General features: G+C 53.7%; 96 protein-coding genes and 2 tRNA genes. 63 read left to right on the top strand and 35 right to left on the bottom strand.

Features of this window, described 5'->3' with window-relative positions; all coding sequences use genetic code 11:
• Positions 1 to 289: 289 nt before the first annotated feature.
• The 14 genes from ACQY36_RS00270 to ACQY36_RS00335 all read left to right on the top strand — a co-directional run bounded on the left by ACQY36_RS00270 (position 290) and on the right by ACQY36_RS00335 (position 11,305).
• Entirely contained in the window at positions 290 to 1,615 is a 1,326-nt protein-coding gene (locus tag ACQY36_RS00270; RefSeq protein WP_428077306.1) for a S1C family serine protease, read from the top strand.
• A gap of 85 nt (positions 1,616 to 1,700) precedes the next feature.
• On the top strand, positions 1,701 to 2,213 hold the full coding sequence (locus ACQY36_RS00275; protein WP_428070720.1) for an acetyl-CoA carboxylase biotin carboxyl carrier protein: 513 nt from the start codon (positions 1,701 to 1,703) through the stop codon (positions 2,211 to 2,213).
• 2 nt (positions 2,214 to 2,215) lie between these two features.
• Positions 2,216 to 2,470: a hypothetical protein gene (locus tag ACQY36_RS00280; protein WP_428056587.1), complete on the top strand. Its 255-nt coding sequence runs from the start codon at positions 2,216 to 2,218 to the stop codon at positions 2,468 to 2,470.
• A 266-nt stretch (positions 2,471 to 2,736) separates the two neighbouring features.
• Positions 2,737 to 3,453, top strand: a complete 717-nt coding sequence (locus ACQY36_RS00285) for a hypothetical protein (RefSeq protein ID WP_428077186.1) — start codon at positions 2,737 to 2,739, stop codon at positions 3,451 to 3,453.
• A gap of 102 nt (positions 3,454 to 3,555) precedes the next feature.
• Positions 3,556 to 5,871 (top strand): DNA translocase FtsK 4TM domain-containing protein, encoded by a 2,316-nt coding sequence (locus tag ACQY36_RS00290; protein ID WP_428077188.1) that lies wholly within the window; start codon positions 3,556 to 3,558, stop codon positions 5,869 to 5,871.
• Complete coding sequence (locus tag ACQY36_RS00295) at positions 5,852 to 6,619, top strand: outer membrane lipoprotein carrier protein LolA (protein ID WP_428070714.1); 768 nt, start codon at positions 5,852 to 5,854, stop codon at positions 6,617 to 6,619. The genes ACQY36_RS00290 and ACQY36_RS00295 overlap by 20 nt, the downstream gene beginning before the upstream one ends.
• Entirely contained in the window at positions 6,616 to 7,236 is a 621-nt protein-coding gene (pgsA, locus tag ACQY36_RS00300) for a CDP-diacylglycerol--glycerol-3-phosphate 3-phosphatidyltransferase (RefSeq protein WP_428077190.1), read from the top strand. The genes ACQY36_RS00295 and pgsA overlap by 4 nt, the downstream gene beginning before the upstream one ends.
• Entirely contained in the window at positions 7,227 to 7,709 is a 483-nt protein-coding gene (locus ACQY36_RS00305; protein WP_428077192.1) for a phosphatidylglycerophosphatase A family protein, read from the top strand. Before pgsA ends, ACQY36_RS00305 begins: the two co-directional genes overlap by 10 nt.
• 18 nt (positions 7,710 to 7,727) lie before the next feature.
• Entirely contained in the window at positions 7,728 to 8,378 is a 651-nt protein-coding gene (locus tag ACQY36_RS00310) for a MotA/TolQ/ExbB proton channel family protein (protein WP_428077194.1), read from the top strand.
• 3 nt (positions 8,379 to 8,381) lie between these two features.
• On the top strand, positions 8,382 to 8,786 hold the full coding sequence (locus tag ACQY36_RS00315) for an ExbD/TolR family protein (protein ID WP_428056594.1): 405 nt from the start codon (positions 8,382 to 8,384) through the stop codon (positions 8,784 to 8,786).
• Positions 8,786 to 9,493: a TonB family protein gene (locus tag ACQY36_RS00320; RefSeq protein ID WP_428070707.1), complete on the top strand. Its 708-nt coding sequence runs from the start codon at positions 8,786 to 8,788 to the stop codon at positions 9,491 to 9,493. Before ACQY36_RS00315 ends, ACQY36_RS00320 begins: the two co-directional genes overlap by 1 nt.
• A 1-nt stretch (position 9,494) precedes the next feature.
• Positions 9,495 to 9,983, top strand: coding sequence for a hypothetical protein (locus tag ACQY36_RS00325; protein ID WP_428077196.1), 489 nt, complete (start codon positions 9,495 to 9,497; stop codon positions 9,981 to 9,983).
• 3 nt (positions 9,984 to 9,986) lie between these two features.
• Entirely contained in the window at positions 9,987 to 10,943 is a 957-nt protein-coding gene (locus tag ACQY36_RS00330) for an NAD-dependent epimerase/dehydratase family protein (protein WP_428056597.1), read from the top strand.
• Positions 10,944 to 11,214: 271 nt separating this feature from the next.
• Positions 11,215 to 11,305: transfer RNA gene (locus ACQY36_RS00335), tRNA-Ser, on the top strand.
• A 414-nt stretch (positions 11,306 to 11,719) separates the two neighbouring features.
• On the opposite strand, the gene ACQY36_RS00340 is transcribed toward ACQY36_RS00335, so the two are convergent.
• Entirely contained in the window at positions 11,720 to 12,760 is a 1,041-nt protein-coding gene (locus ACQY36_RS00340; protein WP_428077198.1) for a hypothetical protein, read from the bottom strand.
• A 202-nt stretch (positions 12,761 to 12,962) separates the two neighbouring features.
• Positions 12,963 to 13,538 carry an inorganic diphosphatase gene (locus ACQY36_RS00345; protein WP_428077200.1) on the bottom strand — a complete coding sequence of 192 codons (576 nt, stop codon included), beginning with the start codon at positions 13,536 to 13,538 and terminating at the stop codon, positions 12,963 to 12,965.
• Positions 13,539 to 13,683: 145 nt separating this feature from the next.
• Here ACQY36_RS00345 and ACQY36_RS00350 point away from each other — a divergent pair, with 145 nt between their 5' ends.
• Both ACQY36_RS00350 and ACQY36_RS00355 read left to right on the top strand, forming a co-directional pair.
• Positions 13,684 to 14,661, top strand: coding sequence for an SUMF1/EgtB/PvdO family nonheme iron enzyme (locus tag ACQY36_RS00350; protein ID WP_428077201.1), 978 nt, complete (start codon positions 13,684 to 13,686; stop codon positions 14,659 to 14,661).
• A gap of 55 nt (positions 14,662 to 14,716) precedes the next feature.
• Positions 14,717 to 14,950 carry a hypothetical protein gene (locus ACQY36_RS00355; RefSeq protein ID WP_428070676.1) on the top strand — a complete coding sequence of 78 codons (234 nt, stop codon included), beginning with the start codon at positions 14,717 to 14,719 and terminating at the stop codon, positions 14,948 to 14,950.
• Positions 14,951 to 15,004: 54 nt separating this feature from the next.
• On the opposite strand, the gene ACQY36_RS00360 is transcribed toward ACQY36_RS00355, so the two are convergent.
• Positions 15,005 to 15,979 (bottom strand): diaminopimelate dehydrogenase, encoded by a 975-nt coding sequence (locus ACQY36_RS00360; protein ID WP_428070674.1) that lies wholly within the window; start codon positions 15,977 to 15,979, stop codon positions 15,005 to 15,007.
• 163 nt (positions 15,980 to 16,142) lie between these two features.
• On the opposite strand from ACQY36_RS00360, the gene ACQY36_RS00365 reads away from it, so the two are divergent.
• The 8 genes from ACQY36_RS00365 (at position 16,143) to ACQY36_RS00400 (ending at position 23,019) form a co-directional block, all read left to right on the top strand.
• Entirely contained in the window at positions 16,143 to 16,616 is a 474-nt protein-coding gene (locus tag ACQY36_RS00365) for a cyclophilin-like fold protein (RefSeq protein WP_428077203.1), read from the top strand.
• 3 nt (positions 16,617 to 16,619) lie between these two features.
• A complete protein-coding gene (locus ACQY36_RS00370) occupies positions 16,620 to 17,396 on the top strand; it encodes a DUF3737 family protein (RefSeq protein WP_428077205.1) in 777 nt (258 codons plus the stop codon).
• A complete protein-coding gene (locus ACQY36_RS00375; protein ID WP_428077308.1) occupies positions 17,396 to 18,559 on the top strand; it encodes a MalY/PatB family protein in 1,164 nt (387 codons plus the stop codon). The genes ACQY36_RS00370 and ACQY36_RS00375 overlap by 1 nt, the downstream gene beginning before the upstream one ends.
• A 225-nt stretch (positions 18,560 to 18,784) precedes the next feature.
• Positions 18,785 to 20,167, top strand: a complete 1,383-nt coding sequence (locus ACQY36_RS00380; protein ID WP_428077207.1) for a hypothetical protein — start codon at positions 18,785 to 18,787, stop codon at positions 20,165 to 20,167.
• Entirely contained in the window at positions 20,164 to 20,664 is a 501-nt protein-coding gene (locus ACQY36_RS00385) for a YbaK/EbsC family protein (RefSeq protein ID WP_428072060.1), read from the top strand. The genes ACQY36_RS00380 and ACQY36_RS00385 overlap by 4 nt, the downstream gene beginning before the upstream one ends.
• A gap of 83 nt (positions 20,665 to 20,747) precedes the next feature.
• Entirely contained in the window at positions 20,748 to 21,758 is a 1,011-nt protein-coding gene (gene gap, locus ACQY36_RS00390) for a type I glyceraldehyde-3-phosphate dehydrogenase (protein ID WP_428056607.1), read from the top strand.
• A gap of 146 nt (positions 21,759 to 21,904) precedes the next feature.
• Positions 21,905 to 22,642, top strand: coding sequence for an SIMPL domain-containing protein (locus ACQY36_RS00395; protein ID WP_428077209.1), 738 nt, complete (start codon positions 21,905 to 21,907; stop codon positions 22,640 to 22,642).
• Between the two features lie 29 nt (positions 22,643 to 22,671).
• Complete coding sequence (locus tag ACQY36_RS00400; protein WP_428056610.1) at positions 22,672 to 23,019, top strand: lipocalin family protein; 348 nt, start codon at positions 22,672 to 22,674, stop codon at positions 23,017 to 23,019.
• 131 nt (positions 23,020 to 23,150) lie between these two features.
• Here the strand turns inward: ACQY36_RS00400 and ACQY36_RS00405 are convergent, their stop codons facing one another.
• A complete protein-coding gene (locus ACQY36_RS00405) occupies positions 23,151 to 23,387 on the bottom strand; it encodes a hypothetical protein (RefSeq protein WP_428077211.1) in 237 nt (78 codons plus the stop codon).
• A 211-nt stretch (positions 23,388 to 23,598) separates the two neighbouring features.
• Between ACQY36_RS00405 and ACQY36_RS00410 the strand changes: the two genes are divergently transcribed.
• Together ACQY36_RS00410 and ACQY36_RS00415 are read left to right on the top strand one after the other, a co-directional pair.
• Entirely contained in the window at positions 23,599 to 23,772 is a 174-nt protein-coding gene (locus ACQY36_RS00410; protein WP_428056612.1) for a hypothetical protein, read from the top strand.
• 97 nt (positions 23,773 to 23,869) lie between these two features.
• Positions 23,870 to 24,781 carry a hypothetical protein gene (locus tag ACQY36_RS00415; RefSeq protein WP_428077213.1) on the top strand — a complete coding sequence of 304 codons (912 nt, stop codon included), beginning with the start codon at positions 23,870 to 23,872 and terminating at the stop codon, positions 24,779 to 24,781.
• 108 nt (positions 24,782 to 24,889) lie between these two features.
• On the opposite strand, the gene ACQY36_RS00420 is transcribed toward ACQY36_RS00415, so the two are convergent.
• Together ACQY36_RS00420 and ACQY36_RS00425 are read right to left on the bottom strand one after the other, a co-directional pair.
• Complete coding sequence (locus ACQY36_RS00420; RefSeq protein WP_428077215.1) at positions 24,890 to 25,777, bottom strand: hypothetical protein; 888 nt, start codon at positions 25,775 to 25,777, stop codon at positions 24,890 to 24,892.
• A 16-nt stretch (positions 25,778 to 25,793) separates the two neighbouring features.
• Positions 25,794 to 26,255, bottom strand: coding sequence for a hypothetical protein (locus ACQY36_RS00425; protein ID WP_428071375.1), 462 nt, complete (start codon positions 26,253 to 26,255; stop codon positions 25,794 to 25,796).
• 166 nt (positions 26,256 to 26,421) lie between these two features.
• Between ACQY36_RS00425 and pyk the strand changes: the two genes are divergently transcribed.
• The 3 genes from pyk to ACQY36_RS00440 all read left to right on the top strand — a co-directional run bounded on the left by pyk (position 26,422) and on the right by ACQY36_RS00440 (position 30,532).
• On the top strand, positions 26,422 to 27,843 hold the full coding sequence (gene pyk / locus ACQY36_RS00430) for a pyruvate kinase (RefSeq protein ID WP_428071373.1): 1,422 nt from the start codon (positions 26,422 to 26,424) through the stop codon (positions 27,841 to 27,843).
• Positions 27,844 to 27,938: 95 nt separating this feature from the next.
• Positions 27,939 to 28,898 (top strand): ChaN family lipoprotein, encoded by a 960-nt coding sequence (locus ACQY36_RS00435; protein WP_428077217.1) that lies wholly within the window; start codon positions 27,939 to 27,941, stop codon positions 28,896 to 28,898.
• Between the two features lie 38 nt (positions 28,899 to 28,936).
• On the top strand, positions 28,937 to 30,532 hold the full coding sequence (locus ACQY36_RS00440) for a bifunctional metallophosphatase/5'-nucleotidase (protein ID WP_428077219.1): 1,596 nt from the start codon (positions 28,937 to 28,939) through the stop codon (positions 30,530 to 30,532).
• A 445-nt stretch (positions 30,533 to 30,977) separates the two neighbouring features.
• Here the strand turns inward: ACQY36_RS00440 and ACQY36_RS00445 are convergent, their stop codons facing one another.
• The 19 genes from ACQY36_RS00445 to fabG all read right to left on the bottom strand — a co-directional run bounded on the left by ACQY36_RS00445 (position 30,978) and on the right by fabG (position 50,792).
• Positions 30,978 to 32,336 (bottom strand): MFS transporter, encoded by a 1,359-nt coding sequence (locus ACQY36_RS00445; protein WP_428077221.1) that lies wholly within the window; start codon positions 32,334 to 32,336, stop codon positions 30,978 to 30,980.
• Between the two features lie 206 nt (positions 32,337 to 32,542).
• The gene (locus ACQY36_RS00450; protein ID WP_428077223.1) at positions 32,543 to 37,081 is read right to left on the bottom strand and encodes a hypothetical protein; all 4,539 of its coding nucleotides are present in this window, start codon (positions 37,079 to 37,081) and stop codon (positions 32,543 to 32,545) included.
• A gap of 297 nt (positions 37,082 to 37,378) precedes the next feature.
• A complete protein-coding gene (locus ACQY36_RS00455) occupies positions 37,379 to 38,515 on the bottom strand; it encodes an AMP-binding protein (RefSeq protein ID WP_428077225.1) in 1,137 nt (378 codons plus the stop codon).
• Positions 38,508 to 39,290: a beta-ketoacyl synthase N-terminal-like domain-containing protein gene (locus ACQY36_RS00460; protein ID WP_428077227.1), complete on the bottom strand. Its 783-nt coding sequence runs from the start codon at positions 39,288 to 39,290 to the stop codon at positions 38,508 to 38,510. Before ACQY36_RS00460 ends, ACQY36_RS00455 begins: the two co-directional genes overlap by 8 nt.
• Entirely contained in the window at positions 39,283 to 40,485 is a 1,203-nt protein-coding gene (locus ACQY36_RS00465) for a beta-ketoacyl-[acyl-carrier-protein] synthase family protein (RefSeq protein WP_428077229.1), read from the bottom strand. Before ACQY36_RS00465 ends, ACQY36_RS00460 begins: the two co-directional genes overlap by 8 nt.
• On the bottom strand, positions 40,485 to 40,745 hold the full coding sequence (locus tag ACQY36_RS00470) for a phosphopantetheine-binding protein (RefSeq protein WP_428077231.1): 261 nt from the start codon (positions 40,743 to 40,745) through the stop codon (positions 40,485 to 40,487). Before ACQY36_RS00470 ends, ACQY36_RS00465 begins: the two co-directional genes overlap by 1 nt.
• Positions 40,726 to 41,646, bottom strand: coding sequence for a lysophospholipid acyltransferase family protein (locus ACQY36_RS00475; protein WP_428071358.1), 921 nt, complete (start codon positions 41,644 to 41,646; stop codon positions 40,726 to 40,728). The genes ACQY36_RS00470 and ACQY36_RS00475 overlap by 20 nt, the downstream gene beginning before the upstream one ends.
• Complete coding sequence (locus tag ACQY36_RS00480; RefSeq protein WP_428077233.1) at positions 41,633 to 42,781, bottom strand: glycosyltransferase family 2 protein; 1,149 nt, start codon at positions 42,779 to 42,781, stop codon at positions 41,633 to 41,635. The genes ACQY36_RS00475 and ACQY36_RS00480 overlap by 14 nt, the downstream gene beginning before the upstream one ends.
• Positions 42,778 to 43,248 (bottom strand): acyl-CoA thioesterase, encoded by a 471-nt coding sequence (locus tag ACQY36_RS00485; RefSeq protein ID WP_428077235.1) that lies wholly within the window; start codon positions 43,246 to 43,248, stop codon positions 42,778 to 42,780. Before ACQY36_RS00485 ends, ACQY36_RS00480 begins: the two co-directional genes overlap by 4 nt.
• Positions 43,245 to 43,610, bottom strand: coding sequence for a hypothetical protein (locus tag ACQY36_RS00490; protein ID WP_428056628.1), 366 nt, complete (start codon positions 43,608 to 43,610; stop codon positions 43,245 to 43,247). Before ACQY36_RS00490 ends, ACQY36_RS00485 begins: the two co-directional genes overlap by 4 nt.
• The gene (locus ACQY36_RS00495) at positions 43,589 to 44,014 is read right to left on the bottom strand and encodes a hypothetical protein (protein ID WP_428056629.1); all 426 of its coding nucleotides are present in this window, start codon (positions 44,012 to 44,014) and stop codon (positions 43,589 to 43,591) included. Before ACQY36_RS00495 ends, ACQY36_RS00490 begins: the two co-directional genes overlap by 22 nt.
• Positions 44,011 to 46,290, bottom strand: coding sequence for a hypothetical protein (locus ACQY36_RS00500; protein ID WP_428077237.1), 2,280 nt, complete (start codon positions 46,288 to 46,290; stop codon positions 44,011 to 44,013). Before ACQY36_RS00500 ends, ACQY36_RS00495 begins: the two co-directional genes overlap by 4 nt.
• Positions 46,287 to 46,964, bottom strand: coding sequence for an outer membrane lipoprotein carrier protein LolA (locus ACQY36_RS00505; protein WP_428077239.1), 678 nt, complete (start codon positions 46,962 to 46,964; stop codon positions 46,287 to 46,289). The genes ACQY36_RS00500 and ACQY36_RS00505 overlap by 4 nt, the downstream gene beginning before the upstream one ends.
• Entirely contained in the window at positions 46,961 to 47,407 is a 447-nt protein-coding gene (locus ACQY36_RS00510; protein WP_428056632.1) for a hypothetical protein, read from the bottom strand. Before ACQY36_RS00510 ends, ACQY36_RS00505 begins: the two co-directional genes overlap by 4 nt.
• Before the next feature lie 2 nt (positions 47,408 to 47,409).
• Positions 47,410 to 47,793 (bottom strand): hypothetical protein, encoded by a 384-nt coding sequence (locus tag ACQY36_RS00515; RefSeq protein ID WP_428056633.1) that lies wholly within the window; start codon positions 47,791 to 47,793, stop codon positions 47,410 to 47,412.
• The gene (locus tag ACQY36_RS00520; RefSeq protein ID WP_428056634.1) at positions 47,790 to 48,512 is read right to left on the bottom strand and encodes a lysophospholipid acyltransferase family protein; all 723 of its coding nucleotides are present in this window, start codon (positions 48,510 to 48,512) and stop codon (positions 47,790 to 47,792) included. Before ACQY36_RS00520 ends, ACQY36_RS00515 begins: the two co-directional genes overlap by 4 nt.
• 3 nt (positions 48,513 to 48,515) lie before the next feature.
• A complete protein-coding gene (locus tag ACQY36_RS00525) occupies positions 48,516 to 48,779 on the bottom strand; it encodes a phosphopantetheine-binding protein (protein ID WP_428056635.1) in 264 nt (87 codons plus the stop codon).
• On the bottom strand, positions 48,776 to 49,999 hold the full coding sequence (locus tag ACQY36_RS00530; RefSeq protein ID WP_428077241.1) for a beta-ketoacyl-[acyl-carrier-protein] synthase family protein: 1,224 nt from the start codon (positions 49,997 to 49,999) through the stop codon (positions 48,776 to 48,778). Before ACQY36_RS00530 ends, ACQY36_RS00525 begins: the two co-directional genes overlap by 4 nt.
• 49 nt (positions 50,000 to 50,048) lie before the next feature.
• Positions 50,049 to 50,792: a 3-oxoacyl-ACP reductase FabG gene (gene fabG, locus ACQY36_RS00535; protein ID WP_428071833.1), complete on the bottom strand. Its 744-nt coding sequence runs from the start codon at positions 50,790 to 50,792 to the stop codon at positions 50,049 to 50,051.
• Between the two features lie 40 nt (positions 50,793 to 50,832).
• On the opposite strand from fabG, the gene ACQY36_RS00540 reads away from it, so the two are divergent.
• The 6 genes from ACQY36_RS00540 to ACQY36_RS00565 all read left to right on the top strand — a co-directional run bounded on the left by ACQY36_RS00540 (position 50,833) and on the right by ACQY36_RS00565 (position 60,206).
• Positions 50,833 to 51,921, top strand: a complete 1,089-nt coding sequence (locus ACQY36_RS00540) for a methyltransferase (RefSeq protein WP_428077243.1) — start codon at positions 50,833 to 50,835, stop codon at positions 51,919 to 51,921.
• Positions 51,922 to 51,992: 71 nt separating this feature from the next.
• Complete coding sequence (locus tag ACQY36_RS00545) at positions 51,993 to 53,309, top strand: MFS transporter (protein ID WP_428077245.1); 1,317 nt, start codon at positions 51,993 to 51,995, stop codon at positions 53,307 to 53,309.
• A gap of 332 nt (positions 53,310 to 53,641) precedes the next feature.
• Positions 53,642 to 54,607: an adenine-specific methyltransferase EcoRI family protein gene (locus ACQY36_RS00550; protein ID WP_428077247.1), complete on the top strand. Its 966-nt coding sequence runs from the start codon at positions 53,642 to 53,644 to the stop codon at positions 54,605 to 54,607.
• Entirely contained in the window at positions 54,607 to 55,689 is a 1,083-nt protein-coding gene (locus tag ACQY36_RS00555) for an HNH endonuclease family protein (RefSeq protein ID WP_428077249.1), read from the top strand. Before ACQY36_RS00550 ends, ACQY36_RS00555 begins: the two co-directional genes overlap by 1 nt.
• 175 nt (positions 55,690 to 55,864) lie before the next feature.
• Complete coding sequence (locus ACQY36_RS00560) at positions 55,865 to 56,596, top strand: hypothetical protein (protein ID WP_428077251.1); 732 nt, start codon at positions 55,865 to 55,867, stop codon at positions 56,594 to 56,596.
• 637 nt (positions 56,597 to 57,233) lie between these two features.
• Positions 57,234 to 60,206, top strand: coding sequence for an autotransporter domain-containing protein (locus tag ACQY36_RS00565; protein WP_428077253.1), 2,973 nt, complete (start codon positions 57,234 to 57,236; stop codon positions 60,204 to 60,206).
• 71 nt (positions 60,207 to 60,277) lie between these two features.
• On the opposite strand, the gene rbr is transcribed toward ACQY36_RS00565, so the two are convergent.
• Both rbr and ACQY36_RS00575 read right to left on the bottom strand, forming a co-directional pair.
• Positions 60,278 to 60,817, bottom strand: a complete 540-nt coding sequence (gene rbr / locus ACQY36_RS00570; protein WP_428056643.1) for a rubrerythrin — start codon at positions 60,815 to 60,817, stop codon at positions 60,278 to 60,280.
• A 37-nt stretch (positions 60,818 to 60,854) separates the two neighbouring features.
• Positions 60,855 to 61,313: a Fur family transcriptional regulator gene (locus ACQY36_RS00575; RefSeq protein WP_428071836.1), complete on the bottom strand. Its 459-nt coding sequence runs from the start codon at positions 61,311 to 61,313 to the stop codon at positions 60,855 to 60,857.
• A gap of 220 nt (positions 61,314 to 61,533) precedes the next feature.
• Between ACQY36_RS00575 and ACQY36_RS00580 the strand changes: the two genes are divergently transcribed.
• Entirely contained in the window at positions 61,534 to 62,709 is a 1,176-nt protein-coding gene (locus ACQY36_RS00580) for an iron-containing alcohol dehydrogenase (protein WP_428077255.1), read from the top strand.
• 57 nt (positions 62,710 to 62,766) lie between these two features.
• Here the strand turns inward: ACQY36_RS00580 and ACQY36_RS00585 are convergent, their stop codons facing one another.
• Entirely contained in the window at positions 62,767 to 63,225 is a 459-nt protein-coding gene (locus ACQY36_RS00585; protein WP_428077257.1) for a type IV pilin protein, read from the bottom strand.
• Between the two features lie 518 nt (positions 63,226 to 63,743).
• Between ACQY36_RS00585 and ACQY36_RS00590 the strand changes: the two genes are divergently transcribed.
• The 5 genes from ACQY36_RS00590 (at position 63,744) to ACQY36_RS00610 (ending at position 70,698) form a co-directional block, all read left to right on the top strand.
• Entirely contained in the window at positions 63,744 to 64,934 is a 1,191-nt protein-coding gene (locus ACQY36_RS00590; protein WP_428077259.1) for an NAD(P)/FAD-dependent oxidoreductase, read from the top strand.
• A 62-nt stretch (positions 64,935 to 64,996) separates the two neighbouring features.
• Positions 64,997 to 66,124, top strand: coding sequence for a hypothetical protein (locus tag ACQY36_RS00595; RefSeq protein ID WP_428056648.1), 1,128 nt, complete (start codon positions 64,997 to 64,999; stop codon positions 66,122 to 66,124).
• Between the two features lie 159 nt (positions 66,125 to 66,283).
• Positions 66,284 to 68,068, top strand: a complete 1,785-nt coding sequence (locus tag ACQY36_RS00600; RefSeq protein WP_428077261.1) for a Na/Pi cotransporter family protein — start codon at positions 66,284 to 66,286, stop codon at positions 68,066 to 68,068.
• 14 nt (positions 68,069 to 68,082) lie between these two features.
• Entirely contained in the window at positions 68,083 to 68,400 is a 318-nt protein-coding gene (locus tag ACQY36_RS00605) for a YkvA family protein (protein ID WP_428077263.1), read from the top strand.
• A 48-nt stretch (positions 68,401 to 68,448) separates the two neighbouring features.
• Positions 68,449 to 70,698 (top strand): AsmA family protein, encoded by a 2,250-nt coding sequence (locus tag ACQY36_RS00610; protein ID WP_428071763.1) that lies wholly within the window; start codon positions 68,449 to 68,451, stop codon positions 70,696 to 70,698.
• A gap of 180 nt (positions 70,699 to 70,878) precedes the next feature.
• On the opposite strand, the gene ACQY36_RS00615 is transcribed toward ACQY36_RS00610, so the two are convergent.
• The gene (locus tag ACQY36_RS00615) at positions 70,879 to 71,874 is read right to left on the bottom strand and encodes a hypothetical protein (RefSeq protein WP_428077266.1); all 996 of its coding nucleotides are present in this window, start codon (positions 71,872 to 71,874) and stop codon (positions 70,879 to 70,881) included.
• A gap of 210 nt (positions 71,875 to 72,084) precedes the next feature.
• Between ACQY36_RS00615 and ACQY36_RS00620 the strand changes: the two genes are divergently transcribed.
• The gene (locus tag ACQY36_RS00620; RefSeq protein ID WP_428071766.1) at positions 72,085 to 73,365 is read left to right on the top strand and encodes a 3-deoxy-D-manno-octulosonic acid transferase; all 1,281 of its coding nucleotides are present in this window, start codon (positions 72,085 to 72,087) and stop codon (positions 73,363 to 73,365) included.
• Positions 73,346 to 74,920 (top strand): lipopolysaccharide heptosyltransferase II, encoded by a 1,575-nt coding sequence (gene waaF / locus ACQY36_RS00625; RefSeq protein WP_428077268.1) that lies wholly within the window; start codon positions 73,346 to 73,348, stop codon positions 74,918 to 74,920. Before ACQY36_RS00620 ends, waaF begins: the two co-directional genes overlap by 20 nt.
• Positions 74,921 to 75,029: 109 nt before the next feature.
• Here the strand turns inward: waaF and ACQY36_RS00630 are convergent, their stop codons facing one another.
• From ACQY36_RS00630 to ACQY36_RS00640, 3 genes are all read right to left on the bottom strand, one after another.
• Positions 75,030 to 76,229 (bottom strand): hypothetical protein, encoded by a 1,200-nt coding sequence (locus ACQY36_RS00630; protein ID WP_428077270.1) that lies wholly within the window; start codon positions 76,227 to 76,229, stop codon positions 75,030 to 75,032.
• Entirely contained in the window at positions 76,219 to 76,701 is a 483-nt protein-coding gene (locus ACQY36_RS00635; protein ID WP_428077272.1) for a type IV pilin protein, read from the bottom strand. The genes ACQY36_RS00630 and ACQY36_RS00635 overlap by 11 nt, the downstream gene beginning before the upstream one ends.
• Positions 76,702 to 77,149: 448 nt before the next feature.
• Positions 77,150 to 77,611, bottom strand: a complete 462-nt coding sequence (locus tag ACQY36_RS00640) for a transcriptional coactivator p15/PC4 family protein (RefSeq protein WP_428056655.1) — start codon at positions 77,609 to 77,611, stop codon at positions 77,150 to 77,152.
• A gap of 161 nt (positions 77,612 to 77,772) precedes the next feature.
• Between ACQY36_RS00640 and ACQY36_RS00645 the strand changes: the two genes are divergently transcribed.
• The 11 genes from ACQY36_RS00645 (at position 77,773) to ACQY36_RS00695 (ending at position 88,739) form a co-directional block, all read left to right on the top strand.
• The gene (locus ACQY36_RS00645) at positions 77,773 to 80,076 is read left to right on the top strand and encodes a serine/threonine protein kinase (protein ID WP_428071813.1); all 2,304 of its coding nucleotides are present in this window, start codon (positions 77,773 to 77,775) and stop codon (positions 80,074 to 80,076) included.
• Entirely contained in the window at positions 80,073 to 80,897 is an 825-nt protein-coding gene (locus ACQY36_RS00650) for a PP2C family protein-serine/threonine phosphatase (RefSeq protein ID WP_428077274.1), read from the top strand. Before ACQY36_RS00645 ends, ACQY36_RS00650 begins: the two co-directional genes overlap by 4 nt.
• A 169-nt stretch (positions 80,898 to 81,066) precedes the next feature.
• Positions 81,067 to 81,360: a co-chaperone GroES gene (locus tag ACQY36_RS00655; protein WP_428077276.1), complete on the top strand. Its 294-nt coding sequence runs from the start codon at positions 81,067 to 81,069 to the stop codon at positions 81,358 to 81,360.
• A 19-nt stretch (positions 81,361 to 81,379) separates the two neighbouring features.
• Complete coding sequence (gene groL, locus ACQY36_RS00660) at positions 81,380 to 83,017, top strand: chaperonin GroEL (RefSeq protein WP_428056659.1); 1,638 nt, start codon at positions 81,380 to 81,382, stop codon at positions 83,015 to 83,017.
• A gap of 193 nt (positions 83,018 to 83,210) precedes the next feature.
• The gene (locus ACQY36_RS00665; RefSeq protein WP_428077278.1) at positions 83,211 to 84,293 is read left to right on the top strand and encodes a hypothetical protein; all 1,083 of its coding nucleotides are present in this window, start codon (positions 83,211 to 83,213) and stop codon (positions 84,291 to 84,293) included.
• A 176-nt stretch (positions 84,294 to 84,469) separates the two neighbouring features.
• Positions 84,470 to 85,363 (top strand): hypothetical protein, encoded by an 894-nt coding sequence (locus ACQY36_RS00670; RefSeq protein WP_428077280.1) that lies wholly within the window; start codon positions 84,470 to 84,472, stop codon positions 85,361 to 85,363.
• 90 nt (positions 85,364 to 85,453) lie between these two features.
• Positions 85,454 to 86,179, top strand: coding sequence for a Bax inhibitor-1/YccA family protein (locus ACQY36_RS00675; RefSeq protein WP_428077282.1), 726 nt, complete (start codon positions 85,454 to 85,456; stop codon positions 86,177 to 86,179).
• Positions 86,180 to 86,276: 97 nt separating this feature from the next.
• Positions 86,277 to 87,476 carry a phosphoglycerate kinase gene (locus tag ACQY36_RS00680; RefSeq protein WP_428077284.1) on the top strand — a complete coding sequence of 400 codons (1,200 nt, stop codon included), beginning with the start codon at positions 86,277 to 86,279 and terminating at the stop codon, positions 87,474 to 87,476.
• A 284-nt stretch (positions 87,477 to 87,760) separates the two neighbouring features.
• Complete coding sequence (locus ACQY36_RS00685) at positions 87,761 to 88,078, top strand: TfoX/Sxy family protein (protein WP_428077286.1); 318 nt, start codon at positions 87,761 to 87,763, stop codon at positions 88,076 to 88,078.
• A 101-nt stretch (positions 88,079 to 88,179) separates the two neighbouring features.
• The gene (gene secG, locus ACQY36_RS00690) at positions 88,180 to 88,476 is read left to right on the top strand and encodes a preprotein translocase subunit SecG (RefSeq protein ID WP_428077288.1); all 297 of its coding nucleotides are present in this window, start codon (positions 88,180 to 88,182) and stop codon (positions 88,474 to 88,476) included.
• Between the two features lie 181 nt (positions 88,477 to 88,657).
• Positions 88,658 to 88,739, top strand: a tRNA-Leu gene (locus tag ACQY36_RS00695).
• Between the two features lie 433 nt (positions 88,740 to 89,172).
• Here the strand turns inward: ACQY36_RS00695 and ACQY36_RS00700 are convergent.
• On the bottom strand, positions 89,173 to 89,676 hold the full coding sequence (locus tag ACQY36_RS00700; RefSeq protein WP_428077290.1) for a type IV pilin protein: 504 nt from the start codon (positions 89,674 to 89,676) through the stop codon (positions 89,173 to 89,175).
• Positions 89,677 to 89,973: 297 nt separating this feature from the next.
• Here ACQY36_RS00700 and ACQY36_RS00705 point away from each other — a divergent pair, with 297 nt between their 5' ends.
• The 6 genes from ACQY36_RS00705 to ACQY36_RS00730 all read left to right on the top strand — a co-directional run bounded on the left by ACQY36_RS00705 (position 89,974) and on the right by ACQY36_RS00730 (position 97,575).
• Positions 89,974 to 90,867, top strand: coding sequence for a DMT family transporter (locus tag ACQY36_RS00705; protein ID WP_428077292.1), 894 nt, complete (start codon positions 89,974 to 89,976; stop codon positions 90,865 to 90,867).
• A gap of 48 nt (positions 90,868 to 90,915) precedes the next feature.
• On the top strand, positions 90,916 to 91,806 hold the full coding sequence (locus ACQY36_RS00710; RefSeq protein WP_428077294.1) for a DMT family transporter: 891 nt from the start codon (positions 90,916 to 90,918) through the stop codon (positions 91,804 to 91,806).
• Positions 91,803 to 92,654 (top strand): HAD family hydrolase, encoded by an 852-nt coding sequence (locus ACQY36_RS00715; RefSeq protein ID WP_428077296.1) that lies wholly within the window; start codon positions 91,803 to 91,805, stop codon positions 92,652 to 92,654. Before ACQY36_RS00710 ends, ACQY36_RS00715 begins: the two co-directional genes overlap by 4 nt.
• Positions 92,655 to 92,662: 8 nt before the next feature.
• Complete coding sequence (locus ACQY36_RS00720) at positions 92,663 to 93,232, top strand: cyclodeaminase/cyclohydrolase family protein (protein WP_428056669.1); 570 nt, start codon at positions 92,663 to 92,665, stop codon at positions 93,230 to 93,232.
• Positions 93,233 to 93,242: 10 nt separating this feature from the next.
• Positions 93,243 to 94,802, top strand: coding sequence for a hypothetical protein (locus ACQY36_RS00725; protein ID WP_428072058.1), 1,560 nt, complete (start codon positions 93,243 to 93,245; stop codon positions 94,800 to 94,802).
• 94 nt (positions 94,803 to 94,896) lie between these two features.
• Positions 94,897 to 97,575 (top strand): hypothetical protein, encoded by a 2,679-nt coding sequence (locus ACQY36_RS00730; protein WP_428077298.1) that lies wholly within the window; start codon positions 94,897 to 94,899, stop codon positions 97,573 to 97,575.
• A 506-nt stretch (positions 97,576 to 98,081) separates the two neighbouring features.
• On the opposite strand, the gene pepT is transcribed toward ACQY36_RS00730, so the two are convergent.
• Positions 98,082 to 99,317: a peptidase T gene (gene pepT / locus ACQY36_RS00735; RefSeq protein ID WP_428077300.1), complete on the bottom strand. Its 1,236-nt coding sequence runs from the start codon at positions 99,315 to 99,317 to the stop codon at positions 98,082 to 98,084.
• A 61-nt stretch (positions 99,318 to 99,378) separates the two neighbouring features.
• On the opposite strand from pepT, the gene ACQY36_RS00740 reads away from it, so the two are divergent.
• Both ACQY36_RS00740 and ACQY36_RS00745 read left to right on the top strand, forming a co-directional pair.
• Positions 99,379 to 99,843, top strand: a complete 465-nt coding sequence (locus ACQY36_RS00740; RefSeq protein ID WP_428056673.1) for a hypothetical protein — start codon at positions 99,379 to 99,381, stop codon at positions 99,841 to 99,843.
• A 314-nt stretch (positions 99,844 to 100,157) separates the two neighbouring features.
• Complete coding sequence (locus ACQY36_RS00745) at positions 100,158 to 100,643, top strand: pilin (protein ID WP_428071954.1); 486 nt, start codon at positions 100,158 to 100,160, stop codon at positions 100,641 to 100,643.
• 56 nt (positions 100,644 to 100,699) lie between these two features.
• Here the strand turns inward: ACQY36_RS00745 and ACQY36_RS00750 are convergent, their stop codons facing one another.
• On the bottom strand, positions 100,700 to 102,643 hold the full coding sequence (locus ACQY36_RS00750; RefSeq protein ID WP_428077302.1) for a FeoB small GTPase domain-containing protein: 1,944 nt from the start codon (positions 102,641 to 102,643) through the stop codon (positions 100,700 to 100,702).
• Between the two features lie 149 nt (positions 102,644 to 102,792).
• Here ACQY36_RS00750 and ACQY36_RS00755 point away from each other — a divergent pair, with 149 nt between their 5' ends.
• Positions 102,793 to 102,963, top strand: a complete 171-nt coding sequence (locus ACQY36_RS00755; protein WP_428056676.1) for an indolepyruvate ferredoxin oxidoreductase subunit alpha — start codon at positions 102,793 to 102,795, stop codon at positions 102,961 to 102,963.
• Positions 102,964 to 103,359 lie beyond the last annotated feature (396 nt).

A 103,359-nucleotide genomic window follows, 5' to 3' on the forward strand; every position in this document is an offset into this window, starting at 1 on the left:
TGTGGCTACAATAATCCCAAGTACAGGCATGGAGTACCCTGTCTAGCCGTTATGCTAAACGGCCGCAATCAAGCAATCCTGTGTGGCTCAATCAATCAATTCAGCGCGTATAGAGCTGCGGCCCGCCGTGCCGTTTCTTAACCGGCGCGTCTTTGCCCGGACAATGTGGCTACAATAATCCCGGGAACGGGTCCGGAGTACCCGGTCTGGAAGACTTTGATATAATGAGTATATGGTTTGCTTTTCCAATTGGATACACAGGACAACGCCGCTTGTCCTGTCTGCGGTGATGTTGTTTTCGGCCGGATGCAATTATCACGGCCGCTTGAAGCGGGGCATTTACAAAACTCCGTCCTTTGACGATAAAATAGACGCAAGCGTGCTGGTGGTTGCGGATAAATTCATCCAACACACGTTTACGTTTAAAGACTACAATTTAACTCCCATCAACTCATACGTCATCCGGGTAGACGACGGCGCCGCCGTCGCCTCGGCGGATGCGCTGGCCACATTATTCTCCCGCGTCCATGTGGACGAATACCGTTTCCGCCATCAATATGATTACGTCGCGGAAATAGACTATCACGTAGAGGAGCGGGGAGAGGAAGGCTTCGCGCTCGTCCAAAACGACCGTTACCTCTGGGTGCGCAAATACTGGATTCCGCAATTTTATACAACCGTAACGCTTACGCTGCGCAACCCCAACACCCGCGCCGCCGTCATTAAACTAAACGCCAGCCGGCTGAGCTATTTGGAATTTAACAACGCGGCCGTCGGCGTGCACTGGTTCAACCAGCTGACGTTCTCCCTGCTTTTCCCGGTGATTGCGCCCGTTTACACCCAAACGGCCGGAGCCAGCATCCGCAAAACCCTGGAGCAGGACTTGCGCGCCTGCCTGCGTAAAATTATGCGCGAGCTGGAAGAAAACTGCGTGCTTTTTGCCCGGGGCCCGGGGCGGGACTCCTTCCCGCGCAACGACCATAAATATCGCGAACTGATGAAGAAAACCACCTATGTGGAAACGCCCACGGGGCACGGCTCGGGCTTTTTTATCAGCGAAGACGGCTATATGATTACCAACGCCCACGTGGTTGAAGGCCAGCGCGATGCGCGCTATTACCTGTACGAAGATTTGCCCTTTGAACCCTGGCGGTCCGAACCGCCCTTCCGTTACGCGCGGGTGGTGAAAGTGAACCATTCGCGGGATTTGGCGTTATTAAAAGCGGAGGGAAAATTCCCGTATTTTGAATTGGATGACGACCGCTCCCACTACAAAACGGGCGAAACGGTGCTGGCGCTGGGCAACCCGGAAGATGAATACTGGACGATGACCGAAGGCATTATCAGCGCGCTTAAAAACGACAACGGCGTAGACACCATCCACACCGACGCCGCCGTTAACCAAGGCAACAGCGGCGGCCCGCTGGTCCTGCGCGCGACGGGTAAAGTAATTGGGGTAACTTCGTCCGGCATCGTCAAGCATATCGCGGAAGGCATTAATTTTGCCATCACCGCTTTTGAAGTAAAACGCACGCTGGGGATAGACCAGCCCATAGACGAGGAAAAACTCCTGCGCGAAGAGGTGGAAGCCCTGCCTGTCACCAAGCCAAAGTAAGGGAAGATGTCTCAAGCGCGGCAAAATTATGTAAAATAAATGAAAGCAGTTTTGGTATTACTCAGAAACAGAGGTTATTTCTTTTATGAAAAAAACAGCAACCAAAAAAACGGCTCCGGCTAAAAAAACCGTTGCAGCTAAAGCCCCGGCCGTGAAGGAATCCCCGATTTTGAAGGAAGTCAAACAGCTTTACGGTTTTATGCAGGACAATAACATTGACACCATTGAGTACGACCAGAAAGGCCTGTACCTGCGCTTGGTAAAAGCCAAACCCGCCGTGGTGCCGGTGCCGGTAAGCGTGGGGGGAGCGGCCGCTGCCGCCGGTTCCAACGGTCCCGCCGCCGCACAGGAACAATATAAAGAAGTTATCAAATCCTCTTTGATGGGCATTTTCTTCCGCGGCTCCACGCCGTCGGCCCCGCCTTTTGTGAAAGAGGGCGCCCGCGTGGAAAAAGGCGACGTTATCTGCCTGATTGAAGCCATGAAAGTATTTAACGAAATGCGCGCGGAATTCCCCTGCATTGTTAAAAAAGTGCTGGTGGAAAACGGCAAGCCCGTTAAACAGGGCGATGCGCTGTTTGCCATTGAACGGGTGTAATTATGACGCCTTTACAGGAAAACATCCAAACGGCGGTTACCCGCCTGAGCGAATACCTCTCGGAGCACAAAACGGCTTCCTCCTGGCAGCTGAAAGTGCTGTTTAGGCTTTCGGGTTCGGTGCTTTATCTGGCGCTGGGCGTTCTGTACAGCCAGGGCAAAGTTTCCCTGGAGGCCGACGGGATTAACTACCACGTTACCTGGGGCCAAACGCCCGCTCCCGTTCCGCCCGCCGCACCGATACAGGAAAATATGTAATTTACAGCCCCGCCTCCCGGCGGGGTTTTTTATGCCGCCGAAACGCCCCGGGACTTTAGCCCGGGGTGTTTCATTTCCGTTCAATTCCCCGGGGCTTTTTGTGCGCATATGCCGCCGCCGGTCCGCTCAGGGGCAGTACGGCGGGCCATTCCGCTGGCCACCCAAAAGGCCCAGGGCGGGCCTGGGTCTTTAGTCTCTTGTCAGGCGTAAAAAGATATCTTAGAATTTTAATATCTAAAAGGGCTTGAACCCGGGGAGTGATGATTATGCACCATATCTTGTTAACTTGTTTTGCACTCTCTTGCCTGTTTTTTACCGCAATTTCCGCCCAGGCCCAGTCGCTTGCCGTCGGTACGAAAGCTTTTGAAGCCGTGGCGCGCAGTTCATTTTTAAAAGCGGGGGGCGCGTCCGCGCGGTTTCAGCCGTTTTATAAAGAACTGACCAACTCCCTGCGCGGCAAAAGCCTGTACCGCACGGAATTAACCCATCTGACCCAGGCCTACGTCAATCAGAACATCAGCGTCAAGCGCGCCTATGAGATGGCGTCCTTTTACCGGCAGCTGGACAACCGCATCGCCGCCCAGCTTCCCAAAAATACCCCTTTTATTTCGGCGGATCAAATTAATACGATTGCGCCCGCCATCTGGCGGCGCCAGCACTATGGCACGCAGCAGCAGCTGGAAAATTTCCTTGCGACGCTCTCTCCTTACCTGCACCGCTACGCCGACGTTAAATTAACCCTTACGGAATTTAATTACCTGGCCGAAAAATACCTGCTGGAGGGGGCCCGGGCCGTTAAAGCTTTTTTTGCGGCCCAGGAAGCGCGCAAACTGAAAAATATGACCCATATTCAAATTAATGTGCCCGGTAAACCCGCGCTGGACGTGTATGTCTTTCCCAGCCAGGTCACCAAACTCCTAAAAGCCTATAATGAGGGCACGCCGTTTACCGTTACAAACGGGCGCGTATACGTACAACAGTAAGCCCCGCCGCTTTTCCGCTAAAAAGCCCCCGCGCCCGGCGGGCTTTTTTAGGTCGTAAAAAACTGCCCCCAATATGGCGTAAAAAAAGGTAAAATAATGAATATGCCAAAGTATTATTACGCCGCCAAAAAATCCAAAAAGAAAACCAAAAAAACATCTTCCCTTGCCTGGATGCGCACCGTGCTTTATATTTTAGCCGGCGCCCTGTGCCTGTGGCTGTTCTGCATATTGTGGTTTAACGTCTCCAAAGGCCCGGCGGGCGACGCCGTATCTTCCGATTTGTTCCAGCTCTTCGGCCAGGGGGCCGGGCTGATTCCGCTTTTCCTGGCGTATTGGCTGGTGCAAACCGTCCGCCATAAAAGCGCGTCCTTTTTGTTTTTTCTGCTGGGTTCTTCCGTCACGCTGGCGACGTTTTCTTCTTTGCTTACCCTTTTAAAACTGATTTTTACCGATTCGCTTATCAGCGGCGGCCGCGTGGGCCAGAGCCTTTTTTACGCCCTTAAAAGCGTATCCGGCACCGTAGGGGCCACGCTTTTTTCCCTGGCGCTTATTCTGGTGGGCCTGCATATGCTGTTTGCGATTCCCTGGTCCGTCGTCCTGCAAAAAACGGCGGAATTTATGCGCAACGATTTTAACGGCTGGCTGGAAGCGCGCGCCGAACTCAAACAAAAAGTAATCGAAGGCCGCAAAGAAATTAAGGAAAAAGCCGCCAAAGAATCCGTCCGCCCCGTGGCCGAGGAAATCCACGAAGCGCCGGAAATCCGCCGTTCCAAACCCGAAATCCGCCGCCCGGTGGCCGAACCCGTCAAACTGCCGCGCCGCGAAGAAGTGTCCGCCCAGCGCGTGCCGGATCCCGAAACGCGCGAAACGCCCGCCGAAACCGAAAACGGCGAAGTGAAAAAATTTGATCCAGCCACTTTTATGCTGCCGCCGCTTACGCTGTTAAACGACCCGAGCGGAGACGGAATCGTCGGCCCGACGGACGACGAAATCGCCCAGGCCACCCGGCGGCTGGAAGACACCTTAAAAAGCTTTGATATCCGCGCCAGCGTTACCGGCGTTTCGCCGGGGCCCGTGGTTACCCGCTACGAAATCAAGCCCGACCCGGGGGTAACGATTGCCTCCATCACGGCCCGCACGCAGGACATCCAGGCCAGTATGGAAGCGCGCGCCATCCGCGTGCAGGCGCCCATTCCGGGCAAAAACGCCGTCGGGTTTGAAATCCCGAACGACCGCCCCGTCATGGTAACGATGAAAGAAATTTTGCAGTCGCCGGTATATGCCGCCTCCAAGGCCGTCATCCCGATAGCCCTGGGCCGCTACGCCGACGGGGACCCGGCCGGTTCCGTGGCCGAAAAGTGGCCGCACATCCTGATTGCCGGCGCGACCAACAGCGGTAAATCCATTTGTCTGCACACGATTATTATGTCCATTCTCTACAAGCACCGCCCGGACGAGGTCAAATTCCTGATGATTGACCCCAAACGCGTGGAGCTTACCTTGTATGAAGGCATCCCGTACCTGTACGACCCGAAAACTTCCTGCGACGATGTGGATGTGGTAACAGACGCAAACGGCGCCGCCAAATCCCTGCAGATGCTGGTAAAGGTCATGGAAAAACGCCTGCAGATTATGCAGCTTGCGAAGGTGAAAAATATTGAAGGCTACAACCAGTGGGCGAAGCAGAACAACGAAGAAAAAATGTTCTACATCTTTGTCATCATTGACGAAATGGCCGACCTGATGCTCCAAACCAAAGCCTCTATTGAAGACTCCATCCAGCGTCTGGCGCAAATGGGCCGCGCGCTGGGGATTCACCTTATTTTGTGTACGCAGCGGCCGTCGGTAAAAGTCATCACGGGCGTGATTAAAGCCAACCTGCCCTCGCGCATCGCTTTACAGGTGGCCTCGTCCATTGACTCCAAAGTAATTCTGGACGCGACCGGCGCGGAAGATTTGCTGGGTAAAGGCGATATGCTCTATCAAAGCACGTCGGACAAAACGCCGCTTCGTATTCAGGGGGCGTATGTGTCCGAAAAAGAAATCAAAGCGGTGGCCGACTTCCTGCGTGCGCAGGGCGGGCCGGATTACCCCGTGCAAATCGTGGCCGAACAGCCGGCCCACCAGCGGCCCCAGGACGGGCTCGGCACCAGCCCCGAAGAACTCCTGCAGGCGCTGAACTTAATTAAGGAACGCCGCCGCGTATCGCAGGATTTGCTTAAAGCGCATTTCGGTTCCAGCGCGCGCGCCACCAATATGTTAAGCGTGCTGGAAATGAAAGGCTTTATTTCCAAGCCCGAAGGCTCCAACCGCTGGGAAATCCATTACGAAATGATTGACCAGGAAATTGAGGAATTAAACAGCCTTCCCTACGATAAAAACTATCAGGAAGAAACCTATGAAACCGTCTATAAATAAACTCCTTTTCCCGCTGTGCGCCGCGCTGGCGCTGGCCGCGTGTTCGGATAAACCCCAAACGCCCGCCGAAGGGGAAACACCGGCAAGCCGGCCGCCTGCGGCCCAGGCCCCCGTGCAGGCGGAGCCCGCCAAACCCGCTCCTAAAAAACCCGCCGCCAAACAGCCGGCGCCGGTAAAGAAGGCTCCCGTTTTGACGGCGCAGCAGCTGGCGGAAGAATTAAAAAAATGGGATAAAAAACTGAATTTTCTGTCCACTTCTTTTGAGCAGACCACCGCGTACGACGGCGTACAGGTCAGCCGTTCCAACGGCACCCTGCGCTACGACCGCGCGCGCAACCTGCTGCGTTTAGACACCCTGGACCCGGACGGAAACCCGGAACAAACCGCTGTTACGGATAAAAAGAATATCGTTGTTTTTGACGAAAGCGGCCGGCACGTTACCACCCTGTCGTGGGCGGACTGGCAGCAAGGCCAGCCCAACCAGGCCCTGTTTGACTTTGGCAACTACACCGCGCTTGTGGACCGCCATAACGCCGCCGTGGACAGCCAAACCGACAAAGAAGCCGTGCTGAAGCTGACGCCGAAAGAGGGGGAAGAATACCAGCTGTATCTGACGCTTTCCAGGCAGGACTATTTTCCCCAAACCATCACCATCGTATCCGAGCTGATGGTTACGCGGGCCGATTTAACAGACACCCGCAAAAACGAACCTTTGGGGACCGACGTTTTTGGAGGATTTGACAAATGATGACGTTAGCCAATAAAATCACCCTGACGCGCGCCGCGCTGTCCATCGTAATGTTTTTGTTTATTTTGTTGCCGTACGGCTGGGCCCGTCTGGTGGCCACGCTTATTTTTATCATAGCCGCCAGTACGGACTGGGTGGACGGAAAAATCGCGCGCGAAACCAACACCATTACGCCCTTTGGCGCGATTGTGGACCCGTTTGTGGATAAAATCCTCGTGGCGGCGGCGTTCTTTGCGTTTGTGGGCATTAAAGAGCTGGACGTGCCGATTTGGGCCGTGTTTTTTATCCTCCTGCGCGAACTGATGATTTCCACCCTGCGCGTCATCGCCGCGCTGGAAGGCAAAGTGATGGCCGCCGAACGCTGGGGCAAGTTTAAAACCGTTATCCAGATGGTTGCGGTGGGCACCATTTTCTTCGTGCTGGACGTATACCACCTGTCCCACCTGCTGACGGGATGCGCCAAAAACGTGTGCATCATTTTATTTATTACCCTGCAAAAAGTACCGTACGCCATTACGGCTATTGCGGCGGTGATTACGTGGATCAGCGCGATTTCGTACCTTAAAAACAACTGGGAGCTTTTGAAAAAATCCTGGAGCCTGCCCGTATGCAAATAATCGTGCGCGCGCTGGCAACGGGGCTCTTTGTCAGCTGCCTGCCGCCGTTGGTGTTTAAGTATAAGAAGAACACCGGGGCCGGATTTTTAGGTACGCTGTGGGGGATTCCGATTGTGCTGGCCTTCCCGTCGGACCAGATGCTGTATCTGATTTGTATGCTGGCGTTTTGGGCGGTTGCCGTAATCGTCTGTAAAAAAGTACAATTTAAGGGATATACGGGGCACGACAACCCGAAAATCGTGATAGACGAAATGGCCGGTTATATCGCGGCGATGGCGTTTCTGCCCCGCACCTGGCCGTATATGCTGGCGGCGTTTGTGCTGTTTCGCACGTTTGACACGTTAAAACCGTGGCTGGTTAAAACGTTTGACAAGATGGACAACGCCTTCGGCGTCGTAGTTGACGACGTGGCCGCCGGACTGATGGCCAACATTTTGCTGCAGATTTTTACAATATTCGCAATCAAGGGTTAACCCTAAGGAGACAAACAAATGGACTTTTCCAATATGACAAATTTACGCGAGCTGCTCGCCGCCGGCGGACCGGTGCTGATTCTTCTTTTGCTTCTGTCCGTGTATTCTATTTCCGTTATTCTGGAACGCTTTTTTAAACTGCGTTCTTCCATTTCGCTTTCGCGCAAGCTGATTGCCTACTGCCGCCATCCCATCCGCTCGGAAAACTACCAGAAAGTGGAAGAAGCCTGCCGCAAAGAAATCGTTAAAAACACGCCGGCTTCCGCGGTGATTCTGCGCCTGGTGCAGGAACGCCACCGCCCGCAGGCCGAGCTTGAAAAAATTGCAGACAGCGTGATTGACTGGGAAGTTTCCAAACTCCAGCGCCGCCTGACGGTGCTCGGCACCCTGGGAAGCATCACACCGTTTATCGGTTTGTTCGGCACGGTTATCGGCGTTATGCACGCTTTTAAAGATTTGGCCACTAACACGGCTACAGGCGCGGGCGCGTCCGTCGTGGCGGCCGGTATCGCCGAGGCGCTTATTAACACGGCTGCCGGTCTTTTCGTAGCCATTCCGGCGGTTATCGCGTACAACTATTTCCTTTCCAAAACCAACTATTTCGCCAAGGAACTGGAAAACGCCGCAGACGAAGTGATTTACCGTCAAAACGAATCCAACGAGTTTTAGTCTATGAGCACGCATAAAAACCGAACCGTTATGGCCGAAATCAACATGGTGCCGTTTATTGACATCACGCTGATTCTGCTGATTATTTTTATGGTGATGAGCCCGCTTTTGGTGCAAATGCAGCTGACGGTGGACTTGCCCAAATCCAAAGCCATCAACACGCAGGCGGAGGACGACGTCATCCGCATTGAAGTGCAAAAGAACGGCTCCATTACCGTTATGAACAAAAGCCTGACGCTTAAAAACCTGGAGCGCGAGCTGATTTTGCGTATGGGCAAAGCAAACAAAAAAACGATTCTCGTCCAGGCGGACAAAGACGTGCCGATACAGCAGGTGGTGGACGTATTTGACGTTGCCAAAAAGCTCGGCGCCGCCAAACTGGGAATCGGGGTGCTTTCTAAAAACTGATGAACCGCTATCTGGCTTTTTCCGGCGGCCTGCATATTTTGGCCGCACTCTTTTTAATCCTTTTGTTGGCCCCTTCGGCCAAGAAGGCCGCCGCCACATATACCATTGATTTTATCGGCAGCGGCAAGGTGGTGGCCACCACCGGGCAGGAAGCCGCCGCGCCCGTTCCGGCCCCCAAAGCCGCCGTACAGGCGCCCGAACCCGCCAAAGAGGCGGTCCCCCAGCCGGAACCCAAAACCGCCAAAAAAGCGTATGCGGCCAAATCCGAAATTACGACTAAAAAACAAACCAAAAAAGCGCAGCCCAAAGCCGCACCGCTGGCCGCCCCCAGCGTGCTTGACGAAGCGGAGACCGACGGAAAGGGCGCCGCTTCCGCCTCCAAAGAAGGGGAATTTGCGGGCGGAAACATTCAAACTGATTTTGCAAATTTCCCGTATCCCTGGTATATTACGCAGGTGCGCAACTCGCTGTGGATTGAGTGGGAAAAAAGACGCCCGGCCGGAAACGTGCTTTCCGCGCTGGTTTCCTTCGCCATTGCGCGCGACGGAAAAATTAAAGACCTACAGGTAGACCGCAAATCCGGGGATGATACGTTTGACTTCGCGGCCACTTCCGCCGTCATCAACGCCGGGCCGTTTGCGCCGCTGCCCATGTATTACGAAAAAGACGAACTCACCGTAAGCGTGGAGTTCAAGCAGGAGAAATAATATGAACGGATGGCAACGTTTCGCGTTACTGATTTTATGCTGTTTCACCGTTATGGTGCTTTACCCGGATTTTGACGCCTCCGGCTGGACGTTTATCGGCATCGCGTGCGCGATGTGGACGGGGATTATTATGGTATTGTCCGTCATTTCCAACCTTTTCGGCCTGTACCGGATGGAAAAGTTCAACAAGCTTATCAGCTTTATACTGCTGTGCGGTATTATGTATTCGCTTCTGTGGTATTTCCCGCAGGAGGATAAAGTAACGCCCATCAACAAAATCAAATACGGCGAAATCCCGACCAAGGCCGATATTGAAAAAGGCATCAAACGTTTTACGTTTAATTTTGATTTTGTCCGCCGCAACGCCCGCCGGAAAGAGAACTTTATCAACCAGGACATTGACGGCAAAAAAATCAAAAAAGAAATTAAAAAGAAAGCCGGAGAAACCGCCGAAGAACTGGCAGAAACGCTAGATATTGAGGTGGAATAAGCTATGAAAAAAACAGTTCTTATTACCGGCGGAAACGGATTTATCGGCCGCGCGCTGACGGATAAACTGCTGCAGGAAGGCTATCAGGTGCGCGTCGTTACGCGCCGCACGCCTAAACGGCAGCCCGCCAATCCGGCCGTTACCTTGGTGCGCGCCGATTACAACGATGTGGCATCCTTGAAGAAGGCCCTGCAGGGCTGCACGGGCGTATTTCATCTGGCGGCCGCCATCTTCGGTTTTAACCGCTCCGATTTTGAAAAAGCCAACATTACCGCCACGCAAAACGTGGTGGCAGCCGTCAACCAAACGCCGGAAGTTGAAACGTTTGTGCACGTTTCCAGCCTGGCGGCCAGCGGTTTTGCGCCGGATAAAGACCATCCGCGCACCGAAGAAATGGAGCCGGCCCCGGTGTCCGACTATGGCATCACCAAGCTGGGGGGGGAAAAAGCCGTCCACACCCTGCGCCCCGGCGTAAAATGGACCGTCATCCGCCCGCCCATCGTGTACGGAAAGAACGATTCGGGCGTATCCAAAATTGCGCTGTGGGTAAAACGCGGGCTGATGGTAAATACGTCCGGCAACGGATATTTCAGCTTTGTGCACGTGGACGATTTGGTGGAAGCGCTGTGGCAGGCCTTTATCCGCCCGGAAACAGACAAACAGACCTATTTTGTAACGGAAGACGCGGTATATTCGTGGGATTACTTTATTACCGAAATGGCCCGCGCCATGAACTGCCGCAAACCGTTTATGCCTTCCGCGCCCAAATGGATGATGCGCCTGGCGGCCTGGACGTACGAAACCGCCGCACGCATAACGGGGGCGCAGCCCGCCTTAAATTACGACAAAGTAACCGAGGCCACCGTCCCGGGGCATTGGATTTGCTCCGGCAAAAAATGGCAGACGCTTACCGGCCAGCAGTTTACGCCGCTTGCCCAAGGGCTGAAAAAGAGCTTTTAATCAGCCGTACTTTTATGACATACGAAAAACCGCCCTTTAAAAAGGGCGGTTTTTAGCGCATGGAAAATTCCTTAACGTTTGTTTGTAAACGAATATATTGAGTACAGCGGTTTAAACGCGCATCATGTATGGCGAAAACACGAGGAAACACCCCAGAACTTAACAATTTTTTAAGTATGTTCCGCGGAGTGGGGAGAAATCCGCAAAAGTTTCTAAAATTTTGTTATAATATATATGTCTGAAGCAGTTACGACGGTAAATATCAGATTTTGGAGAGGTGGCTGAGAGGCCGAAAGCGGCGGTTTGCTAAACCGTTATACGGGTTAATTCCCGTATCGAGGGTTCGAATCCCTCCCTCTCCGTAGAAATTTAAAACCCCGCGAAAGCGGGGTTTTTGATTTCTAAAGAGAGTATGGAGCGGCATAAACTGCTTTATGCCGCGTCGGGATTTGAAGCCCGGAGCGATGTTTTGGTTTGCGCCTGCAAGTGTGCAAGGCCAAAACCGCGAGGGCGGGCCCGGGCAAAATTTTCGTCAGAAAATTTATGCAGGGCGAATCCCTCCCTCTCCGTTCTTCTATACAACCCCATTCCCCGACGGGAACGGGGTTTTTTGTACCCTTTTCCGTCGGGCCAAGTTTATAATAAATGAGCGTATTTTGTAATAAAACAGCCAATTTTGTAATTAAAAACGCTACAAAAAACGCTATAAGTAACCCACTAAAAACCCCGGGTATAAACCCGGGGTTTTATATTGTACAAACAACTGCTAAAACTTTTTACAGAAACGCCGCCGTTACGCGAGACGCACGGTCAAACGAGGTTTTCACTCTTGTCTTCGTGCTGGCCGCCGCTACAGCAGACGTGTCCGCCGCCGCTTTGGATTTGGCCGCCGCCTCTGCCGCCAGTTTGACTTTCAAAGCGGCTTCCGCCGCCGCTTTAGCCGTCAAGTCGGCTTCCGCTTTAGACTTGGCCGCCGCTTCCGCCGCAACTTTGGCTTTTAAGGCCGTATCCGCCGCGGCTTGCGCCGTCAAATCAGCTTCCGCCTTGGATTTGGCCGCCGCTTCCGCCCCCTGCTTGGCTTTCAGCGCCGCATCAGCCGCCGCTTTAGCCGTCAAATCAGCTTCCGCCTTGGATTTGGCCGCCGCCCCGGAGGCCGCTTTTGACGCTTCTTGCGCTGCGGCCTGTGCTTTTACGGCAGATTCCGCCGTCAACTTTGCCACCAGCAGAACGGATTGTTTGTCCGCCTCATTGGCGCGGGAAGCCAGCTGTACAGCCGCCTGTGCCGCAGACTGCGCTTTGGATGATGCCGCCGCAGAAGACTTAGCCACCGAATCGGCCGCCGCTTTGGCGGAAGCCGCCGCCTGTGCCGCAGCTTTCGCTCTGGCATCGGCGTTCAGTGCGGCTGCCATAGCGATGTCCGCCGCCTGCTTGGATTTAGCCGCCGCGGCCGCGGCCGCTTTTGCTCTGGCGTCGGCGTTAATAGCCGCAGCCAGAGTGGTGTCCGCTTCCTGCTTGGATTTAGCCGCCGCCGTAGCAGCGATTTTGGCACGTGCCTCGGCATTGGCCGCGGCTAACGCCGCCGCATCAGCCGCCGCTTTGGTTTGTGCGGCCGCAACAGCGGAAGCGTTTGCTTTCGCTTCCGAATTGACGGCTGAAGTTAAAATCTGCTCAGCCTCGGTTTTACCCTCTTGGGCTTTGTCATGCATAGTGTTTTTAGCCTCAGCGGGAATGGCGCCGGGCCGAAGTTCCGCCTGCAAAGACGGAACAACTAAAGACAATATACACGCCGTGAAAAAGATTTTTGAGCTCAGTTTCATGCCTGGCCCTCCTTTATTTTGGAATTATATAGTTATTATATACGTTTTTTTGGCTTTTGCCAGTATTTTTCCCTCACGCGCACCGCGGGATGTGCAAAAAAACATACCGGCAAACCGGTTTGGCCGCATACGCCATATACGCCATTGAAAAACCCCGGCGCGCCGAAAGCAACACCGGGGTTTTTATAAGACGGCGCGGCGTTTATTCGCAGCAGCGGGAAAAATTGCTGTAATTTACAAATTTCTCCTCGTAAGCGATAAACGCTTCCTGCAAAATCCGCACGGCGGTTTTTTTGTCAAAGATTTTTTCCACCACCACGCTCTTGTTTTCCAGCTTTTTATAATCTTCAAAAAAGCTCATCGTTTCCGACACCAAATGTTCCGGCAATTCCGAAATATTGGTATAGTGGCTCACGTTCGGGTCGCCCTGCGCTACGCCGATGATTTTATCGTCGGCTTCGCCGTTGTCCAGCATGCGCATTACGCCAATCACGCGCGCCGGCACGATGCACATCGGCACCACTTCGGCCTGGGACAGGATAAGAATATCCAGCGGGTCTTTATCCGCGCCGTACGTACGGGGAATAAAACCGTAGTTGGCCGGATAATAGACGGAAGAATACAGCACGCGGTCCAGCCGTAACAGACCGCTTTCTTTATCAAGTTCATACTTGGCGCGCGTGCCTTTGGGTATTTCAATAATACCGTTTACGACGTCCGGAAGCGTATCTTTGTTCCCGGGGGACACGTGATGCCAGGGATTAAAATTAGTAAACATCGGCACCTCTTTTTTAACAGTCTATTTATGATTATAGCAATTCTGCCGCATCCGCTCCACGCAGCATTATAAAAGCTCCATGCAATAAACGGCTTCTTTTCGGGTTTGTATATGGGAAGATATTGAAAAAAACAAGGAGGTCGTTATGGCAAGAATTTTATATACAGCGCTTATATTTCTGGTGGGGCTGATGTCTTTCGGCGAGGCGGCCGAAAGACGCGTCAAGCCGGAGGCCAAATCTTTTAAATACAGCAGTACGATAGAAAAGGAACGCCCGGAGTTAAGCGAAGAAACCCAAAAATTGATTGCCGCTTACCGCAAAAACCCGACGGAAGCCAACCTGGCGGCTTTAAGAAAACAGGTAGAAAAAAATTATGACAAAGTGGTTGCGCGCAAAAAAGCCAAATTGGAAGAATTAAAACAAACGGCCCGGGACAAGTCCAAAATAACAGAAATGCAGGAAATTGTAGATGAAATGCTAAAAGACCGGGAGAACCGCGTAAACCAAACGCTCAGCCGCTTTACCGATGAACGCCTGCGTCCCGACGCCCGAACCGCCGCGGACGGCTATCTGCCCGTATTGGGAGCGGCACAAAACGTGTATATCGCTTACACGCCCGTCACCAACGCACAATATGCTGTTTTTATACAAGCCACCGGCCGCCCGGCGCCCCAAAATTGGCCCGGCGGGGCGGTACCCGCCGGGGAGGAAAATTTCCCGGTTGTATATGTTTCCTACCAGGATGCGCTGGCCTACTGTAAGTGGCTGACCAAAAAAGACGGAACAGCCGTATACCGCCTGCCCACCGAACAAGAATGGGAATTGGCCGCCGGGCATATGCCCAAAGATGCGGATATGAACTGCGGCGAAAAGAAAGGGCTGACGGCGGTGAATACCTATTCCAAAACGCTGTCCGCCGCCGGAGCAATTGATATGTGGGGTAATGCGTGGGAATGGACCTCCACCTCCAAAAACGCCCAAACGGGAAGCGGCGCCATGGCCGTAAAAGACGGCGCTTGGAATTCGGAGCGCACCCGCTGCCGCACCGAATACAGAAACGAAACCCGCAATCCGGCCAAAGGGTACGCCGCGGTGGGCTTTCGTCTGATTCGCGAAAAATAATTCCCTCTTGCGCTTATAGTTAAAGGTACATATAATAAATGAAAAGGGGGAATATATGACGCATACCATCATCGGCATACATCTTAAAAACCGCACGCAGGACGCGGCGGGCCTGCAGGAAGTGCTCACGCGCTACGGCTGCAGCATCAAAACGCGCATCGGACTGCACGACGTTTCGGACGGCGCCTGCGCGCCCGGAGGAATTATCCTCCTGGAAGTAATCAGCAAACAGGAAGAGCTGATTCAGGAACTCTCCGCTAAATTTGACGTACAAACCATGCTCTTTTAGAAGATACAAAAACGCCCCGGAGCCAAAAAAGGTTCCGGGGCGTTTTTGTTGTTACTAGAGCAAAGAGGCGCGGAGTTCTTCGCCCGTTTTGGGGCTTAGATAGGCGGGGGGAACGTCAAACACGGTTCTGCACCCCGTCTGGCCGGCCTGCTTAAACCGCCACGCCGCTCGCGCATACGCCGCCAGCACGCCGGCGGTAAACTGCGGGTTGGAATCCAGCTTTAAACGGTATTCAATTAAATGCTTGTTTGCGCCGCCGCCGGTAACGCCGCTTCGCAGCACAAAGCCGCCGTGCGGAATCCCCGCGTGGCGGGTTTTCAGTTCTTCCTGCGAAATAAAATGCACGGTGGTATCGTAATCGGCAAAATAATCGGGCATCGTTTTAATATCGCGCTCCACGCGCGCCGCGTCGGCCCCTTTTTCAAGCACCACAAAACATTCCCGCGTATGCTTTTGGCGTACGGACAAAACGGGATTTTCGCCGGCGCGCACCGCGTCTAACGCACTTTGCACGGGGAGAGTGTACTGCTTGGCGTCTTGTACGCCGGGTATGCGGCGGATGGCGTCGGAATGCCCCTGGCTTACGCCCTTGCCCCAAAAAGTATAATCCTTCCCTTCCGGCAGGACCGCCTGCGCATACAGGCGGTTTAACGAGAAGAGCCCCGGGTCCCACCCCACGGAAATAATTCCCACCGTACCGGCTGCGCGGCAGGCTGCGTCCACAGCCGCAAAATGAGCCGGGATTTTGGCGTGCGTATCAAAACTGTCCACGACGTTAAACCACTGCGCGAGCATCGGGGTCTGCTCCGGCAGGTCCGAAGCGCTCCCGCCGCAGAGAATCATCACGTCAATTTTATCTTTCCATTCCGCCGCCCGCGCAAGCGGCACGACGGGTGTATTTTTGTCCGCCGGCTGAATATCGCGCCGGGTGAATACGGCGGCCAGCCGCATATCCGGGTTTTGGCGCAGGGCGGCTTCCGCGCCGCGGCCCAGGTTGCCATATCCCGCTATACCGATTCTGATGCTCATGGGTTCTCCTTATTAAAAGCAAGTTATTCTATTTTAAAATAATCCCGCCCCGCCCCGCAAACATTATTTACGGCGAAGAATAAAAATAATCCTTGACCTGGAGCAAACTCCATACTTTATACTGTTATATGCCGCCGGACTTGCCGGCCGGCAAGGAGCAGGTATGCAATCAACTAAAACCAAATCCGCCGCTTGGGCTCTACTGGCCTCTGCCGGGGTTATGCTGATTTCTTTTTACGCGCTGAGCGCAAAGGATATGACGAACCAACCAAATAAAACAACTGTAAAAATTAAAATTACCGTCCCGAGGCGCACGGTCTCCGCCACCCTGAACGACAGCCGCGCCGCGCGGGAGTTTCTGGCGCTTCTGCCGCTTACGCTTGAACTGACGGACTTCGGACAAACCGAAAAAATAGCCGATTTGCCCCAAAAATTATCCACTAAAGGCGCACCCGCCGGGTTTACGCCCCAAAAAGGGGACCTGGCCTATTACGCCCCCTGGGGAAACCTGGCCATATTCCGCCGGGACTTCCGCTATTCGGAAAACCTGATTAAATTGGGCCGGATAGAAACCGGGCTGGAGGCCCTGGACTTCCCGGGCCATATAAAAGCCGTCTTTGAACGGGAGGAAAATTAAGTTATGACCGCCGTACTTGAAAAAACAAACGCTTTAACCCTTATCACCCGCCAGGCTTATACCGAAGAACGCCCGCTGTTTGGCGCGCACGAGGTTCGCCTGGAAGAGGTTTCTTTTTCGGGGCCCGGGGAATCGGCCCTCAAAGAATGCCGCAATATAGAAGCCGTGCGCTGTACTTTTGCGGGCAAATATCCGCTGTGGCACAACCGCGGCGCGCTGCTTACGGACTGCATATTCCCGGAAACGGGGCGCGCGGCCATTTGGTACAGCCAAAACATCACGATGAAAAACACGCGCGTGGACGTGCAAAAAGGGGATTACCTGTTTCTAAACGGCAAGAATCTATACGCCGAAGATTTCACCTTGCAGGGCAATTATTCCTTTCAATACACGCAAAACGTGGAAATCCGCCGCGCCAAAATCCAATCCAAAGACGCGTTTTGGAATTCGGAAAACGTAACCGTGTACGATTCCGAAATTACGGGCGAGTATTTGGGCTGGCATTCCAAAAACCTGCGTCTGGTAAACTGCACGATATCGGGCACCCAGCCGCTTTGCTACGCAGCGGGCCTGGTGCTGGAAAATTGTATAATGACTCAAGCCTGCGACCTGTGTTTTGAATACGCTTCCCTGGAGGCAGACATTAAAGGCTGCGTCGCCAGCGTGAAAAATCCGCGCGCGGGTTCCATTACCGCGGACGCTTACGGAAATATTATTTTAGACGAACATATCAAATCGCCGGGGAACTGCCAAATCACCCGGCGCAGCGGGGGAAAATGATGAAATATAATTTTGATGAACCGGTGAACCGCCGGGGGACGGATTCGGTCAAGTGGGACCTGGATAAAGAGGGCGTACTCCCGATGTGGGTGGCGGATATGGATTTTAAAACCGCGCCCGCCGTTACCGCCGCGCTTGTCAAACGCGCGGAACACGGCGTATTTGGCTACACGCATCCGTCGGCTTCCTATTATACGGCGCTGTCCGGCTGGTTTAAACGCCGCCACAACTGGTCCATTTTGCCGGGCTGGGTGCTGTATACCACCGGGGTCGTGCCCGCCCTGTCCGCCGTCATCAAAGCGTTTTGCCGGCCGGGGGAAAAAGTGCTCGTGCAAACGCCCGTATACAACTGCTTTTTTTCTTCCATTAAAAACAACGGCTGCGAAACAGTGTCCAGCCCGCTGGTGTACGACAACGGCTCATACCGGATGGATTTTACCGATTTTGAACAAAAAGCCGCCGATCCCGCCGTCAAATTATTCCTGCTTTGCAACCCGCACAATCCCGCGGGCCGCGTCTGGACGGAAGCCGAACTGCGGCGCATCGGGGAGATTTGCTTAAAGCACGATATCCTCGTAGTGGCGGACGAAATCCACTGCGAACTGACGGCCCCCGGGATTGCCTACACGCCGTTTGCCTCGCTGTCGCCCGATTTTTTAAACCGCTCCGTTACGTGCATCTCGCCCAGCAAGGCCTTTAACCTGGCCGGCCTGCAAACCGCCAACATCGTGGCCGCCGACAAAGACCTGCGCGCCCAAATAGACCGCGCCTTAAACATAAACGAAGTGTGCAGTATCGGGCCCTTTGGCGCGGAGGCCTTAATCGCCGCGTACAACGAAGGGGGAGAATGGCTGGACGAGTTAAACGTGTACCTGCACGAAAATTTCAGCTTCCTGTGCGAATTTTGCGCCCGGCACCTGCCGCAGCTGCGCGTAACGCCGCTGGAGGGCACCTACCTGGCGTGGGTAAACTGCAAGGCGCTGGGGCGCACGTCCGAAGAGCTGGCCAAAGAACTCCTGCAAAAGGGTCGCGTGCGCGTCAACGCGGGGTCCCTCTACGGGGCGGAAGGGGAAGGGTTTATCCGCCTAAACCTCGCCTGTCCCCGGGCCCAGCTGGCCGAAGCGCTGAACCGGATGAAAACCGTGTTTGACGCGCTTTTATAAATGCCGCGCCCGCGCGGGCGTCTTTTTTTGCTCCCGCAGACGCTGCCCCGCCGGCGGACGGCGTATCAGCCGCCCGGCGGGGAGATCTTCCGACATCTTTCCGGCTGCCGTCAGCCGCGCTTTGAGCCGGGCGGGTCCGTCCCAGAAATTCCGGCTTAAAAGTCCCATCTTCCGTTAGGTCCTTTGGCCCTTGTTTCCGAAAAACCCACTTGTTACAATATACATATGAAACAATATACCTTTTGCCTTATTTCCTTTTTTGCCATCCTGGGCCTGTGCACCCTGCCGGCCCGTGCGCAGAACCGCGTAAAAGCCGCCCAAACCATCGTAAAAACGGGCTTTTCACGCACGCCTATTGCTCCCCGGGTGGGCGCCCTTTCCAAACAGGGCATACGGCTGGCCGTACCGTCTTCCGCGGCGTCAAACCTTGTCCGGTCGGCCTCCGGTTCCTCCGTGCTTCCGTATTCCAACCGGCTGACGGAATCGTCCGCCGCGTCCCTTTCATCCGCAGTTTCCGTTTCGTCTGCAGAATTACAGGAAAAACTGCAGGCTTTAGAACGGGAAAACAGACTGCTTAAAGATAAACTGGCGACGAAAGTTATCCCGTCGGATTCCTATATCTTTCAAGCGGTGGAATCCGGGAACCATCTCGCCCCGACCAACATTTTTTCCGGCACCGTAGTATCCGTTCCGCACAACGGACAGAATGAAATTTACGGCATCGTGGCCACCCATACCATCGCCAGCGCTCCGGCCGAAAGGGACGCGCTGCATAAAAATTTTACGGCCGTCATCTACAAGAACGGTCTGCCGAAAGAAATCAATGTGGAAATAGTGGCTTTTTCGCCCAGAAGCATGTTGGATATCGCTTTGGTCAAATTCCCGGCTGAAGCGGAGCCTTTCCTGGCCCCCTACCGCCTGAGCCCCGCCATACCGAAAATCAACGAGGATCTCTCCTCCAAAGGCTTTAACCATAAATCCGCCGTGCATGTGCCCAAACGCAAAATAGTGGGCAGCACGCCCATTTCCATCCGGACGGATTTCTCCGTGCCGCAGGACGAGCGCGTCGGCCTGTGCGGGAGCGCCGTACTGAACGCGGAGGGGGAATTGGTCGGCATACATACGGGCAGCCTCCATAATAAAAACGAAGGCCAAACGGACGTGGCTTTCGCCACCCACGCCCATTATATACATAATTTGGTCCACGCCTATCACAACGGGGGAAAAGGCGCGGTGCCCTTCCTGTTCCGCGACCGGCGGGTGATGGATATGGATATGGACGAATATATCGCCGCCGTCTCGCTATTGGATGAAAAAGGCAAACAAATCTGGCTGCATAATTTTGAAAGCAAATTCTCGTATTCCGCCATTGAAACGGGCCTGGCCCAAAAGCCCGGCGCGCGCTTTTTGCAGCTGACAACCCGCCGCGCCGCCTGGACCCAGGACGGAAATGCCCTGTTGGAAAACAGAAACCAGACGGACCGCGGCCCCAAAACCACTTATCTCTACGATTTGCAGGAAGAGAAACTGATTCGCACTGCCACGTCGGTCTACGACCCTTTAACCAAAAAAAGACGGCGCACCGTTATTGAGCACGATAATTTATGACCGCCGCCCAAAAAGTAGCCCAATACCTCGCCGGGTTTCAGCTGGCGGAGCGCATCACCACGCTGGAACAATCCAGCGCCACCGTGGAGCTGGCGGCCCAGGCGCTGGGCTGCCGCCCGGCCCTGATTGCCAAAACACTTTCCTTTGAGCTCGGCGGACGGGCGATTTTAATCGTAGCCGCCGGAGACGCCAAGGTGGACAATAAAAAATATAAATCCGTTTTCGGCGTCAAACCCAAAATGCTGGGGTTTGAAGAAGTGGAAGCTATGACGGGTTTTGCGCCGGGAGGCGTCTGCCCGTTTGCCGCCAAAGAAGGCGTAAAGGTATATTTGGACGTATCGTTAAAACGCTTTGAAACGGTTTATCCCGCGGGCGGAAGCGGCAACACGGCGGTAAAACTCTCGCTGCCGGAGCTGGAAACCGCTTCGCGCGCCGAGAAATGGGTGGACGTTTGCAAAGGGTGGGGGGAAGCCTCCGCGCCCGCGCAAAACGTCTAATCCAAAATAGGCGGATATACGAAGTCCGCAAAAAATTGTAAAATATATTCAGAAGTAAAAAATCTATGGAGGGTGTAATAACTATGATTAAAGTAGGTATTAACGGTTTTGGCCGCATCGGTCGCTTCGTTTTCCGCGCGGCGCAAGAACGCAATGATATTGAAATCGTCGCTATCAACGATTTAACTCCGGTTGACTATTTGGCTTATATGCTCAAATACGACACCATGCACGGCAAATTCAACGGCACGGTGGAAGCCGACGTCGCCAACAGCAAGCTCATCGTCAACGGCAAAGCCATCCGCGTTACCGCTGAAAAAGATCCGGCCAACCTGGCCTGGGACAAAGTGGGCGCCGAATACATCGTTGAATCCACCGGCCTGTTCCTGACCGAAGAAAAAGCGTCCGCGCACATCAAAGCCGGCGCCAAATACGTGGTTATGTCCGCGCCGTCCAAAGACGCGACCCCGATGTTTGTAATGGGCGTAAACGAAAAGTCCTATAAACCCGGCACCCAGTTCGTTTCCAACGCTTCCTGCACCACCAACTGCCTGGCTCCTATCGCCAAAGTGCTGCACGACAACTGGGGCATCACCGACGGTTTGATGACCACCGTACACTCCACCACCGCCACCCAGAAAACGGTTGACGGCGTGTCTATGAAAGACTGGAGAGGCGGCCGCGCCGCTTCTGGCAACATCATCCCGTCTTCCACCGGCGCCGCCAAAGCGGTAGGCAAAGTCATTCCGGCGCTTAACGGCAAACTGACCGGTATGTCTATGCGCGTGCCGACCCTGGACGTGTCCGTGGTTGACTTGACCGTAAACTTGGCCAAGCCGGCTAAATACGAAGAAATCTGCAAAGCCATGAAAGCGGCTTCCGAAGGCGAACTCAAAGGCGTGCTGGGCTATACCGAAGACGCCGTGGTGTCCTCCGACTTCCTGGGCGATCCGCGCACGTCTATCTTTGACGCCAAAGCCGGTATCGCTTTGACGGATACCTTCGTGAAAGTCGTCTCTTGGTACGACAACGAAATCGGCTACTCCAACAAAGTGCTGGACTTGGTCGCCTATATGGCTTCCGTCAACAAATAACTCTGGCAGTAAAAAAGCGGGCCCCGCAAAGGGCCCGCTTTTTTTACGCCCGACGGGAACACACAAACAGTTTGCCCGGCAAACCGAATAATTTATAATAAACATATACCCTAAAAAGGGACACGCCTTATATAAGGGGGAAACCGATGAAAAAACACTGTATGCTGTTGCTTGCCGCCGCTTTTTTATACGCGCCGTCTTTCGCCGCGGCCGCGGCGCCGCAGCTGATGAGCGTCAGCGCGGACGCGGAGGTGCGCGTCAAGCCCGACCGCGCCGCCATCACGTTCGGCCTGTTTGAAAAGACGGATAATCTGCGCCGGGGCGCGGAACGCTTAAACGCCGTAGCCAAACAGGTGGCCGACTACTGCCGCACGCGCGGGATTGAGGACCGTTTTATCCAAACCGACAGCCTGCGCATTACACCCGTATATTTAAATCAAACGACATACGCTAAAAACGGCGTAAAATCGGAGACGGAAAAACTGCAATACGAGCTGGCGCAAACGTTCACCATCACGCTGGAAGACCCGGCCCAGTACGAAGACGTGATGTACGGCCTCCTGGGGATGGGGATTAACCGCGTGGAAAACGTGTCTTTTTATTCCACCCAAATGCGCCGCTACCGCGACGAAGCGCGCCGGCTGGCCGTTAAACACGCACGCGAAAAAGCGGAACTGTTGGCCGAAGCGGCGGGCCTCCGCCTGGGCAAAACGGTAAATGTAGCGGAAAACACCGTACCCGCCTGGCCGGCCGCACGTTACGTGGCCAGCAACGTGAGTCAAAACATAACGGAAGGCGCGGCGGGCGACAACCTGCTCCCCGCTCCCGCCACCGGGATGATTTCCGTTAAAGCGGCGGTAACGCTGACGTATAAGATTAAATAATTTTACTGTAAAAAAGGAGCGATAAAAATATGATGAAAAACATTTTGCTGTGCGCGGTGTTTGCGCTGTTTGGCGCCGGATGCTGCTGCGCGGACAAACAACTGCTGGGCACCTGGGTGCAGCCCGTCCCCGGACTGCCCGGGCAGGTACAGGGCGTTGTGCTGGAAGAAGGCGGCAAAGCGTCTTCGGTCAATATGGCTACGCTGGTGTATGAAACCTGGAGTAAAAAAGGCGATACGCTGACGCTGACCGGCAAGAGCATCGGCAACGGACAGACGATTGACTTTACCTCCGAAATGAAAATTGAAAACGTAAACGGAGATGAGCTCGTCCTTTCTTCCGAAGGGCAAACCGTCCGCTTTACGCGCCAAAAATAAAATTATCCTATCACGCTCCCGCGCATACAGTGCGGGAGTGTTTTTATTGATACTTCACAGAATACCCCGGGTGTAAACCCGGGGATGAATGAAAATCCCGCCACAAGAAAACGGAGTTTTCTTCTTGTTTGTTAGTGGCGGGCAAAATCAAGCGAAGCTGAGATTTTGAAACAGAAGAAACCCCGGGCGTGAGCCCGGGGAGTTTCATTTTCTCCGACGGAAAAATAAACGGCTTCAGCATTTTTTTCTTGCACGGCCTGAACAAAAGCGATATAATTATTTATATGCAGCGCAAAAACATTTTTTCTAATATGACTCAAATTAATTCCATCCGCCGCGCGGAAGGAACCGTTTTTGCGTCCGGACATATGTGCTCTTATCTGTTTAAATCCGTCTGGTCCATTATGAATGTCGTTAAGACCTGCGCCGCGTTTAAGCACCTAACCAACCGTCCGGGATTGCAAGCAGTTTTTTAAAACCGACTGCCGCGTAAATAAAAAGATTTTTAATAATCCCCGGACTAAAATAAAAAAGTCCGGGGATTTGTTTTTTAAACTAATTAATTAAGGAGCCGTCTATATGAACCGCAGCGAACGCATTTCCATTTCCACCAAAGGTTTTACCTCTTTTATGAAGGGTAAGACCGTGCACGCGTTTGTCATGCGTCTATCCGTCGTCCATTCTGCCGTAAACGCGCTGATGAATAAATTTTACAAGAAGATTTATGTGTCCGTGGGAGGAGCGGGAATTTAAAAACCGCCGTGCAATTTAAAAAACCAACCCCGGACTAAAATAAAAAGTCCGGGGTTTTTTAATTAAACATTTTAAATAATAAAGAGGAAAAAAGAAAATGAAAAACATCACCAAAGCCGCCGTTGCCGCCGCAGCCTGTGTACTCACCGCGGCCGCTGCCGTACAAGCCCAAACACCTGCCCGCACGCTCAGAAGCGCCGCCCGGGCCGCCGCCGATTCCAGGGCGTTAATCGGAGTGGTAAAACCGGTGCGCGTGCCCATTCCTTCCCGCACGGAAATAGCCCGCGGCGCAATCACGCCGGCCGGCAATTTAAACGCCGCCGCGCCCGCTTCCGCGGCCCGCACGGGCGTCAAACCCAACATCGTGCGCATTCATCCGGCGGCGTTAGCGGCCCACATGGAACAATACCGCCAAGAACGCGAGAAAATGCTGCGCGCACGCCTGGCGGCCAGCGTCATCGTGTACAAAGAAGGCATTTTAAGGGGATACCACCTGCCCGAAGAATATCTGGAAGGCTACTTTATGAGAAGAATCTTCCCGTATCAGTCCAAACCGACTTATTCGCCCGGCCCGAAATCGGACACTTTTCTCTACCGCGGCATGCTGCTTACGCCGGAAGAACTGTCCAAAATTTTACGCGAAGGTTTTTCGCCCAAAACCGCCAAATGGAACGCCGGGACGGACGGCCGCCCCGCCGTCAGCCTGTCCTCTTCGGAGCAGGAAGCCACGCATTACATCTTCCAAAGCGGTTTTAAACAAAACGGCATCGGCGTCGTGTTTGAAGTCCGCCGCTCCCCGCTTATGGAACTGGGCAAAGACCCGGTGCTCAACCGCACCAAAACCATTTACTATTCATACGAAGATATTCCCGCCGGCGATATCGTAAACGTATATATCCTGGGGGAATTCGGCTGGAATTCGCTGGAGAAAATTATCAGCGCCGCCAAAGAAGGAACCATCTCTTCCCACACCAAATGGACGGGGCAGTTTGGACGCGTGTTATTTTAACCGAATGCCCTTCTGTGTAATAAAGCAAAGGCCCGCTTTTCCCGGCGGGCTTTTGCATACGTAAAAATACGGACCGAAGGTATACGGTAAATCAAACGGTAAGAAACTTTATTCAGCCGCGTCTTCGGCCGCTTTAAAAATATGGCTAAACGACAGCGACACGCCGACATACACGTTTTCGCCGCGTTTGCCGAAATACTTGGCCTGGGCGGTGTAGTAGCTTACGAACGGCGCGAGATACAAGTTCTTATACAGCTGCACTTCCAAACGCGCATCGGCCGTAAATTCATAATCCAAATCCGTGGAGCGTTTTTCCGATTCGCTCAGGTAATCGCGGAACAAAGCCGAGTATTTCGCGGTTACGCCTTCGCGCACCGGCTGTTCAATTTTAAAGCCGGCTTCCCACGCCAGCTTGCTCGCGCCGGGGCTGTACGTAAAATCGCGCTCGCCCACCACCGCGGCAAACAAACTTTTAATGTATTTGCCTTCAAAGAGCTTCACGCCCGCGGTGCCGCGCAGAATTTTTTTGCGGGGAGAGTAATCGGGTTTGGTAAATTCCGTTTCGTATCCCAGCGTGGCAAACGGCCCCACTTCAAAACCGCCCAATATGTCCTGCACGTTCCACAAACGCTGGGTATAGCCGGTGGTAAAGAGGATTTTGTCCGCGCTTTCGTTCGTCAGCGTTTCGCCTTCCACGGGGCGGATTTTGGTGCGGCCGTAGTCCATCGTCAGTTCGTTGCTCCACAAATAGTGGGCGGCGTGATAGTCGGCAATGGCGTCAAACAGGCCGCGCATGGCGGTTTGGGAATCGGCGCTTAAACGGGCGTCGGGGAAGTCTTGATATTCCCGGGCGTTTTTTACTTCGGTGGAAGTAAAATCAAACGCAAGCTTTTTCAGCTCCACCTGCCAGCCGCGTTTGCCGTCCTGGGCGTAAGCCGCGCCCGTTACCAGCAATACCGCCAGCAGTACAGCTGCTTTTTTGCAGAAATGTTGCATAATTCTCCTGAATATATTAATTTTCCAGCTTAAAGCGAACGCGCAGTCTTCCTTCCCGGTAGTCCCAGCTGGACAGTTTAAACCGCCCGATTTCGCGCGTATTGTCCACGTGTTTGCCGATGCAGGGGCATACGTCGTACTCGCCTACGTACACCAGCCGCACGTCGCCCTGCGCGCTTTGCGGCAGGCCGGACAAATCCACGCGTTTCCCGGCCTCGTCCCGCGGGAGCGTCTGCGCCGTAACCGGCAGGCCGCGCGCGATTACTTCGTTCACCAGCTCTTCCACTTCGCGCATTTGTTCTTCGTCGGGAGCGGAGGGGAGGAAATAGTCGCACTTGGATTTGTTTTTTTCTATGTGGTTGGTTTTACTTCTCGCGCAGCCGAACAGGCGCACCATCGTTTGATTTAAAATATGCTCGGCGGTATGCATCGGAGCGTAATAGTCTTTCTTAGGCTCTAAAGAAGGATTTGCGTTCATTGGTATATTTTAGCGAATTTATAAGCGCATTTCAATTTACGCCGTTTTTTTCATATAAACGTATGACAAGTACGTCTAAAAATAATAAAATATATGCTAGAAGGGGAAAAAGGGATATTCCGCCCCTTACTCTAAGAAGTTATCACTGAGGAAGAATACAGACATTATGCCTAAAAATACTGACTTTTGCAAAATCGTCGCGACCATCGGTCCCGACACCAGCAACGAAAAAGCCGTTGAACAATTAGTTTTAGCCGGGGTATCCGTCTTCCGCTGCAACTGCAGCCACGGTTCCTTGCCTGAATATCAGGAAAGAGTTACCAACATCCGCAAGATGGAAAAGAAATACAACTGCACCCTGGGTATTTTATTCGACCTGCAGGGCCCCAAGCTCCGCGTGGGCACCTTTAAAGATTACCGCATCACCCTAAAAGAAGGCGACAAATTCCGCCTGGATATGAACCCGGAACCGGGCGACCAGACCCGCGTCTGCCTGCCGCACAAAGAAATTTTCGCCGCGATGAAACCCGGCCTGGAACTCCTGCTTAACGACGGCGTAGTCCGCCTGCGCGTAGACGCCCACACCGCCGACACCGCCGACTGCACCGTTATCGCGGGCGGCGAACTGTCCAACAAAAAAGGCGTGAACGTGCCCGGCGTAAAACTGCCGCTCTCCGCGCTGACCGCCAAAGACAAAGAAGATTTGAAAATCGCCGAAATGCTGGGCGCCGACTTTATCGGCCTCTCGTTTGTGCAGGAACCCGAAGATATTATTGAACTGCGCAGCCTGATGAAATCCAAAGCCCACATCATCGCCAAGATTGAAAAACCCTCCGCCATTGAACACTTGCGCGAAATTATTGATTTGACCGACGTCATCATGGTCGCCCGCGGCGACCTGGGCGTGGAAACCAGCCCGGAACTCGTGCCGGTACTGCAGAAAAAAATCGTTTCCGGCTGCCGCAAAGCGGGCAAACCGGTCATCGTGGCGACGCAGATGCTTGAATCCATGATTCACAACATTATGCCCACCCGCGCCGAAGCTTCCGACGTGGCCACCGCTGTTTACGACGGCGTGGACGCCGTTATGCTCTCCGCCGAAACCGCCCAGGGCGATCATCCGTACGAAGCCGTGGCCACCATGCGCCGCATCATTGAAACCGTGGAAAAAGACCACCGCTACCGCAAAGGCCTCTCCCTCTTGGAACGCAAAAACGACACCACCAAGGAAGGCGCCATCACCTCCGCGGCCGGCCTCGTAGCCACCAATATGGATACGGCCAACGTAATCGTAACGTTTACGGACTCCGGCTCCACCACCCTGCGCGCCTCTCAGCAGCGCGCCGGCGGCCTGCCGATTTTGGGCCTCACGCCCAACATCACCACCGCCCGCCAGCTGACCGTTGTGTGGGGCGTAACGCCGATGGTTATTGAAAACCTGAAAAACTTTGACGATATGACCGCCGAGGCCAGAAAAGCCGTGGTGGCCCAGCAGCTCGCCAAAGAAGGCGACAATGTTGTGGTTACCGCCGGTATTCCGTTCGGCAAAGCCGGCACCACCAATATGCTCTACGTGTTGGAAGTCTGATACGTAAGCGATATTTTACACCGCTCCCGCCTAAAACGGGGGCGGTTTTTATTTATACTCTTGACGCACGCCCCCAGAACGCCTATAGTATAAGCATGAAGCACCTTCCGCGGTTTCTGTTTTCAGCCGCCGCCGTTTTGGCGGTTTCCGCGCTTGGCGCGCACCCCTTTGACGGGCCGCGCGAAGCGCTTGCCGCACGCTTAAAAACGGACGCGGCGCTCAGGCAGGCGCTTCTTCAAAACGCGCGCCCCGTTACGGCCGATTTTGACTATACCCGTTTGCTGGATAAAGATACGGACGTACTCCTCCTGGGCGAACAGCACGGCGATCCGGCGGCTAAACGCGAAGTAAACGTTATTTTAAAAAGCCTCGCGGCGCATAACGGCGGATGCACGCATCTGGCCAGTGAATTTTTCTTATCCGAAGAACAGCCCGCGCTGGACGCTTTTTCAAGCAAACAAATCACGCTGGAACAGCTGGAAAAACAGCTGGCCCTGCCCGGTTATTCTTCCGCCGCGGCGGTGGCCGTGCGCTACGGCCTGCGCCCGCTGGGGCTGGACTCTTCAAAAGCGCTTGAAAATCCGGCCCGGGCCATCACGCCGCAGGGCATGCGGGAGCGCAACCGGCGGTGGGGGGAAATCATCGCGCAAATCGCCCGACAAGATTTAACCAGCCGTTTTATTCTCTACGCCGGGGCCTGGCATACGCAGCTGGCGGCGGACAGTTACCCCACTATGCCGGCGGTGCTGGCGGAACACGGCTTAAAAACCAAAACGGCGGAATTTGCCAACGCCGGGGAAAGGCATTGGCGGACGCTGCTGGAAGAAGGCGGTTTGGCTGAAAGCCCCGTATTAATTGCGGTGCCGCCCGCCTACGTAAAAACGGTAAATGCGGATTTTATTATTTATCTGCCCGCCGCCAAACCGCTCTCGGGGAAAACGCGCGAACAAGCCGAAAAAATGATGGGCGAAAAATCCTTTAACTGGAAGCACTGCACCGAAGACCCAGATCATCCGCTCTGTAAAATACAGCTGGAATTTAACCGAAGCAAATAAAAATTTGATAAAAATCCGTTCCTTTCAAGGAGGCCGTCATGTTTGTATCCGTACGCAGGTTTGTATCCGTCACTTTTTTTCTGGCCGCCGCGCTGACGCTCTGCCAGCCGCTGTGCGCCGAAAAACTGGTGCTCTACCACACCAGCGATATTCACGGCTATTACTTCTCCCGCCCGGGCGTTTCCGGCGCGCCAACAGGCGGTTTTGCCGTATTGGAAAACGTCCTGCGGCAGGAAAGCGAACCGTTTGCCCTGCTGGACTCCGGCGACTTTTCCAGCGGCAATAAAGAAGCCAACGCCTCGGACGGACGCTACTCCATTGAGCTGATGAACGCCGCCGGACAAACGCCCAAAAATGTTTCCGGCAAAGGATACGCCGCACTGACTATCGGCAACCACGACAGCGACTTTGGAGCCGATACCCTGGGCAAAATGCTGGGCGGTTTTAACGGCGAAATTCTTTCCGTCAACGTAGAGGGGCTGAATGTGCCGGGCAAGCGGACAGCGCCTTATAAAATTTTTGACTGGAACGGTAAAAAAATAGCGGTTATCGGTTTTTCCATGGACGGCCCGGGCATGAGCGGCATGGAACTTAAAAAGCTGGACGCCGCCGCGTGGGAAAAACTGTTAAAAGAAATCCGCGCCCAAAAGCCGCAGGCCGTCATCCTTCTGGCGCATGATTCCATCGCCGACGCGCGCAAGCCTTCCCAGCTGCTGGACGTGCTGGCCGAAGCGCCTTCCGCCAAAGAAACCATAAACGTCTTTTTAGGCGGCCACGCCCACCTGCGCCACGCCGAACGCAAAATGGGCGAGGGAGGCCCGCTGTTTGTAGAAAGCGGCTCCATGCTGGAAGGAACCAGCCGCGTGGTGCTGGATTTTGACGATGAAACCGGCGAGCTCCGGGCAGTCAGTTCGGAATACATTACGCTGGACCCCGCCAAATGGGGGGAAAACAAAGCCGTACGCGCCCGGCTGGACCAAATAGAAGACCAATCCCTCAAGCGCGCTTTTGCCGCCGTGCCCGCGCTTCTGCCCAAATATCCGCAGGGAGCCGACGCCGCGCCCGACCTGGCCAAACGGCTGGCCGACTATATGAAAAAATGGCTGGAACCGCAGGAAAAAGTTGATTTTGCCATGTTCCAGCTTCCCGGCGTACGCAGGGATTTAAACGCCGGCACCCTCACGGGGCGAGACCTGGCGGAGCTCCTGCCGTATACGGAATATGTTTCCACCTTCAACATTCCGGGTAAAAAATTCAAACAGGCCGCCGAGGCCAGCTTAAAATGCAATGCGGACGGAAAGAATTTTTCCCTGTTTGCGTATTCGGACAATGTCTATATTGAATACAAATGCCGCCCGAACCATAAAAAACGCCCGGTCAAAATTACCAAAATCCTGCTGAACGGGAAAAAGATGTCCGGCCGGAAAATATACCGCGCGGCGGCTATTGCGCATATTCCGGACGGATATTTTGAAGGCGCCCCTTTTAAAGGCTATAAATACCCGCAGAAGAAAATCTACAAAAAGACCAGCGGAGAACTGCTGTTTGATATCGTGGAACAGCTGCCGGGCCGGGATGCGGCTTCCAAACAATTAACCGCCCCGAAAGACCTGCGGATTGTACAGCGGCCTTAAACAAAGCTTTTTATTCTGAACGCCGGGCATATCGTCCGGCGTTTTTTATGCCCGGAACCAAATGCGCCAAACCGGCGCACAAAAGCGGGCTTATTTCTCAGTATATACTTTATGATTGCGTCCCCCAAAAACGCCAAAATTCCCGGTTTTACGCCTTTTTCCGTGTCTTGGGACAAGGACATCCAGCTTGCGCTTGCAGCAGCCCGCAGGCCGTCAGCGCGCGGTTAACTTTGTAAAACGCGTATATGAGGGCGCGGTTTCTTGCGCCACGCGCCGCACGGAAGGTTCATTTTCACCCAAATTGCCTGCTCTTTATCCTGCGCCCATTATCCCGCAAATAGCATACAAAAACGCCCCGGGCTCACGTCCGGGGCGTTCTGTTAAGGTATTCATAAAAAACCCCGCGGCCAAAAAGGTGCGGGGTTTTGTAAAGGCTTGTGAAACGTTATTTCGTTTTGCAAATATCCTGGTTTTCTTTCTTCCAGGCGGTCATTACCAGCAGTACGCCCACCACGCAGGCGCCGATGCAGGAATTGAACACGCCCGCCCAGCCCCAGTGCGTCAGGATGTAAGACGCGCCGCTGCCGGCCAGGAAGCCGCCAATATAACCGAACAAACCGCAGAAACCGCAGGCCGCGGCCACGGATTCTTTCGTGGTCAGGAGCGAAATCTGCACGTTGATCAGGTTCTGGGGGCCGTCCACAAAGAACCCGAGGGCGGCGATGAAGAAGCCCGTCAGGAACAGATGGTTCGGACCCGCAAACAGGTAGAAGCAGTAGGCGGAAATAGCCAACAGCACGAAATAAATTACGTTGGAAGGCGTGCAGCGGCCGTGGAAGACTTTATCCGTCAAAATACCGGCCGTAATACCGCCCAGCGCGCCCACCAGGGGGTTAAGCGTGAAAATAAGCGGAATGCTGGCTTTGGAGAGTTCGCGGGTATCCAAGAAGATGGCCGCCCACGAGAGCGTTACGTAGCGCACGAAGTATACGCACAAAAACGCAACGGACAAAATCCAGATATATTTGTTCGTAAGCACATATTTGCGCAAGAGCACCCAGTAGCTTTCGCCTTCGCTGGCCTGCTTGGTAACCAGCTGCTGGCAGCCGGTGTATTCTTCCACCGGGGGCAGACCCACGCTGGCGGGGGTATCGGTTACGCTGCGCAAAATGTAGAAGGACGTAAGCAAACCCAAAATACCGGACAGCACAAATACATACTGCCAATGCACCAGGGGGGTAATGTCCATCAGTTTAAGCACAGCCGCCGCGATGATAGCCGCAATGGAAATACCCACCGTATGCGCGGAAGCCCATAAGGTCCACTTGCTGGCTCTTTCTTTAGGAGAAAACCAATAAGCAAAAATACGGGCAATCGGAGGAAAACCCATAGATTGGAAGGATTGGTTCAAGGTCCAGAAAAGCACGAGCAGGAAGAAAGAAGTCAGATAACCAAAGAACAGGTTAATGACGGAGGAAGCCATCAAACCAAAAGCCAAAAAAACGCGGATGTTGCTTTTGTCAGCCAACATACCGCTTACGAACTTGCCAATGCCATACGCAATGAGGGAAATGGATACCATCAAACCGAACTGATCGTTGGTAATGCCGGTTTCCTCTTTGAACACGTGGGCGATGGGGTTCAAATTCTGGCGGGTTACGTAATACATCGCATAACCGATATAGGCACTGATAAATAAGCGCAATCTCCAACGCTTATATTGCTTAGTAATTTCTTGCGGATCGGTAATTTTTTCCGCGGCGTCCGGCAGCGGTTTAAACCAATCTATAAACTTCCGTAGCATTCAAGTCTCCTATTGTTTGTTGTGGATTAGTGATACGAACAGCCTTACTTCATTATTATAACACATTTACTGTGCATTTTTCGGAAGAATTTTACGATTTTTCCCGTCGGGGAACACCCTTTTTCTTTCCTCAAAACGCGGGAGCGCCAACTAAAAGTGGCTTGCCATACGGCACAAGCCACTTTTAGGGTCAGTTCCAGTAAAATTTACGGATTGAAGCGCGGGGCTTTCCAGCCGTGGTTCGGGCCCAGCACTTTGTCGGCCATGCCGCGCAGTTCGTCCATAGAGCGATCGTAAGACGGGCGGTTGCCTTTGTAACGGGCTACACGGTCCGTAGCGATTTTGGTCAGTTCCATTTTGTACATATTGCGCAGCACTTCCAAGCGGAACATATCCAACCCTTCGTTGCGGTCCATTACGCCCCGTTCCATCGCCTGCAAGTCGGCCGCTTTGATGAAATAGCGGTTGTAGATAACCGACGCCACCGAGCGGATAACCTTCGCCTCTTCCGCCGCGGACAGCTTTCTGGCGGTCAGGTTGGTCAGGAGCGGCTGGATTTCGCGGGTTTTCAGCGCTTTATAGGTCAGCTCTTCCATACCCAGCGGCACCGTATTCTGCTCCGCACCGTTTAACAGGCGTTTCAATTCGCCGATTACTTTCAGGCGCAGTTCGTTGATGCGCAGTTTTTCATTCAGCGGGGTCATCAAGCGTTCCACGGTGGTCAGTTCGTGTCTGGTTTCTTCAAACAGCTTGGCGGCGATGCGATGCGCGTCCTGCGGCATATTTTCCACGGAGTGGCCGGATTCCAAGTATTTCTTGTAGAAATCATCGGCGGCCGTGCGCAGCAGTTTATAGTTTAACGTCGGGGGCAAGCCTCTCCAGCGTCTGACGTCCTGGAAGAAGTTGCGCGTAAAGTATTTGCCGTTGATAAGGGTAGCCAAAGCCAGCGCACCCGCAGGCAGCACCAAGGCGTTGATATCCGGATCCGCCACACCGGCGGCCTTAAACGTATTGGCCAGCGAGCCGTACAACACCGTCAGCGCACCCGAAAGTCTGGCCAAGGTGTAGGCCATATTGACGGCGGGTTTCTGGTTCGGATATTTTTCCATCGCCAGCGAGTTTTCAAAACCGGCCAGGTTGGCAAAGCCCAAGCCCGCCACGCCCCACAGAGCGGCTTTCACGCCGAGCGGCAGGAAGGGCAGGAAGGCCAAGCTCACGGCCACAGTGCTCAGCACGCCGGAGGCGCCGATGATGCCCTGCGGAGTCAGCTTGCCGGATTTTACAAAGCCCGACAGATACTGGCGGCCGGCCCACACGCCTACATAAGCGGTGAAGAAGGTGGCAATCTGCGCGACGGAAGTCGGGTCAAAGCGGCTGAAGATGGAGTGAGCCACCTCGTATACCTGCGGTACGGCGGCCGTAGCCACGCCCGTGGCGCCGCCCACCAGCCAGGGCAGATGTTTTTTGGTGAACGCGCCGGTCTTTTCCAACAGCGTGGTCGGCTGTTCAACGGCCAGACCGTCCACCGGGCCGCGGGTGAATTTCTTGCTCAGCATATTAAACGCTTTCTGACCGAGTTTGGTCAGCGCGTAACCCGCGCCGCCGGCCAAGAGAGCCGTCATCGGCAGAGGCATATTCTGCGCCCAGTTCACAATGCTGGCGCCTTCCGGAGATTTAATAAAGTTGCCGATAATGGCGCCCGGGCCGGAGTTATACATCATACCGGCAAAGTGGTACAAGCCCACCAAGGCCATCATACGAAGCATATACTGGCTCGTGGCGGCGGGCACTTTAACGGTCATAAAGTCTTTGGCTTTGGCCCACAGCGAGTTGGACGACGCGGCGGACGGAGCCACCACTTCCTGGCCGTTCATCATTCTTTCAAATTCTTTCGTGCGTTCTTTGACAATGCGTTTTTCGCGGATGGCGGACAGGCGTTCCTGATAGCCGCCGGTCAGCGCAAATTTAACGTTATTGGCGATATTTTTGAAAATACCCAAACCGCTCTTGGCCACCACTTTGGCTTTTTCCAGCCACGTTTTGGCCACGCCGTGTTCCGCACCGACGTTCCTTACTTTGGAAAGAGCCAGGTTGAACAACGCATAGGCGGGAACCGCAGTAGCGCCGTAATACAGCCACTGGAAAGCTTCCACGCCCGACAGGGCAAACAGCACGGATACGGGGAAGAACAAGTAGCCCGTCATCGTACCGACGGAGGCGCGGGCGTTTACAAAGCCCATTCTGGCGGTGCCGGAGATATTGTCGTTAGACATTTCTTTGGCAAAAATACTGTTGGTGGATTTTACGCCGCCGTTGGCGCCTACGCCCAGAACAAAAGAACCAATGCCCAGCATGCTGATTTTAGCGGCAAGGGAGGGCAGCGATAAACCGAAACCGCAAATGCCCAGCCCCAAGCTGGCTATGCCTAACCCCAATGCCAGCGTATTTTTGATGCCAAATTCTTTCTGCAAACCGGAGAAGACGACGCTCGCCACGTTACCCAGCTGGGAGTGGGAAACGCCCGCCTGCAAAGCTTTCGGGTCCGTAATGCCCAAAGCGGTGGCCTGCGGGGCTACGGTAGCCTGCGGCAAGCCGCCCAGACCTTCGGTAAGACCCGCGAACATCGTCGCTCTTTCGGCAAACACGTCCGAATAGAGGTTCAAATCTACTTTATTGCTCGCCAGTTTACCGGCCTGATAGTCGCCCAGCAAGCGATAGTATAACGCTTCCACACCGGCTTTGCCGCCTTCAATAAACGGTTCGTAAATCGGTCTCTTGCTGCCGCCGGGGGTGGTCAGCATAAGCTCAAACGGACCGGTGGGTTTACCGTCTTTGGTGGCGCGCATCAGCGTGAAAACTTCGGAATTGCTCACGCCCAGCTGTTCAAACTGTTTGACGGCGGTATTGTCCAGCAGGCGCATATTGATTTCAAAGGTTACGGGCAGGACTTTGCCTTCCGCGTCGTGAATCTTTAAGGAATAAGACAGCTCGCGTTTGGCCGGAGCCGGAGCCATCGCGGCGGGGTCCGCAACCGTGCGGGCGATATCCTGGGCGTAAGGAGCCAGGGTCGGATCGGCGGCAATGGCGGCGGAGAATTTTTCGCTCAGCAGGTTGTTGTAGTCTTCGCTCGTTAAATTGCGGCCTTCTTTTTGGGCCTGTTGAGCCAACGCGATAAACTCGGTATCGGCTTTGTTGCGGGCCGATTCCAGGGTTTTATGAACGCGTTTAATGATTTTGCCGTTGTTGATTTTTTCGGTCAAATCACCCAAGCCGCCCATGGAAAGCGTACCGCCGTTGGAAAGACCCATCGCGCGGGTTAAAGCGGCGTCGCTAATCGTACCGCCGGCGCGAACCGGAATGCTTACCGGAGAAGCGGCAGGAACGGGGGAAGAAGAGAAAGCGGATTTAATGCGGTTAAAACCTTTGGAAAGCCAGGTTTGGGACGCGGCCGGAGCGGAGGCGGTTTCGGCAGCAGCCGTTTCGGCGGACACTTCCGTGCCGGAAGCCGGCACCGGGGCCGCACCTACGGCCAGATTGTCGGCCAAATGCAAGTCCGCCAAATTCACTTCCACATTCGGCGTAACGGGAGCCTCGGGGACGGGCGTTTCGCGCACGGGAGCCTGTTCCGTCGGGCGGGCGATTACTTTGCCTTTGGCGCCGTTTAACGCCGCCCAGTCGGCGGTCGCTTTAGCGGAAGCGTCCACATGGCGGACGTTCAAGCGGTTCCAGCTGCCCAGCAGGCGTTCCAATTCTTTGGAAGGCTTTACCGCGGCGGCGGAGGCGGAAAGCTGGGGCAGGGCGATGTTTAAACCCTGTTCCTGCGCATAGGTTTTCACGCCGCTCCAGAAAGGAGTAACCAGCTCGCCGTTTACGGCGGACAGGCGGGCCAGCTGTTCCAACGCTTCGTACGCCTGCAGATTAAGCAGGGCGCGGCCGACTACCACTTCCGTTACCGGTTTTAAAGCGGCGGGCGTTTTGGCGTAAACATCAATTAAAAGGGAGGCGTCTTTGGCGGCACCGTAAAAACCCAGGTTGGTTACGGCAGCCATGGACTTGGCCCATCTGTCTACATCGGCAAATTCCGCAGAGTTGTTGGAGAGGGAGACAATCTCGTCCAGCGAAGCGGAAGCCGGCAGCACCGGGGCGGCCTGTAAATTGGAAAACAGCGTGCGGCGGTAGAATTCAAGCGCCTGCGTTACACGATCCGCACCTACGGCAAACCCGTGCTGCACCGTTACAGAGGGGAACGCGTCAAAAAACAAAAACTCCTTGACAGAGGCATGGCGGGAGGTTACATTAAAAATCTGGTCATATACTTCTTTGGCCTCCTTTTCCGCAAAATCAGGCTTAGCCAGCAACGCGTTAATCTCTTTAGGGGATTTAGAAGCCGTGGCCGGAAGCTGTGAGGTAAGCGCTTTATCAATGTTCACGCTCAATTCGGACGAAGACTGCACGCCGGTGGCGGCAAGGCCGGAAACGTTGGACACGTTTACGCGGCGGACATATGAAGTCTGCGGAACCGCGAGGCCGGGTTCATATCTAAAGCCCTGAGCGACGGACGCTCCGGCAGCCTGCTTAACGGTGTTGGAAAGCGCGCTGCCGCTGCCCGCGACCAGCTCTTTTCCGGTGGCCTGCACGGCCTTTAAGGCCTGTCCTCCCTTCTTGATGGGGGATTGAGCCAGGGAAGGGGTTACGCTTCCGAAGATTAGCGAAATGCTCAGCACTGCCGCTATCAGTTTGTTCATAATTAAGTTGTCTCCACTTAGAATACGGGTTTTTATACTGCCTATAACCTAATGCTAACACAAAAACCATTCAGCAACAAGGGCCAAAAGGCCCATTTTTTTGCTGGGACCTTTTGACCCTAAATTCGGTTTTGAAACGACGGGGAAAGCCGCTTCCTCTTTTATTGTAACATAAAACCTGTTTTTTTGCACCGGGGGCGTTTTCCCGTCGGGTAAAAGCATTTCTCCGTAGAAAAAACACATAAAAATCCCCGCGTTTTAGGCGGGGAAAGGCTAAAAAACGACGGGGAAAAGGGCCTACCAGTCCGCGTCTTTGCCCAAAACGGACACCGGCAGCTCCGCCCCGAACGTAAACGCGCGCGGCAGTTCGTGCACCGTCAGCTTCTGGGCCAGATAGGTGCGGATAATGCCCAGGTGCTCGGGTGTATAGCCGTCGCTGAGCACAATAAAAGCTTTCAGCCGGCAGCCTTCTTCGGGCCGCATCAAACGCACCCGGCACGCCTTGACGGCGGGATGAGCCGCCAGCACCTGTTCCACATGCTTGGGGAATACGTTAATGCCCGCCACCTGCACGCATGCGTCGCTGCGGCGCAGGGGGATTAAACAGCGTTCGTTTTGCAGGTCCACATGGTCGGGCAGCAGCAGCCAGTCCGGCTGGGACAGGCGTTTAATCCGGGGCTGGCCTTCCGGCGCGGATATATCCCAGAACGAAAACACTTTAAACGGTTCGCCCGCCTGGTGGCGGTACGCGATGGCGCCGGTTTCGCTTGCGCCGTAAATTTCGGTAAACCGGGCCAGTCCGGCGCCGTACAGGCCGCGGATGGTCTCGTCTTTGCACGGAGCGGTGGACGAGAGCGCCTGCACCCCGGCGGGAAATTTATTCTGCGCGCGCAGCCAATAATTCCAAAACAGCGGAAACCCGGCCACCAAATCCCCTTCCCGGAGGATTTTTTCCCACGGCTGGGTGGGAAGCGCGGGAATCGCCGCGACGGGCACGTTTAAAGCGTGCGGCAGGGTGACGGTAAACGAAAAGCCGTACAGATGGCTGGACGGCACCAGCGACACGATGCGCTTTACGTCTTTAAACAACGGAGCCGCGCCGAAGGCTTCTTCTTCCATCATTTCCACGGTGTGCGCGCACTTTTTGGGTTCGCCGGTGCTGCCCGAAGTTAAAAAGGTAATCCGGCGGGTCTTTATAAAAGAAGCGTACGCATAATCGGTCATTAGCTCCAAAGAAGAAAACACCCGGGGCTCGTAGCCAAACAATACGGCGGCTTTTTGGGAAGCGGACTCCAAAATATCGTGCGGCAGGCGGGAGAGCAGGTCGTCGGCGTTATCCGTTTCAAAAACGGCCAGCGCGTCGGCCTGGCGGCGCGCCAGTTCGGTGCGAAGCACGTCGGAAATCATACGTTTTACGTCATTTCTGTTAAGCATAAGGTTCAGCCTCCACAAGCAATTCGGCTCCGGCAAAAACGTCCCGGAAGGCAAAAGGTTGCCCGGCGGACAACAGCCGGCAGATTTCCAGCGCGCCGTGTGCGGCGGTGGAAACGGAAACGGGCGCGGCGCAGGACGGGGCTTCTTCCGTGCGCGAAAAAGAAAAACGGCTGACGGCAAAAAGCGTTTTATCCGTCGGGCGGAAAGACACCACAAAAGCCGCCGCCGCGCGGGCAAACGGCCCGGCGGGCGCACGCAGAACGGGGGCAAACAGGGCGGGATGCCGGGGCGCAAGAGCGGCCGCCGCGGGATTTACGTCTTCCGTTACCGCCACGAGCGCGTCCGCGCACATGCCGCGCGCCAGAAACTGCCGGGCGGTCAGCAGGGCGCCCGCAAATGAAAAATCAAACTGTCCCGTCGTTACGCACGGGCCCGACAAGTGCAAAAAAGCAGAAAGCGTCAGCCCCGTGGAATTATGCACCGACCCGGCGAACGCGGTGGGGGAGGAAAGTTCGTCCCCGTCGTCAATAATCGTATCCATAAACTTACAGGTGCTCTCCAGCGAGCCCGCGCCCACGGCCACGCTGAGCCCGGTGTTTTTAGGCGCGTTCACGTCCAGCCCCGCCGCCGACATCGCGCGGAACGAGCAAAGCAGTGCGTTTTTGGCGATGCCTTCCATACGGCGCAGGCGGCGCGCTTCGGCAAAGGGAAGAAAATCTTCGGGGCGCGCGTCCCCGGTAAGGGCGGAAAAACCGTTAATATAAAACTCAGCCATAATAATCCTCCGCGCCCAGCACCACGGCCGCATTACAGCCGCCGAAGGCCAGCGAGTCCGACAGGGCGGCCCGCTTCGTAATTTCACTCGCCTGCGTTACGGGGGCAAACCCCAGCGTTTCGTCCGCCCGGGTAAACCCGAAAGTGGGGGGAATGATACGGCGGTTTAAAGCCTGCAGACAGAGCACCGCTTCCACCGCGCCCGCCGCGCCCAGCGTGTGCCCCGTTACGCCTTTGGAACCCCATACGGGTACGCCGGACAAAAGAGCGTTAAACGCGGCGGCTTCGGCCGCGTCGTTGGCCTGGCTGGCCGTGCCGTGCGCGTTGACAAACGCCAAATCCCCGGCGGACAACCCCGCCTCGGAGAGAGCAAAAGAAATCGCTTTTTTAAGGCCCTTGGCCTCCGGGTCCGGCGCGGTGGGGTGGAACGCGTCGCACGCGTTGCCGTATCCCAGCACGTAGCCTTTGGGCGTGAGGGAAAACTCGCGCGCCAGCGCATCGCTCACCAACAATAAAGCGGCCGCACCCTCGCCTATATTAATGCCGGCGCGGTCTTTGGAAAACGGACGGCAGCGCTCTTTGGAAGCAATCAGCAGGCGGATGAAACCGTCATAGGGAATTAAATTGATTTCATCGGTGCCGCCGCAGAGTACGGCGTCGCACAGGCCGGAGTCAATCCAGCTTTTGGCCAGGCCGATGGCATCGGTGCCGCTGGCGCAGGCGGTAACCACCGTCTGAAACGGTCCGGTAAAACCGAAGCGGCGGCTGACGGCCTGGGCCGTGGAAGAAGAAAAATAATGCGCAAGCCGCTCCGCATCCCCGTCCGCTGTATGCCCCGCGCGCCAGTTCTTGTACACGTTAAAACAATGAAACGACGCATCCACCGACGTACCCACAATCACGCCCACGCGTTTGGAAGCAAGCTCCTGCGGCGAAACACCCGCCTGCAAAAACGCTTCGCGGGCGGATTCTAAAAAGAAAAACAAACTGACGCTTTGACGGGGCGGACACTTTTGTAACACTTCTTCGGGGAGCATAAAAACGGGGTAGGCAGCGGCGTAAGCGCTCTCTACCCGCCCGGCGGGCAAAGCAAAACGGGCGCGCCCCGAAAGCGCGCCTTCAAAACAATCTTCCGCCGTCAGACCGCAGGCGCACAGGCACCCCGTCCCGGCGATTTGAACGCCGCGTGCGGTCATTATTTTTTCCGGTTTTTTTCCACGTATTCGGCCAAGGTGCCGAGGTCTTTAAAAACAGCGCGGCCTTCCTGCATATTTTCAATGGTAATGCCGTACTTTTTCTGAAGGAGCATAATGAGTTCCACCGCGTCCAGGCTGTCCAGCCCCAGGCCCTGCTCGCCGAAAATGGCGTCGGAAGCGCCGAATTTGGACAAGTCGGCCCCGCCCAAATCAATGTTGGCGGAAATCATCTGTTTAATTTCATCTATGGTCTGTTGCATACGGAGCGTTCTCCCAGAGGTCAAAATAATTAAAAAACTGATATGGATATTGTATTACAAATTCTTCCAGCGCGTCCACGAATTGTTGGGCAAACGGAACATAATTTTCGCGCGCCGCGCCCAGCTCCGGCACGCGGATTACGCCGCACGTGCGGGTGGAAAAGCGGCCCTTTCCCTCCCAGGGGAAAAACATCACCGCCGCGGGCGCGCCCGTGGCGGCGGCCAGGCGGTAAAAACTGTACGGCACGCGGATGCGCCCGCCCAAAAACGAAACGCTTACCGCATTTTTTTCGTCCCCAAACACCCTGTCCGCCATCGCGCAGAGCACTTCGCCTCTTTGCAGGGCGGTCATCATTTCCACCACGCCGCCCAGCGGCCCCGCCGGATTAATATAGGCAAACGGCGCGGCGCGGCCCGCGTGCTCGGCCACGGTTTTATCGTTGTCTTTGGGGTTGCGGTAATACAGCACGTTCTTTTTAACGGGCAGGAAATCCAGTAAATTAACGGCCAGCTGCCAGCAGCCCGCGTGCGCGGAGAGCAAAATCAGCCCCTTTCCTTCGGCCAGCAGCTTGCGGCACAGCTCCCGTTCTTCTTCGGTGGAAGAAACGCCCGTGCGGCCCAAAATCCCCAGGGCGGCCCGGTCCACCAGCGTACGGCCAAAGGTTAAATTAAGCAGGTACGTATGTTTAAAAAAAGCCCATTTGCTTTTGGGTTTAAACCGCCGGGCAATATACGCGCGCGACTTGGCCGACACGGCGGGGGAAAGCGAATAAAAAAGCGCCACAATATACAGAAACAAATACGCCAGGCTCCGCCCGCCCGTAAAAATAAGGGCGTACATAAAACGGTGTTTTACCTTAGACGCCAAACTGCGCCCGGTGTGTTCTTTATACGCGTCCACGCAAGCTCCTGTGCAGCATAAATCCCGCCAGCCACACGATTATAAACGCAGCCGCCGCCAGCAAAGGCGCCACGACCAGAGACCCCAACACCCATTCCCACACGCGCTGTAAAAACTGGCGGCCGAGCGTGGTTAAGTTAAACTCCGTCAAAAAACGCCCGTAACGCATAAAATACCCGGCTTCTATGCAAAGAGCGGGCACAATCGGCCCGATGCAGAGTTTTTCAAAAGATATGCTTAAAATCTTGTTTAAATTCCACCAGCCCGCGCCGAAAAACAACATTACCTGCCGGACGCCGGGCAGCGCGATGCTCCCGCAAAAAATGCCCCACGCGGCGGAAACGGCGTTGCGCGTAACATTGCCGGGCATTTTTAAATTTTCCGCCATCACTTCCCAATACCCGCGCTTGCTGATTTTGCCCGTCTTTCCGCTGGGGCCATACTGCCGGTGGGGAATGGGAAGCATGGAGCGGATGGTCAAATAGGTGTTCAGCACGCTCAGGCGGAAGTTGTCTTTCAGCAGGCTGAAGTGGGAGATGCGGTCCTTTGGGTACTCTACGGAAACGTCCACTTCTTTTAGCCCAAAGCCAGCCCACAACGCGCGCACGGGGACCTCGGCCTCAAAAGCGTAGCGTTTGGAAAAAAACGACAGGCACAACAGCATTTCCACCGGGTACACGCGGTAGCCGCTTTGAATGTCGGACACGGCCTTCCCCGTCTGCAAATGCACCCAAAACCCGCCGAATTTGCGCCCGAATTTAGACGAGGCCGGCACGTTTTCCGCCGCCGAAAAACGCCGCCTGCCGATGATGATTGCTTTGGGGTTTTCCCGCGCGGCGGCGCACAAAAGGGGATAATCCTTCGGGTCGTGCTGGCCGTCCGCATCCACGGTAACGATATGCGTAAACCCGCGGGAAGCCGCCCAGCGGGCCGCGGCCAAAATTACAGCGCCTTTGCCGCGGTTTTCGTCAAAACGCACGAAAGAAACCGGCAGGCCTTTTAAGAGTTCTTCCGGCGAACCATCGCTTCCGTCGTCAAACACCGCCACGTTTGGATTTTGCGCCAAACACCCTTCCGCCACGCGCCTGAGCGAAGCGGAATGGTTATAGTGCGGGATGACGATGAGAATTTTCATTTTTGTTTAACGGAACCTTCTTTCCACGCGTTAAAGAAATCCCGGGTAAATTCGGGCCATTCAAATAAAAGGTTGTGGTCTTTGTCCACCATCAACTGCACGCTGCAGCCGCGCGCCATTACCTTTTGATTCTCGTCTAAAATCGTAAAGTCATAATTCAGGCGCGCCGATTCGCAGTAAAACAGCCGGGCCTTAATTTCATATGTTTTGGCGTAGAGCAGGGGGGCGAGATAGTCCACGTGAAACTGCCGGAGGGGAATCATCACGCCGTGGTCGTAAAAATCCTGGTAGCCGATGCCCAGGCTGTCGCCCAGCGCCACGCGCGCGTCTTCAATAAATCCGGCGTAGTGGCCGTGCCACATAATGCCCATCGGGTCAATTTCGTTAAACCGCACCGTGCGGAAAACCGATTTTTCCAGCGGCGCCGGCGCACCGGCGGGGGTGGAAAAGTATTCAATCTTCTTCATAAAATATCCTCTTCTATTACCCGGGCGGAAAAAATAATCTGGCTGAATTTGCGTCCGTCCGCCGGGTCCGCGAGTTCTGCCAAAAACTGCCCGTCCGGGCGGGGGGAAAGCATAACGCGCACGTCCGCGCCCGGCAGTATCGGACGCATAAATTTGGACCGCCCGACCGCTTTTATTTCAAGCGGCCTGCCCGTGCGGCGCGAAAGCGCGTCCGCGCACAGCCCCATCTGGCAGACGGCGGGCAAAAGCGGGTTGCCCGGAAAATGCCCGCTAAACGCCGGGAAATCCGGCGCGATACGGTACAAAAAAGCGTCGTCCGACGCGGACACAAAACAATTTTTTAAAGCGGCTTCTGCGGACATTGAACCCCTCCCGCGGCCTCGGCCTCAAACGTGCCCCGGCTTTTGGCGTCGTAGTATTTCATTTCTTTATTCGGGCAGAACGTAAACAGTTCCGCACGCGCAAAACGCCCGAACGCCGCCACGGCGCGGGAAGGCAGCCGGGGCACTTTGTAATACACCCGCACCTCCTCCGGCGTAACGCTCATATCCAGCATTTTGCTGCCCACATACGAAAGCACCACCACGCGGGCGGAATGGCTGTCGTACTGGGAAACGGCGGTAAAATATACGCCGTACGGCAAATACGCGCCGTTAATAAGGGCGGCCTCTTTCGGGTTTACCGTTGTATCCGGCGCGGGCGCGTATATTACGCCCGAAGCGCACCCGGCGGCCAGCGCGCAGAAAAGTAAAATCAGTCCTCTCATTTCTCCCCCTGTAAAAAGGCCGGAAGCACAAAAAGCGAAGCCAGCATCGCCCCGCCCACGCCCAAAAAGGACGACAGCCCGATAATAAACAATACGCCGTGTTTGGCAAACGCCAGCACGCCAAAGCCCGCCAGCGTGGAGAGTGCCGCCGCCGCCAGGGCCGAAGCCGGGTAGGCGTTGGCGTATTCTCCGCCGGACGAAGCGCGCCGCATCAGCTGAAAGATGCCATAATCAATGCCTATGCCCATAAGAAGCGGCAAAAACACCAAAATAAATAAATTTACGCGCACGTTAAACGCCCAGAAACAGCCGAACGTAAAACACGCCGCCAGCACCACGGGCACAAACGCCAAAAAGGCCGTTTTCCAGCTTTTAAACGCCCAGCGCACGGCGGCCAAATTAAACAGCAGGGCCAGGAGCACGATTTTTAACGCTTCTTTTTTAACGGCGTGAATCAAATCCGTCTTGAGTTCGCTGGCGGAGAGAAAAACCGCGCCCGCTTCGCGCGCGGCGGTTTCGTATGCGGCGGTGTTGGGAACTATATTCACGACGGCAAAACGCCCGTCTGCCAACTCTGCGGCGGGATTATAAAGCTTGGTAAAATCAAACGTATCCGGCGCGGGTTCGGCAAGGACCTCTTTAAAAAACGGTTCAAACGCGGCGGGTTTTAACCCCAGCTTTCCGGCTTCTTCTTCAATCAGAAGCCGCGCGTAATTAGCGCGGGAGGCGCTCCAGAATTCCCGCCAGCGCGCCGTATTTTCCGCGCGCGCGGAATTGGAAACAATCACTTCGCTTACGGCCAGCGGCGCAGGGAGACGGGCAGAAAGTGCTTCGTTATGCTCCAGGGCTTCTTCCGGCGTGGCGCCAAACACAAACAACAGCGCGCTGTTTTGCGATACGCCGGAAAATACCCGGTCAAAGGCGGCTTTGTCCTGTTTAAACTGGGCGGAAGTAGAGTTTAAATCTTCCACGTCGCCGCTGAAATGCGCGCGCGTAACGCCCAGCGCACCGAAAGCCAGCAAAAATACGCACACCAGTACGGCCGCCCGGCGCGGCAGTACGGGAAGAGTATAGCGGGGGGAAGCCTGCGTTTCCGGCGGCAAATCCGTCCAATAATGCGGGAAAATATACAGCGCGAGCAGTAAAGACAATAGCAGCCCCGTTACCGAAAACACGGCAATCTGCCTAAACAGCTCCACCGACGAGCAGAGCAGCGCGGCAAAGCACAAAGCCGACGTCATAAAATTGCACAGCAGGTGCTTTTTCATATGTGCGGCGGTTTCCCGCGCGCCGGCGCGCGTGCGTTTAAGCGCAAAAAAGATATATACCGAATAATCCACCGACAGCCCGGCCACCACGCTCCCAAACCCCAGCGTAATGCCGGAAAGCGAACCGAACACCCGGTAAGTTACCAGCGCGGCGGGGGGCAGCACCAGCACCGGCAGTAAATAAATGAGCAGCGCGGTTTTGTGGCGGAAAAAATACCAAAACACCCCGGCCAGCAATACAAACGCCAGCAGGGTAATTTTAAGCAAATCGGCCTGGATGACGGCCACGTTTTCCACCGTGTAGCGAAGCGAGCCCAGGTAAAACGCTTTGGCGGAAGAAGAAATATCCGCCGCGGCCTGCGAAAACCCTTCGGCAAACCGCCGCGCGGCGTTAAAGTCCGCCGTTTCGCCGGGGAAGTCGTACGGGCCGATCAGCGTTTTTCCGTCGGGGGAAGCGAGAAAACCGTCCCGGTATTCAAGCGCCGTGCCCGCGCCGAACGCGGCCATTTTGGCGGCCATTAAATCGGTCAGGCCCAGCGGGTCGGCCAGAATTAAATCTTTTAAAAAGAAACTTTGAAAGGAAAGTAAATTCTCGTAATTCTGCGCCATCCGCTCCCGCACGGCTTCGGGCGTTAAGCGTTCGGCGGCGGCCTGCGCGTCTTTCGCCGAAAAACGGTACGGCAGGCCGCGGTAAAGCGTCAGCGCAAAATCCGGCCCCGGGGCGGGGGGAAGCGTCAGCAAACCCCGCCGGACGAGGTCCGCGCGCAGCTCTTCGGCGGCCTCCTGCGCGGCCTGGGCGGTGTCCGCCGTTACGCCTATAAAAATTTTTTTATTTAAGGGGGAATGTTCAAACAGCTCCACCCGCTCCCGCACGGCCGCGGGAATCATGGCGTGGATATTTTCGTCCAGCTTCACGCAAGACAACAGCGCCCCGCACCCCAGCGCCCCCGCTAAGAGCAGTGCGGCGGCGGCCTTTTTATGCCTGGCGAAAAAATCCCATCCGTTCATTTAAAAGCATCCTGCGGCAAAGGCCGGTTGGTTTCGGTATCCAGAAATAACAATGTAGTGGAATCCCCGCCGGGTTCGGCCATTTCTATTTTGGACAGAGCCTGCGGATTGTCCGGCGCGAACCAGACGGTTATTTGTTCCAGCATACGGTTTTTGTCGGACAGCGGTTTCAGTACCGCTCCGCCGTCAAAAAACGTTACGGAGTACGTTTTGGAAAGCGTGGGCAAATCAAACGCCAGCCACACCAGCATCTGCGCCGCGATGTTGCGCGCCATTACGCCCTTGACGGCTTTTTTAACGCCTTTTTCCAGGCGGAAGGTATGTTCCCCGTCAATCACAAAACCGTTTTGGAAAGGTTTAGTATATTCCCAGCGGATGCAGGCGGGATTTTTTTGAAATGAAAACACGCCTTCGCTCACCACCGGTTCGGTTAAAAGAGCCATGCGTTTTTCCTGCACGAAACGGCTGTGAATCGTATCCACCGCCGCAAAACGCGCCGCTGTTTCCCGTGCGCGGGCATCGTCCGCTGACGCAGCGGCCTGCGCCGGGCCGTCCGACGAGCCGGACGAAACCTCTATTTGGGCCTCCGCCGCGCCGGGCTTTTGAACGTCAGGCGTTTGCGCCCCCAGCGCACCCGCATACAATACGCACAACAAAACCGTTAAAAATTTCATTTCGCCTCCGGGGGAGTATTGCCTTCCCACATAAAAATATACACCGTGCCCGCCGCCAGCGTTTCACTCCCGCGGCGCACTTCGCCCGACACAATGCGCGTGCCCATAAAATCGTCTTTTTGCACCACGTGCGTTATCAGTTCGTCATTCGCGCGCGCGTACGAAAAAACTTCAAATTCGCGCACATTGGCCAGGTAGCCGCCGCCTTCGGTGGACAGGCCGGCCAGCCTGCGGCGTTGGGCTTCGCACGCGGCAAAACTCTGCGCGATAATTTCGCAAAACGCTTCGGGCGCGAGCGTGCCGTCCTGCCGCAAAAACAAATGTTCCGGGCCGACCACGCTTTTTACGCGCGAATCCGCCGGGTCCGCGGACAGAATTTCATCCACCAACAGCATCGGCGGCTGGTGCGGCACCAGCGTGCGGATTTCGTCAAACGCCGGCATACTTAATGCACGCGCGCGGCTTCCCGGCTGATAGCCAGGTCCAGGTTGCGCACCCACTGGTTGTATTTCGGGTGGATTTTATGCTTCTTGGCGTTGTAGCGCATATTATCGCTGGAAGCGTACTCAATGGAATAACTGTTTTGGGTATAAGGGATGTTGACGGTTACTTCGTGCCCGCGCGTATACAGATTCCCCTTGATAAGGCCGGGGCGCACCGCGCTCATCGTCCAGCGTTTGGCCGCGCCGCCCGCCAGAATGGCCTGTTCCATCGTAACGCCGGAGCCCAGCACGACGGTTTTATTTTCAATGTTGTACACCGGCGCGAGCGAGCGGCACCCCGCCGCCAAAAACGCCGCCATTAAAAGTATGCCTAATGTCTTTTTCATTTAGTCTCCTCTAAAAACTGCATAATTTGGTTTTTCACCGCGCGCGCCATTTCCAAATGCGCAAGCGGCCCCGTAAACTCCCCGGGCATTACCGCCGGGAACGACTTTAAAATAATTTCAGCCGGACGCAGCCGTATACTGCCCGCGGGCAGCATTTTGCCCGTTCCGCCAATAGCCGCCGGCACTACGGGAACACCCATCATTTCGGCCAGATAAAACGCCCCGCTTTTAAACCGCGCCTGCGGATTCTTGCGCGACCCCTGCGGAAAAAGCATAATGTCGCACCCGTTTTCCAGCGCCGCTTTACAGCGCGCCAGCATTTCTTCGGGCGGCGTTTTTTCGGCGTCCAAATAACCGGCGGCGTGCATGACAAAGCGGAAAAACGGCAGCCGGAACACCCAGCCTTTGGTAACGTAGACCACATTGTCAAACCCCAGCGCGGCCACGCAGTATAAGTCCAGCGAGGAAGCGTGGTTGGCGGCCACAATGCACGGCCCCTGCGGGCGGGGGGCGCGGCTTACTTTAAACCCGCGTGAACACAGGCGCACAAAAAACAAAATGCCCCGGGACTGAAAGTATACAAACTTGCGCACGTTGCGCCCTTTTTCCCCGGGGAACAGCCACAAAAACGGCCCGGCCGCAAGACCGGAAAGAAAAAGCCATAATATGGCCGAGGAGCCTATTATGGCCGTGTTAAAAAGGGTGCGCAGTGCGTACATAATTCAGTTGGCTTCGTGTTCCCGCGCGAGTTTTTCAATAAAATCGTACAAATCGTTTAAAGTAACGATGGAGCGGATGTCGTATCCCTGGCGCAGCGTCATGCCGAACTTCTGCTCCAGCACCACCACCATATCCACCGCGTCTAAGCTGTCCAGTCCCACGTCGTTTTGCAAATGGGCGGAAGGAACCAGCTGTGCGTCGGTCAGTTCAAATTCTTTTTTAAGGGCTTCATTGGTCAGTCTGATAATCTCGTCTCTGGTAATCACTGGGGTCTCCTTAAAATTAAAGAACAATTGTTTCCGCCGATGGCGAAACTGTTCTTCAAAATAATTTTTACCGGGCTTTCTTCCGTTTGGCGCACGTATTCCAGCCGTGCGCAGCGTTCGTCCGGCGCGTGTAAATTTTGGGTAGGGGGAATCACGCCCCTCCTGAGCGTTTCCAGGCACGCAACGGTTTCCAGGCTTCCGCTCGCGCCCATCGTGTGGCCCAAATGGCCTTTTAAACTGTTTATTTTCACACCCGGACCGAACACCGCCGCGGCGGCCTGCGTTTCGGCGATGTCGCCTATTACGGTGCCCGTCGCGTGCGCATTTAACAAATCCACTTCTTCGGGTTGAATGCCCGCGTCCGCCAGCGCGGCCTGCATGCATTCGCGCAGGGTTTCGGCGGACGGATACGCCATATTTTCGGTTTCGGTGTTGGACGCAAAACCGATGATTTCGGCCAAAATCTCCGCGCCGCGCGCCTTGGCGCTTTCTTCGCTTTCCACAAAAAGCAGTCCGCACCCTTCCGACGCTACCAGCCCCGTACGGTCCTTGTCAAACGGGCGGCAGGCTTCGGCGGGGCGGTCGTTAAAATTGTGGCTGGTGGCCTGCATAATGTCAAAGCACGCGCTGAACATCGGGTGGTATTCTTCCGTTCCGCCGCAAAGCGCCTGTTTTACAAAGCCCGTTTTAACGGCCATATACGCAAGCCCCGCGTTCATCAGCCCCGTCGCGCACGCGTCCGACGCGCCCACACAGGGCCCGTTGATTTTTAACGCCTGCGACACCGTAGCCAGCGGTGAATGGTTCATAATCTGCAAAAAATCGGATGTTTTAACCAGCTCCAAATGCCCGCCGTGGCAGTGGGACGTAATTTGCATCCACACGGAAATGCTGTTTAAGGTGGAGCCCATAAAAAAGCCCAGGCCCTGCGGGGCGGACTCGTATCCCGCATGCCGGAGGGCTTCTTGGGCGGCGGCGTAGGCGTAGAGCGCCATGCGGCTCATGGAGCGGCGGTCCCGCCGGGGAATATACGAAAAATCCATTTCCGGCACCGTGGCGGCCACTTTGGTTTTCACCATCGGCAGCGCTTCCAGCTCCGGCACCGTATGCATACAGCCGCGTCCGGCCAAAATGCCGTCCCACAGCGCGGCGGCGCCCGCCCCGTAAGGGGAAACGGCTCCGGCACCGGTGATGACGACTTTCGTGTTGTTAGCTGGCATAGGCATCTGTATTATTATACAACTTATCGGGGCTGGTCCGCCGGACGGCCTACATGCACACGCCGCCGTTTACCTGAAACGCCTGCCCGGTGATGTAGGAAGCTTTGTCCGAGCATAAAAAGGAAACCATATCCGCCACTTCCTGCGGCCGGCCCAGACGCCTGAGCGGAATAAGCGGCAGAATTTTATCCATCGGCAGGCCGTCCAACATTTCGGTTTCAATAAATCCCGGCGATACGGCGTTTACCAAAATATTGCGTTTGGCCACTTCCAGCGCCAAACTGCGCGTGGCGCCCACGATGCCGGCTTTGGCGGCGGAGTAGTTGGTCTGCCCCGGAACGGGCGCGTGCGCGGCGGCGGAAGCAATGTTGACAATGCGCCCCCGTTTGGCGTGAATCATCGCGGCCAGCACGGTTTTGGTAACATTGTGAAATCCGCCCAGCACGGTGGAAATGACTTTCGTCCATTCGTCGTCCTGCATCCAGATAAGCAGATTGTCTTTGCGTACGCCCGCATTGTTGACGAGCGCATACGGGGTTTGCGTTTCCAAAAGCGGATTCAGCGCGGCGCGCACGGCGGCGGCGTCCGCCACGTCAAAAGGCAAAAGGGTGCAGCTTGCGCCCAGCGCTTCAATTTCGGTTTTGGCCTGCCGGGCCGCGCCGTGATTGGAATGATAGTTAAGCCAGAGGTCAAAACCGTCCCGGGCCAGCTGTTTGGCCACGGCCAGGCCGATTCCGCGGCTGCCGCCCGTTACCAAAGCGATTTTTCGGGGAGAAGAAGTGGGGGTGTGCATTTGTAAACTCGCTTAAAATAAAATAAAATTATGTATTGATATGATAACTAAAAACAACGCAAAACACAATACAAATTACCGCCGCCCGCGCACGAACGCCCGCACGATGGCGGACATAGCGTTTGACGCGCAAAAACTCGCTTTCGCGCCCATCAGCTTTCAAGCCGCGCTGGCGTTAAGAGATTTGGGCATTTTAGAATTTTTAAACGAAACTCCCTCCGACGATAAAACCGCCGCCGAAAAGCTGGGGCTTTCGCTCTACGCGGTGCAGACTTTGCTGGAAGTCGGCCTGGGGCTTGGGCTCGTAACCGTGCAGGACGGCGTGTACAGCCTAAGCAAAACGGGCTGGTTTATCCTGTGCGACCCGATGACCCGCGTAAATATGGATTTTGTAAACGATGTTTGCTACCAGGGGATGTACACCTTAAAAGAGTCTCTCAAAAAGGGCAAACCCACCGGTTTAAAAGTGTTCGGCAAATGGAAAACGGTGTACGAAGGCCTCTCCAAACTGCCGGCCAGGAACCGCAAAAGCTGGTTTGCCTTTGACCATTTTTATTCGGACATCGCCTTCCCGGAAATCCTGCCGCTGGTATTTGAACTCTCGCCCAAAACGATTTTTGACGTGGGGGGCAACACCGGCAAATGGGCCAAAAAATGCCTGGAGCACGACCGCGCCGTGCGCGTGGGGCTGGTGGACCTGCCGGGCCAGCTGGCCGTGGCCAAAAAGAATTTAAAGAAATATAAAAACCGCGTATCTTTCCACCCGGTCAATCTGCTGGATAAAAACGCCGTCATCCCCGCCGGGGCGGACGCGTTTTTGATGAGCCAGTTTTTAGACTGCTTTTCCAAGGACGAAATCGTATCCATCCTTAAAAAAGTAAAAAAAGCGTCCTCCAAAGATACGCGCATTTATATTTTGGAACCGCTGTGGGACCGCCAGCCGTACGCGGCTTCGGCGTTTTGCCTCAACCACACTTCGCTGTATTTCACCAACATCGCCAACGGAAACAGCAAGATGTACAGCTTAAAAGAAATGCAGGACTGCATTGAAAAAGCCGGCCTGAAAACCGAAAAAGTGTTTGACGGCGTGGGCCGCTTTGCCTATACGCTGATCCGCTGCACGAAATAACAATGAAACTAAAGGCGCCCCGAATCAGTAAAAAATGGATGATCTTTTCCGTTACCGCAAACGGAACGTTTATGTCCACCTTGTCGGCGGGAATCGTCAACATCGCGCTTCCCACCATGGCGGCGGAATTTTCGGTTTCTTTAGAAAACATCCAGCTGGTGGTAAGCCTGTACCTGCTGGTGCTGACGTGCCTGCTGCCCGTCTTCGGCAAACTGTCCGACATTTATAGCCGCAAATGGATGTATTTGGGCGGATTTATGGTGTTTGGACTGGGTGCGCTGTTGGGCGCGCTGTCCGGCTCGCTGGGAATGATGCTGTTTTCCCGCGCGGTGCAGGGGATAGGCTCCTCCGCCATGATGGCGACTTCGCAGGCGCTTATTGCGCAGATTTTTCACGGCGCTTCGCGCGGCAAAGCGTTTGGCGCCATCGGCGCGGTGGTGGCGGGGGGCTCCTTGGCGGGCCCGGCCATCGGCGGAGCGCTGATTCAGCTGTGGGGCTGGCCCAGCGTATTTTGGGTATGTATTCCCGTTTGTATTCTGGGCGTATGGCGCGGGATTTATTTAATTCCGCGCTTTAAGTCGGTTCCCGGCGTAAAAATGGATTACTGCGGCGCCTTGTGCTATACCCTGACCAGTTTTGCCTTTCTCTACGCCCTAAACACCGCTCCGGCCAACGGCTGGACGTCCGGCCGCATTTTAAGCGCTTTTGCGCTGTCCGCCGTGTTCTTTTTCTTGTTTCTCAGGCGGGAGAAAGTGTCCAAAAATCCGTTTATCGGGCTGTCCATTTTTAAAATTCCGGCCATTTCCTACGGCTGCGCCGTGGCGGTGCTGGGGTTTACCTCGCTGTTTACCAATTCGGTGCTGCTTCCTTTTTATTTAACCGACATCATGGGGATGGACCCCATTAAAATCGGCATTTTGATTTTACCCTTTCCGATTACGCTGGCAATCGCGTCCGCCGTATCCGGCGCGCTGTGCGCCAAATGGCCCGCCCGCGTGATTACTACGGCGGGATTCGTGTTTTTACTCATATCCACCCTGATGTTTGCCTTCATCGGCGGCGCGCCGAGCATTTCTTATATCGTACTGGCACAGCTGATAATGGGGGCCGGGTCCGGCACGTTCCAGGTGCCCAACAACAACACGGTGGTCAGTGCGGCCCCGAAAGGGAAACTCGGCGTGGTGGCCAGCGTGAATGCGCTGGCGCGCAACGTGGGGATGATATCCGGCATTGCGCTTTCCGTAGCCGTGTTTGCGCTCCGGCAGGAACATTTGTTACAAGCGGGCGTATCGGCGCAGGAGGCGTTCATCGACGGATACCAATGGGCGCTTTTATTTGGTGCGTTCTGCGCGGCGGCGGGGGGAATACTCTCCGCCAAACGGGATTAAATTACGCTATAATAGATATATCGCATTTTAAAAGAGAGGTAAAGTAAGCAGTATCCTAAGCCGCCCGGCTTAGTTACAATTTATCTGTTTTTGGAATCCTATGAAGAATAGGGGTATTTGGGAGACCAAATCCTAAGCACTTCCAAAAACAGCTGTTTGAGGCAGAATATACAAAGGGGTTGCTCCCTGAGTATATTCTGCCGAATGTTCCTTGCCATATTTATATATGGCAGGGAACTACGGCTGTTTAATGGCGGGACCGTGCTTAGGCCCAATATTATTCAGCCGTTTTTTATTGCCTTTTATTCTTCCACAGGAACACGGAGGAATAAATGGCCAATAAAACCTTACAACAAGCCCGCAAAAATAAAAGCGACGAATTCTATACTCAACTGCCCGATATTGAAGCCGAGCTAAAGCATTACAAAGAACATTTCAAGGGGAAAACCGTCCTCTGTAACTGCGACGACCCACGCATAAGTAATTTCTTTCACTATTTTTCTTATAATTTTGAATTTTTGGGCCTAAAAAAACTCATTACCACCTGCTATAAAAGCCAGGAAAGGGATTTGTTCAGCCAAAACAACAGCGAGCGTGCCATCTATTTGGAATATACCGGCAATAAAACCGGCGGACGCGTACCCGTAGCCGAAGAAATAGGCATAAAACACTTAAAAGGGGATGGGGACTTTAGAAGCCCGGAATGTATAGATCTGTTAAAACAGGCTGATATTGTGGTGACCAATCCGCCGTTTAGTTTGTTTCGGGAATATGTGGCACAGCTGGTGAAGTACAATAAAAAGTTTATTATTATTGGCAATCAAAATGCCATTACTTATAAAGAAATTTTTAAATTAATTAAAGACAATAAACTTTGGCTGGGCCGTTCTTTATCTTACATAGCTTTTCAAGTACCTCCCTACTATCAAGAAAAATCCACACGATATTGGCAAGATAGTAGTGGGCAAAAATGGCGGTCTATGGGAAATGTCTGTTGGTTTACCAACTTAGATATTGCAAAACGTCATGAAGAATTAATCTTATACAAAAAGTATACGCCTCAGGAATATCCCAAGTACGATAATTATGAAGCTATCAATGTAGATAAAGTGGCTGACATCCCCTGCGACTATTACGGCGTCATGGGCGTACCGATTACATTTTTAGATAAATACAACCCTGAACAGTTTGAGATTTTGGGTTTAGATGACCACCGTGAAATTTGGAGAGGCAGGGGACCAGATTTGAATGGAAAAGCTTTATATAGAAGAATTATTATTAAAAAAAGGAAACAATAATGAAAATTACTCTAAAAGAAATTACCGTTGGGGATTTGGTAAAAGATTATCAAGACTTGGCCGAAAACGGCGTAACCGGTTACGGCGGCAAGTTGGACATTCGCCCTCCTTATCAGCGTGAATTTATCTATAAAGACAAACAGCGCGAAGCCGTTATAGACACCGTAAGCAAAAACTTCCCGCTAAACGTAATGTATTGGGCCGTACGCCCGGACGGCGGACTGGAAGTAATAGACGGCCAGCAGCGCACTATTTCCATTTGCCAATATGTCAAAGGAGATTTTGCCTTTAATATGCTCTATTTCCATAACTTGCCCGCAGACCGGCAGGAAGAAATCCTAAATTATAAACTGATGGTATATTTTTGCGAGGGTACAGACAGCGAAAAACTGGAATGGTTTAAAACGATTAATATAGCGGGGGAGGAACTGACCGAACAGGAATTGCGTAATGCCGTCTATCACGGGAGCTGGGTATATGATGCCAAACGCTACTTTTCCAAAACCGGCTGCCCCGCCTACGGGCTGGCGGGGGATTATCTGCTGGGCTCGGCCATTCGGCAGGATTATTTGGAAACAGCTCTTTGGTGGATGTCCAAGGGTAATATAGACATTTATATGGCCAACCACCAGCACGACCCGAACGCCAGTGAACTTTGGCTGTATTTTCAAAACGTAATAAATTGGGTAAAAGTAACCTTTCCCGTATACCGAAAAGAAATGAAAGGCATAGAATGGGGATATTTATTTAATGAATTTGGCAAAAAAGCTTTTGACGCCAAAAAGCTGGAAAAAGAAATTGCCGCGCTTATGCAAGATGACGATGTAACCAATAAGAAGGGCATTTATGCGTATGTACTGGACGGGAAGGAAAAACATTTAAATATCCGTGCCTTTACTCCAACACAAAAGCGCAAAATGTATGAAGAGCAAAAAGGGGTTTGCCCATATTGCAAAAAGCATTTTGAACTTTCGGAAATGGAAGCGGACCATATTACCCCGTGGCATGAAGGGGGAAAAACGGAGCTTTCCAACGGGCAAATGCTTTGTAAAGACTGCAACCGCAGAAAAAGCGGAAAATAAAGATTGCGCTAAAACCGGTGGAATTTAATTTTTTGTATTCTGCTTTTTTTATTGCTAGAATAACGGCAGTATGCTTAAACTGATATGCCTTTTATGCTTAGTAACCGCTTCCAGCCCGTTATATGCGGCTTCTTCCCGCGCCGTAACGGAATTATTCCGGCAGGCGGCAGGCAATATGGTGCAAGAACTCCAGCGCATTCCCGGCCTGCCGGCAGAACTATGTTTGTTTTCTGCTGGTTTTGTTTCCCTTTCATCTAAATATACCGGCGCGCTGGCAGAATATCAGCCGGAGCGAAAGCAAATTGTATTTTTTCGCCGAGGGCTGGAACAATGGTTAAAACAACCTGAGGTATCAGCCTTGGACACCCCCGCCCGGGCGGCCTTGCTGGCCCGTTGCCTGGCCCCGGTTTATGTGCACGAAATGTCCCACGCGCGCGACCAAAAATGGGGGGACAGAAACGGTTTTTTATGGCCGGTTACGCTGAAAGACGAATTTATCGCCTCATTTTGGCAGTTATATGTAATGAGGTACCATTCTCTTATCCAGCCGGACTATTACAAAAACTGTCAGCCACTGCTGCCCGCAAATATTCCCGCCCCGGAAAACTGGGAAGAATATATTTACCGGCGTTACGCCGCACAAAAAGGCACGGCGCTCCCGCCCCCGCCCTTAACACAAACTCATATTGAGCAATTAATAAAAGAGGGATATATTTTATTTGAAGGGAAAAAGTTTTATCCGTCCAAAAAACAAATTTCTTTTAAACGTTTTTTAAAAAAAAGGGCCTCCTGGATACAAATAAAAAAGAAAGATTTACCCGCGTTTATAGAGAGCGAACTATACCTCCGTTATCTAAAATTAGACAACCAGCGAAACAATGAAATAAAAAATAATTTTTTATTATAAAAATAATGTAAACTAAATATTGCAGAGGTTTTAAAACTGTAGGGGTTTATCAAAAGGTTATTTGTTGGAAGTCTGTGCTGGGCAGAGGCGTGCGGATGGTTAATAGTCCGCTCATGCGAGTCCTGCAAATAACCGTTGTCTTTTCCTGTTCCCTTTTGGGAACAGGAGGGCGGCGGTTATTAGGGTTACTCGCATGGCTCTAGTAACGCCGCCTTTGTGCTTTTTGTTCCAGTATATTTCACTCAATCCACCCAGCACAGATAAATTTATACTTAGGAGCTAAAAACACATGAATAGTCAAAAAGTTCTTTCATTGGCATTGAGTGTGGCCATGTTGAACGCCTACGCAATGCCAATATCTGCCGCAGAACGTATTGTTGTGGCTAATGGAGAAACCTATTCCGTTACGAACGAAGAAATTGTAGGTCTCAATAATCCTGATCAATGGGGCGGTGCAATTTTTAATTCGGATGGAACATTAAAGGTAGAAAATTCTGCTTTTAATAACAACATTGGTTATAGTGGCGGGGCTATTACTGCTTCTACCAAAAGCACCAATGAAACAAACATTGTTAATTCTCATTTTGAAAACAACCATGCTGTTTATGACGGCGGGGCCATTGGTAACTTTAGCGCAATGACTATTTCCGGCAGTAAATTCATTGGAAATACAGCTCAGCTAACAGCAGACAGCAATGGAGAATACACCGTTGTTTCAGATGATACAACGTCCGTTGGCGGCGGTGCGATTTCTTTCGGCGCTGTTTCTTCCTCTAAAGTTGCGTCCATATCAGATACTTTATTTCAAAACAACGCCTCCGGACACGACGGCGGCGCTATTGCCACCCGCAATGCCAAACATGCCAACAATTCTGCGGCTACATTGGATATTTCCGCCACGTTTGACGGAAATAAAGCATACGACAACGGCGGCGCCATTTACAATTCCTTCTACGCCAATAACGGCCTGGGCAAAGGGGACGGTGTTACCGTAACAGGTAAATTTACCAATAACCAGGCCGGTATAAGCGGCGGTGCCATCTACAACGACGGCACAGCAGACAAAGGGGGTAACCCCGGCGGCGTAATGACTATTGCCAATGCGGAATTTACCGGCAATAATGCGGCTAGCAGAGGCGGAGCCATTTATAACAGCGGCACCCTGTCCGTAGATAACGCCACATTCAAAGCCAATACGGCTTTTGAAGGCGGGGCGATTTTCAGCGCCGGGAAGAATGACTATAAAACCAACGCTGATTTAGCGGTAACGACAATCAGTAATTCCTCCTTCACCAATAACACCTTAACTGCAGCGGATGCGGGCGGAGCGGTAGTGGCCGGACGCAATTCCAAGGTAGTTATTTCAAATTCCATTTTTGATTCCAACAAAGTGGAAGGTTCAAAAGGCTGGGGCGGGGCGATAAATTCATACGCGTCCGCCGATGACAGCCGCGGCCACAGCAAAGGCGGAATGTTAGATATTTCTGATTCCGTTTTCACCAACAACGAAGCCGCCGCCGTGGGTGCGGTGGGTATCTTTTCCGAAGCGAACCTGAAAAACCTTCACTTTGAAAACAACAAAGCCACCGATGCCGCAGATGACGGCGGCGGTGCCGTATTTTTAGGTTCCGTATCCAAAACCGCAATGGAAAACGTAACCTTTGCCAACAATACCTCCGCGGCGACGGGCGGGGCTATTTCCATGCGGGCCAACAACTTGGGCAACCATCAGGCGGCCACGCTGGACATCAAATCCGCTTCTTTTGAAAATAACACCGCGGGCACCAACGGCGGCGCTATTTTTAACACCTTCTTTAATGACGCGGCCGGTACGGGTTCTGCCTCTATTGCCTCCTCTTCCTTTACGAGTAACAGCGCGGCTAATGGCGGGGCTATTTATAACGACGGCTCCGGCGATAAAGGCGGCCACATTGCGGCCATGACCCTCAAAGACACCTCCTTTACGAACAATACCGCCAGCGGGAAGGGCGGAGCCATTTACAACCATGCCGACGGTATTATTAACTTTACGGGAACCAATACCTTCTCCGGCAACACCGCCGCGGGAACCGCCAACGACGTTTATAACGAAGGCACCCTGAATATCAACAACGGCACGACCACCCTGGAAGGCGGCGTAACCGGTACGGGTTCCGTAAACGTAAACGGCGGAACGCTCAACATCGGGGAAAGCGTCTTGCAGGCCGGCGCGGTTAAATTTGCCGCCGGCACCACGCTGGGCGTAACCTTGGGCAACAACACCATGGGCGCCATTGACGCGGGCTCTATCGCGGTAGGGGAAGACGCCGCGGCTCAAGCCAACCTGCAGGTAACTCTGTCCAAAGATTTCCTGGATACGGCTGAAATGTCCAAACAGCTTACCGCAACGGCCGTGCAAAACGGCAAGTTTGCCTTGGCTGATGTACCCAATGCGCTTTATAACGTATCGTTTAATGACGCCAGCAACACCGTTACCGCAGTGCGCAAATCGCAGGAAGAGCAAAACCAGGAAATTACAAACGCAGGCGGTAATGCTAACAATGCGGCAGTAATCAATGCCTTTACTTCCGCGTCTGACGCCGGTTCCGAAGCGGCCAACCAAACGGCCGAAATTATCAATACGCTGGCCCAAACGGATGTAAAAGCCGCCGTAGAAGCCACAACCGCTCTGGCACCGGAAGAAGCCTCCACCAAACAAGTGGTTCATACTTCCGCCAACCGCCAGCTGTTCTCTGCCATTAGCAGCCATATCGATAACGCGATGAACGCAGCGCCCCGCACATTTGCTTTGGGGAACGAAGAAGCCTCTTACTCCGACGGACAAAACTACTCCGTATGGGCTCAGGGCTTAATTAACAAATCCCATAAAGAAGAAACTTCCGGCGCATCCGCCTTTACAGGCCGCAGCACGGGCCTGGCCGGCGGTGCGGATATGAAAGTAAACGACGAATGGCTGGTAGGTGCCGGCTACGGCTATCTGCACACCAACGTCAGCTCTTTCAACCGCCACGACCGGATTTTAGGCGATAACTTCTTTGTATACGGGCAGTATCGCCCCAGCCAGCTGTTTGTACAAGCGGCTTTGAATTATGGCGATTCCAAATACGAAGAAAACAAATATCTGCCTGGAATGACGGTAAATGCGGATTATCATATTAAATCGTATGCGGCCAATGTAACCGCTGGGTATGAAATAAACGACTGGCTGACGCCCCTTTTGGGTGTGCGGTATTTGAACTTGCAGCAGGAAGGATATACAGATTCCTCCGACCAGTCCGTCTCTGCTTCGCAGGATGATTACTTATCTGCTATGCTGGGCGCCAAAGTGCAAACGGAATACCGCTTGGGCGCAGTACGCTTGAAACCGCAGGCAAACGCCGGCATTGTCTATGACTTTATAAGCGATAACACCCAAAGCAATGTTGTGCTGCCCAACGGGACCAGCTACAATATTGACGGGGAACGGCTGCACCGTTTGTCCTTTGAAGCGGGAGCTTCCGTCTCGGTGTTAGTCAGGGACAATGTGGAAGTATTGCTGGGATATACCGGCAATTTCCGCAACAGCTACAATTCCAACACCGGAATGCTGAAACTCCGTTATATGTTCTAAATAACACAGCATAGTTAAACCCCGGTTCTTTATAAAGAACCGGGGTTTTTATAATACGGTGCGCGCGGAAATTAGAAGTTTTCCGGGTGAATCATAAAGTAGGCCTGCGGGTGGGCGCACACGGGGCACACTTCCGGGGCTTTTTCGCCGACGTGGATGTGGCCGCAGTTGGCGCATTCCCACATAACGATGCCGGCTTTTTTGAACACTTCTTTGGCTTCCACATTGTGCAGGAGCTTGCGGTAGCGTTCTTCGTGCATTTTTTCAATTTTGGCTACGGCGCCGAACAGGTAGGCTAATTTGTCAAAGCCTTCTTCTTTGGCTTCTTTTTCAAAGGTGGCGTACATATCGGTCCATTCGTAGTTTTCGCCCTGGGCGGCGTCCAACAGGTTTTCCGCCGTGGTGGGAATGCCGTTGTCGTGCAAGGCTTTGAACCACAGTTTGGCGTGTTCTTTTTCGTTGTTGGCGGTTTCTTCAAAGATTTTGGCAATCTGCACAAAACCTTCTTTTTTGGCTTTGGAAGCGTAGTAAGTATATTTGTTTCTGGCCTGGGATTCACCCGCAAAAGCGGCCATCAGGTTTTTTTCCGTTTTAGATCCTTTGAGTTCCATATTGTCTCCTATAAGTAATACTTAATATTATGTGTGCCTATTTATGGCCCTGGCACTTTTTACAAATTCCGCGAAACTGCAGATTGACTTGTTTCACTTCGCCCAGTTCCCGCGCGCCGGCCGGAAGCGTGAACGCCTCACCTTTCTGCGGGAAGATGTCGTACACTTCGCCGCAGCGCGTGCAGACAAAGTGGCAGTGCGGGCGCAGATCGCCGTCAAAACGGGCTTTGGACGAAAGGCCCACCCGCGTCAGAAGATCCATCTCTTCCAAAGAAGCCAGAGTGCGGTACACCGTGTCCAGCGACACATTGGGCAAATTTTTGCGCACGCTTACAAACACCGCTTCCGCGCTCGGATGCGCGCACGACTCCGCCACCGTGCGGAAAATTTCCTGCCGCTGTTTCGTTACGCGCAGGCCTTTTTCGCGGCACTGGTTTTGAAAGCGCTCCAGGCGTTTGTGCAGTTCTTCTTTTTGGGTGTTGGGATGGTTATTCATATGTTATTAATAATAATTCCTAATAAAAGTATAGCATATTTTCACAAATAAAAAGAATTTTTTTCTATTGCGCGGCGCAAACGCCGCCCGGTTATGATACCATAATTAGCCGCGCAAAAGGGAAAAACAACAGGCTTTTACCCGCCGCCTGCAAACGGGAAGGGCGTTGCGCGGCGATTTTGTTATAATAGGAATACCAGTTATTACCAAGGGAGAGATTATGAAATTTGATTGCCATATACCCACTAAAATTCTGTTCGGCGCGGGCCGGTTGAACGACCTCGCCACCGTCAAACTGCCGGGCAAAAAAGCCTTAATCGTTATTTCGGGCGGCACGTCCATGCACAAATACGGCTACCTCCGGCGCGTGCAGGAACTGCTGGCCAAACAGGGCGTGGAAAACGTTGTGTTTGACAAAATCCTGCCCAATCCGATTTTGGACCACGTAACCGAAGGCGCCGAGCTGGCGCGCAAAGAAGGCTGCGATTTTATCCTCGGCCTGGGCGGGGGGAGCAGTATTGACTCTTCTAAATCCATCGCCGTGATGGCTAAAAACCCCGGCAACTACTGGGATTATATCGGCGGAGGTTCGGGCAAAGGGCTGTTTCCCAAAGAAGGGGCTCTTCCGATTGTCGCCATTACCACAACCGCCGGAACCGGCACGGAAGCCGACCCGTGGACGGTGATTACCAACGGAAGCGAAAAAATCGGCACCGGGTGGGAATTTACTTTTCCCGTTCTGTCCATCGTAGACCCGGAACTGATGACCTCCGTCCCGCCGCATTTGACCGCCTACCAGGGCTTTGACACCCTGTTTCACTGCACGGAAGGCTACATCGCCAATATCGCCACCCCGGTGTCGGACGCGCTGGCATTAAAAGCCATTGAGCTTATCGCCAAGTACCTGCCGCGCGCCGTAAAGGACGGCGGCGATATGGAAGCGCGCGAAAACGTCGCGCTCGCCAATACCCTGGGCGGCATGGTGGAAACTTTTTCTTCCTGCACCAGCGAACATTCGCTGGAGCACGCTTTAAGCGCCTACTACCCCAAACTGCCGCACGGCGCGGGGCTGATTATGATTTCGCTCCCGTACTATAAATTTTTCCAGGGCAAAGTCGCCCCGGAACGCTACGCCAAAATGGCCGAAGCGATGGGGGAGGACGTTCACTCCCTGCCGGAGGACAAACGCGCGGACGCGTTTATTTCCGCGCTTGAAAAACTCCAGAAAGCCTGCGGCGTGGATAACCTTAAAATGAGCGACTACGGCGTAAAACGCGATGAAATGGACAAGCTGGCCACCACCGCCAAAGAAACGATGGGCGGCCTGTTTGATTTGGACGTTTACCGCCTTACGCACGAGGATACGGTAAGTATTTTGCAGGAAGCGTACAAATAAAAATATATATACGAACCCCCGGGCTTTTAACAGGCCCGGGGGTTATTCATTTTGCTGTTACCAATAGGTAAAGTGAGGCGTCCAGGAATAGACGGGCTGGCCGTAACTCTTGCAAATTTGTGCATATAATTCACTGCCATAACCGTTACAGGTAAATTTCCCCGGCGTAACGCAGTGCGAGTCTCCCCCGGGGAGATGTTCAAAACAGCGCGCCAACATCGGCCCGGCACCCGTATATGCCACTTTATTTGCAAATAAGTCAAAATAGCTGTGCGCTTCTATGCCCAATCGTTCCCAGTCTATATCCAGGCTTTCTTTATCGGTGGTGTAAAAGCCGTTGGCCATATAAAAACGTTCTTCCGCTTCCTGGATGGACTTTAACAGCGGCAGCACCCGCGCCACCCGCGCTTTGATAACCGCTTTTTGATACTGCGGCACGGCCACCGCCGCCAAAATGCCAATAATTAAAACCACCACCAACAGCTCTATTAGCGTAAATCCGAGGCTTTTCTGCACGGGATATATCCCCCTATTTATATGAGTTGATATTCCCAATTTATCAAAAAAAAAAAACAAATCAAGGGGGCGAGCCGCCCCTCCCTTTCCCTGACGGAACCATCCGACTAATTGAGCCACACTGTTTAAACAATGTCGCCAAGCAACCGTACAAAGGAACACAAAGACTGCCGGCCAACGCCCATAAAATCCAGTTTTACGCGGCGCGTTTTACAACTCGCTTCGCTCAAACAAGTAAAAACATTCTTCCGCCTTGAGGCGTTTTATAGACAGGGCTAAGACCTGCATAAAACAACAAAACGGACACACCCATCCAGGCGGCCTGCAGGGTTCGGGGATTTTGTTTTAGATTAACGGCAAAATTCCCGACTACAACACTCGGGAATGACGGGGGATGGACGGGAATGACGAGACTTTGCGGCATTTGGGAATGAGAGGCGAAGAAATCCCTGTCTGCACGGCCCGATAAGCCCCGAAAGTGCGCGCCGAAAGCGTTTTTTTGCTATCCTTACATATATATGGATAACCGAAACGAAATCAAAAACACCGTTTTTCACACCGCTCTCATCGGCGGCGGAGCCGCAGGCCTGATGTGCGCGGGCAGCTTTTCCCACCGTAAAATTTTAATTGAACGCAATACACAGCCCGGCCAAAAAGTAAGCGTGTCCGGCGGGGGGAAATGCAATTTTTCCAACCGTTTCGTCTCGGCGTCCGACTACCTCAGCCAAAACAAACATTTCTGCAAAAGCGCGCTGGCCGCGTTTAAACCGCAGGATTTTTTAAATCTTCTGGAGCGGGACGGCATTCCATGGGAAGAACGCTCCCACGGCCGGCTGTTTGCGTTTGACGCGCGCGAGATTGTGCGCCTGCTCGTCCGCCGCGCCAAAGCCGCCAACACCTTATTCTTAACAAATACGCTCGCGCTGGACGTACGCTTTGAAAACGGTCTGTTTATCATTGACACTTCAAACGGTCCCGTGCGCGCCCAGCGGATACTGCTGGCTTCGGGCGGGCTGTCGTTCCCGTCGCTGGGAGCGTCCGGCTTCGGCATCAAAACGGCGCGCAAGTTCGGGCTGAACATTCTGGAACAGCGTCCGGCCCTGGCGGGGCTGACGCTTCCTAAAAATTTGCGCGAACGTTTTGCCAAACTCGCGGGCAGCAGCGTAAAAGCCGCCGTGTCCTGCGGTAAACATACGTTTGAAGAACAACTGCTCTTTACGCACGAAGGCGTCAGCGGGCCGGCGGTTTTGCAGGCCTCTTTATATTGGACGCCGGGGCAGGCGGTGGAAATCAATTTCCTGCCCGGGGCGGACGCCGGCGCGCTACTCCGCACACAAAAAAATGCCAACAAAACTTTTTCCGCCGCACTGGCGCCCGAGCTGTCCACCAAAATAGCCAAAACTATTTTGGGCCCGCTGGAAAGGGATTTGCCCAACGCTTCGCGCGCCGAGCTGGACGCAGCCTCCGCCGCCGTCAACCGTTTTACGTTTGTGCCGCAGGGCACCTCCGGCTATACGCGCGCGGAAGTAACCGCCGGCGGCGTGGATACGCGGGAAATCAACCCCGTTACCTTAGAAGCGCGGCGCGTGCCGGGGCTGTATCTGGCGGGGGAACTTTTGGACGTAACGGGCCGCTTGGGGGGCTTTAACCTACAGTGGGCCTGGAGCAGCGGATACGCCGCCGCCCAAGCGCTTGAAAAACAATTTTGATTTTCGCGCGCGCAAACGCGCGTTTTGCTATAATGTTTTTGTACTTAACAAAGGGGTGTTCAATGGATTTACGGGAAAAACAAAATCTCTTCCAGCTTCTGTTGGAAAGCTTCCGCCTCGTCAACCGCTCTATGGGAGCGATTGTGGCGTATTTGTTCGCCTCCGTACTGGGCGGCGTATTGCAAATTGCGTTTGAGTGGCTGGGGCTGCCGCGCTTTTTTATCTCCATTTTTAACGGGCTTTATTCCCTGTACCTGGGCGTAGTGCTTTGGCGGCTGTTGGCGGCCAAGGCCGAAAAATCCGGCGAATCCATCTCCAACTCTTTTTCCGCAGCCATTTTTCCGTCCGTCTATATGCTGGTGTTTTCCATCATCGCCGGCGTGGTACTGGCCGGGCTTGTCATCGTGGCCGCATTGTCGCGCTCGCTGTGGGTAATGGGCGCCCTGGCCGTAATCATATTTTTCTTCGGTATCGCGCGCCTGATATTTGCGCCGCTTGCCATTGCCGTGCGTGAACAGGGCCCCGTGGCGGCCATCACATACAGCTGGGACTTGACGGGTAAAAATTACCCCGCCGTAATCGGCATGCTGCTTATCAGCTCCCTTCTGCCGCCTTTGGTGATGGGGGGAATCGGCTATGCGCTTTACGTTAATATCCCGCTCCATTTTGCAGACAGTTTTAACCTCGCCGCGCTGACGCCGCCCTGGTATGTACTGGGCGCGCTGTTGGGGCTGTTCTTTATGTTTTTGTGGTTTTCTATGACGGCGTTTATCGTGCTGGTCTTCTTAAACCGTGACTATGGCGACAACCGCGATTCGTTCGTTCCCCTGCCCGAAGCCCGGCTGGCCAACCAGCCCACGCAGGTCTTCGGCGCGGACAACAACGTGCTCCCCGCCAACCTGGGTATGCCCGTGCGGCCCGAAGAAGTGCAGGGGCTGAGCATAGTGAAGGCCTCGGTAAAAACCAGTACGGATTCCGACTCGGCGCAGGAACACCTGGACCAGGTGTACCAGCAGAAAAAAGAGGACCTCATCCAATACGAAGAGGAAGACCGTATGCCCACGATTTTGTTTGACGACGATATGGCACGCCAGATTGAAGAAAACCGTCAGATGTGGACCGTTAAGAAAAAAGAGGAAGAGAAACCAAACGAAGACAACGACGGACAAACCATTAAAATGTCCAAATAACTATGTATAACACACGTATTTATCTTAGTTCTGTTGCCACACCTTTGCAGGCCGCGTTTGCGGCGGGCGGGGAACAAGATTTTGCCGCACCTTACGGGGAGAGCCTGTTGCTACGGGGCTCTCTCTTTTTTTAGAAATTCCCATTAAGGAGAAACCCCTATGTCTACCCTGCTGAGCACGCTTAACCTGTTAGGCGGATTGGCTATTTTTCTGTTTGGCATGAAAATTATGAGCGACGGCCTGCAAAAAGTGTCCGGCGAGAAACTGCGCCAGCTTTTGGGCATCGCCACCGCCAACCGCTTTGCCGCCACGGCCTGCGGCGCGCTGGTTACGAGCATCATCCAGTCCTCCAGCGCCACCACCGTAATGGTCGTCGGCTTTGCGAGCGCGGGCCTGCTGAACCTCTACCAGTCTTTAGGCGTTATTTTCGGCGCCAACATCGGCACCACCATGACGGCGTGGGTCGTCAGTTTGTTCGGGTTTAAAATGCAGATTTCGCTGTTTGCGCTGCCCGTTATCGCCGTGGGGTTCTTCGCCCAGTTCACACCGCGCTTTATCGTCGTCCGCCGCCTGGGCGAAACGATGGTGGGCTTCGGGCTGCTCTTCCTGGGGCTTGATATTATGAAGAACGCCATCCCCGCCGACTTTGCGCAAAACCCGCAGGTCGTGGCGTGGATTTCCCGCTTTCAGCCCGATAACCTGCTTAACCTCCTGGCGCTTATTTTCAGCGGTACGATTTTAACCGTCATCTTGCAGTCTTCCAGCGCGGTCATGGCCATGACGCTCACCTGCGCCGCCGCCGGGATTATTGACTTTCCCACCTCCTGCGCCCTCGTGCTGGGGGAAAACATCGGCACCACCATCACCGCCAACCTGGCCGCCATCGGCGCGAGCAAAACCGCCCGGCGCGCCGCGCTGGGGCACTTTCTGTTCAACCTGATAGGCGTCATCTGGGTGGTGTGCATCTTCAGGCACTTTGTAAATCTTATAGACTGGCTGGTCCCCGGTTCGCCCTACACCAAAGAAACCGACGTGCTGACCGCCGTCCTGCCGTACCATATTTCGGCGTTCCACACGGTGTTTAACGTGCTTAACACCCTTTTGATGCTGCCGCTTTTAAATCAGCTGGCCAAACTGACCTATCTGATTATCCCCAAATCCAAACGCGAGGACAAAAAAGAGCACGAACTGATTTTCCTCTCCACCCGCTTTACGCAAACGCCGGAACTGGCGCTTATTGCGGTGCGCAAAGAAGTGGAGCGCATGATGAGCTTTGTTACCAAAATGACGGACAAACTCATCCACGCCGTAAAAGTGGACGACGAAAAAATGTTCGCGCGCCTGATTGAAGACGTAAAAGCCGCCGAACAAACCACCGACGTGCTGGAACATAAAATCAACCTGTATCTGACCTCGCTGTCGCACGGGAACCTCTCGCGCCACGCGGTGGCGCAGGCCTTCTCGCTCTTTGACGTACTCAACAGCATTGAGCGCATGGGCGACTGCGGCGAAAAAATCGCCCGCATCCTGGAAAAATTCCACACCAAACAGCCGTTCTCCGACGCCGACGTGGACGATTTGGAAGTGATTGCCAAGCTGACTAAGGAAATCACCAAGCGTACCCGCCGCGTGCTGGTCAATTTCCAACAGCCCACCCGCCAATGGCAGGCGGAAGCCGAACAGACGTTTGCCGACGCGCTGGCCGACGAAGCAAACTTAAACGCGCTTAGAAAACGCTTCCTGCGCGACCGCCGCGAACGCATTAACGCCGGACAGGAAGCCTCGCCGGACTCCATTACCGCCTACGCCGACATTTTAAACAACTTTGAAAGAATCGGCGACTATGCCCTGCGCGTCAACGAAAACATCCTGGGCATGCGCGCGGAAGACAAGCTCTACCGCCAGACCGCGCCGGCCGAACCGGCCCTGCCGCCCCAGGCGTAAAAGCGAGGCCGCGCGTGAAATTTAGTCCGCTTACGGTATTTAAAGATTTTTCCAGCTTCTTTCCGATGGTCTGGGCCATCCTGCGCGGCCGCTGGAAAATGCCGTGGGCCACGCTGTTTTGGGCGCTTTTGTGTTTGGCGTACGTCGTTTCGCCCGTGGATTTGCTGCCGGACGTAATGCCCGCCCTGGGCATTACGGACGACGGCGCGTTTATCCTTTTGGTGCTGGCCCTGCTGCATAAAGATTTGGAAGCCTTCCGCGCCGCGCGCAAAAACGCCAAAAACGCGCTGGCCGACGAAGTTTCCCGCCCCGGGAAACCGGACCCCAAATAACCTATTTTCATTCTTGCCGCACCCGACCTAAAAAACTACAATATAGGTATGAAAAAACTACTTAAACTGTGCTTCAAAATCGCGCTTGTACTCGTGATTTTGGGGGTGGGGGCCGTCATCGCACTGCGGATGATGTTCCCGCCCGAAAAACTCAAAGCCATGGCGCTTGAGTATGCAAAAAACAATTTGCAGCGGGAAATTTCGTTTGACGGCATTTCCCTGAATCTGGTGGGGGTAACGCTGGACAATTTCGCCATTTCGGAAAACACCACCTTTAAAAACGGCACGTTTGCCAAAGCGGACAAGCTGGTGGTAAAAATCGCCTTAAAACCCCTGTTTAAAAAACGGGTGGAAATCGCCACCGTGCAATTGGACGGCCTGGACGTAAACGTCATTAAAAATAAAAACGGCTCGTTTAATTTTGACAGCCTGATCCCGGCCTCGGACCCGGATGCAAAACCGGAAGAAAAAACCCAGACCGCCTCGGACGCTTCGGCCTTTGTGCTGGTGGCCGAAAAAATCGCCGCGAACGACTGCGACTTTTCTTACAAAGATTTGCAGACGGGGATGGAAGCCTCTTTAAACGACCTCAACATTGAAATCAACCAATTTGACATGGCGGAACCGTTTGACGTAAAAGTCAACTTTACCACCGCCTACCAGGAGAAAAACGGCCCCGCCGTGAGCGTGCCGGTAAACATCGCCCTGCGCGCCAGCCTGGCCGGGCTGGATATGAAAAACGCCTACGTAACGGTGAACAACGTGTCCGCCTCCTATAAAACGGTTAAGTTCCAGTTAAAAGGCGGCGTGAAAGACTTTACGGCCCCGCAGGCGGACTTCTCCGGCACTTTAAGCGGTATTAACAATACCGTATTTGCGGACTTTCTGCCCAATCTGCCGAACTTCTCGCTGCCCGTTATCAATATGAGCGTGCAGGCCTCGGCCGATTTGGACGCGGGCACCGCCGTCATTTCGCAGGCGAAACTGTCGGTGATGGACAGCGCGCTCACCGCGGCGGGCCGCGTAGGCTGGAACAGCCCGGCGCCGACGTATTCCGTCAGCGCGGACCTGACCACCGACCTGGCGCAAATCGTCCAGATGACCGACACCGTGGCCGGCTTTAACCCCGGCGGCGTGATTACCGGTTCCTTTAAAGCCACCGACAAGCAGGACGGTAAAGACGTCAGCGGTTCGGTTACGTTTAAAAACGTCAGCGCGCTTTATGCGCCGTTTACGGCCTCTAAGCTTAACGGCACGATTGTCATTACGTCCCTGGATAATATATCCTGCAATTCGTTTACCGGGCTTTTAAACGGCGAAAAATTCACGTCTTCGTTCTCTTATAAAAACGTGCGCGACGTGATGAACATCGTATTTAACCTGGACTTAGACAAACTGACGATGGATGCCTTCCCGTCTTCGGGCGCGCAGGAAGCGTCTTCCGAACAGCCGGCTGAAGAAACCGCGGCCAAATCCGCTTCTTCCGGCGCGGAAATGATGATGAACGTCAAAGCCGACATTAAAGTGGGCCCCATCTCCGTGCCGTATTTCCGCGCGGACGGATTTGCGTTAAACGCCAACCTGACCGGGGTCAGCGAGTCTATGCAAAAAGCCAACGGGCAGGTGTCGTTTAATCTCCAGCCCGGCGCGATTACAAACCTGGATTCCTTCGTCAAAGAAAATAAAATCGTCAAAATCCTGCTGCTGCCCATCAGCATCGTGCGCAAAGTGGCGGGCGTACTGAACATTGACTTGTTCCCGGCCGAAAACAACGCCCAAAAAGGCGAAATCGCCTTCACCAGCGGCGAAGGCGCGTACACCTTTGTCAACGGGCTGATGCGCGTGGACAAAACGACGTTTGACTCCAAGCTCACCAATCTTGTGGGCAGCGGCAACATTGATTTTAAAACCGCCGCTTTGGATATGAAAGTATCCGCCACGCTGCTTACCTCGCAAACGCCTGTCGTCATTAAAATCGGCGGCACGATGGATAATCCCAGCGGGAAACTGGACGTAGTCAATACGGTAGGCTCTTTAGTGGGGGGGATTCTGAATTACAAAACCCCGGGCAAAGTAGTCAGCGGCACGGCCAACCTGGCGGGCGATGTGGCCACCGGCGCGGTAAAAACCACCGGCAAAGTGGCCAACACCGCCGTTAAAACGGGCGTGGACGTGACCAAAGGCGCGGCCAATGTGGCGACGGACACCGTCAAAGGAACCGTCAACGTAGCCAAAGACGCGCTGAAAGGAATCGGCAGTTTGTTTAAAAAGTCGGACTCGTCCGAAGAAAAGAAATAAAAGTTTAGCGAATAAAAATCCCCGGGCTAACCCCGGGGATTTTTATTGTCTGCCAAAAACGTATCAAAACAGCCGTCATTTCCAAGTGCAACAGTTCGGAATCTTATCGCTAATCATAAAAACAAGCAGGAAGAGCGGGGCTGCCTATAAAAACCCCCGGCCGGGCCGGGGGTATATATGTTAAATACAAGCTTCTACCTGTATCCCGCCGCCGGGGCAGTAATCGTTAACAGAGCATTGGCTGTAACCGCTGCAGGCCGACGAAGGCACGCTGGAACCACAGTTGTAAGTGGCCACCGTCTGCCAGGTGCAGGATTCGCTGCCGGAACCGCCGCCCGAGGGGAGACATTCCAATTCGCCAGCGTCATACACCGTTTGGGAAGGGCAGGAACAAGTACAAGAAGAATCATTCCATATGCCCGCCTGCGCTTGGGAATTTTGAGGCTGTTCGCATTTTTGGGCCTCGTAACTGTCGCAGCTTCCGCCGGCGCTGCTGCCGCAGTTCTGAAGCGCGAGCAGCCACACTTCTTTCGGCGTGCTGTCGCTCGTCTTTCTCTTTTCCCACGCCAGCTGGCACTGGGTTAAGTTGGCGCCCGTATTGGTATGCGCGGCCGTCGGCTCCGGGATGTCATTCCCCGCCAAATAAAAACCAGCCGTATTCCCGCTGTCGTACAGTCCCACCGTGCTTCCGTTATTGCCCGTAATTTCCAACGTACCGCCTTTGAGCGCGGCGGCCTTCTGTTTGAGCATATTTACGGCGTCCAAGGTTTGGATATACGAATCATTATTATATGTCTGCGTGCCGCCTTTGGCCGCTACACTCGGTAAAAGACCCGACGGGGCGGATGTGCTTTCCGATTTATAGCTGGAATACGTATTGGACGTATTGCCGTGGAAAGCCGTATTGGGCATATTGATGGCGGAACCCGACGCGCCCGTTACGGTGGGCACGTCGTAAATGCGGGAAGAGGTGTCCGTCGTCATGGACACGGTCCCCCCGGAAGAAATATTCATCGTAGCGGCGTTTAAACCGCCTTTTAAATTGGCTTTATCCGTTACTTTCAAATAGGTATATTCACCCATGCGAGACGGATTAAAGCTGACCGAAGAAACGACTTCGGCGGACAAAGGAACTGCACAGATTAACGCAAAGAGCGGCAAAATAATTGGTTTCATCAAAACTCCTCCCTTCCTGCTGGGATTACAGTCAACTGGTCTTTTTCCAATTTATCAAAAAAAACCGACAAATACAACCCCTTTCCCGGGGGCGGTTTTCCGCACGGTTGTTCCTCCGCGCCGCCGCGGCATCCCGCTAAACGCCGTAAAACCGGCACGGCCGTCAATCCTGCTGACGCACACGCGGAAATATCATATAATAAAAAATATATGGGACATTTCTTACTCCTTCTGACTAACCTGGCTTTTCCTCTGGCCGCCCTGGGCGTGCTGCTCGGCTTTTTGCTTTCTCCCAGAAGAGGCCTCTTAAAACACCTGACCCAGGAACTAAAAGAACGCTTCGGCCTGGAAGAAGAAGGCGAAATCCCGCAGGGCGCGGTATGGATTCACTGCGCAAGCGTGGGGGAAGTAATGTCTATGAAAGAGATGATTGCGCGTTTAAAAACCTTTTATAAGCGCGACATTCTCGTTACCACCACCACCGAAGCCGGCAAAGAAACCGCTTTAAAAAACCCGCAAATCGCCAAAGCCCTGCTGGCCCCGCTGGACTTTTATCCGTCCTGCAAACGCTTTATCCGCCTGGCCAAACCGCACCGGCTGTTTATCGTGGAGCGGGAAATCTGGCCCAATATGCTAGAAGCCGCCCATAACGCGGGCGTACCCGCCGCGCTGATCAACGGGCGCATTTCCGCCAAGTCCGCGCGGGCGTACAAATGGGTCCGGCCGCTTTTTAAACGCGTGCTCGGCACGCTTTCATTCGCCGCCCTGCAAACCAAAGACGCCGCCGCCCGGTACGAATCGCTGGGCGTGGAGGCGGACAAAATTTTCGTCTGCGGCAACGTAAAATACGACACGCTAAACGACCGCCCCGCCAAAACGGCCGAGGTAAACAAACTGCTCGCCGCGCTGGGCTGGAGCGGCAAGCAAATTTTGGTGCTGGGCAGCACGCACCCCGCCGAAGAAACCATGCTGCTGCGCGCCGCGCCGGAGCTTATCAAAAAAGGCGTTAAAATCATTTTTGCGCCGCGCCACCTGGAACGCAAGCCGGAAATAGAAATCACCCTGCGCCAAAGCGGGCTGCACCACGCGTTTGTGAGCCAAAAAGAATTTGACAAAAATACCGACGTTCTCTGCGCCGACGTAATGGGCCTGTTGCAGTCCCTCTACGCCTGCGCGGCGCTGACGTTTGTGGGCGGCTCGGTCGTGCCCCGCGGCGCGCATAATTTATTGGAGCCGGCCATCCTTTCCAAAACCGTTTTATTCGGCAAATACTTCTACAACACTCCGCTGACCGCCCAAGCCCTGCTGGAATGCGGCGGGGGGGCGCTGGTGGACGAAAATAATTTTAAGGAAACCGTACTGCGGCTGCTGGCCGACCCGGCGCAGCTGGAAAATATGTCCGAAAAAGCGCGCAAAACGGCTTTAAGTTTTAAAGGAGCAACCGACAAAATAATGGAAGTGGTGAACAATTATGAACGAAAAACAACCTAAGATTTTGGTCGTACGCCTTTCTTCCCTGGGCGACATTGTGCTGTCCTCCCCGGTGTACAAAAACATCAAAGCCAAATGGCCGCAGGCGCATGTAACCCTGATGGTAAAACCCCAGTTCGCCCAAGTGCTCGCCGGACACCCGGACATTGACGAAATTATGGTGGCCAAAAAAGGGCTCTGGGCCAACATCCGCCAAATCCGCGCGGGCCATTATACCCACTATTTGGACCTGCACTCCACCCTTAAAAGTATGCTGATGGGCTTTTTCAGCCGTATTCCCCACCGCGTCCGCTACGACAAAAACTCCGTCGCGCGGCGGCTGTTCGTTAAATTTCACAAAAACTCCCCGGTGCTGGAAAAACACACGCTGGAAAAATACCTGGAAGCCCTCAAAGCCTGGGACATTGAAATTAAATACAAAGAACCCAAACTGGGCGACTGGGCCTACGAACACGCCAATATGGGCGACAAAAAAGTAAACAAAATCGGCATTTTCCAAACCTCGTTTATCGGCGACAGCGTGCTGACCACCCCGCTTATCCAAAAAACGGCCAAGCTGTTCCCGGATACGAAAATCGTCGTCATCACCCGCCCGCAGACGGAAGATATTTTCCGCCCGATGAAAGAAGTGTCCGAAATTATTTTAAACGATAAAACAGGCTGGAACAAAATTGTAGGCGTGTGGAAAACGGCCAAAGCCATTAAAGAATCCGGCATTGACATTCTGCTCGTCCCGCACAGAAGCTTTAGAAGCGCGCTGATTGCGTGGCTTTCGCGCGTGCCGGTGCGCATCGGGTTTACGTCCAGCGAAGGGTGGTTCCTCTACACCAAAACGGTTCCGTTCTCCTGGATGATTCACGACGCGGAACGCAATCTCTCGCTTTTGCAGGGCATTGTAAAAGAACAGTTTAAGGCCGAAAAGCTCAGCATGCGCTATGCGCCGTCCGCGGAAGAAAACGTCGCGCGGCTGATGAAAGATTTTAATCTAGAAGGCAAAACGCTCGTCGGCATTCACGCCGGAAGCGCGTGGCCGACCAAATGCTGGCCGATGGACTACTTTGTGCAGTTAATCAGCCGCCTGCAAACCGAACTCGGCGTTCAGGCCGTGCTCGTGGGCGGGGGGGCGAAAGACGCCGACCTGGGCGAAAAAATCTGCCAGCTTTCCCAGGGGCACGCCGCCAACCTGTGCGGCAAAACCAGCCTGGCCGATTTGATGGCGCTCATGCGCCACTTCAAGCTGTTTATCACCAACGACTCGGGCCCGATGCACATCGCCACCGCGTTTGACGTGCCGACGCTGGCCATTTTCGGCCCCACCACGCGCGAGCTGGGCTTCTTCCCGTACGGGGAAGGGCACCGCGTGATGGAAGTGAAAGACCTGCCCTGCCGCCCCTGCGCCCTGCACGGGGGGAGAAAATGCCCGCTGGGCCACTTTAAGTGCATGAAGGATATTCTGCCCAACCGCGTGTTTGACAACGCCAAAGAAATGCTGGCGGAACACGGTTCTTTGCCGCCCGCCCCGGGGAAAAAGCCGGAAGAAACCCCGACCCGATAACTTGGCCGGCTGCCGGGCATACAGCCTGCCGGAAGATATTAAAACCCCCGCTGTTAAGCGGGGGTTTTGCTGTCTAAAGAATCCCCCGGCTATACCGGGGGATATTTATTTAATAAACGGCTTTACATGTATACGTAGGGCAATAGCGTTTTAAGAAAAACCCTCCTGAGTTGTTCAAATTAGGATCCCACTTCTCTCCGCTCGCCGTAACCGTGGCCTGCGTCACGCAGGTTTTCCCAACCGTACTGCTGCTGCAAGCCGGCGTGAAAGCGTTTGCTTCTTTCGTAGAGGGCATCGGATCCCGCTCTATGGTGCTCAGCGAACTAGACATACAGTTCTGGAGGCAATTATTGTTTATCATAGGAGAACCAACCGCCCCCTCGCCTACAAATCCCTGGTCCGTCATCACCCATTGATATGTAGGCTCCGTCGGCTCAACCGGATCTATCGGCTTCAAAGATCTCTGGCAATATCCAGAACTTTGTAACGTGGAACCGGACGGGCAGGTACACTCACACGTCTGCGAATTCCAAGTACCCGGGGTGCTCAACAAAATTAAATCTCCCTGTTTCGCAGGCGGATTAACACACATTTCTTTCAGCGAGTCATCACACCCGCCTTCGCCGCTGCCGCAGTTCTGAAGCGCCAGCAGCCACACTTCTTTCGGCGTACTGTCACTCGTCTTGCGCTTCTCCCACGCCAGCTGGCACTGGGTTAAGTTAGTACCCGTATTGGTATGCGCGGCCGTAGGCTCCGGGATGTCATTCCCCGCCAAGTGGAAACCTGCCGTATTCCCGCTGTCGTACAGTCCCACCGTGCTCCCGCCGTTGCCCGTAATCTCCAAAGTGCCGCCCTTTAAACTCCCCACTTTCTGTTTGAGCATATTTACGGCGTCCAAGGTTTGGATATACGAATCATTATTATATGTCTGCGTGCCGCCTTTGGCCGCTACACTCGGTAAAAGACCCGACGGGGCGGATGTGCTTTCCGATTTATAGCTGGAATACGTATTGGACGTATTGCCGTGGAAAGCCGTATTCGGCATATTGATAGCGGAACCCGACGCGCCCGTTACCGTCGGCACGTCATAAATACGCGCGCTGTTATCCGTCGTCATCGTTACGGTGCCGCCGGAGTTAATGTTCATTGTGGTGGCGTTTAAGCCTCCTTTTAAATTGGCTTTATCCGTTATCTTTAAATACGTATATTCACCCATACGAGACGGATTAAAGCTGACCGAAGAAATAATCTCGGCGTGGCACAACGGAGCACTGACCAGTAACAGTATCATCAACCATTTATTCGCCATATTCATTCCCCCAACTGTGATATACACCATAACCCAACGACTGGGAAAAACCTATCGTTTTGCAGTCGGAACCATCCGCCCCGGACGCCGATATACAAAAGCGTTTTCCGCCCGGACCCATGCCCAGCCCAAAACCGCTGGGCGGGACGCCCCACCACACCACCATACCGCCTCCGGAAGGCAAATCTTCATAGTGGCTGCCGCCCTGAAATGAGCAGGAATCGTTTCTGTAAAAAGAAAACTTACAGGAAGTAGACGGAAGTTCTATATCCAGTTCGTCTCGCAAGCAATCACTGCCTTTGCCCAAACGGCATACTTCCATGGCATCATGGTAGGACTTGAGCGCCGGCCAAATGGCCGCCGCTCGGCTTTTATCTACTGATTTTTGATACTGAGGAAGAGCTACAGAGGACAAAATACCGATGATAAGCACGACAACAAGCAGTTCTATCAAAGTAAAACCTTTTTTCATAAGAAACTCCTCAGCAGGTTGATTTAAAGGCTTATTCTTATTCTAATAGGTCGCAGCCTAAAAATCAATACCTATCCCACTGTATCAAAAAAAAAACAAATCAAGGGCCCTCCGGGCCTTGGGGCTCTGGCCTGGCCAGGGCTAAAGCAATAAACGGTGCTATTAATTAGATGGGAACAACAAAGGGGGTATGCACCCGTCTGGTAAGACCGAGCCGCCCCTCCCTTTCCCTAACGGAGTCATCCGACTAATTGAGCCATACTGTTTAAACAATGTCGCCAAGTACCGTAAAGCGAGCCCAATACGCCGCCCGCAGGGCCTTTTGGACAAGGGGGGGAGTAAGCTAGGGGTTAGGAAGGAACAGCACAGGCCCGCATACGCCGCCAGCACCGATAAAAAACCCCGCCGGGTTAAGGGCGGGGCTCAATTAGTGTCTGTAAAAACCGGCTTAAAAATCATCCGCCGGGCGTTCGTCCAACGCTTCTTTCGTCTGCGCAAATAAAGCTTTAATCTCGGGCAGTTTTTCAAGCGGCAGCCAAATGCCTTTTTTGGTATATCCGACGTCTTCCTGCCATTGGCGCAAATCCAATCCGCGCCGGCCTTTAAACGTGCCGACGGAAACCACTACGCAAATGCCCGGCCGCTTGGCAAATTTGCCCAGCTGCCCGTCTTTAACGGCGGCCGGATTATCCGCAAGCGCGGCCACCAAAGGCGCCAATGCGCGCAAAATTTCCGGCGTCATCGTAATGCCGTCCCGCGTGGCGCCTGAAAACGTGTCCGACAGTACATACCGCCGCACGGATACGTAACGGTATCCGCGGTAGGCGTCAATGCTAAAGCGCACCTCTTCGCCGTTGTCCAGCGCCAGCGCGCCGATATCTCTAAGTAATGTAAAGCTGCTTTCGCTCATCCTTTTTCCCCGGCGCACACAAAGCGGCGGGCCCCCTGTTATTACCCAGGTAAAATATGATATGATACCTGTAGTTATATTCTAGTGTTTGATTGGGATAAAATCAAGCAGTTTTTGTATAATGGTTTAGGTATTTTCCACTTTTTACGGTAAGGAAGAATATGAGCGAAAACCCTTCTCTGGTAGGAAAAGAAATTTCCGGATGCGAGATTTTGAATAAAGTAGCCGAAGGCGGAATGGGCGCGGTGTACAAGGCGCGCCACAAAGCGCTGAACCGCATTGTCTGCGTCAAAATTTTAAGCCCCGCCCTGGCCAACGATAAAAAAGCCGTGGAGCTGTTTCTTACCGAAGCCCGCGCCATCGCGGAGCTGGACCATCCCAATATCGTAAACGTTTATAACGTAGGGAAAGAAAAAGGCTATTACTTCATCGTTATGTCCTTTATTGAAGGGCAGACGCTTTCCATGATGCTCAAGAAAAACAAAATCCTGCCGATCGGACTGGTGCTGGATTTGTTTGAAGGCGTACTGTTGGGGCTGGACGCCGCACACGCCAAAGGCATTATTCACCGCGATATAAAACCTTCCAATATTTTAATCAACCCGCAGGGCCAGCCCAAAGTGGTGGACTTTGGTATCGCCAAAAAAGTGGATAAAGAAAAAGGCTCCACCAAAACCACCGAGCTCGCCGGCACCGCGTATTTCATCGCGCCCGAACAGGCCCTGGGAAAGGATTTGGACACGCGCGCCGACCTGTATTCCATCGGCGCCAGCTTGTATTACGTGCTGACGGGGCAGTTTCCGTACAACGGCAAAAACACCATTGATATCATTCAAAAACACATCAACGACCCGGTGCCCAATCCGGCCAAAATCCGCTCCGATATGCCCGGCTGGCTTTCGCTCGCCGTGCAGAAACTGATGAGCAAAAACCCGGACGAACGCTTCCAAACCGCCAAAGAAACATACCAATACTTTAAAAAAATGCGCGCCGAAGACCAGCTCCGCGTGAAAATGGGCAACTCCGGCCGCGCCATTGATTTGGGGGAAGAAGGGCCGCTTCGCATCGTAAAAGAAGAAAAAGTAACCACGGACAGCATTAAAAAACAGCGCGCGCAGGAAGCCGCCGCACGGCCGACTACCTCCTCCTCCCGCCTGCCGCTTATACCGCAGCTGGACGCGGCCGCCCCCGCGCCCGCGCGTAAAAAACAAAAGACCGCACCCGGCCAAATGCTGGAAGCCGCGGACGTAAAACCCGTGGACGTTTTCGTGCCGGCCAAGCCGTCCCGCCCGGTGCGCTTCGCTTCCGAAAATAAAATGGCCAACGGACTGCGCACGCTGGGCAGACTGGCGGTATTCGTGCCGATATTTATGGCTTTTGCGGGCGGCATCGCGTATCTGTTTTATTCGCTGGGCAAAATCTGCTCCGCACACGTAAACCCGGACGCGGGACTGCTTTCCAATCTGGTTATGCCCTTCCTCGCCACGCAATACGAGCCGAACCAGCTCCTGATGACGGGCCTGGCCGCCGCCGCGCTGGCGCTGATTTTTGCGTCCTCGGCCATCCGCGCTTATGCGCGGTCCACTACGCTCCTTCTCGTGCTGGCGCTGGTAGCGTATATGGCGGGCTTGTTTACGCCCGAAGTGCCGTTTATGGAGCTTTCCAGCGTAAGCCAGTTTATTTTTACGCCGGAATACTACTTGTGCTATCTGGTATTTGCCATGGCGTGGGCCTTGGGCCTGTGCTGGACGCTCAACCGCACGGCCGCGCAGGGCGTGCTGGCCGCTTCGCTGGTGGCGTTATCTATGGTGCTGGCGTTTCTGTCCGCCCATTTAACCATCGCGCCCGACAGCCACTCGCTGTTAATTAAACTGATGTTTTACGTCGCTTTATTCTGCGCGCTCCTTTGCGCCTACTACCTGGCGGCCCGGAGCGAAAAAGACAGCATCCTGCTGCCGTTTGTATTGCTGTTTGCAGGCGTGTTCGGCATATGGGCCTATTCCGTCTCCGGCCTCGCGGGCACGGCCAACCGCACGCTTTCGGCCCTGACGCAGACGATTGTGGTGAAATCTTCCGAAGTGGCCCAGTCCAACGCCAAAGTGGAAAAGCTCGTGGGGCTGGATTCCCGCCGGCAGGTATTTGCCCATTTTGACAAAACCAACGAACTCACCAATATGCCCGACGACGAAGCCGCCGCTTTTCTGGAACGCCAGGTCAACCAGGTGGCTCCCGGCGTATTTACCGACGAAACGCAGCCGCTGTTTATCAGTTTTCTGTTAAACTACTACCGCGGCGGCGACAATAAAATGAAACTCAGCGTATGGGATTATGCACTCAGCTTCCCGGTCAAAAATTTTAACCGCAACGCGCAGGAAAACAACGCCTATTTCTTCCTGCTCACGCTGCTCTACGCGTTTGGAACCGTCTCCTGCGCGGGAACCATTTTCTTCAGCGAGGAATTATGAGCAGCTTTGACATTGAATTCGCAGCCGTAACCGACATTGGCAAAATCCGCGAAAAAAATGAAGACAACGTGCTGATTTCCTCCGATTTGGGCCTGGGCGTAGTGGCCGACGGCATGGGGGGGCACAGCGCCGGCGAAATCGCCAGCAACATTGCGGTGTCTGTCCTGGCCGAAACGGTGCGCAAAGTAAACAACCAGCAGCTTAAAGTGCCAGACAACTTTCTGCCCAAATTAGACCCCGTTGAACGCAAGCTGTTAATGGCCGCCAACCTGGCCAACGCGGCGATTTATTCCACGGCCCAGTCGTCCGACATGTACCGCATGATGGGCACCACGCTCACCGGCGTGCTGTTTGACAAAGACTGCGCCACCGCCGTACACGTGGGGGATTCGCGCCTGTACCTGTTCAGGGACAATAAAATCGTCCAAATCACTACGGACCACTCCCTGGCGATGGAACACGTGCGCCGCGGCCTGTTAACCCGCGCGGAAGCCGACCGCTCCAAAATCCAGAACGTGCTTACCCGCGCCATGGGCATTAAAAAGAACATTGAATTTGACCTGTTAAAATTCCCCGTCAAAGTGGGCGATACGCTGCTTCTGTGCTCGGACGGCCTCTACAAAGGCCTGCGCGAATGCGATATGGCCGAGCTCTTAAAATCCGGCTCTCAGACGCCTATCGTCAAGCTGTGCAAACAGCTGGTGCGCGTATCCAACGAGCGCGACGGACAGGACAATATTTCCGCCGTTCTCATCAAAATCCTTCCGGCTAAAAAAGTTACCTTCAAACAGCGTTTGAAACGCTTTTTTTCCAAGGCTTAAAAACCGCTTATTTCCGTCTATAAATACAACCCCTTTTTTAGCACTCTAAGAAAGGGGTTGACAATTTTGCACAGATATGCTAAATTAGCATTAAGCTTGAGTGAGTGCTAATAACATTCCTTGGGCGTATTTTTAAGAGACAGAGCAATTCATAAGGAGTGAACTGAATATGGCAGAAGTCAAAATCAAACCGTTGGGCGACCGCGTAATCGTCAAGCCCATTGAAAGAGAAACGATGAAAGGGGGAATCATCATTCCGGACACCGCCAAAGAAAAGCCGATGGAAGGCGAAGTGCTGGCTGTCGGCCCGGGCAAACTGGGTGACAAAGGCGAACGCACGCCCATGGACGTAAAAAAAGGCGACCGCGTGCTGTACGGCAAATACTCCGGCACCGAAATCAAGCTGGACGACGAAGCTTATTTAATCATTCACCAGGACGAAATTCTGGGTATTTTGGGGTAATTAGGGGGAATTAATACATATGGCTAAGCAAATTATTTACGGCGACGAAGCCCGCGCCAAAATGAAATCGGGCATTGAAAAAGTGGCCAATGCTGTAAAAGTTACTTTGGGGCCCAAGGGCAGAAGCGTGGTGCTGGAAAAAAAGTTCGGCTCTCCGCTTATCATTGACGACGGCGTAACCATCGCCAAAGACATTGAACTGGAAGACAAGTTTGAAAATATGGGCGCGCAGCTCATCCGCGAAGTGGCTTCCAAAACCAACGACGTCGCCGGCGACGGCACCACCACCGCCACTGTGCTCGCCAACGCGATGCTCACCGAAGGCATCAAAAACATCACCGCCGGAGCCAACCCGACTTTAGTCAAAAAGGGTATTGAGCTGGCCGTGGAAACCACCCGCGAAGCATTGAACAAAATGCACAAACCGGTCAAAACCAAAGAAGAAAAAGCGCAAATCGCCACCATTTCTTCCAACGACCGCGAAATCGGCAATATGATTGCCGAAGCCATTGAAAAAGTGGGTGCGGAAGGCGTCATCACCGTAGAAGAAGGCAAAACGGCCACCACGCAGCTGGACATTGTGGAAGGTATGCAGTTTGACCGCGGCTACATCTCGCCTTACTTTGTAACCGATTCCGAAAGAATGGAATGCGTGCTGGAAAACCCGTACATCATTATCACCGACAAAAAAATCTCGTCTATGAACGAACTGCTGCCCGTGCTTGAAAAAATCGTGCAGAGCGGCAAACAGTTCCTCATCATCGCCGAAGACGTGGACGGCGAAGCGCTGGCCACCCTGGTGGTGAACAAACTGCGCGGCACCCTGAAAGGCTGCGCCGTAAAAGCCCCCGGTTTTGGCGACAGACGCAAAGAAATGCTGGAAGACATCGCCATCCTTACCGGCGGCGACGTACTGAGCGAAGAACGCGGCATCAAGCTGGATAAAGCCGAACTCGCCATGCTCGGCCAGTGCGCCCGCGTGGTGATTGATAAAGAAAACACCACCATCGTCAGCGGCAAAGGCAGCAAAGAAGCCATCGCTTCGCGCGCCGAACAAATCCGCAAACAAATTGAAAACTCCAAGAGCGAATACGATAAAGAAAAACTCCAGGAACGCCTGGCCAAGCTCTCCGGCGGCGTAGCCGTCATCAGCGTAGGCGCGGCCACGGAAACCGAGCTTAAAGCCAAAAAAGCCAAAGTGGAAGACGCCAAAAACGCCACCAAAGCCGGCGTGGAAGAAGGCATCGTTCCCGGCGGCGGCGTGGCTTTGGCCCGCAGCCAAAAAGCCCTGGACGGCATTAAAACGGACAACGAAGACGTCCGCACCGGTATCAACATCGTACGCAAAGCCCTGACGGCTCCTTTAAAACAAATCGCCGTCAACGCGGGGCTGGACGGAGCGGTAGTCGTGGACAACGTGCTCAAAATGACGGGCGCGGCCGACGGTTACGACGCCGAAACCAACCAATACTGCGACCTCTTGAAAGCGGGCGTGGTGGACCCGGCCAAAGTGGTCCGCACCGCGCTGGAAAACGCGGCTTCCATCACCGGCACGGTGCTGCTCACCGAAGCCCTGGTGGCCGACGCTCCCGAAAAAGAAGGGCATTCCCACGGCCCGGCTATGCCCGGCATGGGGGGAATGGGCGGTATGATGTAATTTAAACGCCGTACAACAAAAAGCCGGCCCCCGACAGGGCCGGCTTTTTGTCCGTAAAAAGGGGGGTACGCAGGACCCAGGCGCGCGTAGGTCCCATCTCCCGGGCTGGTTAGGCCTTTTGGCCCTGGTAATGTTGCCTAAAAATTTTTATGATATATATTGTAGAAAGATATTTCTCTCAGCGAGGAGCCCTATGAAAAAATTATTGGTTTTTATGTTGGTTTTCTGCGGCTGCGCCGCCGTACTGAGCGCCAAGAATACGCCAAAATCCGAAGCATTGGCGAAAAAAATTAACGCAGAAGCCGTCAAACAGCAGCAGCAAGCCGGTATGCGCAATATCATGCACGTCCGCTTGGAGTCCGGCGTCAACGGCGGCAGCTGGCTGGTTTCCTGCAGCGCCCTGCTGGACAATAACGCCTCTTTAACGTTAGACACGCCCTGCACCGAAGCGCTGGCCGTTTCCTACACCAACGGCTTCCCCGTCTATATGACCGTAGACCTTTCCAAACTGGGCGCCTACTCTTCCGGCTCCCTCAAAGGGCAAGCCTTTGAATATACGGGCGTCCCGGATCCGAAAAGCTTCCGCGTGCAGGAAAACGGCTTGGCCGTGTTCCAGCTCCCGGTGAGGACCCCGGAAGTTAAAAACGCCATCGCCAAACTGCCTTCCTTAGCAGGTATGTCCGACGCGAACAAAGGCTACTTTTTCCGCAAAAGCGAACGCCCCTCCAGCTTTAACTCGGGCGCGCCCGGCTATGATGAACGCCGCAACTATCCCGCCTCTTCCGTGGCCGGATTCCAAAAATTCCTGACCGTGCTGGATAAAGATTTAAAATACTACGCCTCCGTTCTGGGCGGCCCGGTAGCCATGCGCAATTATATTGATGCCGATAAGTACGAGGATGTCAACGGCTATGCGGTATTTATCAACCGCCAGGGCGACGCCGTAATAACCAGCTACAAATCCTACGAATATTACGATGGCCTCTTGGCCGAATTTGGCGGAAAAGGCGATTTCTACCTGAACCTGGCCGGCATGGGCAAATACGCCAACGGCAAAGGCTTCTTTTTTAACGGTACAGCCACCGCCCTTGACAACCGCGCGCAAAACGACGTGGCCGACCGCCCGACCCGGGTCCGCTTTGACCTGCCGAAAAACGGTCCGGTCTATAACGAACTGCAAAACACCAAAAAGTTCTACAACCACAAAATCGTTACCCTGTGGTTACAAGACTTTGCGCCGCGCATCCACCGCATCGCGGCTTTGATGAGCAAATAAGCCAACGCTTTCCTGCCAAATACCCGCCCTTCCCGGCGGGTATTTTTTATGCCGGGGCCCAGCAGGACCTGGGCCCTCCGGCCGGACACGTTAGGCCTTTTGGCCCTGGTAATTTTACACAAAAATTCTTATGATATAGATATAGAAGGAAATTTTCCAAATCGGAGAGGAACCCCATGAAAAAATTAATATCAGCATGCATGTTGTTAGCGTTGGTAACGCTGCACATGCCCGTAAGTGCAGCCGAAGTTTCCACTCAAGCAGTACAAGCTGCCGTTAAAAAGTCTTTAACCAACAACGCCGGTGCCATAAAAAATAACAAACGTGTAGATTTTGTAATTGATGAATCTTTTTATGATGAACGGCTTGATCAAAATAACGGTCCGTTCCGCGTAGACCTGGCCTGCAAAGCCTATGCATTAGATACGCATTGGCTGTTGTTGGCGGGCACGTGCATGCGCTACTATACAGAAGGAGATATCCGGGAAGTGGGAGACCACGAATATATGGAACGTCATGGTCGCACCATCAAATCCGCTTCCCCGTCTATGGACGGCTACGCTGAAAACGGTAGCGTTATGCTTATGTGGTCCGCTAAAGCTCAATACGCCGCTCCGTTTGTCAATGTTCTGGCCACCGCTTCGCCCAACAATTTATTCGCTTTAACTGCCAATCATACTGTTAAAATCAATACAGCTCGCTTCGGCACAGATGCGGTTAAAAAGAGAAACCTGCTGACAAACTCGGTTAAAAACAATACGTTTAAACTGGATGAAGGAGCTACGGATCTTTCCGGCACGGCAACAGATCCTTTGTTTATGATTTCTGCCAACGGAAACGAATTCTTGGCCGCTTATAATAACGGTACCATCTCTTATGCGTATAATATGACGTTTGACGATGCATTTCACACCTTTGATGGACAGCCTTCGGATATTTGGTACTCTTTGACTAAAGAAGATTTGAATTTCATCAAATCTACCGTTACCCAGCACCGTCCGAGTGATTGGGCGCGCATTAAAAACCGCCTTTTCTTTAATCAAACAGTTACGCCGTACTTTACCAAATAAGCATTCTTCCTCTCTAAAAGCCCGCTGAAAAGGCGGGCTTTTTATGTTAAAATTTTCTACAATAAAACTATATTAGTAAGGGGGAAACTTATGGCAACCAATCCAATGCTAAACGAAGCCGCGTTTAAACGCGCGCAAGAATCCGTCCGCGCCGTACAGCCGATGACCCTGCAGGGCACCATCAACAAAACGTTCCTGCTGCTGTTTATTTGCGTCATCGGCGGTATGCTGACCTGGACCCATTATCAGTCCTGGGCCGGATACCTCTGGCCGATTGCCATCGTCGGTTTTGTAATGGCGCTGATTACGTCTTTCAAACCGGCGGCGGCGCCCGTTACCGCGCCGATGTACGCGTTTGCGGAAGGGCTGTTTTTGGGCATTATTTCCGCGATGTACAACGCGCAGTTCCAGGGCATCGTGTTTAACGCCGTGGCCGTTACGGTGCTGGTGTTTTTTGTGATGCTTTTTGTGTACCGCACGGGCATTATCCGCGTAACGCGCGGGCTGGCGGTGGGCATTTTCTCGGCCACTGCGGCGATTTTACTGCTCTACGTCGGGTCGTGGATTTTATCGCTCTTCGGCGTCAGCACGGCGTATTTAACGTCTTCCTCGCCGCTGTCCATCGCCATCAGCGTGGTGGTGTGCGGCGTGGCCGCGTTTAACTTCCTGCTGGACTTCCACTTTATTGACCAGATGACCGGGCACTACGCCGCGCCCAAATATATGGAATGGTATGCGGGATTCGGGCTGTTGGTAACGCTGGTCTGGCTGTACGTGGAAATTTTGAACCTGTTGGGCAAATTGCAGCGCAGATAAGCGCGTGCCGGAAGCGTTCAAATTTTGTAAAATTTAAGAAGTAAGAGCGCGCCCGGCCCCGCCGGGTGGCTATAACACAAAAAGGAGTCACAAAACTATGAATTTTGACAGCATCAAAAAAATTCAGGATATGGACCTGACAAACAAAAAAGTCTTGGTGCGCGTGGATTACAACGTGCCCTTAAAAGACGGTAAAGTGGATAACAACAAACGCATCGTCGCGACGGAAAAAACCATTAAGTTCCTGCTGGAAAACAACTGCCGCATCGTTTTAATGGCTCACTTGGGCCGCCCGAAAGGCAAAGTGGCGCCGGAATTCAGCCTGGCGCCCGTAGCCGCCGAAGTGGAAAAACTGTTCGGCGTGCCGGTGCATTTTGCCAAGGACTGCGTAGGCCCCGAAGCCGACAAAGTGGTTGAAGCCGCCAAAAACGGCGAAATCGTCCTGCTGGAAAACCTCCGCTTCCACCCCGAAGAAGAAAAGAACGACCCCGAATTTGCCAAACAGCTGGCCAAACACGGCGAAATTTTCGTGCAGGAAGCGTTCGGCACCGTTCACCGCGCCCACGCCTCCACCAGCGCCATTACCGAATTTTTGCCCGGCTGCGCGGGTTTCCTCGTGCAGAAAGAAGTGGAATTTTTGGGTAAAGCCCTGGAAAACCCGGCACGCCCGTTTGCGGCCGTGGTGGGCGGCGCCAAAGTGTCCGACAAAATTATGCTGCTTAACAATTTGATGGACAAGGTAAACGTCCTCGTCATCGGCGGCGGTATGGCCTACACGTTCCTCAAAGTGCAGGGCTGCGAAATCGGTAAATCGCTGTTTGACGCCGAAAAAGAAGCCGAAGCCAAAGCCGTGCTCGCCAAAGCCCAGGAAAAAGGCGTCAAAATTCTGCTGCCCGTGGACCATATCTGCGGCAAGGAATTTGCCGAAACCGCCGAACCCGTGGACGTGGACAACGTCAACATCCCGGCCGATTTGATGGGCCTGGACATCGGCCCCAAAACCGTTGCGCTTTTCAGCGAAGAACTGCTGAAATGCAAGACCATTTTCTGGAACGGCCCGATGGGCGTGTTTGAGTTCCCGAATTTTGCCAAAGGCAGCTTTGCCATCGCCCAGGCGATGATTGACGCCACGAAAGCGGGCACGACCACCATCATCGGCGGCGGCGACAGCGTAAACGTGCTCAAGAAAGGCAAATTCAACCAGAAAGAACTCTCCCACGTTTCCACCGGCGGCGGCGCCAGCATGGAATTTGTGGAAGGGAAAGAGCTTCCTGGACTGGTGGCTTTAGCCAAATAGTCCAGTAAAGCTTTTGCTAACCTGTAATAATTTGACACAAACCAGCCCTTTGCTTTTGCAAAGGGCTGGTCTATTTTTTGCCGAAAGAGCTTCCTGGCTTAGTCGCGTTAGCGAAATAAGACAGGAACTTTTTTGCCAACTGGGGATTTAGCATCACAAACCGGGCCTGTTTTTTAGGCCCGGTCTATTTTCAGCAAAACAGAATTGCCGGGTTTGGTGGCGTTAACCAAATAAACCAATCATTCGCCTAAAATAAAGTACAATAACACTTTCGGAGGCGCATTATGGCATCTAGTGCGGAATTTATGGAATATGTTTGCGGACAAATCAGCGGTGCGGGAGAAATTACCTATAAAAAGATGTTCGGAGAGTACAGCGTTTACTGCAACGGGAAAATCATTGCACTGGTATGCGATAATCAATTTTTCGTCAAAATCACACCGCAGGGGGAAAGTTTCCTTCATGGCGGCATAAAAGAACCGCCGTACCCCGGCGCAAAACCCTATTTTTTAATTGACAATCTGGATGATTGCAGCCGCCTGGCCCGGCTGGTGCGCCTGACGCACGACGCGCTTCCCGCGCCAAAGAAAAAAACTAAATAGCACATTGCCCTCGTCCTCCGGCCCAGTCCGCAGGCTTTACGGACAGAATCAGCAAAAACTTTGTATAATAATATTGTTATTTTTACAGGAGAACTGCCCAAATGTACACTTTAATTTTGACGCTGCATTTCATCGTCTGCATTCTTTTAATTTTACTCGTCCTTCTTCAGAGCGGCAAAGGTTCCGCCGCCGGTATTTTCGGCGCGTCGGGCGCGGATAATCTTTTCGCCAGCCCCACCGCCTTTAACGCCATCAACAAATTTACCGCCGTTCTGGCGCTGATTCTTATGTGCACTTCCGTCGTTTTAACCATCGCTTCCAACAAACGCTCGTCCGTTTCCGTGTTGGACTCGGTTAAAATCCCGGCCGCCGCGGCAACCACCACCCCCGGCAAATAACGCTTTTGCTTATGACCGGAAGCCTCCGCCGATGCGGAGGCTTCTGTTGATTTAACAAGACGGTTTGACAATACACCGCCGGAATGCCGGCGCGGCGATTGCGAAGATAAAATTTTTTTGCTAAAATATATCAGTAGTCAGCAGGAGAGTTCTTTTAATCCCTCTAGATAAACAGATTTTCGCGCAGGTGGCGGAATTGGTATACGCGTGCGTTTGAGGGGCGCATGCCGCAAGGCTTGAGGGTTCGAGTCCCTCTCTGCGCATATTTAATAAAAAACCCAGGTTAAAAAACCTGGGTTTTTTATTAAATATTAAGACAGAGAGCACACCAACTGCTTGGTGTGCGTAGGGACGAGAAAGGCGGAGCGATGTACGAGTTTGAGCGAAGCGAAAGGCGAGTACCGCGAGCCCGGACTGCAGGCGTTTTCCGTCAGGAAAACGACCGGAAGGCGAGTTCCTGCACCATAATTTAAAACTGGACGAAATACCGGTTTTTACTATAACAGAGAGCACACCAACTGCTTGGTGTGCATAGGGACGAGAAAGGCGGAGCGATGTACGAGTTTGAGCGAAGCGAAAGGCGAGTACCGCGAGCCCGGTGCGAAGGCGCACTCCCACGCCTGCAGTAAAATTCCGTCAGGAATTTTACTGAAAGCCAAGGCCCTGCATAGTAAATTTAAAAAACCGGACGTCTGTTTATTTGCCGATATCCCCCAGTGCATTACATAATCTTTTTCCGCGTACGCTATTTCCAGCGCAACCCGAATATAGATCTGATCTGGAAGGATATTCAAAAGGGATATTAACACTGGCTACCGTGGCCTTATAACACGCGCCCGAACCTGTGTTTGCCCCTGGACACAGCGTCACCTTTACCACGCCAAACGCCTTGTTGTTTCCGGACACTAAATCAATAAAAAAACCATCCGGGCATTGCCACTCATTTTGCAAATTACTAACAGATTTACAATTATTCCGATGGTCAACATCCAAATCACCCAAATTGGGCGTATAATAGCCGTTAGCCATATAAAATACTTCTTCTGCCCGTTTGATGGAATAGGCGGTTTGGATATAAGTCATAAAACGCGTTTTATCCACGGCCACTTCGTATTGAGGCACCGCCACCGCCGCCAGAATACCAATAATTAAAACAACCACTAACAGCTCTATAAGCGTAAATCCGAGACTTTTTTGCATGGGATATATCCCCCTATTTATATAAGTTGATATTCCCAATTTATCAAAAAAAAAAACGCGTCAAGGGCCCTCCGGGCCTTGGGGCTCTGGCCTTATCCAGGGCTCGGCAAAATACGGTGCTTTTAGATAGTTGGAAGAGAAACATTCGGGGATGCAAAAGTTTTCAGGGGGACGGTTCTCTATGCGGGTACATCCGACTAGTGGAACCACACTATTTAACAATGAGGCCAGGCAATCCGATAAGCGACCTACAATGCCTCAGCGCCGGGGTTCCCGCCAAAATGCTAAAATTTAAATATGCATAAAAGCGTATTCTCTCCGTTAGCCGCCGCGTGGGTGTGCTGGGCCATCGTCGGCCTGTCGCCCGTGGCCGGCAAATTCGCCGTAGGCGTTATCAGCCCGGCGCTTCTCGTATTTCTCGGTACGATTATCGGCGTACTCTATTTCACCCCGTGGATTACCCAAAACCATAAATGGGGGGAACTCTTAGCCCCCGAAACCCGGTGGAAATTTTTGTTTATCGGCACTTTCGGCACCGCGCTTCCATTTACCATCGGCCTGATTGCGCTCCATTACACCACGCCGGGCAACGCCGCCATTTTACAGCAGTCCGAGCTCCTTTATTCCCTGCTTTTTGCGGGATTTTTCCTCAAAGAATTCCCCAGCCGCGCCCAGCTGGCCGGCAGTGCGCTTATCGTGCTGGGCGTGCTTATTATTCTGGTTAAAGAACACTACACGCCGCGCTGGAGCGGGGATTTGTTAATCGTAGGCAGTACGTGGATGCTCCAGGCCGGCTCCACCGTAGCCAAAAAGCTCCCCAAACACCTGGACCACCGCGTCATCGGGATGGCGAGAAATCTGTTTGCGCTCCCCGCGCTGATCGTCATTCTGGCCGTGATGTGGGCGATGAATGAAAGTTTTGTCTTTCAGCCCAATTTCCGGCTGTTTTCCGTACTGGCCTATACGGGTTTTCTTAAATACGGCCTGGCGATGGTGGTGTGGTACAAAGCCATCCGCGCGCTGGATTTAAGCAAGGTAACGGCTATTTATCTGTCCTACCCGGTGCTCTCGCTGTTGGTTTCGGCCCTGGCGGGGCTGGAGCGACCCACGGGCTACCAGCTTTTTGGGCTGGCGGTAACGTTTGCGGGCGCGTACTGGGTGAGCGCGACGGTTAAGAAAGAAGGGCATTAATCTTCCAATACACGCCCGGAATTAAGTACAATATATTCAGGAGAATTTATGTTCAGCATCGCCCCGGTTTTTGCCGTCTGGATTGCCTGGTTCGCCACCGCGGCCAACCTGGTTATCAGCAAATTCGCCGTGCCGTACGTTACGTCCGCCCTGTTTATCCTCTTGGCGTGCGTGATTGCGTTTTTGTGTTTTTTGCCGTACGTGTGCAAAACGGGCGGGTGGAAAATTCTGTTGGATAGAAAAGTCTGGCCGCAGTGCCTGGCGATGGGCACCTTCGGCACCGCACTGCCGATGACGATTTTTATGATTGCGCTGAATTACACCACCCCGGTCAACGGCGCGATATTAAACCAGTTTGAAATTATTTATTCGCTCATTCTCGCGGCCATCCTGCTTAAAGAACGGCCGACGGTGCGGCAGGTGGGCGGCTCGTTACTTATTTTGCTGGGCGTGGGGCTTCTTTTATGGCAGGCGGGCACGACGGTGCAGTTAAAGGGGGATCTCATGATTATCGGCTGTTTGTGGATGTTCCAGCTCAGCCATATTTTTGCCAAAAAACTGCCCGCCCATATGCCGCCGCAGTTAATCGCCGCCGCGCGCGCCTTATTCGCCATTCCGGCGCTGGCCGTTCTGGTGGCGTATCTGGCGGCGTTTCAGGGGCCGCTTCAGTTTGAAAGCAACGCCACGCTGTGGAGCATGCTGTTTTTATGCGCCGTGGTGAACTATTTTTTGGGAAATACCTATTGGTATCAAGCCATCCGCCATATGGACCTGAGCAAAGCGACGGCCATCATCCTGTCTTACCCGGTGATGACGTTTGCGCTCTCGGTGCTGCTAAGGCAGGATAAAATTACCGTATATAAAGTGCTGGGGATGATTCTCGCCATCGGCGGGGCTTATATCGTAACCGGTATGGTCAAACAAGGAGACACGAAATGAAGAAACTCGTTTTATTTGATTTGGACGGAACGCTCGTCAACGCCGGGGGCGCGGGCAGAACCGCGTTAAGAAAAGCGATGGAAGAACTCTACGGCGTAAAGCCCGAATTTGAACACGGGCTGATTTCCGGCCGCACGGATTTGGATAATTTTTCCCTCGTATACTCCCTGATTAAAAAAGGCAAAAAGCCCACGGCCGCCGAAATGAAAAAGATGAAGGCCAAATACCTGGAACTCCTGCCCGCCGAAGTGCACGCCGCCGTGCGCTGCAAAAAGTACGACCTTACCCCGGGCGTGGAAAAATTCTTAAAAACGCTGGCCAAAGACAAAGATATTATCCTCGGCCTCGGCACCGGCAACCTGGAAGAAGGCGCCCAAATCAAACTGGCGCCCAGCAAACTGGGGGAATACTTTACCGTCGGCGGATACGGCGAAGACGGACACACCCGCGAAGAAATGCTGCAGGCGGCCGTCAAACGCGCGGAGAAAAAATTTAAAACCAAAATCGCGCCCGAAAACGTGTTCGTCATCGGCGACACCCACCGCGACATCTGCGCCGCCAAAAACTGCGGTTTTCACAGCGCGGTGCTGACCACCGGCTTTGGCGAAGCGCAAAAAATCCAGCGCGCCGCCGCCGAGCTGGAAACCAAAGATTTTAACGATCTTGTCACTTTCTGCGTCTGGCTCGGCATCAAAACCGACCCCAAAGGCGTCAAACGCGGCAGCTATATTATGCCCGCAAGCGCGATTGAACACGTGTTTTTCAGCCGCACCGGCATTGACGAGGACCGCCTGAAAATGCTGCGCATTAAAAAATACTCGGACCTTGAGTCCGGCACCATTATGTGAGGCCGCCGATGGAATGGTACACCGCCGCGGAACGTTTTACGGAAGCGCTGGCTTCGTCCGACCCGACGCCCGGAGGGGGCGCCGCCGCCGCCATGACGGGGGCGATGGGGTGCGCGCTGGCCATGATGGCCGTGGGCACCACGCTTAAACGCAAAGCCACGCCCGAAGAACTGCGCCCGCGCCTGACGCAAAGCTTAAAACGCCTCACCGCGTTTAAAAGCGAGCTTAAATCTTATATCCAGCAGGACGGCGAAGCCTACGCCGCGTATCTGACGGCCAAAAAACTGCCCAAAGACGCCCCGGCACGCGAACAAGCCGTGCAGGACGCGCTCCTCTTTGCGGCGCGCGTACCGGCGGACGCGGCCTCGGCCGCCATGCATTGCCTGCGCGAAATTGACAGCATTAAAAACGACGTGGCCGACATTATTCTTTCGGACGTATACTGCGCGCGCCACCTTCTTCAGGCGTGCATTAAATGCTCGGTGGAAAGCATCCGGGCCAACCTGTCTTTTATCAAACACGAAGACCGGGTAAACGAACTTAACAAGCAGATTGCCACGCTGTTAAAGGCCTGCTGAGAAGGGTATTATGAGCGACAAAGCAAATAAACGAAGCGGCATGCTGGGCACGATATACAATATGCTGCCCGGAATTGACGACGATTACGCCGCCAAACTCGTCTACACGCTGGAAAACAAAAAAACCCTGCCGCAGCTGCAGCAGGACATTGCCGACATCGCCGCGCAGTTAAGCTCCGACTCGCCGATGACGGACACCACCGCCGCCAAAATTTTACTGGACGAAATCACCGTCCCGGCCGCCCTGCGCCAGCTGCGCATTTACAACAACGCCACCTCCATCACCGAACTCTGCGCCGCGCTGGAAATCCCGGCTAAAGACACCGGAAAACTGCTGGAAGTGTATTCTTCTTTCTCTTCGCGCAAATACTTTGACGAAGAATTCGCCGCCGCTTTAAAAGACGTGCAGGACAGCGATATGAAAGACGCCGACAAAGCCCTCCACGCCGTGAACATTCTGCTAAAAAACGCCGATGAACTGCTGGCCGCTTCGCTCAAAACCGCCAAGCAAAATAAAAAGGATATTTTTAAAACGGCCGACAAATACCATTTAAGCGTTAAAACCACCGCCGAGCTGGAGCTTCTTTATACCCAGCCCGCCAGCATCGCTTTTCAGCCGGAGTTTGAACGTTTGTTTAAACTGCTTTTGGAACAAAACCCGGACAAGCAGCTCTGCGCCTCGCTCGCCGCGCGCGCCATGCTGTGCCAGATTACGCCCAAAGACGCGCAGGACGTGGCCCTTTTGTCCAAACTCTTAAACGGGCAGATTCTGGAAGACGATTTAATGATTATCGCCTGCCGCTATTTAAAAGCCAAAACGCCGGCGGACATCGCGGCCACGTTTGAGGCCGTGCTTAAAAAACTGCCGCACGTATCCAGCCCGGAAGAAAACCTGGGCCTGGCCGTGCGCGTACTGCTGGACGGAACCGCCGACAGCTTTGAAAACGCCAGCCAAAAAGCCTCCATCCGCCGCGAGCGCGAAGTACTGCGCCGGAACCTTTCCAAAAAAGATCTCTACAGCGGCTATGAATACGACCTGGCCGACCGCTTCGGCGGCAAAAAAACTTTTGTGCAGCTGGAGCGCGAAATGCAGGAGCTCCTGCACGCGCTTCCGTACTGCAGCGACGAAAAAGACAATAAAGAACTCGCCTGCAAGGTGCTTCTGGGCTCTTTAAGCCAGGAAGAAGCCGCCAAACAGGCCCAATACCTGCGCGACTTAAAAGCGCAGACGCTTACGCAGGGCCTCGCGCCGGAGCTGATGAAAAGCTACCTCGGCACCAAATCCGCCGAAGAGCTGATGAAGTTTTTTGAAGAATCCCTGGCGCCGTACACTTTCTGGAAATCCGACCGCGAAAAACACGTCTTCGCCCTGCGCACGCTGGTGGGGGAACTAAACGGCACGTACAACCGCCGTATTTCGCAGTTTGTGCTGGAAATGCTGGAAAACGGTTCTTCGCTGGAGCTGATGACGGATATGCTCACCAATATCCAGAAGAAAAAAACCAGCAAAGAAGAGCTGGAAAATTTGCTTAACCGCTACAAACAGGCGCGCGCCTCTTCAAAAGCGTAAGCGCGCCGCGGGAAAAAACGCTGTTAAATCGCGCGATAATTTGCTATGCTTTTATCGTGCCGTGTTATATTTATTTTTTCAAGGGTGAAAAAACATGAGATATTGGGTCTACATCAACGACAAAGTAGAGGGTCCTTACGAAGAGGACAAACTGGTAACGCTGCAAGGCTTTACCCCGGACACGCTGATCTGCTCCGAAGAAATCGCCGCGGGAGGCACCCAGGAATGGGTGAAGGCTTCCAGCATTTTTGAATTTGACCAGGTTGAAAAAACCATCAACCAGCCGCTTCCGGCCTCCGAAGTCTTCAAAACGCAGACCGCGCACAACGAGCCCCTGCCCGCGCAAGCCGCCGGGGCGGATAACGTAACCGGACTGCTTTTGGAAAAAATTGATTTGCTGACCCGCGAAATTTCCGGCCTGCAGGCCAAGCTTGACGATATGCAAACCAAGCTGGATACGGCCATCGCTTCGGCGCAAAACGCCCGCACCGCCACCCAGCCCCTGCCCGCGTACGAGCCGCCTCAGGACGACGCGCGCAACACCATCACCCTTACGCGCCAAGATATAGACCCCGTCAACGAAGAAGCCCTTATCACCAACACGGAAAGCCTGGTTTCCCAGGCGGAGGACATCGTCGCCGCCGCCAACCAGGAAAAACCCTTGGATATGCTCGGCCCCGTGGACTTGGGCGATAAAAAAGACGGCGCAGACTCCGCACAGACCGAAGTTTCCCTCGGCTCCAAAGCCGAAGAAGAAGTGGTGCTCCGCTCCGCGTTAGATTCCTTATATAACGCCAAGGTCCAGACCCAGGAAGAAAAAGAAAGCACTTTCCAGGACCTGCTGACTCCCAAACAGGCCCAGGAACTCGCCGCGCAGGCCGCCGCCTTAAAAGCCGCCGAGCCCGCCAAACCGACGCTGGACGACGCCCTTAAATCCGCCGAAGCGGAAAACCCGGCCGAAGTCAGCACGCCGTCCGTGGACGAAGCCGCCAAAGACGCACTGCTTAGCGAACTGACCGCCGAACCCAAAGAAGACGTGCTGGACCAGGTCATTAAAGAAAAAGAAGAAGAAAAGAAAGCCGACACCTTTAACATCGCCGCGGCAGCAGCAGCCGGAGCCGCCGCCGGCGCGGCCGCCGTGGCCGGCCTCAACGCTTTATCCGGCCAAGAAGAAAAGAAAGAAGACGCCCCCGGCTTTGAAACCGTGGCCGAAGCGGCCGCCGAACCGCTGCCCGAAAAGCAGACGCTGGATTTTACCAGCGCACAGCAGGAACCCGCGCTTTCTATCGCGCCGGACCGGGCCCAGCCCGAACAGGTGGAAGAAGTAAAACCCGCCGCCGAAATGCCGGCGGACCAGCCCGTCCAGCCCGAACCGCAGGCGGCCCCCGCGGCCGGCCCGCAGCTGGCCGACTTGCCTTCTATTGACGACCAGGCCGCCAAACCGCAAACGCTTGAGCAGGCGGAAGAAAAAGACGAAACCCTGCAGGAACTCGTCCCCGGCGCCAAGGCCGAAAAACCCGAAGGCGTCATCATTACCGACGCCGACTTGAACGAAGCGTTCGCCGAGCGGGATACGCAGGAAAGCCAGAGCGTGGAACAGCTCTTTGGCGTAGCGCCCGAGCAAAAAGCCGCCGAACCGGCCGCCGCCGATACGCCCGAACCCGCCCTGCCGCAGTTTAGCGACCAGACGGCCGACAAGCCGCTGCCCGTAGGCAACCCCAACGATTTAACCGAAATTGAACTCAAAGAAGGCTCCACCTATTTGATTTCCGATTTCGTGCCGCCCGCCCAGACGGACGGAAACGCCCTGCCCAAAGAACTCAGCGGGCTCCAGTCCGCCTCCGCCAACCCGGACGACGCGCTGAACCAGCCGCTGGACGAAGCAAGCCAGACCTCCGACGTACAGGAAATGGTGGCTTCCACCAAGCAGACGGAAAAACCGGTTGAACCGGCTACGGACGCGCCGAAAGACGTTACGGTGTCCCAGGTTATTTTGGAAAACACCATCAAAACCAAACGCGGCGCGACGCTGGACATCAAAACCGTGCCGATGGTGCCGGAACCGGCCCAGTCCGACCGCCTGCACCTTGACGACTTGGACGACGACATCAACACCCAGCACGACATGAAGAGCGCGGACGTAAAAACCTCCGGCGGCATGACGAAAGCCATTATCGGCACGCTGGTGGCGGTTGTATTGGCCGCGGTCATCTACGTTATGCTGGCGTTTATGAATTTAATTCCGCCGCAGTTTAACCTGCTTTCTTCCAAACAGGATGCGGCCCAAACCGCCGAACAAAACGCCCAAATGGAAGAAATGTTAGGCGGACAGACTGCGCAACAGCCCGTTTACAACGAACCGTCTCCCGCCGCCAACCCGATGGACGCGACGCTGGCCGAAGTGAAAAACTTCCCGCTGATGAACGGCTATACGCTTCAGGAATTTATTGAAGCCAAACATCCGGCCGCCAAGGACCTGATTACGTGGGACATTTCCACCGCCGTGGATCCGGACAATTACTCCATTCTGGTAAAAGTTCCGCCGGAGAATCCGCAGAGCTTCAAAATTTCGTACCGTTTCAACTATAATACGGTAACCAAAGCGCTGGACCCGACTATTTCTGATGCCAAGAATCTGTTGGACTCCGTTTCTCAAGGCGGAATGATGCCCCAACAGCCGTCCGCGGCGGCGCCGCAGACGGGGCAGGAGCAGGGCGTGTTAACCGTCCCGCCCCAGAATATGCCCCAGCAGACCGGAACGGTGAACAGATAATCAGTTCTTTCCTCAAAAAGCCCCGCTACGGCGGGGCTTTTTTATGGCGTGCCCCTTTACACCTCTTCGCCTAAAACGCGCACAGCGGGGCAAATAAGCCTAAAAACGCCCCAATAACAATGAATACGCGCCCCATCGCGAAGGAGGAGGGGGAAGCCCCGCCGGCATTCCGGCGGCGGCCAAACAAACCTTACATAAAACCCCCCGGGCGTGAGCCCGGGGTATCTTTTGTTCCAAAATCTCAGCTTCGCTTGATTTTGCCCCCCGCTAAAAGGAAAGGATTTACAAATTTGGCCGTCATCCCGGCCATGGAGCCGGGATCCAGTCTGTTTAATAAGAAAACTCCGTTTTCTTGCGGCGGGATACACACTCCATCCCTCGGGCTTACGCCCGGGGTTTCTTGTAAGCGGTATTTATAAAAAGCCACACCGCTGCTTGCGGTGTGGCTCTAACTTATTTATAGACAAACCAGCGGGACTTGCCGGCCGGATATCCCGTATCGGGGGTTATTTGACGGCGTTTTTGGCTATGCTTTCCAGCACGTGAAACGCCTTTTCCACCCAGTTCATGCTCAGCCATTCATACGGCCCGTGCGGGTTTTCGTACCCGGCAAAGATGTTGGGCGTAGGCAGGCCGCGAAGCGTCAGCTGGGCTCCGTCCGTGCCGCCGCGCGCCTGCGTCAGGCGGTACTGCACATGGTTTTCCTGCAAGGCGGCTTCCAGCAGTTCCATCGCCTGCGGGCGTTCTTTTAAAATGTCGCGCATATTGCGGTACTGCTTTTTAAATTCAATTTCAATTTTGGCGGCCGGATATTTGCGGCGTTTTTCTTCGGCCAGCGCTTCCAGCATCTTTTTAAATTCTTCAAATTTGGCCAAATCGTGTTCGCGAACGATGCCTTTTAATACGGCGCTGTCCAGCCCGCCTTCCACGTCTTTAAACAGCACGAAACCGTCTTCGCCGTCGGTGGTTTCGGGCAGTTTGTCTTCCGGCCAGGAGGACACGATATCCGCCGCGATGCGCACGGGGTTGGCCATAAACCCTTTGGCCGAACCGGGGTGGCAGGGCTTGCCGGTAATGCGGAAGGTTACGGTGTCGGCATTAAAATTGCCGCAGTCAATATCGCCCAGCGTGGCTCCGTCTACCGTATAGGCAAAATCCGCGCCGAATTTTTCCACGTCAAAATAACCGATGCCCGTGCCCGTTTCTTCGTCAATGGTAAACGCGGCTTTTAACGGGCCGTGTTTGATTTCGGGGTGCGCGGTTAAATACTCGGCCAGCGTCATAATCACGGCAATGCCGATTTTATCGTCCCCGGCCAACAGCGAATTGCCGTCCGCCGTAACGATAGTATCCCCGACGCACAGCTTGAGGCTGCGGTCCGTTTCCGGGGTAAGGAACATTTTTTTGTCGGCGTTAATGGTAATTTTTCCGCCGTCATAATCGGGGTGGAGCCGGGGGCGGATATGTTTACCGCTGTAGTCGCAAACGGTGTCCATATGCGCAAAAAGCCCGATAACGGGGGCCTTTTTATCGGTATTGGCGGGCAGCAGCCCCGTTACAAAACCGTATTCGTCTACTTCCACATCCGTAAATCCGACGGTTTTCATTTCCGCGGCCAGTTTATGCGCAAAAGAAATCTGGCTGGGGGTGGTGGGAACGGCGGTGCTGGCGGGGTCGCTGGTGGTGTCCACGGCGACGTAACGAACAAAACGGTCATATATTTTTTGTTGTAAAGGATTCATAATATCTCCATAAAAGCTAAATTTATTATACAATTTATTATTCTCAGACTTTGGAGGTTTTATGAAGAAACTGTTCTTGCTTCTTTTGGCGGGTACGCTTTTTACCGCGTGTGCGACCGTCAAGGAAACCGAAAATATGGCCGACTGCAAGTTCTCGCTTAAAAGCGTGGAACTGACCGATTACAATTTAACCTCGTTCGGGTTTGACGTTACCATCGCCATCACCAATATGAACCGCAAAGAGGCCGCTTCGCTCAAACGTTTTGAGGGGGAACTGAGCGTAAACGAAGACAAAATGGCCGACGTTACGCTTAAAGACATTAAAATTGAGCCCAATTCCGTTAAAAACGCCAAAGCGCGGCTGACGGTGCCGATGTCGGTATTTAACAGCAAAACGCTGGGGCTTATCAGCATGGGCAGCGGCACGCTGGACTACCATTTGACGGGCACGATGTATTTTGAAGGCCCGCTGGGGGTGGAAATCCCGGTGCCGGTGGACATCGGCCGTATCGGAAGCTACAACTGATTTGAAAGAGAGGTAAAGCAAGCAGCACCCTAAGCCGCCCGGCTTAGTTACAATTTATCTGTTTTTGGAACCGTATGGGAATACGGAGAGCTGTCGGGAGACCGACGGCATTCTTGCACTCCAAAAGCAGCTGGTTTAGGCGCAAAGCAAACGGACTAATTACCCGGTTGTTTTGCGCCGAATGTTCCTTGCCATAGCAATATGGCAAGGAACTACGGCTGTTATAGTTTGGGTTAGTGCAAGAAGCTCAACTATAACGGCCGTTTTTTGCGTTATGTTTTCCAAAAACAGAATTAAAAATAAGGAGAAAACATATGCAACCAACTGAAACGGGATTCACGCTCATTGAGCTGCTGGTAGTTGTACTGATTATCGGCATTCTGTCCGCGGTGGCACTGCCGCAATACGAAAAAGCCGTGGAAAAAAGCCGTGCAACGGAAGCAATCACTTTACTTAAAACCCTCCGAGACCAACAGGCTCTTTGCTTATTGGAACATTCAAATGAGAGCAATTGCATGCAAGGGTCGGAAGATAATAATCTATTTACTTCTATAAACTTAGAAGTAAAAGGAAACCAAACACCTATATGTGACTATGGTACAACAGCAGGCCCCGCCACCAAAGATTTTGAATACTGGGCAGACGGACAATATATCATGGCAATCCGCAGACCTTGCAATAAATATACGTTGGAAACCACCGCCTATCAAAGCAATTATGTAGATGCAAGTGTAAATAATATCACTTGTTCAAACGACAGTGAGGACGGAAAAGATTGGTGCAAAATAATAGGTTTTTAACACAAAAACGCCCCGGGCCAACAGAAAGGCCCGGGGCGTCCAGTCCGCAAAACAGCTTACAGCAAAATCAGGCGCAGGATAAAGGCCGATACAAACGCCATCCCCAGCGTAAGCGCAACCACTCTAAACGTATCTTTCCAGCCGCTTTCGCGCAGCATGACAAAGAACGTGGCCACGCAGGGCAGATACATCGCCATAAACACGCACGCCACCACAATGGACTGCGGCGCCAGGTGGAAAGGCTCCAACAGGGCGATGGATACGTCCTTGCGCAGGAACCCTAAAATCAAAAGAGGCGTGGTTTCGGCGGGCAGACCCAGCAAATACTCCACCGGATAGCGCGCAATACGCGCCACCCAGTTCGTTACGCCGGAAAGCTGCATCAAATCCACAAACACAATGCCGATTAAAATCAGCGGAAGCGCGTCGCACAGGTATTCTTTCATGCGAATCCACAGTTTGCGCAGCAGCGGACGGATTTTAGGCACCTGCCAGGAAGGGATTTCCATAAACAGTTCCGGCGTTTCGCCTTTCATCAGCTTATTTAAAATCGTTCCGGCCACAAGGCCGTTGACAAACAGCGCAAAGAATACAATCAGCATATATTTAAGGCCGTAAGGCGAAAGAATGGAAATAATCATGGCCGTCTGCGAAATACACGGCGCCAGCACCAAAATAAGCGCCAGCGCAATAATCCGCTCCCGCCGCGTTTCCAGCACGCGTATGCCCATCACCGCCGGCACTTTGCACCCAAATCCCAGCATAATGGGAAGCGCGCCATAGCCGTGCAGACCGATTTTGTGCAATAAGCCGTCCAACAGCACCGCCAAACGGGGCAGATAGCCCAGCTCGCCCAAAAAGCCCAGCAAGGCGTAAAACGCCAGCACATACGACATCACGTCCACCAACGCAATTTTCAGCCCGTCGGTCAGTACGCCGAAATAAGTTTCGCCGCCGTCGCCCAGCAGCAAGAACCCCAGGTAATTGTCTTTCCACGCGCCGAAAATACGCTCCAAAAACGGCACATAATAATTTTCGTACAGCGGGTCAAAAAAATCAATAATGCCTTCGCCCACCCAACGAATCAAAAAGAAGGAAAGAATCAGCACGCAGAACGCAATGGGCAGGCCCGTAGCGGGCGTGGTGGCCCAGCCCTGGAGCTTTTCCCAGAAAGACGGATGTTTGTGTTTTACCGTCTGCACTTTATGAATGATATGGCCGATGGCGTGCCATTTTCCTTCCGGCGTGGGGGGAATAACCAGCGGGCTTTCCGCCGTTTTGTGCGAAGCGATGCGGGCGGCCTGGTAGGCCAGGTCTTTAAGTCCTTCGCCCGTGGTGGCCACGGCGGGAATAACGGGAATGCCCAGCAGTTTTTCCAACGCTTTTACATCAATGTTAATGCCTTTGCGCTGGGCCTCGTCAAACTTGTTAAGCAGCAGGATGACCGGCTTTTTAAGCTGCATGATTTCCAGCAGGAAATACAGGTTGCGCTCCAGGTGGGAAGCGTCCGCCACGCACACGATAAAATCGTATTCCAGCTCCTTAAACAAATTGCGTTTGCGGCCCTCAATCAGCCATTCTTCTTCCAGGCGGTAGAGGCCGGGAATGTCAATAATATCGTAGGATTCGCCGTCAAACTGGGTCTGGCCGTAATTAAGCCCCACCGTCGTGCCCGGAAAGTTGGACGAAATAATGCCAATCCCCGTCAGGCGGGAGAAAATCAAGCTTTTTCCCACATTGGGATTGCCCGCCAAAAGAAAAGTATTCTTTTTGGAGGTAACGAAAATTTTTTTGGCGGTTTCGCGGCCGATGGCCACTTCCGTGCCGGACACGTTTACCACCACGGGGCTGGAACCGGCCTTGCGCGTGATAAACTGGCCCTTGAGGATGCCCATCGCGGCCAGTTTTCCGGCCATTTTGGCATCCGTTTGAATCTCTTTAATCTGGGCGGTGGTGCCCGGTTTAAGCTGATGAAGTGTGCGGGAGTTGTCTTTTTCCATAAAAGTTAGTTTATCCTTACTTTAATATTTTACCACAACGCCCGCCGCTTTACAAGAGGGATATTCCGACGGGGCCCGCCGGCCGCGGCGCGGGGAATTATTTTTTTGTATAATTTAAGTAACAATTTTTACCAAAGGAGACCAAAACTATGGCTTATAAAGTTAATCCGGATACCTGCATCAACTGCGGCGCTTGCGAATCCGCCTGCCCCGTGGCCGCCATCAGCGAAGTGGACGGCAAAAGAAAAATTGACGAATCCAAATGCATTGAGTGTGGCGCTTGCGCCGGCACCTGCCCGGTGAACGCGATTTCTCTGTAAGACGGATTGCGACACTTTAAACCACCTCGCAAGGGGTGGTTTTTTATTATACGGGCGGGCAGTTATGCCAGCCCAAAGCCTACCTGCCGGAGCAAACCGCTGTAAGAGAAAGAGCGTGGGGCAGTTATGCAAAGCATAAGTACACCTGCCCGGTGAACGCGATTTCTCTGTAAGACGGGTTGCGACGTTTTAAAACCACCTCGCAAGGGGTGGTTTTTTATTATACGGCGGGTAGTTATGCCAGCCCAAAGCTTACCTGCCGGAGCAAACCGCTGTAAGAGAAAGAGCGTAAGGGCAGTTATGCAAAGCATAAGTACACCTGCCCGGTGAACGCGATTTCGCTGTAAGACGGGCTGCGACGTTTTAAAACCACCTCGCAAGGGGTGGTTTTTGATT

The sequence above is a fragment of the Candidatus Avelusimicrobium alvi genome (assembly GCF_958451995.1).
Taxonomy (GTDB): Bacteria; Elusimicrobiota; Elusimicrobia; order Elusimicrobiales; family Elusimicrobiaceae; genus Avelusimicrobium; species Avelusimicrobium alvi.

Excerpts from the sequence above, each read along its gene's own strand:
- ACQY36_RS00270 (WP_428077306.1), top strand. The coding sequence starts at position 290 with ATGTTGTTTTCGGCCGGATGCAATTATCACGGCCGCTTGAAGCGGGGC.
- ACQY36_RS00275 (WP_428070720.1), top strand. The coding sequence starts at position 1,701 with ATGAAAAAAACAGCAACCAAAAAAACGGCTCCGGCTAAAAAAACCGTT.
- ACQY36_RS00280 (WP_428056587.1), top strand. The coding sequence starts at position 2,216 with ATGACGCCTTTACAGGAAAACATCCAAACGGCGGTTACCCGCCTGAGC.
- ACQY36_RS00285 (WP_428077186.1), top strand. The coding sequence starts at position 2,737 with ATGCACCATATCTTGTTAACTTGTTTTGCACTCTCTTGCCTGTTTTTT.
- ACQY36_RS00290 (WP_428077188.1), top strand. The coding sequence starts at position 3,556 with ATGCCAAAGTATTATTACGCCGCCAAAAAATCCAAAAAGAAAACCAAA.
- ACQY36_RS00295 (WP_428070714.1), top strand. The coding sequence starts at position 5,852 with ATGAAACCGTCTATAAATAAACTCCTTTTCCCGCTGTGCGCCGCGCTG.
- pgsA (WP_428077190.1), top strand. The coding sequence starts at position 6,616 with ATGATGACGTTAGCCAATAAAATCACCCTGACGCGCGCCGCGCTGTCC.
- ACQY36_RS00305 (WP_428077192.1), top strand. The coding sequence starts at position 7,227 with ATGCAAATAATCGTGCGCGCGCTGGCAACGGGGCTCTTTGTCAGCTGC.
- ACQY36_RS00310 (WP_428077194.1), top strand. The coding sequence starts at position 7,728 with ATGGACTTTTCCAATATGACAAATTTACGCGAGCTGCTCGCCGCCGGC.
- ACQY36_RS00315 (WP_428056594.1), top strand. The coding sequence starts at position 8,382 with ATGAGCACGCATAAAAACCGAACCGTTATGGCCGAAATCAACATGGTG.
- ACQY36_RS00320 (WP_428070707.1), top strand. The coding sequence starts at position 8,786 with ATGAACCGCTATCTGGCTTTTTCCGGCGGCCTGCATATTTTGGCCGCA.
- ACQY36_RS00325 (WP_428077196.1), top strand. The coding sequence starts at position 9,495 with ATGAACGGATGGCAACGTTTCGCGTTACTGATTTTATGCTGTTTCACC.
- ACQY36_RS00330 (WP_428056597.1), top strand. The coding sequence starts at position 9,987 with ATGAAAAAAACAGTTCTTATTACCGGCGGAAACGGATTTATCGGCCGC.
- ACQY36_RS00340 (WP_428077198.1), bottom strand. The coding sequence starts at position 12,760 with ATGAAACTGAGCTCAAAAATCTTTTTCACGGCGTGTATATTGTCTTTA.
- ACQY36_RS00345 (WP_428077200.1), bottom strand. The coding sequence starts at position 13,538 with ATGTTTACTAATTTTAATCCCTGGCATCACGTGTCCCCCGGGAACAAA.
- ACQY36_RS00350 (WP_428077201.1), top strand. The coding sequence starts at position 13,684 with ATGGCAAGAATTTTATATACAGCGCTTATATTTCTGGTGGGGCTGATG.
- ACQY36_RS00355 (WP_428070676.1), top strand. The coding sequence starts at position 14,717 with ATGACGCATACCATCATCGGCATACATCTTAAAAACCGCACGCAGGAC.
- ACQY36_RS00360 (WP_428070674.1), bottom strand. The coding sequence starts at position 15,979 with ATGAGCATCAGAATCGGTATAGCGGGATATGGCAACCTGGGCCGCGGC.
- ACQY36_RS00365 (WP_428077203.1), top strand. The coding sequence starts at position 16,143 with ATGCAATCAACTAAAACCAAATCCGCCGCTTGGGCTCTACTGGCCTCT.
- ACQY36_RS00370 (WP_428077205.1), top strand. The coding sequence starts at position 16,620 with ATGACCGCCGTACTTGAAAAAACAAACGCTTTAACCCTTATCACCCGC.
- ACQY36_RS00375 (WP_428077308.1), top strand. The coding sequence starts at position 17,396 with ATGAAATATAATTTTGATGAACCGGTGAACCGCCGGGGGACGGATTCG.
- ACQY36_RS00380 (WP_428077207.1), top strand. The coding sequence starts at position 18,785 with ATGAAACAATATACCTTTTGCCTTATTTCCTTTTTTGCCATCCTGGGC.
- ACQY36_RS00385 (WP_428072060.1), top strand. The coding sequence starts at position 20,164 with ATGACCGCCGCCCAAAAAGTAGCCCAATACCTCGCCGGGTTTCAGCTG.
- gap (WP_428056607.1), top strand. The coding sequence starts at position 20,748 with ATGATTAAAGTAGGTATTAACGGTTTTGGCCGCATCGGTCGCTTCGTT.
- ACQY36_RS00395 (WP_428077209.1), top strand. The coding sequence starts at position 21,905 with ATGAAAAAACACTGTATGCTGTTGCTTGCCGCCGCTTTTTTATACGCG.
- ACQY36_RS00400 (WP_428056610.1), top strand. The coding sequence starts at position 22,672 with ATGATGAAAAACATTTTGCTGTGCGCGGTGTTTGCGCTGTTTGGCGCC.
- ACQY36_RS00405 (WP_428077211.1), bottom strand. The coding sequence starts at position 23,387 with ATGTCCGGACGCAAAAACGGTTCCTTCCGCGCGGCGGATGGAATTAAT.
- ACQY36_RS00410 (WP_428056612.1), top strand. The coding sequence starts at position 23,599 with ATGAACCGCAGCGAACGCATTTCCATTTCCACCAAAGGTTTTACCTCT.
- ACQY36_RS00415 (WP_428077213.1), top strand. The coding sequence starts at position 23,870 with ATGAAAAACATCACCAAAGCCGCCGTTGCCGCCGCAGCCTGTGTACTC.
- ACQY36_RS00420 (WP_428077215.1), bottom strand. The coding sequence starts at position 25,777 with ATGCAACATTTCTGCAAAAAAGCAGCTGTACTGCTGGCGGTATTGCTG.
- ACQY36_RS00425 (WP_428071375.1), bottom strand. The coding sequence starts at position 26,255 with ATGAACGCAAATCCTTCTTTAGAGCCTAAGAAAGACTATTACGCTCCG.
- pyk (WP_428071373.1), top strand. The coding sequence starts at position 26,422 with ATGCCTAAAAATACTGACTTTTGCAAAATCGTCGCGACCATCGGTCCC.
- ACQY36_RS00435 (WP_428077217.1), top strand. The coding sequence starts at position 27,939 with ATGAAGCACCTTCCGCGGTTTCTGTTTTCAGCCGCCGCCGTTTTGGCG.
- ACQY36_RS00440 (WP_428077219.1), top strand. The coding sequence starts at position 28,937 with ATGTTTGTATCCGTACGCAGGTTTGTATCCGTCACTTTTTTTCTGGCC.
- ACQY36_RS00445 (WP_428077221.1), bottom strand. The coding sequence starts at position 32,336 with ATGCTACGGAAGTTTATAGATTGGTTTAAACCGCTGCCGGACGCCGCG.
- ACQY36_RS00450 (WP_428077223.1), bottom strand. The coding sequence starts at position 37,081 with ATGAACAAACTGATAGCGGCAGTGCTGAGCATTTCGCTAATCTTCGGA.
- ACQY36_RS00455 (WP_428077225.1), bottom strand. The coding sequence starts at position 38,515 with ATGCTTAACAGAAATGACGTAAAACGTATGATTTCCGACGTGCTTCGC.
- ACQY36_RS00460 (WP_428077227.1), bottom strand. The coding sequence starts at position 39,290 with ATGGCTGAGTTTTATATTAACGGTTTTTCCGCCCTTACCGGGGACGCG.
- ACQY36_RS00465 (WP_428077229.1), bottom strand. The coding sequence starts at position 40,485 with ATGACCGCACGCGGCGTTCAAATCGCCGGGACGGGGTGCCTGTGCGCC.
- ACQY36_RS00470 (WP_428077231.1), bottom strand. The coding sequence starts at position 40,745 with ATGCAACAGACCATAGATGAAATTAAACAGATGATTTCCGCCAACATT.
- ACQY36_RS00480 (WP_428077233.1), bottom strand. The coding sequence starts at position 42,781 with ATGAAAATTCTCATCGTCATCCCGCACTATAACCATTCCGCTTCGCTC.
- ACQY36_RS00485 (WP_428077235.1), bottom strand. The coding sequence starts at position 43,248 with ATGAAGAAGATTGAATACTTTTCCACCCCCGCCGGTGCGCCGGCGCCG.
- ACQY36_RS00490 (WP_428056628.1), bottom strand. The coding sequence starts at position 43,610 with ATGTCCGCAGAAGCCGCTTTAAAAAATTGTTTTGTGTCCGCGTCGGAC.
- ACQY36_RS00495 (WP_428056629.1), bottom strand. The coding sequence starts at position 44,014 with ATGAGAGGACTGATTTTACTTTTCTGCGCGCTGGCCGCCGGGTGCGCT.
- ACQY36_RS00500 (WP_428077237.1), bottom strand. The coding sequence starts at position 46,290 with ATGAACGGATGGGATTTTTTCGCCAGGCATAAAAAGGCCGCCGCCGCA.
- ACQY36_RS00505 (WP_428077239.1), bottom strand. The coding sequence starts at position 46,964 with ATGAAATTTTTAACGGTTTTGTTGTGCGTATTGTATGCGGGTGCGCTG.
- ACQY36_RS00510 (WP_428056632.1), bottom strand. The coding sequence starts at position 47,407 with ATGCCGGCGTTTGACGAAATCCGCACGCTGGTGCCGCACCAGCCGCCG.
- ACQY36_RS00515 (WP_428056633.1), bottom strand. The coding sequence starts at position 47,793 with ATGAAAAAGACATTAGGCATACTTTTAATGGCGGCGTTTTTGGCGGCG.
- ACQY36_RS00520 (WP_428056634.1), bottom strand. The coding sequence starts at position 48,512 with ATGTACGCACTGCGCACCCTTTTTAACACGGCCATAATAGGCTCCTCG.
- ACQY36_RS00530 (WP_428077241.1), bottom strand. The coding sequence starts at position 49,999 with ATGCCAGCTAACAACACGAAAGTCGTCATCACCGGTGCCGGAGCCGTT.
- fabG (WP_428071833.1), bottom strand. The coding sequence starts at position 50,792 with ATGCACACCCCCACTTCTTCTCCCCGAAAAATCGCTTTGGTAACGGGC.
- ACQY36_RS00540 (WP_428077243.1), top strand. The coding sequence starts at position 50,833 with ATGATAACTAAAAACAACGCAAAACACAATACAAATTACCGCCGCCCG.
- ACQY36_RS00545 (WP_428077245.1), top strand. The coding sequence starts at position 51,993 with ATGTCCACCTTGTCGGCGGGAATCGTCAACATCGCGCTTCCCACCATG.
- ACQY36_RS00550 (WP_428077247.1), top strand. The coding sequence starts at position 53,642 with ATGGCCAATAAAACCTTACAACAAGCCCGCAAAAATAAAAGCGACGAA.
- ACQY36_RS00555 (WP_428077249.1), top strand. The coding sequence starts at position 54,607 with ATGAAAATTACTCTAAAAGAAATTACCGTTGGGGATTTGGTAAAAGAT.
- ACQY36_RS00560 (WP_428077251.1), top strand. The coding sequence starts at position 55,865 with ATGGTGCAAGAACTCCAGCGCATTCCCGGCCTGCCGGCAGAACTATGT.
- ACQY36_RS00565 (WP_428077253.1), top strand. The coding sequence starts at position 57,234 with ATGACTATTTCCGGCAGTAAATTCATTGGAAATACAGCTCAGCTAACA.
- rbr (WP_428056643.1), bottom strand. The coding sequence starts at position 60,817 with ATGGAACTCAAAGGATCTAAAACGGAAAAAAACCTGATGGCCGCTTTT.
- ACQY36_RS00575 (WP_428071836.1), bottom strand. The coding sequence starts at position 61,313 with ATGAATAACCATCCCAACACCCAAAAAGAAGAACTGCACAAACGCCTG.
- ACQY36_RS00580 (WP_428077255.1), top strand. The coding sequence starts at position 61,534 with ATGAAATTTGATTGCCATATACCCACTAAAATTCTGTTCGGCGCGGGC.
- ACQY36_RS00590 (WP_428077259.1), top strand. The coding sequence starts at position 63,744 with ATGGATAACCGAAACGAAATCAAAAACACCGTTTTTCACACCGCTCTC.
- ACQY36_RS00595 (WP_428056648.1), top strand. The coding sequence starts at position 64,997 with ATGGATTTACGGGAAAAACAAAATCTCTTCCAGCTTCTGTTGGAAAGC.
- ACQY36_RS00600 (WP_428077261.1), top strand. The coding sequence starts at position 66,284 with ATGTCTACCCTGCTGAGCACGCTTAACCTGTTAGGCGGATTGGCTATT.
- ACQY36_RS00610 (WP_428071763.1), top strand. The coding sequence starts at position 68,449 with ATGAAAAAACTACTTAAACTGTGCTTCAAAATCGCGCTTGTACTCGTG.
- ACQY36_RS00615 (WP_428077266.1), bottom strand. The coding sequence starts at position 71,874 with ATGAAACCAATTATTTTGCCGCTCTTTGCGTTAATCTGTGCAGTTCCT.
- ACQY36_RS00620 (WP_428071766.1), top strand. The coding sequence starts at position 72,085 with ATGGGACATTTCTTACTCCTTCTGACTAACCTGGCTTTTCCTCTGGCC.
- waaF (WP_428077268.1), top strand. The coding sequence starts at position 73,346 with ATGAACGAAAAACAACCTAAGATTTTGGTCGTACGCCTTTCTTCCCTG.
- ACQY36_RS00630 (WP_428077270.1), bottom strand. The coding sequence starts at position 76,229 with ATGGCGAATAAATGGTTGATGATACTGTTACTGGTCAGTGCTCCGTTG.
- ACQY36_RS00635 (WP_428077272.1), bottom strand. The coding sequence starts at position 76,701 with ATGAAAAAAGGTTTTACTTTGATAGAACTGCTTGTTGTCGTGCTTATC.
- ACQY36_RS00640 (WP_428056655.1), bottom strand. The coding sequence starts at position 77,611 with ATGAGCGAAAGCAGCTTTACATTACTTAGAGATATCGGCGCGCTGGCG.
- ACQY36_RS00645 (WP_428071813.1), top strand. The coding sequence starts at position 77,773 with ATGAGCGAAAACCCTTCTCTGGTAGGAAAAGAAATTTCCGGATGCGAG.
- ACQY36_RS00650 (WP_428077274.1), top strand. The coding sequence starts at position 80,073 with ATGAGCAGCTTTGACATTGAATTCGCAGCCGTAACCGACATTGGCAAA.
- ACQY36_RS00655 (WP_428077276.1), top strand. The coding sequence starts at position 81,067 with ATGGCAGAAGTCAAAATCAAACCGTTGGGCGACCGCGTAATCGTCAAG.
- groL (WP_428056659.1), top strand. The coding sequence starts at position 81,380 with ATGGCTAAGCAAATTATTTACGGCGACGAAGCCCGCGCCAAAATGAAA.
- ACQY36_RS00665 (WP_428077278.1), top strand. The coding sequence starts at position 83,211 with ATGAAAAAATTATTGGTTTTTATGTTGGTTTTCTGCGGCTGCGCCGCC.
- ACQY36_RS00670 (WP_428077280.1), top strand. The coding sequence starts at position 84,470 with ATGAAAAAATTAATATCAGCATGCATGTTGTTAGCGTTGGTAACGCTG.
- ACQY36_RS00675 (WP_428077282.1), top strand. The coding sequence starts at position 85,454 with ATGGCAACCAATCCAATGCTAAACGAAGCCGCGTTTAAACGCGCGCAA.
- ACQY36_RS00680 (WP_428077284.1), top strand. The coding sequence starts at position 86,277 with ATGAATTTTGACAGCATCAAAAAAATTCAGGATATGGACCTGACAAAC.
- ACQY36_RS00685 (WP_428077286.1), top strand. The coding sequence starts at position 87,761 with ATGGCATCTAGTGCGGAATTTATGGAATATGTTTGCGGACAAATCAGC.
- secG (WP_428077288.1), top strand. The coding sequence starts at position 88,180 with ATGTACACTTTAATTTTGACGCTGCATTTCATCGTCTGCATTCTTTTA.
- ACQY36_RS00700 (WP_428077290.1), bottom strand. The coding sequence starts at position 89,676 with ATGCAAAAAAGTCTCGGATTTACGCTTATAGAGCTGTTAGTGGTTGTT.
- ACQY36_RS00705 (WP_428077292.1), top strand. The coding sequence starts at position 89,974 with ATGCATAAAAGCGTATTCTCTCCGTTAGCCGCCGCGTGGGTGTGCTGG.
- ACQY36_RS00710 (WP_428077294.1), top strand. The coding sequence starts at position 90,916 with ATGTTCAGCATCGCCCCGGTTTTTGCCGTCTGGATTGCCTGGTTCGCC.
- ACQY36_RS00715 (WP_428077296.1), top strand. The coding sequence starts at position 91,803 with ATGAAGAAACTCGTTTTATTTGATTTGGACGGAACGCTCGTCAACGCC.
- ACQY36_RS00720 (WP_428056669.1), top strand. The coding sequence starts at position 92,663 with ATGGAATGGTACACCGCCGCGGAACGTTTTACGGAAGCGCTGGCTTCG.
- ACQY36_RS00725 (WP_428072058.1), top strand. The coding sequence starts at position 93,243 with ATGAGCGACAAAGCAAATAAACGAAGCGGCATGCTGGGCACGATATAC.
- ACQY36_RS00730 (WP_428077298.1), top strand. The coding sequence starts at position 94,897 with ATGAGATATTGGGTCTACATCAACGACAAAGTAGAGGGTCCTTACGAA.
- pepT (WP_428077300.1), bottom strand. The coding sequence starts at position 99,317 with ATGAATCCTTTACAACAAAAAATATATGACCGTTTTGTTCGTTACGTC.
- ACQY36_RS00740 (WP_428056673.1), top strand. The coding sequence starts at position 99,379 with ATGAAGAAACTGTTCTTGCTTCTTTTGGCGGGTACGCTTTTTACCGCG.
- ACQY36_RS00745 (WP_428071954.1), top strand. The coding sequence starts at position 100,158 with ATGCAACCAACTGAAACGGGATTCACGCTCATTGAGCTGCTGGTAGTT.
- ACQY36_RS00750 (WP_428077302.1), bottom strand. The coding sequence starts at position 102,643 with ATGGAAAAAGACAACTCCCGCACACTTCATCAGCTTAAACCGGGCACC.
- ACQY36_RS00755 (WP_428056676.1), top strand. The coding sequence starts at position 102,793 with ATGGCTTATAAAGTTAATCCGGATACCTGCATCAACTGCGGCGCTTGC.